This window comes from Pseudoduganella sp. R-34, from assembly GCF_049904655.1.
Classification (GTDB): domain Bacteria; phylum Pseudomonadota; class Gammaproteobacteria; order Burkholderiales; family Burkholderiaceae_D; genus Rugamonas.
Genome location: NZ_CP184572.1, coordinates 504,030 through 619,372 on the forward strand (window position 1 = coordinate 504,030; position 115,343 = coordinate 619,372).

94 protein-coding genes and 1 tRNA gene (2 of these 95 cut by a window edge) are annotated in these 115,343 nt (G+C 65.4%); 63 read left to right on the top strand and 32 right to left on the bottom strand.

All coding sequences use genetic code 11. The annotated features are described in order from the left end of the window. Window positions 1-441 carry the 3' end of a M13 family metallopeptidase gene (locus ACN9MW_RS02430; protein ID WP_426167223.1) on the top strand. The gene continues 1,569 nt to the left of window position 1, outside the view, so 441 of the gene's 2,010 nt are visible here — the last part of the coding sequence; its start codon lies off the left edge, out of view; it ends in the stop codon at window positions 439-441. A 185-nt stretch (window positions 442-626) separates the two neighbouring features. Here ACN9MW_RS02430 and ACN9MW_RS02435 read toward each other — a convergent pair whose 3' ends face one another. Beyond that, complete coding sequence (locus ACN9MW_RS02435) at window positions 627-1,169, bottom strand: c-type cytochrome (protein WP_426167225.1); 543 nt, start codon at window positions 1,167-1,169, stop codon at window positions 627-629. Window positions 1,170-1,321: 152 nt separating this feature from the next. Here ACN9MW_RS02435 and ACN9MW_RS02440 point away from each other — a divergent pair. After that, window positions 1,322-1,397, top strand: a tRNA-Arg gene (locus ACN9MW_RS02440). A gap of 15 nt (window positions 1,398-1,412) precedes the next feature. Here ACN9MW_RS02440 and ACN9MW_RS02445 read toward each other — a convergent pair. Beyond that, a complete protein-coding gene (locus tag ACN9MW_RS02445; RefSeq protein WP_426167227.1) occupies window positions 1,413-2,078 on the bottom strand; it encodes a tetratricopeptide repeat protein in 666 nt (221 codons plus the stop codon). 50 nt (window positions 2,079-2,128) lie between these two features. Next, a complete protein-coding gene (locus ACN9MW_RS02450) occupies window positions 2,129-2,893 on the bottom strand; it encodes a helix-turn-helix transcriptional regulator (protein ID WP_426167229.1) in 765 nt (254 codons plus the stop codon). Window positions 2,894-2,977: 84 nt separating this feature from the next. On the opposite strand from ACN9MW_RS02450, the gene ACN9MW_RS02455 reads away from it, so the two are divergent. From ACN9MW_RS02455 to ACN9MW_RS02480, 6 genes are all read left to right on the top strand, one after another. Beyond that, window positions 2,978-3,403, top strand: a complete 426-nt coding sequence (locus ACN9MW_RS02455) for a VOC family protein (protein WP_426167231.1) — start codon at window positions 2,978-2,980, stop codon at window positions 3,401-3,403. 208 nt (window positions 3,404-3,611) lie between these two features. Then, window positions 3,612-4,571, top strand: a complete 960-nt coding sequence (locus ACN9MW_RS02460) for a polysaccharide deacetylase family protein (RefSeq protein WP_426167233.1) — start codon at window positions 3,612-3,614, stop codon at window positions 4,569-4,571. Further along, the gene (locus tag ACN9MW_RS02465) at window positions 4,568-5,518 is read left to right on the top strand and encodes a GNAT family N-acetyltransferase (RefSeq protein ID WP_426167235.1); all 951 of its coding nucleotides are present in this window, start codon (window positions 4,568-4,570) and stop codon (window positions 5,516-5,518) included. The genes ACN9MW_RS02460 and ACN9MW_RS02465 overlap by 4 nt, the downstream gene beginning before the upstream one ends. Continuing rightward, window positions 5,515-6,069, top strand: a complete 555-nt coding sequence (locus ACN9MW_RS02470) for a GNAT family N-acetyltransferase (protein ID WP_426167237.1) — start codon at window positions 5,515-5,517, stop codon at window positions 6,067-6,069. Before ACN9MW_RS02465 ends, ACN9MW_RS02470 begins: the two co-directional genes overlap by 4 nt. A gap of 60 nt (window positions 6,070-6,129) precedes the next feature. Beyond that, entirely contained in the window at window positions 6,130-7,119 is a 990-nt protein-coding gene (locus ACN9MW_RS02475; RefSeq protein ID WP_426167239.1) for an acyltransferase family protein, read from the top strand. 66 nt (window positions 7,120-7,185) lie between these two features. Next, a complete protein-coding gene (locus ACN9MW_RS02480) occupies window positions 7,186-8,172 on the top strand; it encodes an acyltransferase family protein (RefSeq protein WP_426167241.1) in 987 nt (328 codons plus the stop codon). Here ACN9MW_RS02480 and ACN9MW_RS02485 read toward each other — a convergent pair. Continuing rightward, window positions 8,169-9,092 carry an AAC(3) family N-acetyltransferase gene (locus tag ACN9MW_RS02485; RefSeq protein WP_426167243.1) on the bottom strand — a complete coding sequence of 308 codons (924 nt, stop codon included), beginning with the start codon at window positions 9,090-9,092 and terminating at the stop codon, window positions 8,169-8,171. The genes ACN9MW_RS02480 and ACN9MW_RS02485 overlap by 4 nt on opposite strands. Continuing rightward, window positions 9,085-10,278: a hypothetical protein gene (locus ACN9MW_RS02490; protein ID WP_426167245.1), complete on the bottom strand. Its 1,194-nt coding sequence runs from the start codon at window positions 10,276-10,278 to the stop codon at window positions 9,085-9,087. The genes ACN9MW_RS02485 and ACN9MW_RS02490 overlap by 8 nt, the downstream gene beginning before the upstream one ends. Before the next feature lie 215 nt (window positions 10,279-10,493). On the opposite strand from ACN9MW_RS02490, the gene ACN9MW_RS02495 reads away from it, so the two are divergent. From ACN9MW_RS02495 to prsR, 8 genes are all read left to right on the top strand, one after another. Then, window positions 10,494-11,936, top strand: coding sequence for a lipopolysaccharide biosynthesis protein (locus ACN9MW_RS02495; protein WP_426167247.1), 1,443 nt, complete (start codon window positions 10,494-10,496; stop codon window positions 11,934-11,936). A gap of 195 nt (window positions 11,937-12,131) precedes the next feature. After that, complete coding sequence (locus ACN9MW_RS02500; protein WP_426167249.1) at window positions 12,132-13,739, top strand: methyl-accepting chemotaxis protein; 1,608 nt, start codon at window positions 12,132-12,134, stop codon at window positions 13,737-13,739. A gap of 123 nt (window positions 13,740-13,862) precedes the next feature. After that, a complete protein-coding gene (gene asnB / locus ACN9MW_RS02505; protein WP_426167251.1) occupies window positions 13,863-15,767 on the top strand; it encodes an asparagine synthase (glutamine-hydrolyzing) in 1,905 nt (634 codons plus the stop codon). Window positions 15,768-16,086: 319 nt separating this feature from the next. Next, entirely contained in the window at window positions 16,087-17,376 is a 1,290-nt protein-coding gene (locus tag ACN9MW_RS02510; protein ID WP_426167253.1) for a nucleotide sugar dehydrogenase, read from the top strand. Between the two features lie 32 nt (window positions 17,377-17,408). Next, window positions 17,409-18,464 (top strand): SDR family oxidoreductase, encoded by a 1,056-nt coding sequence (locus tag ACN9MW_RS02515; protein ID WP_426167255.1) that lies wholly within the window; start codon window positions 17,409-17,411, stop codon window positions 18,462-18,464. Between the two features lie 69 nt (window positions 18,465-18,533). After that, a complete protein-coding gene (locus ACN9MW_RS02520) occupies window positions 18,534-19,937 on the top strand; it encodes a TIGR03013 family XrtA/PEP-CTERM system glycosyltransferase (RefSeq protein ID WP_426167257.1) in 1,404 nt (467 codons plus the stop codon). Window positions 19,938-19,952: 15 nt separating this feature from the next. Beyond that, window positions 19,953-21,989 carry an XrtA/PEP-CTERM system histidine kinase PrsK gene (gene prsK, locus ACN9MW_RS02525; protein WP_426167259.1) on the top strand — a complete coding sequence of 679 codons (2,037 nt, stop codon included), beginning with the start codon at window positions 19,953-19,955 and terminating at the stop codon, window positions 21,987-21,989. A 17-nt stretch (window positions 21,990-22,006) separates the two neighbouring features. Then, the gene (prsR, locus tag ACN9MW_RS02530; protein ID WP_426167261.1) at window positions 22,007-23,368 is read left to right on the top strand and encodes a PEP-CTERM-box response regulator transcription factor; all 1,362 of its coding nucleotides are present in this window, start codon (window positions 22,007-22,009) and stop codon (window positions 23,366-23,368) included. An 18-nt stretch (window positions 23,369-23,386) separates the two neighbouring features. Here prsR and ACN9MW_RS02535 read toward each other — a convergent pair whose 3' ends face one another. The 7 genes from ACN9MW_RS02535 to ACN9MW_RS02565 form a co-directional block, all read right to left on the bottom strand. Continuing rightward, the gene (locus tag ACN9MW_RS02535) at window positions 23,387-25,816 is read right to left on the bottom strand and encodes a hypothetical protein (protein WP_426167263.1); all 2,430 of its coding nucleotides are present in this window, start codon (window positions 25,814-25,816) and stop codon (window positions 23,387-23,389) included. Continuing rightward, window positions 25,813-26,586 (bottom strand): tetratricopeptide repeat protein, encoded by a 774-nt coding sequence (locus ACN9MW_RS02540; protein WP_426167265.1) that lies wholly within the window; start codon window positions 26,584-26,586, stop codon window positions 25,813-25,815. The genes ACN9MW_RS02535 and ACN9MW_RS02540 overlap by 4 nt, the downstream gene beginning before the upstream one ends. Next, window positions 26,583-27,887 (bottom strand): glycosyltransferase, encoded by a 1,305-nt coding sequence (locus ACN9MW_RS02545; RefSeq protein WP_426167267.1) that lies wholly within the window; start codon window positions 27,885-27,887, stop codon window positions 26,583-26,585. Before ACN9MW_RS02545 ends, ACN9MW_RS02540 begins: the two co-directional genes overlap by 4 nt. Continuing rightward, window positions 27,869-28,753 (bottom strand): hydrolase 1, exosortase A system-associated, encoded by an 885-nt coding sequence (locus ACN9MW_RS02550; RefSeq protein WP_426167269.1) that lies wholly within the window; start codon window positions 28,751-28,753, stop codon window positions 27,869-27,871. The genes ACN9MW_RS02545 and ACN9MW_RS02550 overlap by 19 nt, the downstream gene beginning before the upstream one ends. After that, window positions 28,746-29,585, bottom strand: coding sequence for a hydrolase 2, exosortase A system-associated (locus tag ACN9MW_RS02555; RefSeq protein ID WP_426167271.1), 840 nt, complete (start codon window positions 29,583-29,585; stop codon window positions 28,746-28,748). The genes ACN9MW_RS02550 and ACN9MW_RS02555 overlap by 8 nt, the downstream gene beginning before the upstream one ends. After that, window positions 29,585-29,833, bottom strand: coding sequence for an acyl carrier protein (locus ACN9MW_RS02560; protein WP_426167273.1), 249 nt, complete (start codon window positions 29,831-29,833; stop codon window positions 29,585-29,587). The genes ACN9MW_RS02555 and ACN9MW_RS02560 overlap by 1 nt, the downstream gene beginning before the upstream one ends. Before the next feature lie 138 nt (window positions 29,834-29,971). After that, window positions 29,972-32,269 (bottom strand): GNAT family N-acetyltransferase, encoded by a 2,298-nt coding sequence (locus tag ACN9MW_RS02565; protein WP_426167275.1) that lies wholly within the window; start codon window positions 32,267-32,269, stop codon window positions 29,972-29,974. A gap of 166 nt (window positions 32,270-32,435) precedes the next feature. Here ACN9MW_RS02565 and ACN9MW_RS02570 point away from each other — a divergent pair, with 166 nt between their 5' ends. The 10 genes from ACN9MW_RS02570 to pepA all read left to right on the top strand — a co-directional run bounded on the left by ACN9MW_RS02570 (window position 32,436) and on the right by pepA (window position 48,067). After that, a complete protein-coding gene (locus tag ACN9MW_RS02570) occupies window positions 32,436-34,019 on the top strand; it encodes an acyl-CoA ligase (AMP-forming), exosortase A system-associated (RefSeq protein WP_426167277.1) in 1,584 nt (527 codons plus the stop codon). Further along, window positions 34,016-35,263 carry a pyridoxal-dependent decarboxylase, exosortase A system-associated gene (locus tag ACN9MW_RS02575; RefSeq protein WP_426167279.1) on the top strand — a complete coding sequence of 416 codons (1,248 nt, stop codon included), beginning with the start codon at window positions 34,016-34,018 and terminating at the stop codon, window positions 35,261-35,263. The genes ACN9MW_RS02570 and ACN9MW_RS02575 overlap by 4 nt, the downstream gene beginning before the upstream one ends. 15 nt (window positions 35,264-35,278) lie before the next feature. Continuing rightward, window positions 35,279-37,117 (top strand): asparagine synthetase B family protein, encoded by a 1,839-nt coding sequence (locus ACN9MW_RS02580; RefSeq protein WP_426167281.1) that lies wholly within the window; start codon window positions 35,279-35,281, stop codon window positions 37,115-37,117. A gap of 25 nt (window positions 37,118-37,142) precedes the next feature. Then, complete coding sequence (prsT, locus tag ACN9MW_RS02585; protein ID WP_426167283.1) at window positions 37,143-39,899, top strand: XrtA/PEP-CTERM system TPR-repeat protein PrsT; 2,757 nt, start codon at window positions 37,143-37,145, stop codon at window positions 39,897-39,899. A gap of 338 nt (window positions 39,900-40,237) precedes the next feature. After that, window positions 40,238-40,999 (top strand): N-acyl amino acid synthase FeeM domain-containing protein, encoded by a 762-nt coding sequence (locus ACN9MW_RS02590; RefSeq protein WP_426167285.1) that lies wholly within the window; start codon window positions 40,238-40,240, stop codon window positions 40,997-40,999. A gap of 73 nt (window positions 41,000-41,072) precedes the next feature. Continuing rightward, complete coding sequence (gene prsT / locus ACN9MW_RS02595) at window positions 41,073-43,862, top strand: XrtA/PEP-CTERM system TPR-repeat protein PrsT (RefSeq protein ID WP_426167287.1); 2,790 nt, start codon at window positions 41,073-41,075, stop codon at window positions 43,860-43,862. Between the two features lie 5 nt (window positions 43,863-43,867). Continuing rightward, window positions 43,868-44,740: a ThiF family adenylyltransferase gene (locus ACN9MW_RS02600; protein WP_426167289.1), complete on the top strand. Its 873-nt coding sequence runs from the start codon at window positions 43,868-43,870 to the stop codon at window positions 44,738-44,740. Continuing rightward, window positions 44,737-45,792: a molybdopterin biosynthesis protein MoeY gene (locus tag ACN9MW_RS02605; RefSeq protein WP_426167291.1), complete on the top strand. Its 1,056-nt coding sequence runs from the start codon at window positions 44,737-44,739 to the stop codon at window positions 45,790-45,792. The genes ACN9MW_RS02600 and ACN9MW_RS02605 overlap by 4 nt, the downstream gene beginning before the upstream one ends. Before the next feature lie 14 nt (window positions 45,793-45,806). Next, a complete protein-coding gene (locus tag ACN9MW_RS02610) occupies window positions 45,807-47,015 on the top strand; it encodes a glycosyltransferase (RefSeq protein WP_426167293.1) in 1,209 nt (402 codons plus the stop codon). A gap of 158 nt (window positions 47,016-47,173) precedes the next feature. Then, complete coding sequence (pepA, locus tag ACN9MW_RS02615; protein WP_426167295.1) at window positions 47,174-48,067, top strand: flocculation-associated PEP-CTERM protein PepA; 894 nt, start codon at window positions 47,174-47,176, stop codon at window positions 48,065-48,067. 57 nt (window positions 48,068-48,124) lie between these two features. Here pepA and ACN9MW_RS02620 read toward each other — a convergent pair whose 3' ends face one another. From ACN9MW_RS02620 to ACN9MW_RS02660, 9 genes are all read right to left on the bottom strand, one after another. Further along, the gene (locus ACN9MW_RS02620; RefSeq protein ID WP_426167297.1) at window positions 48,125-48,919 is read right to left on the bottom strand and encodes an SDR family NAD(P)-dependent oxidoreductase; all 795 of its coding nucleotides are present in this window, start codon (window positions 48,917-48,919) and stop codon (window positions 48,125-48,127) included. Beyond that, window positions 48,906-50,531, bottom strand: coding sequence for a GMC oxidoreductase (locus ACN9MW_RS02625; RefSeq protein WP_426167299.1), 1,626 nt, complete (start codon window positions 50,529-50,531; stop codon window positions 48,906-48,908). The genes ACN9MW_RS02620 and ACN9MW_RS02625 overlap by 14 nt, the downstream gene beginning before the upstream one ends. A gap of 12 nt (window positions 50,532-50,543) precedes the next feature. Beyond that, complete coding sequence (locus tag ACN9MW_RS02630; RefSeq protein ID WP_426167301.1) at window positions 50,544-51,392, bottom strand: lytic transglycosylase domain-containing protein; 849 nt, start codon at window positions 51,390-51,392, stop codon at window positions 50,544-50,546. 63 nt (window positions 51,393-51,455) lie between these two features. Next, the gene (locus ACN9MW_RS02635; protein ID WP_426167303.1) at window positions 51,456-52,562 is read right to left on the bottom strand and encodes a nucleotidyltransferase domain-containing protein; all 1,107 of its coding nucleotides are present in this window, start codon (window positions 52,560-52,562) and stop codon (window positions 51,456-51,458) included. Beyond that, window positions 52,552-53,466 carry an HprK-related kinase A gene (locus ACN9MW_RS02640; RefSeq protein WP_426167305.1) on the bottom strand — a complete coding sequence of 305 codons (915 nt, stop codon included), beginning with the start codon at window positions 53,464-53,466 and terminating at the stop codon, window positions 52,552-52,554. The genes ACN9MW_RS02635 and ACN9MW_RS02640 overlap by 11 nt, the downstream gene beginning before the upstream one ends. Continuing rightward, window positions 53,460-53,693: an HPr-rel-A system PqqD family peptide chaperone gene (locus ACN9MW_RS02645; RefSeq protein ID WP_426167307.1), complete on the bottom strand. Its 234-nt coding sequence runs from the start codon at window positions 53,691-53,693 to the stop codon at window positions 53,460-53,462. Before ACN9MW_RS02645 ends, ACN9MW_RS02640 begins: the two co-directional genes overlap by 7 nt. Then, the gene (locus ACN9MW_RS02650) at window positions 53,693-54,349 is read right to left on the bottom strand and encodes a hypothetical protein (protein WP_426167309.1); all 657 of its coding nucleotides are present in this window, start codon (window positions 54,347-54,349) and stop codon (window positions 53,693-53,695) included. Before ACN9MW_RS02650 ends, ACN9MW_RS02645 begins: the two co-directional genes overlap by 1 nt. 219 nt (window positions 54,350-54,568) lie before the next feature. Next, complete coding sequence (locus ACN9MW_RS02655; protein ID WP_426172102.1) at window positions 54,569-55,192, bottom strand: XrtA/PEP-CTERM system exopolysaccharide export protein; 624 nt, start codon at window positions 55,190-55,192, stop codon at window positions 54,569-54,571. 69 nt (window positions 55,193-55,261) lie between these two features. Next, window positions 55,262-56,035, bottom strand: a complete 774-nt coding sequence (locus ACN9MW_RS02660; RefSeq protein ID WP_426167311.1) for a S1 family peptidase — start codon at window positions 56,033-56,035, stop codon at window positions 55,262-55,264. A gap of 189 nt (window positions 56,036-56,224) precedes the next feature. Between ACN9MW_RS02660 and ACN9MW_RS02665 the strand changes: the two genes are divergently transcribed. From ACN9MW_RS02665 to ACN9MW_RS02740, 16 genes are read left to right on the top strand one after another with little or no spacing between them, the layout of a single operon-like run. Continuing rightward, entirely contained in the window at window positions 56,225-57,751 is a 1,527-nt protein-coding gene (locus ACN9MW_RS02665) for an XrtA system polysaccharide chain length determinant (RefSeq protein WP_426167313.1), read from the top strand. A gap of 27 nt (window positions 57,752-57,778) precedes the next feature. Then, window positions 57,779-58,735 (top strand): XrtA-associated tyrosine autokinase, encoded by a 957-nt coding sequence (locus ACN9MW_RS02670; RefSeq protein WP_426167315.1) that lies wholly within the window; start codon window positions 57,779-57,781, stop codon window positions 58,733-58,735. Beyond that, a complete protein-coding gene (locus ACN9MW_RS02675; RefSeq protein ID WP_426167317.1) occupies window positions 58,716-60,287 on the top strand; it encodes a TIGR03016 family PEP-CTERM system-associated outer membrane protein in 1,572 nt (523 codons plus the stop codon). The genes ACN9MW_RS02670 and ACN9MW_RS02675 overlap by 20 nt, the downstream gene beginning before the upstream one ends. Window positions 60,288-60,303: 16 nt before the next feature. Further along, on the top strand, window positions 60,304-61,332 hold the full coding sequence (locus tag ACN9MW_RS02680; protein ID WP_426167319.1) for an XrtA/PEP-CTERM system-associated ATPase: 1,029 nt from the start codon (window positions 60,304-60,306) through the stop codon (window positions 61,330-61,332). After that, window positions 61,329-62,459, top strand: a complete 1,131-nt coding sequence (gene wecB / locus ACN9MW_RS02685; protein ID WP_426167321.1) for a non-hydrolyzing UDP-N-acetylglucosamine 2-epimerase — start codon at window positions 61,329-61,331, stop codon at window positions 62,457-62,459. Before ACN9MW_RS02680 ends, wecB begins: the two co-directional genes overlap by 4 nt. A 2-nt stretch (window positions 62,460-62,461) precedes the next feature. After that, the gene (locus ACN9MW_RS02690) at window positions 62,462-63,307 is read left to right on the top strand and encodes an XrtA system polysaccharide deacetylase (protein WP_426167323.1); all 846 of its coding nucleotides are present in this window, start codon (window positions 62,462-62,464) and stop codon (window positions 63,305-63,307) included. Beyond that, window positions 63,304-64,530, top strand: a complete 1,227-nt coding sequence (locus tag ACN9MW_RS02695; protein WP_426167325.1) for a FemAB family XrtA/PEP-CTERM system-associated protein — start codon at window positions 63,304-63,306, stop codon at window positions 64,528-64,530. Before ACN9MW_RS02690 ends, ACN9MW_RS02695 begins: the two co-directional genes overlap by 4 nt. 3 nt (window positions 64,531-64,533) lie before the next feature. Further along, window positions 64,534-65,778, top strand: a complete 1,245-nt coding sequence (locus ACN9MW_RS02700; protein WP_426167327.1) for a TIGR03087 family PEP-CTERM/XrtA system glycosyltransferase — start codon at window positions 64,534-64,536, stop codon at window positions 65,776-65,778. Continuing rightward, window positions 65,775-67,322 (top strand): exosortase A, encoded by a 1,548-nt coding sequence (gene xrtA, locus ACN9MW_RS02705; RefSeq protein WP_426167329.1) that lies wholly within the window; start codon window positions 65,775-65,777, stop codon window positions 67,320-67,322. Before ACN9MW_RS02700 ends, xrtA begins: the two co-directional genes overlap by 4 nt. 9 nt (window positions 67,323-67,331) lie before the next feature. After that, window positions 67,332-68,501 carry a TIGR03088 family PEP-CTERM/XrtA system glycosyltransferase gene (locus ACN9MW_RS02710; protein WP_426167331.1) on the top strand — a complete coding sequence of 390 codons (1,170 nt, stop codon included), beginning with the start codon at window positions 67,332-67,334 and terminating at the stop codon, window positions 68,499-68,501. Further along, window positions 68,489-70,384: an XrtA/PEP-CTERM system amidotransferase gene (locus tag ACN9MW_RS02715; RefSeq protein ID WP_426167333.1), complete on the top strand. Its 1,896-nt coding sequence runs from the start codon at window positions 68,489-68,491 to the stop codon at window positions 70,382-70,384. The genes ACN9MW_RS02710 and ACN9MW_RS02715 overlap by 13 nt, the downstream gene beginning before the upstream one ends. A 2-nt stretch (window positions 70,385-70,386) precedes the next feature. Further along, entirely contained in the window at window positions 70,387-71,601 is a 1,215-nt protein-coding gene (locus ACN9MW_RS02720) for a TIGR04063 family PEP-CTERM/XrtA system glycosyltransferase (RefSeq protein WP_426172103.1), read from the top strand. After that, a complete protein-coding gene (locus ACN9MW_RS02725; protein ID WP_426167335.1) occupies window positions 71,598-72,743 on the top strand; it encodes a glycosyltransferase family 4 protein in 1,146 nt (381 codons plus the stop codon). The genes ACN9MW_RS02720 and ACN9MW_RS02725 overlap by 4 nt, the downstream gene beginning before the upstream one ends. After that, window positions 72,740-74,110 carry a phenylacetate--CoA ligase family protein gene (locus ACN9MW_RS02730; RefSeq protein WP_426167337.1) on the top strand — a complete coding sequence of 457 codons (1,371 nt, stop codon included), beginning with the start codon at window positions 72,740-72,742 and terminating at the stop codon, window positions 74,108-74,110. The genes ACN9MW_RS02725 and ACN9MW_RS02730 overlap by 4 nt, the downstream gene beginning before the upstream one ends. Window positions 74,111-74,123: 13 nt before the next feature. Continuing rightward, on the top strand, window positions 74,124-75,416 hold the full coding sequence (locus ACN9MW_RS02735) for a putative O-glycosylation ligase, exosortase A system-associated (protein WP_426167339.1): 1,293 nt from the start codon (window positions 74,124-74,126) through the stop codon (window positions 75,414-75,416). After that, entirely contained in the window at window positions 75,406-76,377 is a 972-nt protein-coding gene (locus ACN9MW_RS02740; RefSeq protein WP_426167341.1) for a polysaccharide deacetylase family protein, read from the top strand. The genes ACN9MW_RS02735 and ACN9MW_RS02740 overlap by 11 nt, the downstream gene beginning before the upstream one ends. Here ACN9MW_RS02740 and ACN9MW_RS02745 read toward each other — a convergent pair. Then, window positions 76,374-76,691 (bottom strand): hypothetical protein, encoded by a 318-nt coding sequence (locus ACN9MW_RS02745; protein ID WP_426167343.1) that lies wholly within the window; start codon window positions 76,689-76,691, stop codon window positions 76,374-76,376. The genes ACN9MW_RS02740 and ACN9MW_RS02745 overlap by 4 nt on opposite strands. A 62-nt stretch (window positions 76,692-76,753) precedes the next feature. Here ACN9MW_RS02745 and ACN9MW_RS02750 point away from each other — a divergent pair, with 62 nt between their 5' ends. Continuing rightward, window positions 76,754-77,011 carry a MoaD/ThiS family protein gene (locus tag ACN9MW_RS02750; protein WP_426167345.1) on the top strand — a complete coding sequence of 86 codons (258 nt, stop codon included), beginning with the start codon at window positions 76,754-76,756 and terminating at the stop codon, window positions 77,009-77,011. Between the two features lies 1 nt (window position 77,012). Beyond that, window positions 77,013-78,101 (top strand): WD40/YVTN/BNR-like repeat-containing protein, encoded by a 1,089-nt coding sequence (locus tag ACN9MW_RS02755; protein ID WP_426167347.1) that lies wholly within the window; start codon window positions 77,013-77,015, stop codon window positions 78,099-78,101. On the opposite strand, the gene ACN9MW_RS02760 is transcribed toward ACN9MW_RS02755, so the two are convergent. Beyond that, entirely contained in the window at window positions 78,094-78,705 is a 612-nt protein-coding gene (locus ACN9MW_RS02760) for a TetR/AcrR family transcriptional regulator (protein ID WP_426167349.1), read from the bottom strand. The two genes, ACN9MW_RS02755 and ACN9MW_RS02760, sit on opposite strands and share 8 nt — an antisense overlap. A 115-nt stretch (window positions 78,706-78,820) precedes the next feature. Here ACN9MW_RS02760 and ACN9MW_RS02765 point away from each other — a divergent pair, with 115 nt between their 5' ends. Together ACN9MW_RS02765 and ACN9MW_RS02770 are read left to right on the top strand one after the other, a co-directional pair. Next, window positions 78,821-79,816, top strand: coding sequence for an MBL fold metallo-hydrolase (locus ACN9MW_RS02765; protein ID WP_426172104.1), 996 nt, complete (start codon window positions 78,821-78,823; stop codon window positions 79,814-79,816). A 96-nt stretch (window positions 79,817-79,912) separates the two neighbouring features. Then, window positions 79,913-80,932, top strand: coding sequence for a TonB family protein (locus tag ACN9MW_RS02770; RefSeq protein ID WP_426167351.1), 1,020 nt, complete (start codon window positions 79,913-79,915; stop codon window positions 80,930-80,932). A 42-nt stretch (window positions 80,933-80,974) separates the two neighbouring features. Here ACN9MW_RS02770 and ACN9MW_RS02775 read toward each other — a convergent pair whose 3' ends face one another. Together ACN9MW_RS02775 and ACN9MW_RS02780 are read right to left on the bottom strand one after the other, a co-directional pair. Continuing rightward, on the bottom strand, window positions 80,975-81,292 hold the full coding sequence (locus tag ACN9MW_RS02775; RefSeq protein ID WP_426167353.1) for a hypothetical protein: 318 nt from the start codon (window positions 81,290-81,292) through the stop codon (window positions 80,975-80,977). A gap of 166 nt (window positions 81,293-81,458) precedes the next feature. Then, window positions 81,459-83,915 (bottom strand): TonB-dependent receptor, encoded by a 2,457-nt coding sequence (locus ACN9MW_RS02780; protein WP_426167355.1) that lies wholly within the window; start codon window positions 83,913-83,915, stop codon window positions 81,459-81,461. 139 nt (window positions 83,916-84,054) lie between these two features. Between ACN9MW_RS02780 and ACN9MW_RS02785 the strand changes: the two genes are divergently transcribed. The 5 genes from ACN9MW_RS02785 to ACN9MW_RS02805 are packed head-to-tail and all read left to right on the top strand — an operon-like array spanning window position 84,055 to window position 90,300. Beyond that, on the top strand, window positions 84,055-85,032 hold the full coding sequence (locus ACN9MW_RS02785; RefSeq protein WP_426167357.1) for a LacI family DNA-binding transcriptional regulator: 978 nt from the start codon (window positions 84,055-84,057) through the stop codon (window positions 85,030-85,032). Between the two features lie 51 nt (window positions 85,033-85,083). Then, the gene (locus tag ACN9MW_RS02790) at window positions 85,084-87,396 is read left to right on the top strand and encodes a glycoside hydrolase family 65 protein (RefSeq protein WP_426167359.1); all 2,313 of its coding nucleotides are present in this window, start codon (window positions 85,084-85,086) and stop codon (window positions 87,394-87,396) included. Further along, window positions 87,393-88,064 (top strand): beta-phosphoglucomutase, encoded by a 672-nt coding sequence (gene pgmB / locus ACN9MW_RS02795; RefSeq protein ID WP_426167361.1) that lies wholly within the window; start codon window positions 87,393-87,395, stop codon window positions 88,062-88,064. Before ACN9MW_RS02790 ends, pgmB begins: the two co-directional genes overlap by 4 nt. Then, window positions 88,028-89,290 carry an MFS transporter gene (locus tag ACN9MW_RS02800; protein ID WP_426167363.1) on the top strand — a complete coding sequence of 421 codons (1,263 nt, stop codon included), beginning with the start codon at window positions 88,028-88,030 and terminating at the stop codon, window positions 89,288-89,290. Before pgmB ends, ACN9MW_RS02800 begins: the two co-directional genes overlap by 37 nt. Beyond that, window positions 89,287-90,300, top strand: a complete 1,014-nt coding sequence (locus ACN9MW_RS02805) for a substrate-binding domain-containing protein (RefSeq protein WP_426167365.1) — start codon at window positions 89,287-89,289, stop codon at window positions 90,298-90,300. The genes ACN9MW_RS02800 and ACN9MW_RS02805 overlap by 4 nt, the downstream gene beginning before the upstream one ends. On the opposite strand, the gene ACN9MW_RS02810 is transcribed toward ACN9MW_RS02805, so the two are convergent. The 5 genes from ACN9MW_RS02810 to ACN9MW_RS02830 form a co-directional block, all read right to left on the bottom strand. Then, window positions 90,212-91,300 (bottom strand): glycosyltransferase family 2 protein, encoded by a 1,089-nt coding sequence (locus tag ACN9MW_RS02810; RefSeq protein WP_426167367.1) that lies wholly within the window; start codon window positions 91,298-91,300, stop codon window positions 90,212-90,214. The genes ACN9MW_RS02805 and ACN9MW_RS02810 overlap by 89 nt on opposite strands. Then, window positions 91,273-93,105, bottom strand: coding sequence for a GtrA family protein (locus ACN9MW_RS02815; RefSeq protein ID WP_426167369.1), 1,833 nt, complete (start codon window positions 93,103-93,105; stop codon window positions 91,273-91,275). Before ACN9MW_RS02815 ends, ACN9MW_RS02810 begins: the two co-directional genes overlap by 28 nt. A 169-nt stretch (window positions 93,106-93,274) precedes the next feature. Then, window positions 93,275-94,801, bottom strand: coding sequence for an alkaline phosphatase D family protein (locus ACN9MW_RS02820; protein ID WP_426167371.1), 1,527 nt, complete (start codon window positions 94,799-94,801; stop codon window positions 93,275-93,277). A 272-nt stretch (window positions 94,802-95,073) separates the two neighbouring features. Next, complete coding sequence (gene icmF / locus ACN9MW_RS02825; RefSeq protein WP_426167373.1) at window positions 95,074-98,367, bottom strand: fused isobutyryl-CoA mutase/GTPase IcmF; 3,294 nt, start codon at window positions 98,365-98,367, stop codon at window positions 95,074-95,076. A 172-nt stretch (window positions 98,368-98,539) separates the two neighbouring features. Further along, complete coding sequence (locus tag ACN9MW_RS02830; protein WP_426167375.1) at window positions 98,540-102,091, bottom strand: indolepyruvate ferredoxin oxidoreductase family protein; 3,552 nt, start codon at window positions 102,089-102,091, stop codon at window positions 98,540-98,542. A gap of 195 nt (window positions 102,092-102,286) precedes the next feature. On the opposite strand from ACN9MW_RS02830, the gene ACN9MW_RS02835 reads away from it, so the two are divergent. Continuing rightward, on the top strand, window positions 102,287-102,973 hold the full coding sequence (locus ACN9MW_RS02835) for a substrate-binding periplasmic protein (RefSeq protein ID WP_426167377.1): 687 nt from the start codon (window positions 102,287-102,289) through the stop codon (window positions 102,971-102,973). A gap of 4 nt (window positions 102,974-102,977) precedes the next feature. Here ACN9MW_RS02835 and ACN9MW_RS02840 read toward each other — a convergent pair whose 3' ends face one another. Further along, window positions 102,978-103,907, bottom strand: coding sequence for a LysR substrate-binding domain-containing protein (locus tag ACN9MW_RS02840; RefSeq protein ID WP_426167379.1), 930 nt, complete (start codon window positions 103,905-103,907; stop codon window positions 102,978-102,980). Between the two features lie 69 nt (window positions 103,908-103,976). On the opposite strand from ACN9MW_RS02840, the gene ACN9MW_RS02845 reads away from it, so the two are divergent. Continuing rightward, a complete protein-coding gene (locus ACN9MW_RS02845; RefSeq protein ID WP_426167381.1) occupies window positions 103,977-105,197 on the top strand; it encodes an HD-GYP domain-containing protein in 1,221 nt (406 codons plus the stop codon). Window positions 105,198-105,206: 9 nt separating this feature from the next. On the opposite strand, the gene ACN9MW_RS02850 is transcribed toward ACN9MW_RS02845, so the two are convergent. Next, window positions 105,207-106,253: a GGDEF domain-containing protein gene (locus tag ACN9MW_RS02850; protein WP_426167383.1), complete on the bottom strand. Its 1,047-nt coding sequence runs from the start codon at window positions 106,251-106,253 to the stop codon at window positions 105,207-105,209. A 298-nt stretch (window positions 106,254-106,551) separates the two neighbouring features. Between ACN9MW_RS02850 and ACN9MW_RS02855 the strand changes: the two genes are divergently transcribed. The 10 genes from ACN9MW_RS02855 to ACN9MW_RS02900 all read left to right on the top strand — a co-directional run. After that, complete coding sequence (locus tag ACN9MW_RS02855) at window positions 106,552-106,725, top strand: Flp family type IVb pilin (protein WP_426167385.1); 174 nt, start codon at window positions 106,552-106,554, stop codon at window positions 106,723-106,725. Between the two features lie 46 nt (window positions 106,726-106,771). Further along, window positions 106,772-107,209 (top strand): A24 family peptidase, encoded by a 438-nt coding sequence (locus ACN9MW_RS02860; protein WP_426167387.1) that lies wholly within the window; start codon window positions 106,772-106,774, stop codon window positions 107,207-107,209. A gap of 66 nt (window positions 107,210-107,275) precedes the next feature. Further along, window positions 107,276-108,565 (top strand): ATP-binding protein, encoded by a 1,290-nt coding sequence (locus ACN9MW_RS02865; RefSeq protein WP_426167389.1) that lies wholly within the window; start codon window positions 107,276-107,278, stop codon window positions 108,563-108,565. Next, on the top strand, window positions 108,562-109,419 hold the full coding sequence (gene cpaB / locus ACN9MW_RS02870) for a Flp pilus assembly protein CpaB (RefSeq protein WP_426167391.1): 858 nt from the start codon (window positions 108,562-108,564) through the stop codon (window positions 109,417-109,419). The genes ACN9MW_RS02865 and cpaB overlap by 4 nt, the downstream gene beginning before the upstream one ends. A 9-nt stretch (window positions 109,420-109,428) precedes the next feature. Continuing rightward, window positions 109,429-110,802 carry a type II and III secretion system protein family protein gene (locus ACN9MW_RS02875; protein ID WP_426167393.1) on the top strand — a complete coding sequence of 458 codons (1,374 nt, stop codon included), beginning with the start codon at window positions 109,429-109,431 and terminating at the stop codon, window positions 110,800-110,802. Beyond that, the gene (locus tag ACN9MW_RS02880) at window positions 110,799-112,202 is read left to right on the top strand and encodes a pilus assembly protein TadG-related protein (RefSeq protein WP_426167395.1); all 1,404 of its coding nucleotides are present in this window, start codon (window positions 110,799-110,801) and stop codon (window positions 112,200-112,202) included. The genes ACN9MW_RS02875 and ACN9MW_RS02880 overlap by 4 nt, the downstream gene beginning before the upstream one ends. Then, complete coding sequence (locus ACN9MW_RS02885) at window positions 112,199-112,636, top strand: hypothetical protein (protein ID WP_426167397.1); 438 nt, start codon at window positions 112,199-112,201, stop codon at window positions 112,634-112,636. Before ACN9MW_RS02880 ends, ACN9MW_RS02885 begins: the two co-directional genes overlap by 4 nt. Then, window positions 112,626-113,186 carry a TadE/TadG family type IV pilus assembly protein gene (locus tag ACN9MW_RS02890; protein ID WP_426167399.1) on the top strand — a complete coding sequence of 187 codons (561 nt, stop codon included), beginning with the start codon at window positions 112,626-112,628 and terminating at the stop codon, window positions 113,184-113,186. The genes ACN9MW_RS02885 and ACN9MW_RS02890 overlap by 11 nt, the downstream gene beginning before the upstream one ends. Window positions 113,187-113,208: 22 nt before the next feature. After that, window positions 113,209-114,384: an AAA family ATPase gene (locus ACN9MW_RS02895; RefSeq protein ID WP_426167401.1), complete on the top strand. Its 1,176-nt coding sequence runs from the start codon at window positions 113,209-113,211 to the stop codon at window positions 114,382-114,384. 13 nt (window positions 114,385-114,397) lie between these two features. After that, window positions 114,398-115,343, top strand: the 5' portion of a protein-coding gene (locus ACN9MW_RS02900) for a CpaF family protein (RefSeq protein WP_426167403.1). It continues 398 nt past the right edge of the window; only the first 946 of its 1,344 coding nucleotides appear in the window; the start codon lies at window positions 114,398-114,400; its stop codon lies off the right edge, out of view.

Sequence of the window (115,343 nt, forward strand, 5' to 3'; positions counted from 1 at the left end):
AACCTGCGCGACTGGTGGACCAAGCGCGATCACGCCAACTTCAAGGCCAAGACGCAGATGCTGGTCAAGCAGTATGGCGCCTTCAGCCCGGTCAAAGGCTACAAAGTGAACGGCGAGCTGACGCTGGGCGAGAACATCGCCGACAACTCCAGCCTGGCGATTGCGTACAAGGCCTACAAGCTGTCGCTGGGCGGCAAGCCAGCGCCGCTGATCGACGGCTTTACTGGCGAACAGCGCTTCTACCAAGGCTGGGCGCAGGCATGGCGCGCCAAGTCGCGTGACGCGGCGCTGATCCGCCAGGTCACCACCGACCCGCACTCGCCCGAAGAATTCCGCGCCAACGGCAGCCTGCGCAACCAGCCGGGCTTCTACGACGCGTTCGGAGTGAAGAAAGGCGACAAGATGTACCTCGCACCGAAAGAGCGCGTAATTATCTGGTAAACCGATAGAGCGGGTCAGGTTATGCGCTTTTGACTTTCGCAACAAGTCAAAAGCCTTAAACCAACACCATCAGCCACAGCACAGACGGGGTCTGACCCTGTGGGTCAGACCCAGGTTTACCGGTTCAAAAAGGCAAAAAAAAACCGCTCCAATCGAGCGGTTTTTTTAAACGCGGGAGAAAGAGCTCAGCCCTTGCCAGGCTCCGCAGCCGGCGCCTCAGCAGCCGGAGCAGCCTGCTTCACCTCAGGCTCCTTGAACTTGCCACCAGACTTATTCGCCATGAACACAACAGCGCGCGCCACTTCCACATCATCCAGGTCCGGGTTGCCGCCCTTGGCAGGCATCGCACGCAGGCCTTCCAGAGCGTGCTTCACAACAGTGTCATAACCCTGAGCAATACGAGCACCCCAAGCGCCGTTATCGCCGACCTTAGGTGCACCAGCAGCGCCCGAAGCGTGGCAAGCTGCGCAAGTCGCAGTGTAAACAGCCTCGCCGGTCTGCAGCACTTTAGGCGCGTTGACATCCTTCAGGGTAAAGCCGTTATCCGCAACAGGCTTCAGGCGAGCAGCAACAGCTTCCGCGCTCTGGCTTTCCGAACCCGCGCCAGTCAGTTTTTCCTGGGTCACAAACTGCACCAGCAAAACGATGCCAATGATGGTAACAGCGAAGAAACCTACAACGGCAGCGACCAGCTGCTTTGGCGTTCTGATAGCGGATTCGTGGCTCATGATTTCCTTAGGACAGTTTTCGAAAGCTGCTGGAGGGTTATCTTTTTGGCATTTTTAACGCCGCGCCCTCGTCAAACCTGCGATTATAGACGGAAACCCCTAGCTATGGAATGGATTTCCGGCTATCCTTCGTGTCTCTTCAGCATCAGCAAGCGGCTGTAGCTCAGTGGATAGAGTATCGGCCTCCGAAGCCGAGGGTCGTGGGTTCGATCCCCGCCAGCCGCGCCAATTTCCCCGCATTTTTCATGCCCATTTGTGATGGGAACCATAACTTCGCCGTTTGGCAAAGTTATGCGTCCAATCGCCGGCTGCCCGCAAGTACCAGCGCGCCGCTTCCTCCTCGTTTTTCGCGACACTGTCTCCCCGTTCAAACCAATTCGCGATCATCAATGGCGCCATCGCATCATTCAGCTGATATGCAAGGGTTGCATACTCAATAGCACTTGCCATATCGATTGATCCGAACTGGCCAGTTTGATACATCACGGCGAGTTGAGTTGCAGCGAAACCAAAGCCGAGTTTGGCTGAACTCAGGTAGTGCGCCCGCGCTTGATCAAGGTGCACAGGTAGGCCTATCCCTCGCTGGTAAAAGGCCCCCATTTCAAAGTGTCCAAGGGCACTTTCGCAAGCCACCGCCATGGCTGCCCACTCAAGCGCCTTTTCAGCCGACCTTGATTGGCCGAGACCTGCCAAACTAAAGCGGGAACATATGCACATTGCAAACGGAGAACCCGCTTCGGCTCCCTTGCGGAATATTTCATAGTTGTTCTGCGCTGTAGCGCGATCCCATTTCGTTTTGTCTTGCAAACAAATATCGATCCACAAGGGGTCGAGCAACTCGCTTTGCACGGCGAAGCCAAGTGTAGGGTCGACGTTTCGCAGTACTGATTGCAGGGTCGCGTAATCCATAAATTTCGTGAATATCGGCCGGCGGTGGAGCCAAGGCCAACGTGGCAACGCTATGCGCTCAACCTGGTTGTCTCGGCAACCAGTGTATGCAGTGGACCCAAAGAGGGGGGCCGAGCTACTGATTCCTCGTCCAACCTGGTCAGATAACTGCGTAACAGCGCGGCGCGGTGTGGACGGAAGCTGATACCTGCAGTAGCCACCGTCGTAATCCTGTCCACGCGAAAAATGCGAAAGTCATCCCGCAGGCAGCAGCGCGCCAGCACCACAAGCATCCGATCCAAATACACGATCGCCAATGGCCAGATGGTGCGATGGGTCGCAATGCCATTGCCTGCGACGTAAGCGATCTCCAACGCCTCCTCGCGCCAGCATGCTTTGCGTATCAGGTCCATGTCAATGTTATCCGGATCAACCAGCTTTGCCTGGTCATCGAAGCGGTGCGCGCGCGATACCGCATGCAGCACATGCTGTTGCCCTGCCGATGGCAGCGTTGCCGCTACCTTGCTCAGCACCGCATCAGCTGCCGCGGCAAGTGCCGGGTCGCCCATCTGCCGGACTTGCGCCAGCCCCAACGTCAGGGCCTCGATCTCGATGCGGGAGAAGGTGCGCGGCCGCAGGCTGCCATCGTCGACCAGGGTATAGCCGAACCCCGGCTCGCCTTCGATGTCGGCTCCGCCTGCGCGCAAGGTCTCGATATCGCGGTAGACCGAACGCACCGATACCCCGGTTTCGCGTGCCAATTGTTCGCCCGTGACGGGCGTGGACAGCGTGCGCAATGCTTGTAATAGAAGGAAAAGTCGTTCGGATCGGGACATTTGCCACTGACAGAAATTGGCAGGAGGGGTGCTTATAGTATCACCGTAGCAAACCAACCCTTAAACCGATTGAAAGAGTCCCGTATGTCCATCCGTACCGTAATTCACTTGAATTTCCAGGGCAAAGCTCGCGCCGCGCTGCAGTTCTACGCCGATGTATTCAAAGGTGAGCAGACGTTTGTCACCTATTCCCAAGCCGGCCGGGCCCAGGATGCCGCCGATCCAGAGCACATCGTGTGGGGCCAGGTCACAGGTGAAGACGGCATCGCGCTGATGGCTTACGACGTGCAGGCTGGTCTCGACTGGCATCCCGGCGACAAGGCCTTTTTTGTTTCGCTGCGCGGCGACAAGCCCGACGCCATCCGCAGCCTGTGGGAAGGCTTGGCCGCGGACGCCGAAGTCATGCACGCGCTGGCTCCAAGCCAATGGTCGCCGCTGTACGGCATGCTGCGCGACCGATTTGGTGTGACCTGGGTTGTGGACGTGTCTGTCCCATGGCCTTCGGCGTAACTGAGGCCGTAGCGCCGGCGCCTGCAAGCCTGGCGGACCGGGACATGCTGAAACTGTGCGTAAGTATTCTGGTGACATTACGGTTGCGTCCTGCCGATAACGCCTCCATTGCAAGAAATAATTGATGTTCGCTACAAGCCTGGGTTGCGCCGCCCTTGGTCAATCGTTAATATTGTGTAAATTTTGTTAACCAGAAGCTGGCGCGCGCATGCTGGATGTATTGATTACTGTCGATGTGGAGATCTGGTGCGATGGCTGGCAAGACATCGATGCCCGCTTTCCGGACGCCTTCCGTCGCTACATCCATGGCCCCACGGCAGGTGGTGACTACGGCTTGCCTTACCAGCTTAGAGTGCTGTCCGACCATGGCCTGAAGGGCGTGTTCTTTGTCGAACCGCTGTTCGCCGCCCGCTTCGGCCTCCAGCCGCTGGCGGAAATCGCCGGCATGATCGAGGCGGCCGGCCACGAGGTGCAGTTGCACCTGCATACCGAATGGGTGGACGAGGCGCGTGAGCCGCTGCTGCCATCGGTGGCCGGCAAACGCCAGCACCTGCGCTACTTCTCCCTCGACGAACAGACCATTCTGATCCGCAAGGGCAGGGACATGCTGGAGCATGCCGGGGCTACGAACGTGAACGCTTTCCGCGCCGGCAGCTTCGGCTTCAACCGCGACAGCCTGCGTGCGCTGGCCGCCAATGGCCTGCCGTTTGACAGCAGTTACAACGCCACCTTGATGGGGCCGGACAGCGGCGTCATGCCTGGCACCCTGATGACCGATCCGGCCAGCTGCGACGGCGTAACGGAATATCCGATGACGGTGTACCGTGATGGCCGCGGCTTGCGCCACGCGCAACTGACCTCCTGCTCGTCGGCGGAGCTGGAAGGCTTGCTGTGGCAAGCGCTGGAGCAGGGCCGCCAAGCGTTCGTCCTCCTTTCGCACGGCTTCGAGCTGCTGAATACGGCCAAGACCCGCAGCGACCCCGTGGTGGTGCAGCGCTTCCGCCGCCTCTGCCAATTCCTGGAGCAGCACAGTGACAGTTTCCGCACCGCCGGCTTTGCCGGCCGCCAGCAAGCCGTGCCAGGCATCCAGCATGGCCCGCTGACTTCCCCATTTCACCGCACTGGCATGCGCATGGTGGAACAGGCTTACCGCCGGAGGTATGGATGAGCCGCTGGGAATTGCGCCAGGTCCCGTTCAGGTTCCAGCTCAGCGACCTGACCCTGGCCAGCTATGCGCTTCCGCTGCAGGTGCGTCCGGAAAAGCTGGGCGCCCCGCTGCGGCAATCGCAATCGCTGCACGCCCCCGTGCAGGAGTTGCTGCCCGGTAGCCAGGGCTTCGTTGAACGCGGCGTTCCGCTTGACGAGCAGGCGCCGCCGTTCCGCAAGGCCGGCGACTACCTGTGCTACGTGCCGCAGCATTACCGCCATTGCTTCATCGACCTTGGGATGGGCTTTGCAGCCTATCAGGCCAAGTTCTCCTCCAAGACCCGCGCCACCATTGTGCGCAAGGTGCGCAAGTTCGCCGAACAGACGGGCGGTGAACTGCGCTGGAAGAGCTACCGAACGCCGGAAGAAATCGACGCTTTCCTGCAACTGGCCTTGCCGCTGTCGCGCCGTACCTACCAGGATCGCCTGCTCGATGCCGGCCTGCCGGCCAGCGAATCGTTCCGCCAGCAGGCGCGCGCCTGGGCTGCCGATGACCAGGCGCGCGCCTACCTGCTGTTCGATGGAGAACGTGCCGTGTCCTACTTGTTCTGCCCGGCCAGCGATGGTGTGCTGAGCTACTCCTACCAGGGTTACGACCCCGAGTACATGAAGATGTCCGTCGGCACCGTGCTGCAATGGCTGGCGCTGGAAGATTTGTTTAACGAAGGCAAGTTCCGCTACTTCGACTTCACCGAGGGCGAAACCGAGCACAAGCGCCTGTTTGCGACTGAGCAGCGCTTGTGCGCGAATATCTTCCTGGTGCGCCGCAGCCTGGCCAACAGCCTGCTGCTGCGCGCGCATTTCGCGATGAACCTGCTGTCGGGGTGGCTGGGCCGCATGGTTGAGCGCTTCGGGCTGAAGGCGCGCTTGAAGCGCATGCTGCGTTTTGGCCGGGTTGCGGCCGTATGAAAGCGCTGCTCAAGCAACTGGCCCGGGCGGTGCTGGGTGATTATTCCATCTACCGCGTGCTGCAACGTCGTGCCAGCGCAGGGCCGGCGCCGATGCCGCCGCAGGCGGCGGATTTTGTGATCGGCCCGGTGCAGCGTGCCGAAATCGAGGCGTCGCCCGATCCGGTCATGCGCGAACAAGCCTTTTACGCAGGCGAGGGCGCACGTGCCTACGCCTGCCGCGATGGCGGCCAGATCGTCGGCCTGTGCTTCTACTGGTATGGTGAGCGCTACCTTCCGCGCGGCTTCTGGCCCTTGCAGGACAAGCAGGCCAAGCTGGTACAGATCATTACCGCGCCCGCCATGCGCGGGCACAAGGTGGCGCCGGCATTGATCGCCGCCTCGGGCGCCGATATGGCGGCGCAAGGTTTTGACTGCCTGTTTGCGCGGGTGTGGCATAACAACCACCCATCCTTGCGCGCCTTTGCCGCGGCCGGCTGGACCCGCTGCGCCCTGGTAGTGGAACTCAATCCCTTGCGCCGGGCCCGGCCTTGGCGCCTGCGCTTCCCTTAAGATGGCCCAGCGTGTGAATTTCATGCAAGAATACGAACTCGACCATCGGGGTGCAGCGACATGATGAACAAACCGAACCTTGACCTGCTGCGTGCGGTCGCCGTGCTGTTCGTGCTGTTCTCGCATGTCTTCCGCACCGCATACGGCCAGGCTACGCCAGCTTCGTACGCGATGGGGCAGCTGGGCGTGATGATTTTCTTCGTGCATACCAGCCTGGTGCTGATGCAGTCGCTGGAGCGCCAGGATGCAAGCGGCACGGCCTTGTTCAAGCGCTTCTATATCCAGCGCATCTGCCGTATTTATCCCTTGTCGATGACCCTGGTGCTCGGCGTCTATTTCCTGATGGACCAGCACTGGACGTATTACGAATTGTTCACCAACCTGGCGCTGGTGCAGAACCTGACGTACACGCGGCTGATGAGCGACCCGCTGTGGTCGCTGCCGCTGGAAGTCCAGATGTATTTCATGCTGCCTTTCCTGTTCGTCTTCTTCCGCAACAGGCCGATCAAATGGCTGTTTGCATTCTGGCTGCTTTCGTTGCCGGTGGGGCTGCTGCCGCCCATCGTATCGCCGCGCTTTAATGTGTTGTCCTACGTCCCTTGCTTCCTGGGTGGGGTGATCGCCTGGCGCCTGGGCGACAGGGAGCGGCTGCCGGCCTGGCTATGGCCGCTGGCTTTGGGCCTTGCCAGCCTGGCCTACATCCTGTTTGCCGAGACGCGCACGCATTACTATTCGCGTTGGGCAGTCTGCCTGGCGCTGGGTCTCACGATCCCCTGGGTGCGCCAGCTGGGCACGCCTGTCCTGAATGGCGTCAGCAAAACCATCGCCAAGTACAGCTATGGCATCTACCTGTTCCATTATCCGATGCTGGCCCTGTGTTTCGATACGCTGGCCGGTTGGCATCCGGTGCTGCAGTGGAGCCTGTTCTGGGCCATGATGGTGGTCTTGCCTTACCTTGGCTACCATTTGATCGAACACCCGATGATCAAGCTGGGCGCGGCCTGGCGCGAACGCAAGGAACTCGGCGCGCGCCAGCTTACCGGCGCATGACCTAGCGCAAACCCCGGGCTCCGATCGTGGTGCAGACTGAAGTTCCTGCACCACGCGTCCGGAGCCATGATGTTCAAGCCGAACCTTGATTTCCTGCGTGCGCTTGCCGTGCTGCTGGTCTTGACGGCGCATATCGCCGGCTACACCATCCGTACCAATCCTGTTTCGTTCGCCCTGGGCCAGCTGGGCGTCATGCTGTTCTTTGTGCACACCAGCCTGGTGCTCATGCAGTCGCTGGAGCGCCAGCAACTGGACGGGGCGGCCCTGTTGCGGGCCTTCTACCTGCAGCGCGCCTGTCGCATCTATCCACTGGCAGCCGTCCTGCTGCTGGGCATCTACTTCTTCATGGATGCGCAATGGACGCCGTTTGAGCTGGCGGCCAACCTGCTGCTGGTCCAGAACCTGGTGTATGCGCGCTATATGTCGGTCGTGTTATGGACGCTGTGCCTGGAAGTACAGATGTACCTGCTGCTGCCGCTCCTGTTCCTGCTGTTCCGGCGGCGGCCGCTGCGCTGGCTGGTGGCGCTGTGGCTGGTGTCGATTCCGCTGGCCCTGCTGCAGCCGCTGGTGACCGCGCGCCTCAGCCTGTTCGAGTTTGCGCCCTGTTTCCTGACCGGGGTACTGGCCTGGCGCATGCAGGGCAGGGAGCGCTTGCCGGGCTGGCTGTGGCCGCCGTTGCTGGCGCTGGCATGCGCGGCGTTTGTCGCCTATGCGGAGCCGCGCGCCAACAACTACGGGCGCTGGCTGGTGTGCCTGGCGGTGGGGCTGGCGATCCCCTGGCTGCGCGAGATGTCGGCGCCGCGCCTGAACCGTGCCAGCAAGTTCATCGCCAAGTACAGTTATGGCATCTACCTGTTCCACCCGCCGCTGATGGGACTGGCGTTTCGCACGCTCGATGCGCTCCATCCCTTCTGGCAATGGAGCCTTTTCCTGTCCTTGCTGGTGCTGTTCACCGGCTTGGGCTATCACCTGGTCGAACTGCCGATGATCAGGCTCGGCGCGCGCTGGAGTGCACGCCGGGCTGGCGCCGCGATGGCGGCCCCGGCAGCCTAGGCCAGCGGCCGCGCTGCCAGTTGTTCCGGCGTGGAGTAGATGGTCAGGTTCTCGCCGGCGAGCCGCTGCAGGTGGTCGAAGAAGCCGCGCGCAGGAATCCACCACGATGGCGCTTCGCCGACCTGGCCGGCATGCAGCAGGCCGGCGCGCTTGAATTCGGCCATGAAATACTGGCGCAAGTCCTCGCGCGAGCGATGGTCGATGCGGCGTTGCGCCAGCTCGGGGTCGAAGGGGCGCAGGGGCACGTCGCTACGCTGGCCGGCCTGGTCGATGCATGGCAGGCGGAAAGTCTCCGCGCCCCATACCGGCACCGGGAAGGCGTCGCCCATGGCATCTTCCAGCACGTGGTAGAAGGTGACCGGGCCCATCGAAATGCCGAGGCCCAGCACCTTGGCATTATCGAGGCCGACAAAGCGCTGCCACGGCGAGCCTTCGCCGAACACCGATGGCGCGCGGTGGTGGGCTTCGGTCAGGTAGGCCGCATGGCGGCCCCAGGCGGAAACCGAATGCGTCGGGTGCACGCTGCGCGCGATGCCCGCGCTGGCCAGGAAGGCTTCCGGCAGGCGGCCCATATTGGTGCCGTGCTTGCGCACGTCGAACACATAATCCTTCATTTCGCAGGTGCCGCGGATCGAGCCGCCCGGCATGTAATAGGTCGGCAGCACCAGCGTGCCGTCCGGGCCGACCGCTTCCTGCAGTGCTTGCACCACGGTGGCGGCGCCGCCTTCCACATAGCCCAGGCTTTTCAGCGAGGAGTGGATGAAGACGGCGTCGCCCTTGGCAATGCCGAGCCTTGCCAGCCCTGCCACCAGCTCGTCGCGGCTGACGTGGCGCTGGCTCTGCTTGACTTCGCGGGCGCTGCTGCGCCGGCGCAGCTTTTCCAGCACGGCCTTGGCCAGGCGCTTGGCCTGCTTAAGCATTGCGGGCTTTCAGCAAGTCCTGTTCCAGCAGGTTGGCGTCGATGCAGAACTTGGCGGCCCAGTTCAGGAATTCGTATTCGCCGTAGGCGCCGTCCACCGGGAACGCGCCCTTGACCGCGCCGCGCGTCTCCTTCGGGCCGTCGACCTTGATGGTGCGGCGCACATATTGGGTCAGCCGGCGGCCGGCGTCGAAATAGCGCTCCTCGCCAGTGAGCTGGTATAGCAGGAACAGGCAGTGGGCATTCTGCACCGAGCCGGTCAGGCAGGCCCAGGTGGCGGCAGGGCGCCATTGGCTGTCCAGGCGGCCCGGCAGGAAGCCGTCGGGCCCGACGACTTCGAGCAAGGCGCTGCCGGTGCGCTCGGCAGCTTGCAGCAGTTCGGGGCGTTTCGACAGCAGGTAGCCTTCCAGCACCCCGCGCAGCACATAGCCGATGGTGTGGCTCAGCGGATGGACCGGGTCGTTCAGGCAATTCGAGGCAAACCAGCCGTTGGGCTGCTGCTTGCCCAGCGCCCATGCCACCTGGCGCAGGCCGGCCTCGCCGTAGCCGTGGCCCGGCGCCACGCGCTCGGCTTCGAACAGGCCCCAGGCGACATGGGTCTCATAAGCTTTTTCGCCCGGCTTGGCGAACGGCGTTGCATGCTTGCGCCAGCAGCCGTCTTCATCCAGCGAATCGCGCAGCCAGGCGGCGGCGCGATGCATGGCGTCCAGGTAGCTGGCATCGCCATATTCCCTGGCGCCGGCCGCCAGCCCGAGCAGGATCTGGCCGGTATTGAAGGTGACCGGCACGCGCGGGTTGGAATCGATGCGCCCGCCCTGGAAGCCGCCTTCGGCAAACTGGATCGCGACGAACCAGTCCAGCATGCGGCGCGCGCGCTGGTGCAATTCGGCGCTGCCCTGGCGGCGCGCCAGTTCGATCACGGTCGGCACGATGTAGCCGGTGGTTTCGGGGTAGGAAGTGGCCCAGCCCTTGACCAGGCTGAAGTCGCGCGCCACGCCGCCGTCGGCGGAGGCGGAATGGTCCTGGGCCGCGCCCAGCCAGTCGGTGCAGGCGGCGATGACTGCCTCGATGCCTGGATCGTGGGCCGGCAAGCCGCGCCGGTCGGCCTCGCGCTCGGCCACGGCGCCCAGCGGCAGCGGCGCCTCGGGAGTGAATTTGTTCTTGATCGAGCGCAGGAGCTGGAGCATTTGATTTCCGTTAAATGTTGTCAATTGACCATCATGATCATGCCAGCCAAGGGGGCGACTGTCAATTTCGCGATTGCCGCGATCATATCATTAAGATAATATGCTGGACGTTTTGGCAATCCCGCACCGGACAGCCGCGCTTGCGGCACCGGGTTCGCTCCCTTATCCTGATTGCAATTCCTTTCCCTGCCTCGCCATGATTGCCTCGACTACCGATGAAATTCCAAACTGAGCTGGCGCGTGGCGTGAAGTGGGTGGCAGGGGCCAAGCTGGGCTCGCAACTGATTACCTGGGGCGTGACGATCTTCGTCATGCGCCTGCTGGCGCCTTCCGATTACGGCTTGCTGGCCATGTGCACCGTCGTGCTTGGCCTGCTTGGCATGTTTGCCGAGGTCGGCCTGGGCCCGGCCCTCATCCAGCGCAAGGAGATCAGCGAACAGGACCTGCGGCAAGCCATGGGCGTGGTCTGGCTGGTCAACCTCGTGCTTTTCTTGCTGACCAATGCATTGGCGCCGCTGGTGGCCGCCTTCTACGGTGAAGTGCGGCTGCAGCCGCTATTGCATGTGCTGTCCGTGCAATTCCTGCTGCTGCCGCTGGCGATTATTCCCGACGTGCGCTTGCAGCGCCGCCTGGAGTACAAGCAGCGTTCGCTGGTCGAACTGAGTGCCGCCCTGGTCGGCTCGCAAGCGACGCTGTTCATGGCACTGTTTGGCGCCGGCGTGTGGTCGCTGGTGGCCGGCATGCTGGCCACCCAGGCCTGGCGCATGGGGGCGCTGAACTGGTGCGCGCCCGGCCAGCCGCGGCCGGACTGGTCATTGGCGGGGATGGGCAAATTGCTCGGCTTTGGCGGCAGCCTGACCGCCACCCGCCTGTTGTGGTACAGCTTCATGCAGGCCGACGTGGCGATCGTCGGCCGCGTGCTGGGCGACCAGGCGCTGGGCTGGTATTCGGTCTCGATGCACCTGGCTTCGCTGCCGGTGCAGCGCATGGCAGGCATCCTGAACCAGGTGCTGTTCCCCATCCTGTCGCGCACCCAGCACGACTTGCCGGCCATCCGCGCCGGCGTGCTGCAGCTGCTGGGCTATATCAGCCTGCTGTCCTTCCCCATCCTGTGGGGCATGGCCAGCGTGGCGCCGGAACTGGTGAGCGTGGTGCTCGGCAAGGGCTGGGAAGGCGCCGTGCTGCCGCTGCAGGTGCTGTGCCTGGTCATGCCCTTCCGCACCCTGGCCCAGATGCTGCCGACCGTCACCGACGCGCTCGGCCAGCCGGGCATCAATTTCCGCAATGTGCTGCTGTCCTGCATCGTGATGCCGCCCGCCTTCTACCTCGGCACGCGTTGGGGCATCCAGGGCGTGGCCTATGCCTGGCTGCTGGCCTACCCGGTGGTGCTCTTCATCAATATGCGCAGCATGCTGGCCGCCATCGGCGTCGGGGCGGAGGCGGTGGCGCGCCGCACCGGGCCGGCCCTGTTGTGCGCTGCCCTGATGTTCGGCGCCGTCACCCTGTTGCGTACACCGCTGGCGGCACAGCCGCGCGCCTGGGCCCTGGTGGCCGAAGTACTGGGCGGCATGCTGGCCTATGGCCTGGCCAGCCTGCTCTTCAACCGCAGCATGGTGGCCGAGGTACGCGGCGTGCTGCGCCGTCGCAGCCCGGCGTGATGGCAAATACGCCACAGCAGCTCATTGAATTTTCCTATTACAATTTTTGGTGAGTTTCCGCAGCGCATCATCTTCCTATACTTGACTGCATGATATGGCCAGGGACGCCCGCTTGCGTCCCGCCAGGCCATGCGGACCCCCGCTCCCGGTTCGTGCCAATTCTCCCCTGTAGATTGCCGAACAAGGAGCACTGCCATGCGCCTCAACACCCCTGTCACCAGCCAGGAGTTCATCCTGGACGACGGCAAGACCATCGTCTCGACCACGGACCTGAAGGGCAAGATCACCTACGCCAATCCCTACTTCATCGAAGTCAGCGGCTTTACTGAAGAGGAGCTGATCGGCGCGCCGCAGAATATCCTGCGCCATCCGGACATGCCGGCCGAGGCGTTTGCCGACCTGTGGGCCACCATCAGGGCCGGCATGCCGTGGAGCGGCATGGTCAAGAACCGCTGCAAGAACGGCGACTTCTACTGGGTGTACGCCAACGTGACGCCGGTGATCGAGGCCGGCCGCCCGGTCGGCTATATGTCGGTGCGCAGCAAGCCCAGCCGCGAACAGGTGGCGCAGGCCGACCATCTTTACCGCGAACTGCGCGAAGGCAATCCGCGCCGCCTGCGCCTGGAACGCGGCCGCCTGCGCCGGCCGGGCTGGCGCCACTGGGCCGGCCGCTTGCGCGAGCTCTCGCTGGCCAGGCTGATCGGCATCGGCATGGGTGCGCTGAGCGGCTTCCTGGCCCTGCTCGCCGTGTCCGGCGCGGTGCAGGGCGCTCCGCTGTGGATGACGCTCGCCAATGCCGCCTTCAGCGTCTTCACGCTGGCCTTCTGGTACGCGCTGCAGCGCGCCATCGTGCAGCCGCTGCGCCAGGCGACGGGCTTTGCGCGCAAGATGGCCGGCGGCGACCTGACCGGTGTCCTCGAGATCGGGGCCGACAATGAAATGGGGCAGTTGCTGGCCGCACTGCGCCAGACCAATGTCAACCTGCACAGCATCATCGGCGATGTGCGCAGCAACTTCGACGAGATCCAGACCGCCACCAGCGAAATCGCCAGCGGCAACCTCGACCTGTCGGGCCGGACCGAATCGCAGGCCTCGAGCTTGCAGCAGACGGCGGCCAGCATGGAGCAGCTGACCAGCAATGTGCAGCAGAGCGCGGCCAGCGTGCACAGCGCCAATGAACTGGCCGGCCAGGCTTCCAGCGTGGCGGCAGCCGGCGGCTCCATCGTCTCGCAAGTGGTGCAGACGATGGACGACATCAGCCAGTCGTCGCGCAGGATCCTCGACATTATCGGCATGATCGACGGCATTGCCTTCCAGACCAATATCCTGGCCCTGAATGCCGCCGTGGAAGCGGCCCGCGCCGGCGAGCATGGCAAGGGCTTTGCCGTGGTCGCCACCGAAGTGCGCAGCCTGGCCCAGCGTTCGGCCACGGCCGCCAAGGAGGTCAAGCAGCTGATCGACAGTTCGATCGCGAAAGTCGACGCCGGCGCCAGGCTGACCAGCAACGCGGGCGCCACCATGAGCGAAGTGATCGAGTCGGTCGGCCGCGTTACCCGCGTCATGGACGAAATCCACCATGCCACCCAGGAGCAGAGCCGCGGCATCGGCCAGGTCAACCAGGCCGTGGTGCATATCGACGGCATCACGCAGCAGAATGCCGCCCTGGTCGAGCAAGCGGCAGCGGCTGCCAGCAGCCTGGCGCGCCAGGCCGAATGGGTGGCACAAGCCATTGCCGTGTTCAAGCTGAAACAGATCGCGGCGCGCAGCGCGTCCACGCCGCACGCGACCCTCATCCTGCAATAGTAAAAAGAAAACTATGTTTCCTCTTTGATATTGACGTTTATTGTGGGTAATATATGATAACTGCCAGTAATCACAACATTTGCCTGCTCCGAAGCTGGGCGTGTCCTTGCGAAAGAGTTGACTATGTGTGGACTGGTAGCAGTGCTCAACACCAACGGCCGTCCTGCCGAGCTGGCCCTGCTGAAGCGGATGAGCGACCTGATCTGGCATCGCGGGCCGGATGACGAAGGCCATTACCTGGCCGGGCCGCTTGGCTTTGGTTTCCGGCGCCTGGCCATCCTGGACCTGTCCCTGGCCGGCCACCAGCCGATGAGCTTGCCCGATGCCAGCCTGACCATCGTCTTCAACGGCGAAATCTACAACTACCTCGAATTGCGGCGCGAGCTGGAGGGCCTGGGCCACCAGTTCCGCTCCCGCAGCGATACCGAAGTCCTGCTGCACGCCTACCAGCAGTGGGGCCAGCAATGCCTGTCGCGCCTGAACGGCATGTGGGCCTTCCTGATCCATGACCGGCGCCGCAACCATGTGTTCGGCGCCCGCGACCGCTTCGGCATCAAGCCCCTGTACCGCTACCAGGACAGCTCGCAGGTGATGTTCGCCTCGGAAATCAAGGCCATTCGCGACTCGGGCCGCGTCAGCGTGGAGACCAACTGGCAGGTGGCGGCCGATTTCCTGGTGCATGGGGCGCAGGCGCTGGACTCCGGCCAGGCGTCGTTCTACCAGCAGATTCTCCCGGTCGGGGCCGGCTGTGCCTTCGAACTGGGCCTGGACGGCAGCTACCGCGAGTGGAGCTACTGGAGCGTGGCGCAGATCGCGCCGCGCCATGTGGCCGACCCGGCCGGCGAGTACGCAGCCCTGTTCGAAGATGCCATGCGCCTGCATATGCGCAGCGACGTGCCGGTTGCCGTGCACCTGTCGGGCGGCCTCGATTCCAGCGCCATCCTGTGCGAGGCGGCGCGCATCCGTGCCGCCGACGGCGCCAGCGACCCGCTGCGCACCTTCAGCTTCATGGACGAGGACTTCGACGAGCGCCGCTACATCGACGCCACGCTGGCCGAGACCGGCGCCCTCATGGAACCGCTGCATGCGAACGCGCGCCAGATCTGGGACGATTTGCCGCAACTGCTCTGGCACCAGGACGAACCGGTGCATTCGATGGCGGCGGCGGTCAGCTTCCAGCTCATGAAGCAGACCGCCGCGCGCGGCGTCAAGGTCGTGCTGAACGGGCAGGGCGCCGACGAGACGGCAGCCGGTTACCCGGCATTTTTCCGCCATTACTGGCACAGCCTGATGCGCGCCGGCCGGCCACTCCAGGCCTGGAACGAGATGGCTGCCTTTGTGCGCCACCACGGCGGCGCCACCGGTCGGCATTTCCGCGCCCAGCTCGAATTGGGCCTGCGCAACGCGCTCTCTGCGCTGCCGCCCTACCGCGCACTGGCGCTGCGGCGTGCCGGTGCTGCCGCCGGCGCCAGTCCGTGGCTGCAGCCGGAGCTGTGCCGCCATGCCCTGCCGCAGCCGGCGGCGCGCGACCAGCGCCTGCCGGCCACGCTCAGCAACGCGGTCACGGTGGCGCCCCTGCCGCTGTTCCTGCGGGTGGAAGACCGCAACGCCAGCGCCCATTCGATCGAAGGACGGGTGCCCTTCCTCGACTACCGCCTGGTGGAATTGCTGTTCCAGTTGCCGGACGAGTGGCATATGCGCGGCCACTGGAACAAGTACGTGCAGCGCGAGGCCCTGCGCGGCCGGATTCCCGAGCTGGTGCGCACGCGCGTCGACAAGATGGGCTTCCCGGTGCCATCGCGCCGCTGGCTGTGCGGCGCCATGTATGAAATGGCGCGCGACCTGCTCGCCAGCCGGGCCGCGCGCGAACGCGGCATCTACAACGTGCCGGCCTTGCTGCAAAAACTCGACCGCATGAAGGCCGACGAGGCCGAGCCTGCCATCCCGCTGTTCGATATCGTCGAGTTCGAACTGTGGTGCCGCATGGAAGCGCCCCAGTCCAGGCTGCAGTCCCGGATCGCGGCCTGAGCGCAGCCTGGGCTGTCGCGGAAAAGCCTTTGCCGAGGGGTAACTCGCATAAAGGCTGTGACAGGCGGGCCATCGTGGTGTAAAATTGACAATGAATGCCACAATTGCAATAAAGTTGACGGCCAAGTCAATGCTGACCGTGGCGCCGATCCAACTGTTCCACAAAGAAATGTTAAATGCGCGCAGAGCGAAAGCGACTGCATGCGGCCGGTTTTCCCCTGGAAATCGGGCGTTCATTGTGAACCCAGCATTGTAGTTGGCAGGCAGCTGTTATATGGTTAGCATAAGTGTAATAAGTAATTCTGATCAGGAACTAAACATGGATGACACAAAGGTAGTTGCTGTAGTTGGCCTCGGCTATGTCGGCCTGCCGCTGGCTGTTGAGTTCGGCAAGAAACGCAAGACTATCGGTTTTGACCTGTCGCAGTCCAAGATCGAGAATTACCGCCAGTTCTGCGATCCGACCGGCGAAGTGTCGGAAGCGGAATTGCGCGAAGCGACCCGGTTGCACGTGACCTACGATCCGGCCGCCCTGGCCGAAGCCGATTACATCGTGGTGGCCGTGCCGACCCCGGTCGACAATGCCCATTCGCCCGATTTCAGCCCGCTGGTCGGCGCCTCGACCACGGTCGGCAAGTACATGAAGAAGGGCGCCATCGTCGTGTACGAATCGACGGTCTACCCGGGCGCCACCGAAGAAGTCTGCATCCCCGTGCTGGAAAAGCATTCCGGCCTGAAATGGCCGCAAGATTTCAATGTCGGCTACTCCCCTGAACGTATCAATCCAGGCGACAAGCAGCACCGCCTGACCACCATCCTGAAGGTGGTTTCGGGAGATAATCCTGCAACGCTCGAAGAGGTTGCTAAACTATATGAATCGATAGTGACGGCTGGGGTATACCGGGCTTCCAGCGTGAAAGTTGCGGAAGCGGCCAAGGTGATCGAAAATACACAGCGCGACCTGAATATCGCGCTGATGAACGAGCTGGCAATCATCTTCGACAAGATCGGCATCGATACGCTGGAAGTGCTGCAGGCGGCTGGCACCAAGTGGAATTTCCTGCCTTTCCGTCCCGGCCTGGTTGGCGGCCACTGCATCGGCGTCGATCCTTACTACCTGACCCACAAGGCCGACATGATCGGCTACCACCCGCAGGTGATCCTGGCGGGGCGCCGCATCAACGACGGCATGGCCAAGTTCGTGGCCGAGAAGACCGTCAAGCAGATGATCGCGGCGGGCTGCCACATCAAGGGCGCGAAAGTGAACGTGCTGGGCCTGACCTTCAAGGAAAACTGCCCGGACTTGCGCAATTCGAAGGTGGCGGACGTGGTGTTTGAACTGAAGTCGTATGGCCTGGACGTGCATGTGCACGACCCGGTAGCCGATTCGGAAGAATCGGTGCACGAATATGGTATTCGCCTGGAAAGCTGGGACAGCCTGCCGCAAGCCGATGCGGTGGTGGCGGCAGTGTCGCACAAGGAATTGCTGGCGCTGTCGCTGGCCGACCTGTCGGCCAAGCTGAACCCGGGCGGCGTCTTCATCGACGTGAAATCGGCATTCAATATGGCAGGCCTGGAAGAAGCCGGATACAGCGTCTGGCGCCTGTAAGAAAAATATCAGGGAAGCCTGGGAGGGCTGTAGTGGGCAAGTTTGACGACGTGCGGCTGCACTTGCGTGGCCAGCGATATCATTGGCTGGTGACGGGTGCCGCCGGGTTCATCGGCTCCAACCTGGTGGAGGCGCTGCTCAAGCTCGGCCAGCAGGTCACGGGCCTGGACAACTTCGCCACCGGCCACCAGCACAACCTGGACCAGGTGCGCGAAGCGGTCGGTTCCGCGGCCTGGGCTTCGTTTACCTTTATCGAAGGCGATATCCGCGACCTGGCGACCTGCCAGCAAGCCTGCGCCGGCAAAGCGGGTTTGCCGATTAATTTCGTCCTGCACCAGGCCGCACTGGGGTCGGTCAGCCGCTCGATCGACGATCCGCTGCTGACCCACGGCACCAATGTGACCGGGTTCCTGAACATGCTGGTGGCGGCGCGCGACGCGAAAGTGAAGCGCTTCGTCTACGCCGCGTCCAGTTCCACTTACGGCGACCATCCCGCGCTGCCGAAAGTGGAAGACACCATCGGCCGGCCGCTGTCGCCCTATGCCGTCACCAAGTATGCCAATGAACTGTACGCCGATGTCTTCGCGCGCACCTATGGCATGGAAACCATCGGCCTGCGCTACTTCAATGTGTTCGGGCCGCGCCAGGATCCGGAAGGCGCCTATGCGGCAGTGATACCGCAGTGGGTGTCGGCCCTGATCCGCAACCGTCCCCTGTTCATCAACGGCGACGGCGAAACCAGCCGCGATTTCTGCTTCATCGACAACGTGGTGCAAGCGAACCTGCTGGCAGCCATGGCCGACAAGCCGGGCGCTGCCAACCAGGTGTACAACGTCGCGCTCAATGAGCGCACCAGCCTCAACCAACTGTACCTGATGATGCGCGAGCTGCTGCAGGAGCGTTTCCCGCACCTGCTCCAGCACCAGGCGCAATACCAGGAATTCCGGGCCGGCGACGTGCGCCATTCGCAGGCCGATATCACCAAGGCGCGCGAGCTTTTGGGGTTCGATCCATCGCACCGTATCGGCGAGGGGTTGAAGGAGGCCATGGATTGGTATGTCCGCCACCTGGCCCCGCAAGACAGTTAACGAGACATGGCCGGAAGGCTCCGCGCGCTTTCACGGCCGGCATGCGCAGCAAAGCGGGAGGGAATAAAAATGCTAAGAATTTCCAATCACTACATTTCCAAGGTTGTCTTCAGCCTGCTTTTCCTGGAGGTGTTGATCCTGATTGGCTCGTTCTACGCTGGTGCTGGCCTGCGTTTTTTCGACGGTGACCAGTTCGCCATACCGAAGCTCGACCACTTCTTCATGTCGGCCTGCATTTTTGCGGCCGCCATCGTGTTCAGCATGTCTGCGCTGGGCATGTACCAGATCAATTTCCAGGAAGGCTTGCGCAATCCCTTCTTCCTGCAATTGATGCCTTCCTTCGCCATGGGCTTTTGCATCCTGACCCTGGTGTTCTACCTGGCGCCCGACCTGTATTTCGGGCGCGGCATCCTGGTGCTGGTGTTCATCATTTCCGGCGCCGGCATCCTGCTGGCGCGCGCCATGTTCATGAAGACATCGCGCACGCATTTCCTTGCCACCCGCATCATCTTCCTCGGCGGCGGCGCCCTGGCCAAGGAATGCGGCGAGCTGGCCACGCGCGAGACCAACTACCGCCGCTACGACGTGGCCGGCTATGTCGCGGTGCCCTCGGAAGAAATCTGCGTGGCGCAGAACCAGCTGCTGCGCCTGCCTGAGGGCGGTTCGCTGGTAGCGCTGGCAAACGCCCAGCGCGTATCGGAAATCGTGGTCTCGGTGCAGAACCGCCGCGGCGGCGCCTTCCCGATCAAGGAACTGCTCGAATGCAAGCTGTATGGCATCCAGGTCACCGATGCCGCCACCTTCTTCGAGCGCGAAACCTACCAGATCCGCGTGGAATCGGTGCAGCCTTCCTGGCTGGTGTTCGGCGGCGGCTTCGACCAGAGCTTCATGCGCACCTTCATGAAGCGCGCGGTGGATGTGCTGGCTAGCGTATCGCTGCTGGTGGTGTCCCTGCCGGTCATGATCCTGACCGCGATTGCCATCGTGATCGAGGATGGCGCGCCGATCTTCTATTCGCAGGAAAGGGTGGGCATGGATGGCCGCGTGTTCCGCGTCCTGAAATTCCGCAGCATGTTCAAGAACGCGGAAAAGAACGGCACGCCGCAGTGGGCCGCCAAGAACGACCCGCGCATCACGCGCGTGGGCAATATCATCCGCAAGCTGCGTATTGACGAACTGCCGCAGATCCTCAATGTGCTGAAGGGCGAGATGTCCTTCGTCGGCCCGCGCCCCGAGCGTCCTTACTTCGTCGAGCAACTGACGGAGCGCGTGCCTTATTACAATGTGCGCCACAGCATCAAGCCAGGCATCACCGGCTGGGCCCAGGTGCGCTATGGCTATGGCGATACGGTCGAAGACGCGCTGCAGAAACTGCAGTACGACCTGTACTACGTCAAGAACAACAGCCTGCTGCTCGACGTGCTGGTCCTGATCGATACCATCAAGGTGGTCATGTTCAGGGGAGGCCGTTAAGGACATGGAGGCCTGATGCCGACCAGTATCACCGCCTTCAGTTACGCCAGCGCTGCGCTGGCGTTTCTGTTATTTAGCGTGCTGGTCCTGACCGGCTGGCGCCAGCGCCCGGACCAGCGACCGCACCAGCGCGTGCTGGCCACGGCCTCGCTGCTGACCGTGCTGTGGGGTGCGGTGATGGCCAGCGCCACCGTGGTGCCGTGGGCGCCGTGGGTGCTGCACGGCGCCGAATGGCTGCGCAATGCGGCCTGGACGGCCGTGCTGCTGGCCATGCTGGGCCTGTGGCAGCGCGGTGCGCGCACCTTCCAGGCCAGCCTCGCCGTGTATGGCGCCATGCTGCTGGCCAGCCTGCTGGCGCAGCAACTGCCGGCCGGCCTGGGCTTCCACGTGCTGGCCATCGGCCGCCTTGGCATGGCGGTGCTGGGCATGCTGCTGGTGGAGCAGCTCTACCGCGACCGCAGCGTGCAGGTGCGGTGGGCCATGAAATTCATCTGCCTCGGCCTGGGTGCGCTGTTTGCCTACGATTTCTACCTGTACAGCGATATGCTGCTGCTGCGCGAACTCGATCCCGAGCTGTGGGCGGCGCGCGGCCTGGTCAATGCGCTGATCGTACCGCTGCTGGCGATTTCCCTGTTGCGGCGCGCCTCCTGGCCGGCCCAGCTGGCCGTCTCGCGCCGCGTGGCCTTCCATTCGGCGGCGCTGCTGGGCTCGGCAGTCTACCTGCTGGCGATGAGCATGGCCGCCTACTACCTGCGTTTCGTGGGCGGCTCCTGGGGCGGCCTGATGCAGCTGGCCTTCCTGTTTGGCGCCACCTTCCTGCTGGCGGGCGTGCTGTTTTCGGGGTCCTTCCGCGCCTGGCTGAAAGTGTTCATCAGCAAGCATTTCTACCGCTACAACTACGATTACCGCGAAGAGTGGCTGGCGTTTACCCGCACCCTGTCGGCTACCGGACCCAACCTGGGCGAGCGCACCATTTCCGCCCTGGCCGAGCTGGTGGAGAGCCAGGGCGGCGCCCTGTGGATACGCCGCGAACAGCGCTTCGAACCGCTGGCCTCCTGGCATGTGCAGGCCCAGCAGGCGAGCGAGCCGGCCGATTCGGCGTTCTGCCGATTAATGGAAAGCAAGCAATGGCTGGTGGAAGTCGCCGCCCACGACTTGCACGATCCGGAAGTGCCGTTGCCGGCCTGGCTGCTGGCCTTCCCCAAGGCCTGGCTGGTGGTGCCGCTCCTGCTGCAGGGCCGGCTGGCCGGCTTCGTGGTGTTGATGGCCTCGCGCAGCGAAGTCAAGCTCAACTGGGAAGTGCTGGATCTGCTGAAGATTGCCGGCACCCAGGCCGCCTCCTACCTGGCCCAGCAGGAGGCCGACAATGCCCTGATGCTGGCGCGCCAGTTCGACTCGTTCAACCGCCTGTCCACCTTCGTGGTGCACGACCTGAAGAACCTGGTGGCGCAGCTGTCGCTGCTGACCGCCAATGCGGAAAAACATGCCGACAATCCCGAGTTCCAACGCGATATGATGGAGACCGTGACCCTGTCGGTGCAAAAAATGAAACTGATGCTGCAAAAGCTCAGCCGTACCGCCTCCCCCGAGCGCGCCGTGCCGCAAGACCTCGGCACCTTGCTGGCGCAGGCCGTGGCGCTGAAGGCCGCCTTCGAGCCCAAGCCGTCGCTGCAGCTGGCCGATGCCGGCCTGAAAGTGCTGGCCGAAGGCGAACGCCTGGAAAGGGTGCTGGGCCACCTGATCCAGAACGCCATCGAAGCCACGCCGCGCGACGGCAAGGTGTGCGTGCGCCTGGCGCGCGAGGGCGACAGCGTGCTGGTGGAAGTGGCCGACACCGGCAGCGGCATGAGCGAAGAGTTCATCCGCGAGCGCCTGTTCAAGCCCTTCGATTCGACCAAGTCGGCCGGCATGGGCATCGGCGCCTTCGAAAGCCGGGAATACATCCACCAGCTGGGGGGAACGCTGCAGGTGCGCAGCACGCCGGAACAAGGCACCACATTCACGGTCAGCCTGCCGCTGTACCGCCAGCAAACCATTGAACAAGCCGCCTGAAGGCGCAAGGACCTGTTGTGAGCCAGAGCAAACCCAAGCTGTTGATTATCGAAGACGATCCCGGCCTGCAAAAGCAGCTCAAGTGGAGTTTCGACGACTACGACGTGGTCGTGGCGGGCGACCGCGAAGCGGCGCTGGCCCAGTTGCGCCGCCACGAGCCGGCCGTGTGCACCATGGACCTCGGCCTGCCGCCCGACCCGGACGGCGCCACCGAGGGCCTGGCCACGCTGCAGCAGATCCTGGCGCTGGCGCCGGACACCAAGGTCATCGTCCTGACCGGCAACCAGGACCGCGCGCACGCGGTGCAGGCGATTGCCATGGGTGCCTACGACTTCCACCAGAAGCCCTGCGAACCGGAACTGCTGGCGCTGGTGATTCGGCGCGCCTTCTTCCTGCACGGCCTGCAGCAGGAAAACCGCCGCATGCAGCAAGGCGGCGCCGACACCCCGCTGGCCGGCATCATCTCGCGCGACCCCGGCATGCTGAAGGTGTGCCGCCAGGTGGAAAAAGTGGCGCCCAGCTCGGCCACCACCATGGTGCTGGGCGAATCGGGCACCGGCAAGGAAGTCATCGCGCGCGCCCTGCACCAGGGCAGCCCGCGCGCCAAGGAACGCTTCATGGCCATCAACTGCGCGGCGATTCCGGAGACCCTGCTGGAATCCGAGCTGTTCGGCTACGAGAAGGGCGCCTTCACCGGCGCCGTGAAGCAGACCAAGGGCAAGGTGGAAGCGGCCAACGGCGGCACCTTCTTCCTGGACGAAGTGGGCGACCTGCCGATGCCGCTGCAAGCCAAGCTGCTGCGCTTCCTGCAGGAGCGCGTGATCGAGCGCGTCGGCGGCCACGAGGAAATCCCGGTCGACGTGCGCATTGTCTGCGCCACCCACCAGAACCTGAAAGAGCTAGTCAAGGCCGGCCGCTTCCGCGAAGACCTGTACTACCGCCTGTCGGAAATCGTGCTGACCATCCCGCCGCTGCGCGAGCGCGACGGCGACTCGGTGCTGCTGGCGCAGCACTTCAAGAACCGCTTCTGCGCCCAGGAAGGGCGCGGCAACCTGCACTTTTCCCCCGACGCCCTGGCCCAGATTGCCCACCATGACTGGCCGGGCAATGTGCGCGAAATGGAAAACTGCATCAAGCGCGCCATCATCATGGCCGACGGCCCGGCCATCACGGCCGACGACCTCGGCCTGTCGGGCGCGCCGGTGGAGGAAGAGCCGTTCAACCTGCGCCAGGTGCGCGACGAAGCCGAATACCGCGCCATCGTGCGCGCGCTGGCCCGCGTCGAAGGCAATATCGTCAAGGCTTCCGAACTGCTGGGCGTGTCGCGCCCGACCCTGTACGACTTGCTGGAGCGCCACGCCATCAAGGCCTCCTCCTGAGCGGGCGCGCCCCGCTACTCAGCCAGGGACGGCGTCGGCGCCCTCGTCTTCGGCTTCGGCGCGCTGGCGGCGCACCTTGATGCGCTTGCGCGCCGGCTTCAGGCTGCCCGCCAGGGCCACCAGCAGGAACACGATGGTCAGGCGCGGCACGTCGGTGATGGAATCGAACAGCCCCACCATCATGCAGCCGGTCAGCGCGGCCAGGCTGACCGCGGCATAGCTGTCGCCGGCCAGGCCGCGCGCCATCATCCGTCCGCCCAGTGCCAGCAAGAGGAAGGCGGTGGCCAGCGCGCCCACCCAGCCCAGCTCGAACAGCTGGTTGACCGCGAAATTCTTCACGTGCCAGGGCATGTGGTTGCGGTCGCTGCTGAAGAACCAGAAATCGTTGCCGCCGCTGAAGCTGCCATTACGGATCAGTTCGCGGTCGGTGCCAGCTTCCACCAGGCTCACATTGTCGACTTCCAGCGGCGCCTTGTGCGAATGGTTGTACAGCTCGAGCACCAGCGGCGCGCCCCAGCTGCTGCGTGCGCCGCGCACCGGCAGTTCGCCTTCCACGCTTTGCCAGCCATCGACCAGGGGCATGGCCTGGAATTTCACCACGCTGCAATCCTGCGGATAGATCAGCCAGCGCTGGCACACCATCGCCACCGGCAGCGCGTCGGCACTCTTGCGCCGGATGTCCAGCCGCAGGCGGTAATGCTGGCCCGGCTGGACATCGACGTGCTGCAGCATGCGCAGCACCTCGCCCCAGCCGCGCGCATATTGGGCTGCGCCCAGCAGCAGGAAGCGGTTGCCCGCTTCTTCGGCATAGCTGAACGTGCCCGGCACTTCGCCTTGCGTGTTGTGCCACATGTAGGCGGTCGGGAAGCGGCCCAGGCCCTGGCCGAACGCGGTCGTCATGGCCGTGTCGTCCATCATGCCCAGCGCATCGCTCCAGTGCGCCACGCGCACGCCCAGGTCGTTGCCCACGGTGGCAAAGCGGCTGCCGGTGTAATAGCTGCTGGAAATCGGTATCAGGGCCGCAAACACGATGGCGCTGAAGAAGCCCACGGTCAGGGTGCCGCGGTTGAGCGTCCACGGCCGTTGCGGCAGCAGGCGGCCGGCGCCCATGGCCAGGGCCAGCACGATGGCCGGGGCGATGCCGGGCAGGGCTTCGTTGCCGCCGTAATGGCGCGCCACCAGGGCGGCCGCCAGCGCCTGCGCCGGCAGGGCGGCAGCCAGCAGCAGCACGCCCCAGGGGCGTTGCGGCGCCGGCCCGGCGGCCAGCAGGGCCGCCCCGCCGCCGGCGCACAGCAGGGCGATGGCGTACGCCAGGTAGGGCCCCTTGGCCAGCGGACTGGCCGAGCCAAGCATGCCGATCAACCCCACCAGCAAGAGCAGCACCAGGCCCAGGCCGGCTGCCGCCGGCGGCTGGGGCAGGCGCGGCGCGGCGCCGCCCAGCAGCAGGGCGGTGGCCAGCAAGCCCAGCGCAGCGCCCAGGCCGCGGTAGCCGCCGTGGGCAAACACCTGGCCCAGTACCCAATAGCTGAGCACCAGCAGCATCAAGGCGGCTGCCATGTTGCGCAGGGACAGGGTGCCGCCGCGCAAATGATGGGCCGCACCCAGCCCCACGATGACGGCGCCGGCCGCGGCATACGCCAAGTAAATATCGCGCGAGAAGGTGGTCAGCCCGGCAAACAGCCCCAGGCCCAGCGCCGCCAGCCCCAGCGCCAGGCGGCGCGGCGGCGGGTGGTTGACCAGCCAGAGCGTGACGAAGGGGAAGGCCATCGCCAGGTAGGCATCGAGCGCCGCGCCGCCGGTATGCATGGCGGAAAACGGCGCCGTGGGGCGGTAGTCGCTGGAAAAATTGAACAGGCCGGGGAAGGCCATGCGCTCCCAGACCACGGCCAGGCTGCAGGCCACCAGGCCCAGGATCATGCCGGGCACCAGCAGGCGCTGCAGGTTGCTGCCCTGCTCGCCGGCGGTTGCGCGCAGCAGCGGCAGCAAGAGCAGCGGCCACAGCACGCCTTTCAGCACCCGCAAGCCATTATAGGGACTGGTGTAGTTGGCGAAGGCATTGGCATCGAGCGGCGCCAGCGGCATCACGCCGCGCCAGGCCGCCACCAGGTAGCACAGCGCGAACAGGCCCAGCGCGAAGCGCGCCAGGGCGGGCAGCTTGGTGGGCGCGGGCGCGCGCCCCACGGCCCAATAGCCGGCGGCGCAGGTGGCCAGCAGCAGCAAGTCCAGTTCTTCCAGGAAGAACCAGCCGGTCCAGGGGGCAAAGTCCAGCACTGGCAGCAGGGCCGGCACGGCCAGCAGCCAGGCTTGCGGACGCCACAGCAGCAGCGCCATGTAGCCGCTGAGCAGCATGGCCAGCGGCAGGCGCGGCGCCGGATACACGCTGGCAGCTGCCATCAGCAGCAGCAGGGCGGCGAACGCCGCGCCGCGCCGCGCCAGCAGCCGCATCATGGCTTGACGGGCGCTGGCGCAGTGGCTGCCGAGGCCGGGGCGGCGGCGGCGCCGGCGGGTTCGCCGGCGCTGTTGCCGGCCTTGTCCTCGCCCTTGGCTTCCGGCTTGCTTTCCCCTTCAGGCGCTACCTCGGCCTTTTCTTCGGGCGGCGCTGGCGGCGGTTCCACCCATTTGCCGGCCTTGACCAGGGTCTGCTTCAGTGCCGGCAGCGGGAACTGCAGGGCGTAAGCCTTCTGGGCATAAGGCAGGGCCTGCTCGAACTTCTTCTGCTTGGCATAGATCAGGCCGATGTTGTAGTTGATGGCCGGGTCTTCCGGCGACAGCTCGAGTGCCTTTTGCAGCATTTCCATCGCCTGGCCCTGGCGCTCCTTGGCATAGGCAAAGCGCGCATACATCAGCCAGGCGTTGCTGTCGTCGGGGAAGAAGCGTACCGCACGCTCGAAATAGCATTCGATCGGCAGCTTGGCGCCCTCGATGATGCCGCTGCGGTTGCGCGGCGCCAGGCGCAAGGCGGTGTTCAGCGCCCGCGGATGGTTGGGGATGTGCAGCAGCGTGTATTCGAGGTCGGCGCCGAGCACGCTCGATTCGCCGCGGATGCCCTGCTCGATATCGTCGGTAAAGTGGCGCGCATGCACCAGCTTGATAAAGTAATCCGGCACGGTGCGGAAGTCGTGCTGGCCATTGGTGGCTTCGCCGCAGACCATGCGGGCGCTGCCGGGTACGGCAATGGCGTACAGGATGGCGGCCAGCGCCAGGAAACGGGTTTTCATACTTCCTCCGTGGAGCCGGCCGGGGCCGGCAGGGCCTGCGATTGGGGCAGCACGCTGTCGAGCATGCGTGCCAGTTCAACGGTGCGCGCCTGGCGCGATGCCGCGGCCACGGCGGCCGGCGCCGGCAGGGGCGCCTGGCCGGCGCGTGCCAGCTGCAGGAAGTGTAGCAGGCCGCGCTTGATGCCTTCGCTGTCGTCCAGCGGGGCGATGGTATCGACCCCGGCCGCGCGCAAGGTGGCGGCGGTATCGCCGACGGCATCGGTCAGGGCCAGGATCGGACGGCCGGCGCGCAGGTATTCATACAGCTTGGCCGGGATCTGGTGGTTGCAATTGCTGGCCTGCAGCACCAGCAAGCCGTCGGCCGCCAGCATTTCCGCCAGCGCCGCCTGGTAGGGCACGTGCGGCGCCAGGCTGACCAGGTCGCTGATCCCGTGCTCGGCCAGCAGGGCGCTGACGTAGTCGTCGTGGGCGGTGGCGCGCAGCACGATGTGCAGCTGGCTGGCATCGATGGCGCCGGCCGCCTTCAGTTCGGACAGGGCGCGCACCAGCGGCACCGGGTCGCGTTCCGAGGGGTAGATGATGCCGCTGTGCACCAGGGTGAAGGGCTGGCCGGCCGGGCGCGCGTGGCCGGCAGCCTGGGCGCCGGCGCTGCGGAAGTTTTCCTCGTCGTAGCCGTTCTCCAGCATGGTGAAGCGGCTGCGCGGCAGTTCCGGATAGCGCGTGGTATAGGTCACCACCGCGCTCGGTGTATTGCAGACCACCAGCGCCGCGTTGTGCACCGCCTTGCGTTCGATCCAGCGCCAGATGGCGCGCACGCGTGCGTCGCGCGGGTAGTTGGTGTCGGTCATCGGGTCGCGGAAATCGACCACCCACGGCAGGCGGGTCAGCTTGTGGAGCACCAGGCCGATCAGGATGGCGCTGGCGATCGGGTGGGTACTCCACAGCACTTGCGGACGGTATTGCCGCACCAGCGACAGCCCGGCCGGAATGGCGCCCAGGCACCAGCCGACAAAGCGGTCGGGCCAGGCCGTAAAGCCCAGGTAGCGGCCGCGCCAGGCCAGGTGGCGCCCGGAATCGAGGGCGAAGGCGCGTTTGACCACCACTTGCGGCGGGATTTCCGCCAGCTGGTCCGGGCCCTGGTTGACGTAGGTGCGCGGGTGCGCCGACAGCACCAGCGGCTGCCAGCCCAGGGCCGGCAGGTATTGGGCGAACTTGAGCGTGCGCTGGATGCCGCTGCTGCCGCGCAGCGGCGGGAAGTGGAACGCCACCATCAGCACGCGCTTTACCACGCCTGCACCCATTGCGCAGTCCAGTCGGCCACCTGGTCGCGCCAGGCGCGGGTGGAGAAGGTGTGGTCGGCGCCGGCCAGCGTATGCTGCTGCACGGCGGGGCCCGCCAGCAATTGCTGCCAGCGGCGCGAAGCCTTGGTCATGTCGAGGAACTCCTGCGCCGTCAGGTCGGCGCCACTGAAAATGAACAGGACGCGGCCGCGGAAGCGCTGCATGGCCTCCAGCAGGCGCGCCGGCAAGTCGGCACTGAGCGGCGGCGCGCTGCCGTCGCGCGGGATGGCCGGCGCCGCCTGCGCGGGGGCGGCGGCCGGCGCCGGCTGGCGTGCCGCGCCCAGCATCCCGAGCAGGGAGCGCAAGGCGGCTCCGGCGGCAAAGCGGCCGCTGGCCACCTTGCGCCACAAGGCCGGATCGCGCAGGCGCTGCCAGTAATAATGCTTGAGGGTGCTGCGCGCCAGGCCGGCGGCCGTGCGGGCCCAGGGATTGAGCAGCACCAGGCCGCGCACGCGCGCGTCGCGATGGCCGTAGAACAGGGCGGCAGCGGCGCCGTCGCACAAGCCCCACAGCACCACTTCGCGCAGGCCGGGCACGGCAGCCTGGAAGGCGTCGATGGCGGCCGCGACATCGGCATCGACCTGCTCGAAGCCGCGCGCGGCGCCGTCGCTGTCGCCCATGCCGCGGTAATCGAAGCGCAAGACCGGGATGCCGCGCGCGGCCAGCTGGCGCGCCAGCAGGGTGAACTGGCGGTGGCTGCCGGCGCGGTACTGCGGCCCGCCGACAATCACCAGCACGCCGCGCGTGGCCGGGCCCGGCGCCGGGCTGAGGATGCCGACCAGGGTGTCGCCGCCGCAGGCAAAGCTGAGGGCCTGGTCGTCACGCATGGCAAGCCTCGTCCAGCAGCGCGCAGGTGGCAGCCAGCAGGTCCGGCGCTTCGGCGATCTCCTGGGTAGCCCAGAACTGGGGGCCGGGTGCCAGGCGGGTGGCGGCAACGACGCCGGCCTCCTGCCAGGCCTTCAGCACGCGTGCCGCCGCCGGCGGCAGCGGGCGGCCCGCGTCCGCGACCACTTCGCACCAGTGCACCGGGCAGGGCGGCGGCAGGCGGCTGGCATCCAGGCCGTCGAAGCCCAGGGCCAGCGCCGGCGCCAGCGTATAGCCGGCAATTTCCAGCGCTTCGCCGCGCGCCAGGGCGGCGCGCAAGGCGGCCGTGCCGCCTTCGCCAGCCTGCTCGCCCAGCATCCGGGCGGCGACTTTCAGGCGCAGGAACTGCGTCAGGTGGGCGCTGCCCTGCAGCACCGGTTGCCACAGCAGCAGCGCCGAAGGCGGGACGGCGGCGCGGCTGGCATGGTCGAGCGCCAGCAGGGCGCCCAGGCGCAGGCCCCACAGGCCGGGCGGCTGCGCCAGCACCGGCCCCAGGGTGGCCGCCAGCCATTGCAAGCCGGCAGCGACATCGGCCAGCCAGCTGTCCCAGCTGGCGTCGCCGAAATCGCCGGCGCTGTCGCCGCAACCGTGCAGGTCGAGCTGCAGCACGGCATACCCCTGGCGCGCCAGGGCAGCCGCCTGCAGCGCCGCCATGCGGCGCGCCTTGTTCATTTCTTCGCCCAGCGGCGGCAGGTACAGCCAGGCGCCGCGGCAGGGGGCTTGCGGAGCATGGTACAGCCCGAAGCGGGCCGCGCCGCCCTGGCCGAGGAACAGGGGCTGTACCGGCGCCGCCATTACGCCGTCAGCTTGTGCTGCACGAAGGCGGCCAGGCTGCCCAGGGTGGCAAAGGTGGCCGCGTCGATTTCATCATCGTCGATGCTGAAGCCGAACTGTTCTTCCAGGGCGCCGATCAGTTGTACCACGGCCATCGAATCGAGCTCGGGCAGGCTGCCCAGCAGGGCCGAGTGTTCGGTCAGGCTGCGTCCGGCGGGACCGAGGGCCAGCACATCGGTCAGGATGGTCTTTACTTCTTCCAAATACATGCGTTACTCCGTAGCAGCAATAAAAGTGACATGGTACATGGTCCGGGCAGCCGGCGGCCATCTGTCGCCACTTGCATATTGTGCATCATTGTTATCGATTATGGAACAGCGCCGCCCTGCCCTTGGCAGGTGGCCCGCTCAGCCCGGCGCCACGGCCAGTCCGCTGCCGTGGCCGGCGCGGCGCTGGCGCAACAGGCCGCGCACGGCAAGGTACAGGCGCAGCGCGGGCGCCAGCACATGGCGCCGGTTCAGCACTTCCAGCGTAAAGCAGGGATTTTCCTGCTCCATCCAGAGGCCCTTGTAGGGATCGGCGCCCAGCATGAAATCGATGCGCTCGACCTGGTCGTGCCGGTAGACGTATTCGATCAGGTGCCCGGTCAGCAGGCTGCCGGGCGAGAAGCGGTCGGCGTTGCAATCCTGGGCCAGCTTGAAGATATGGGCCACGCCCTCGTTGACCAGCCACAGCTGGCTGGCCACCACCTGCTGGTCCAGGTACAGCAGGCCCAGGCGCAGGTAGCCGCGCGCGGCGCTCCAGTGCATCAGCCAGTCAATGAAGGAGCGCGACGGCTCGCGCCCCTTCCAGCTATGGCTGTAGGTCGACCAGTAATGTTCCACCTGTTGCGCGGTGGGCGCGGTCACCACTTCGAAGCGGTGCGCTTCGCGGGCCAGCGCCTTGCCCTTGCGCTTGAGGGTGTTCAGCAGTTGCGAGGGGCGCTTGGCCCAGTAGCTGTCCAGGTCGGGCGCATAGGCCGAATAATTGGCCGACAGCGGCACGCGCTGCACGGCATGGCCCTGGGCGGCCAGGCCTTCGCTGGCCTGGTCGGCCTGCTGCAGGCTGGCCGGCGCCGCGCTCAGCTTGAGCCAGCCCTTGTCGAGCTGGTCCAGCGCCTGCAGCAGCAATTGCCAGCTCTGCTGCGGCGACAGCAGCGCGCGGTCGATGAACAGGCCGACGCAGGGCGAGTAGAAATTGCTCAGCAGGCGAACTTCCATGCTGCGCAGCAGGCCCGGCAGCCGTTCCACCGGCACCGCCAGGCAGGGCTGCTCGCCGCGCCAGGCAAACACCCAGCTGAAGCGGCGGCCGCTGTCCGGGTGGACTTCGCGCTCGAATTTCACCAGCGCTTCATACCAGTCCAGGGTGCAGAACAGCGGGTCTGGCTGGTGCGCGCGCAGCCATCCGGCCAGCTCGGGCGGCAAGGGCTGGTCCATCGGCAGCTCACGCACGCGCAGGGCGTTGCCGCGCTGTTCGCGCGCCTTGCCTTGCAGGCGCTGCAGGCGTGCCCGCAGGCGCCATGCCAGGCCGACCCGGCAGGCCTGCAGGAAGGGCCGCGGGTCGCTGGCGCGCCAGTAGGTGAAGGCCGGCCGCTTGCCGCCGTAGGGCCGCAGCGTGCGCTGGGCGCGCACGGCGCGCCAGTAGGACAGGGTGTCGTTCTCGGCGTCAAACCAGGTGACCGGGCCGCGCAGCGTGCCCGGCCGGGCACGCTGGCCGAGGGCAAGCTGGAATTCCTGGTAGACCTGGTTGAAGCCGGCCGCCACGCACAGCTCGAGCCAGAAGTCGGTGCGCCCGACCGTCGGCTCGATGACCCAGAAGCTGCCGTCCGGAGCGCGCTTGAGTTCAAGCGAGACCGGGCCCGACATGTCGAGGCCGGCGAAGAACTGGCGCGTCAGGGCCAGCACTTGCGGCTCGTCGACGCTTTCCGCCACCGTGGTCTGGCCGCGCGCCGGCGGGAAGGAGGCGATCTTGCGGCCGACCATTTCCTGCACCACTGCGCCGCGGTCGAGCACGAGGGCGCCGAAATACAGGCTCTGGTCGTCGCCGGCAATGTACTCCTGGGCCAGGATCGGCAAGTCGCCCTGGTATTGCTGCAGCAGGGCAAGCAGTTCGGGCAGGGCCTGCGCCAGCGCCGTCTTGAACGAGGACAGCGGGCGCGCCGGTTTCAGGATCACAGGGTAGCGGAAGCCGGCCACCGCGGCCTCGGCCTCCTCGACGCTGAGCAGGGTGGCCGAGCGCGGATAGTTCAAGCCCTGGCTGCGGGCCGCCTGCTCCAGTTCGTTCTTGCGCTGCAGCCGCAGCACATGCTGCGCGCAAGCGGCCCAGCTCAGCAGATAGTGCGGACGCAACTGTTCCAGGCCCTCGCCCATCTGGCGCACATGGGTATCGTTGCTGGGAAAGAGCACCACCTGGCGGTCTTGCGGCAGGCGCGCGCGCAGGCTGGCCAGGGTTGGCACCAGGTCGCTCATCTCGGCTTCGCTGCACAGGAATGTGTGCTCGATGGCATTGCTGCGTACGCCCGGCCGCCACGCATCCTTCTCCAGCGCGTACACTTCCACTCCCGCCTCGTGCAGGCCGCGCACCACGGACAAGCCGTGGCTGCACAGGCCGACCACCAGGGCGATTGCCGGCTTTTGCGGCGACGACGAGCTAACAGGATTTTTCACAACGCAGTTTGATTTTGCACAGAAAACCATATATTAAATGCAATACTCTTGCTTGTGCGAGGATTGTTGCAACAATCCTGCACCTGCCGCCGTTTGCAGGGTGATGTACGGCAAGGATCCTATATTTTTGCAATATAATTAATGCAATCCCTATTGACGAAGTAATATGAGCGACCTGATCCATCAATTTATTTTTGCTTCGGCGCAACGCACACCCCAGGCCGAAGCCCTGGTCTACGGTGAGCGCCGCCTCGACTATGCCGCCCTGGCAGCCGCCGTGCAGGGCGCTGCCGATGGCCTGCTGGCGCGCGGCCTGCAGCGCAGCGAACGGGTCGCCGTCTACCTGGAAAAGACTATCGAGAACGTGGCCGCCATGTTTGGCGCGGCCCGCGCCGGCGGCGTCTTCGTGCCGGTCAATCCCCTGCTCAAGCCGGAGCAGGTCGGCTACATCCTGGGCGACTGCAATGTGCGGGTGCTGGTCACCTCGGCCGACCGCCTGCGCCTGCTGGCCGACATCCTGCCCTCCTGCCCCGACCTGCATACGGTGATCGTGACCGGCAAGGCGCAAGAGCTGCCCAGCTTCCCGCAACTGCACGTGCTGCCCTGGGCCGCTGCCATGCAGGACGCGCCGCCGGCCGCCGCCCACCGCTGCATCGACACCGACATGGCCGCCATCCTGTACACCTCGGGCAGCACCGGCCGCCCGAAAGGCGTGGTGCTGTCGCACCGTAATATGGTGGCCGGCGCCGTCAGCGTCTCCACCTACCTGGAGAACACGCCGGCCGACCGCCTGCTGGCCGTGCTGCCGCTGTCCTTCGACTACGGCCTGTCGCAGCTGACCACGGCCTTCCGCGTCGGCGCCACGGCGGTGCTGATCAACCACCTGTTCGCCAAGGATGTGCTGAACGCCGTGGTGGCGGAGAAAATCACCGGCCTGGCCGCCGTGCCGCCGCTGTGGATCCAGCTGGCGCCGCTGGCCTGGCCGGCCGACTGCACGCTGCGCTACCTGACCAATTCCGGCGGCGCCATGCAGCGCGCCACCCTCGACGCCCTGCGCGCCGCCCTGCCCAATGCCCAGCCTTTCCTGATGTATGGCCTGACCGAGGCCTTCCGCTCGACCTACCTGCCGCCGTCCGAACTGGCGCGCCGCCCCGACTCGATGGGCAAGGCCATCCCGAACGCGGAAGTGATGGTGCTGCGCCCGGACGGCAGCGAATGCGCGCCCAATGAGCCGGGCGAACTGGTGCACCGCGGCGCCCTGGTGTCGCTGGGCTACTGGAACGACCCGGCCAAGACGGCCGAGCGCTTCAAGCCCTACGCCTCGTCGCAATACGGCTTGCCGCTGGTGGAGATGGCGGTGTGGTCGGGCGACATCGTGCGCCGCGACGAAGAAGGCTTCCTGTATTTCATCAGCCGCAACGATGAAATGATCAAGACTTCCGGTTACCGCGTCAGCCCGACCGAGGTGGAAGAGGTGGTGTATGCGCGCGACAAGGTCGGCGAGGCGGCGGCGCTGGGCGTCAAGCACCCGGGCCTGGGCCAGGCCATCGTGCTGCTGGCCTACCCGCGCGCCGGCGAGAGCTTCACCGAGGCCGAGCTGCTGGCCGCCATCAAGCCGCACCTGCCGGCCTATATGCATCCGCAGAAGGTGGTGGTGTCGGCTACGCCGCTACCGCGCAATCCGAACGGCAAGATCGACCGCAAGCTGCTGTCGACCCAGTACGAGCATATCTTCGCGGAGGGCGCATGAGCATGGACACCCCGCGGGTGCGCCCGCAGCACGCCCCGCTGCTGCAGTTCGCCGTCGACAATGATTGCCTGCTGATCGGCGGCATCCCGCTGCCGCGCCTGGCGGCCCGCGTCGGCCAGACCCCGTTCTACGCCTATTCGCGCGCCGCCATGACGCAGCGCGTGGCCGAACTGCGCGCGGCCCTGCCGCACGACGTGCAGCTGCATTACGCCATGAAGGCCAACCCGATGCCGGCCGTGGTGCAGCACATGGCCACCCTGGTCGACGGCATCGACGTCGCTTCCGGCGGCGAGCTGCGGGTGGCGCTCGACACCGTGATGGCGCCGGCCAAGATCAGCTTTGCCGGCCCGGGCAAGGGCGAGGCCGAGCTGTCCTGCGCCATTGCCGCCGGCATCGTGCTGAACCTGGAATCGGAGGGCGAGATGGAGCGCGCCGCCGTGCTCGGCCAGCGCCTGGGCATCGTGCCGAAAGTGAACGTGCGGGTGAACCCGGACTTCGAGCTGAAATCGTCCGGTATGAAGATGGGCGGCGGCCCCAAGCAGTTCGGGGTCGACGCCGAGCGCGTGCCGGCCATGCTGGCGCGGATCGGCGCGCTGGGCCTGGATTTCCATGGCTTCCACATCTTCAGCGGCTCGCAGAACCTGAAGGCGGCCGCGCTGCAGGAGGCGCATGAAAAGACCTTTGCGCTGGCGCTGCGCCTGGCCGAGGCGGCGCCGCGCGCGCCGCGCATCCTGAACATCGGCGGCGGCTTCGGCATTCCCTATTTCCCGGGCGAAGAGCGGCTCGACCTGCCAGCGGTGGGCCGGAACCTGGCGCGCATCATGGATCAAGTGCGGCCGCGCCTGCAGGGCGCCGAAGTGGTGATCGAGCTGGGCCGTTACCTGGTGGGCGAAGCCGGCGCCTATGTCTGCCGCGTGGTCGACCGCAAGGAATCGCGCGGCCAGGTCTTCCTGGTGACCGATGGCGGCCTGCACCACCACCTGTCGGCCTCCGGCAATTTCGGCCAGGTGATCCGCAAGAATTATCCGGTGCTGATCGGCAACAGGGTGGCCGGCGGGCCGCGCGAGCTGGCCTCGGTGGTCGGCCCGCTGTGCACCCCGCTTGACTTGCTGGCCGACCAGATGGAACTGGGCCAGGCGCAGGCAGGCGACCTGGTGGTGGTATTGCAATCGGGCGCCTATGGCGCCACGGCCAGCCCGGCGGCTTTCCTGAGCCACCCGGCGGCGGTCGAAGTCTTCGTGTAAGCGGAAGGGAAGCGTATGAGCGGGATCTGTGGATGGATAGGGCTGGCCGCTGCGCCGGAATTGCTGCAGCAGATGGCGGCGCCGCTGCTGCGCTTCGACCAGGGCACGCTGCATGCCCGGTCCGGCCTGCGCAGCGGCGTGGCCGTGGCCGCGCTGGACGGCAGCGCCGACGTGTTCCAGCGCGACGGCCTGCTGGTGGCCCTGTGGGGCCAGCCGCGCCTGGTCGACCCGGGGCTGGCGGCCCAGGCTGCCGGCCAGGGCGTGGCTGCCACTGTCGCCACGCTGTGGGCGCAGGGCGCGCAGCGCACCTGCGCCCAGCTGCATGGCTGCTTCACCCTGGCCATCCTCGATGAACGCAGCGGCGAAGCCTTGCTGGCCACCGACCGCATGGGCATCCAGCCGCTGAGCTGGCAACTGGCCGGCGAAACCCTGGTCTTCGCCAGCTCGGCCGATGCGCTGGTGCGCCACCCGCTGACGCCCGGCGTGCTCGACCACCAGGGCTTGTACAACTACGTGTATTTCCACATGGTGCCTTCGCCCGGCACCGTCTACCAGGGCCAGCAGCGTTTGCTGCCCGGCCGCTACCTGCATTACCGGCAGGGCCGCGTCGAAGAGCACACCTACTGGCGCATGCAATTCGAGGAAGAGGGCAAGCGCACGTTCGGTGAGCTGCAGGAGGAATTCCTGGCAGTGCTGCGCCACAGCGTCAAGGACGCGGTGGGCGACCGCAAGGTCGGCGCCTTCCTGTCGGGCGGCACCGACAGCTCGACCATCGCCGGCTTGCTGACCCAGGTGGGTGGCGTGGCGGCCGATACCTACTCAATCGGTTTCGAAGCCCAGGGCTACGACGAGATGGAATACGCGCGCATCGCCTCGCGTCATTTCGGCACCCGGCACCATGAATACTATGTGACGCCGGACGACGTGGCGAACGCCATCCCGCAGGTGGCGGCCGTGTTCGACCAGCCCTTCGGCAACGCCTCGGCGGTGCCGGCTTTCTACTGCGCGCGCATGGCCAAGGCCGACGGCGTGCAGCGCATGTTCGGCGGCGATGGCGGCGACGAACTGTTCGGCGGCAACGAGCGCTATGCCAAGCAGCATGTGTTCGAGCTGTACGAGCGGGTGCCGCGCCTGGTGCGCAAGGCCCTGCTGGAACCGGCCGTGTTCAACTTCCCCGGCGGCGAGCGGGTGCGCCTGCTGCGCAAGGCGCGCAGCTATATCGAGCAAGCCTCGGTCGGCATGCCGGCGCGCCTGGAAACGTATAACCTGCTGGGCCGCTATGGCCCGCAGCAAGTGTTCACCGACGACTTCCTAGCCGCCGCCGACATCGGCAACCCGATTGCCACCCTGGAACGCAACTATGGCCGCAGCGAAGCGCGCTCCCTGATCAACCGCATGCTGGCGCTGGACTTGCAGATCACCCTGGCCGACAACGACTTGCCGAAAGTGATGAAGGCTTGCGAGCTGGCCGGCGTGGAAGCGGCCTTCCCCTTCCTGCACGACGCGGTTGTGGCTTTTTCGGCCGGCCTGACCCCGCAGCAGAAGCTGAACGGCACCCAGTTGCGCTGGTTCTTCAAGGAAGCATTGCGCGGTTTCTTGCCTGATGCCATCATCACCAAGCAGAAGCACGGTTTCGGCCTGCCGTTCGGCGTCTGGCTGCAGCAGCACCAGGCCTTGCAGCAGCTGGCCGCGGACAGCCTGAGCGACCTCAAGGCGCGCAAGGTGGTGCGCGGCGACTTCATCGAACAGCTGGTCGGCACCCACCTGAAAGAGCATGCCGGCTACCATGGCACCATGGTCTGGGTGCTGATGATGCTGGAGCAATGGTTCCGTGCCCACCGCAACGCATCATAACGAGATTACCAAACTGAGGGAGAACATGGCACATCGCGTAACCCGGCTGGCCGTCGCCGCCACCCTGGCCGCCAGCGCATTGCTGGCCGGCTGCAAATCGGACACCCCGGAAAGTCTGCTGGCCGACGCCAGGCAGCTGCAGCAGAAAGGCGACCGCAAGGGCGCCCAGATCCAGCTCAAGAATGCGCTGGCCAAGGACCCCAATAACGGCGAGGCGCGCTACCAGCTCGGCAAGCTGTCGCTGCAGATGGGCGACCCGGCCTCGGCGGAAAAGGAAGCGCGCCGCGCCCTCGAACTGAAATACCAGCCGGCCGAGAGCGAACTGCTGCTGGCCGAGGCGCTGCTGCGCCTGGGCGACTTGCAGAAGATGCTCGATGAAACGGAAAAGTTCCAGCAAAGCCCGGCCCTGCTGGCCTTGCGCGGCGAAGCCCTGATCGGCCTGCGCAAGCTCGACGAGGCGAAAAAGCAATTCCAGTCGGCCCTGGAAGCCGAGCCCAATAGTGCCGACGCGCTGACCGGCATGGCGCGCCTGGCGGCCATCGGCAACGACCTGGAGGGCGCGCGTGCGCTGACCGAGCAGGCCATTGCCAAGGATGGCGCCAACATCAATGCGCTGACCTTCAAGGGCGAGTTGCTGCGGGCCCAGTCCAAGCCGGAAGAAGCGCGCGCCGCGTTTGCCGAAGTGATCAAGCTGGACCCGACCAATAGCGGCGCCAACCTGGAACAGGCTTATCTCGACATCGTGGCCGGCAAGTTCGATTCCGCCCAGGCTGCCATCAACGCGGCCAAGAAGACGGCGCCGCGCAGCCTGAGCACCTTGTACACCCAGGCCCTGCTCGACTATTCGCGCGGCAATTACAAGGCGGCGCGCGACAACCTGCAGGCGCTGGCCAAGAGCGCGCCGAACCATCCGCCCAGCCTGCTGCTCTCGGGCGCGGTGGATTTCCAGCTGGGCAACCTGAAGCAGGGCGAAGCCAAGCTGCGCACCTATACGGAAATGGACCCGGGCAATGCCTTCGCCCGCAAGCTGCTGGCGGCGACCCTGCTGCGCGGCAGCAACCCGGCCGAAGCCCAGAAAGTGCTGGAGCCGGCCCTGAAGGGCCCGGTCAGCGATGTCAGCCTGCTGGAACTGGCGGCCCAGGCCCACCTGCTGCAGCGCGAACCGGCCAAGGCGGTCTCCCTGCTGGAACAGGCCGTCGAGCTGAACCCGAAACGCGCCGCCAGCTACATCGCGCTGGGCGGCGCCCGCGTGGCGCTGGGCGAGCGCGACAAGGGCATCGCCATGCTGAACAAGGCGCTCGAGCTGGAGCCCGGCTCCCTGCCGGCCGCCACGGCGCTGGCGCGCACCCAGCTTGCCATGGGCAACTACGACCAGGCCCTGGCCGTGCTGGCCAAGCAGGAAGCCGCGCACGGCAAGGAGCCGGAGTTGTACGTGCTGCGCGGCCACGTGCTGCTGGCCAAGCAGGACAAGGCAGGCGCCCGCGCTGCCTTCAGCAAGGCGGTGGAACTGGCGCCGGCCAGCTATGCCGCGGTGGTCACCCTGGCCCAGCTCGAGCTCATGGAGCAAAAGCCGGAGGCGGCGCGCCAGCACATGCTGAAGCTGCTGGACAAGGATAAGGACAATGTCGCTGCCATGACCGCCCTGGCCCAGATGGCCGAGCGCGCCAGGAAGCGCGACGAAGCGGCGCAGTGGCTGGAAAAAGCCGCCACGGTCGATCCCGATGCGCTGGTGCCGGCCGTGCGCCTGGGCGCCCATTATCTGCTGAACAGCCAGGGGGCCAAGGCCGCCGAGCATATGCGCAAGGTGCTGCTGGTGCACCCGGCCGCGCCGCTGGCGCTGGAAGTCATGGGCCGTGCCCAGCAGATGTCCGGCGACCTGGACGGCGCCTATGAAACCTATAGCAAGCTGGCTGGCGCAGCGCCCAGGGCGGCGCAGGCCCAGCTGTACCTGGCCAGCGTCCAGGTGCAGAAAAAGGATTTGCCGGGCGCCCAGGCCAGCGTGAAGAAGGCGCTCGGGCTGGACCCGGATTCGGTGCCGGGCCATATGATGCAGGCCGACCTGGCCGTGCTGCAGGGCAAGCCGGACGAGGCCCTGGCCATCGCGCGCAAGCTGCAAAAATCCCAGCCCAAGCTGCCCAGCGGCTTCCTGCTGGAGGGCGACCTGCAGCTGAGGGCCGGCAAGCCGGCGCTTGCCGTGGCGCCTTACCAGCAAGCGTACGCCTTGGCGGCGCGGCCGGAATTGCTGCTCAAGCTCACCTCGGCCCTGCGCGCCGCCAACCGCGCCGCCGACGCCGATGCCCAGGTGGCCGCCTGGCGCAAGACGCATCCGGACGAACCGTTCGGCCTCATGTATGCAGCCGAGCAAAACATCGCGGCCAAGCAATACAAGGCTGCCATCGGCCAACTGGAAACCGTGCTGGCCAAGCAGCCCGAGAACGTGCTGGCGCTGAACAACCTGGCCTGGTCCTACCAGCAGGACAAGGACAAGCGCGCCCTGGCCACGGCCGAGAAGGCGCAGCAGCTGGCCGGCGACAACCCGACCATCATGGATACCCTGGGCTGGATCCTGGCCGAGCAGAACCAGCTCGACCGCGCCCTGGCGATCCTGAAGAAGGCCAGTGAGCTGGCGCCGAAAGCTGCCGATATCCGCGGCCACTATGCGGCCACGCTGTGGAAAAAGGGCGACAAGGCTGGCGCGCGCAAGGAATTGCAGGCCGCCATGGCCGACGCCCGCTTCGCCCAGACCGACGAAGCACGTGACTTGCAAAAGCAATTTGAATAAGTAACAACTTCTGCACCCTGCAACCCGCATGCGCTTGGCCGCATGCGGGCACTCTTCCTCTCAGTCTATTGTGCAGTTGAAAACAATAGAGTCTTTTTCACAACATTTACTTCATGGGTATTGTGTGGCGGGCGCTAGCATGCCACCATGTGTGGAGTTGGTAATTTTTACATAACTCGCTTGCAATCCGCTACATTTTCGTCCCGGCATCAATCGTGCGCGCCTCCGCAAGTGTAATCAACTATATTTTGCCGTTGAGCACGGCGTCCGCGCCGCTCGCCGTGCTCATTGGCCGTGGCCAGCCGTAAGGCTTGCGAGTGCCAAAGGAGGATACAGCCATGAATGGAACTGCTGTCCCAGTGCTGGAAGCCGAGCCTGTCCGCAAGACTCCAGCCGATTCCCATGCGCGCGCCACGCTCGAGGACTTGCTTCCGGAAAATATGGAAGACCTGGTCACCGACGAAAAATCATTTGGTATTCGCATGATCGATACGGTTGAAGGCCGCAGCAAGGCCAGCCTGCTAATCAATAAAATGTACTCCTGGCGGGGCTATGCCGGGACCCACAAGCTGACTGACGATCCGAACCGGATCACGCTCACCGCCAGCAACAAGGGCGAAGTGGTGGGCACCCTGACCTTGGGGCTGGACTCGCCAATCGGCATCATGGCCGATGAAATTTTCAAGGAAGAGGTCGATTCGGTGCGCATGATTCCGGGTGCCCGTGTCTGTGAAATCACCAAGCTGGCGTTCGACAATGGCGGCAGCAAATCGCAGATGGCTTCGCTGTTCCATCTGTCGGTGATTTATGCGCGCGACCTGCACCACTGCACCCACATCTTCATTGAAATCAACCCGCGCCACCGCCGCTTCTACGAAGCCATGCTCGGCTTCAAGCGCCTGGGGGAACTGAAGACCAACCCGCGGGTCGACGCCCCGGCCTACCTGCTGGTGGTGGAACTGGACTACGTCAGCCAGCAGATCGAGAAATACGGCGGCCAGGGCGCCGACATGGCCATGTCGGCGCGCTCGTTCTACCCGCTGTTCTATTCGCCGCGCGAAGAACGCGGCATTATCCAGCGCCTGAAGAACATCCAATAGTCTATTGAGATTTGATAGTCGATTGACAATTATTGTGGTATTGTCAATATCCTGATCACCTGCAGGGGTTTCCATGCCACGTCGCGAGAACCGGGGGGCGCAGCGCGCCCTCGCCATCTTCGGCAGCCTGATGCTGGCTGCCGGCCTGTCCGGCTGCCTCAAGTCCGAAACCAGCGCCACCCTGGTGGCGCAAGCCCAGCAGTTCTTGCAAAAGGGCGACAGCAGGGCAGCGCTGATCCAGCTCAAGAACGCCGCCGACAAGAGCCCGCAAGATGGCGAAATCCGGCTCCTGCTGGCGCGCGTCTACAACGACAACAGCGAAGCGGCCCTGGCCGAAAAGGAAGTGCGCAAGGCGCTCAGCCTCAAGGTCGAGCGGGCCCGGGCCTTGCCGCAACTGCTGCGTGCCCTGCTGGCGCAGGACAAGGCCAAGGAAGCGCTGGCCGAAAGCGAGGCCGATGCCGCCAGCGCCGGCCCGGCCCTGCTGGCCGTGCGCGGCGATGCCTGGCTGGCCCTGGGCGACGGCGCCAAGGCGCGCGAAGCCTATGCGCAAGCCCTGGCTGGCGAACCCGGCCAGGCCGATGCCCTGCTGGGCCAGGCGCGCCTGGCGCAACAGGCCGGCGATCGCGCCGCCGCCCTGGCGCTGGCCGAACAGGCGCTGCGCGCCCACCCGAAAGACTTGTCGGTGCTGCGCTACCAGGCGGCACTGCTGCGCCAGCTGGGCAGGAACGACGCGGCGCTGGCGGCGCTGGGCCAGGCGCTCAGCGTGCAGCCCGACCATCTGAATGCCCGCGTCGAGCGCACCGACCTCGAAATCGCCCTCAAGCAGTTCGACGCGGCCAAGGCCGATATCGCCGAACTGAACAAGCTGCGGCCCGATACCCTGCATGCGCTGTACCTGCAGGCTTTGCTCGACCATAACCAGGGCAGGTATACGGAAGCGCAGGGCAATCTGCTCAAGCTGCTGAAAGCGGCGCCCGGCCACCTGCGCACCATGCTGCTGGCCGGCGCCAATGAACTCAAGCTGGGCAATGCCACCGCGGCCCAGGGCTACCTGAACGCCTACCTGGAAAAGTACCCGGAAGACCTGTTCGCCCGCAAGCTGCTAGCCCAGTCCCTGCTCGGCACCCACCAGCCGGCCGAGGCGGCCGCAGCGCTGGCGCCGCTGTTGCGCAGCGGCGCCAGGGACCCGCAGTTGCTGGTGCTGGCCGGCGAATCGCACTTGCGCAACAAGGACTATGCCGCGGCCCAGCAGTATTTCGAACAGGCGGCGCAGGCATTGCCCAACGAAGCCACGCTGCACCTGTCGATCGGCCTGGCCCAGCTCGGCCAGCAGCAATATGCCAAGGCCGTCGAGCAGCTCGAGCGGGCCACCGAGCTCGACCCCAAATCGGAGCAGGCCGCGCTCTACCTGATCCACACTGAAATCAGCCTGCGCCGCTACGACAAGGCGCTGGCGGCGATCAAGGCTTACCAGGCCAGCCAGAAGGACAGCGCCATCGTGCGCAACCTGGAAGGCGGCATTTACCTGGCGCAAAAGAATGCGCCGGCCGCGCGCGCCGCCTTTGAACAAGCGGTGGCGCTGCAGCCCAAGCACCTGGCCGCCAACATGAACCTGGCCCAGCTCGACTTGCAGGACAAGCGGCCCGAAGCCGCCCGCCAGCGTTTCCAGACCGTGCTGCAGCACGACCCGCACAATGTCGGCGCCATGACGGCGCTGGCCGACATTTCCACCCAGCAGGGCAAGCAGGAAGAAGCGCTCGCCTGGCTGGAAAAAGCGGTGGCGGAAAAGCCCAAGGCCACCGAGCTGGGGACCCGCTTGGCCCACGCCTACCTGCAGGCCGGCCAGAACGCCAAGGCCACCACGCTGGCGCGCAAGCTGCAGGTGGAAGATCCGGCCAGCGCCTACCTGGCCGAATTGCTGGGCCAGGTGCAACTGGCCAACCAGGACGCCAGCGGCGCCCTGGAAAGCTTCGGCAAGATGGTGCAGCTGGAGCCGAAATCGGCGCGTGCCTGGTTCGGCATGGCCACCGCCCACCTGATGCTGAAAAATGCCACGGCCGCCAGCGGCGACTTGAAGAAAGTGCTGGCCATCGATCCGCAACACCGCCCGGCGCGCCTGGCGCTGGCTGAAATCGCGCAGCAGCAGAACCGCCCGGCCGAAGTGCTGGCCATCGCGCGCCAGATGCAGAAGGAGGCAGGGCAGCAGCCGGCCGGCTATGTGCTGGAGGGCGACCTGCTGGCGCGCCAGCAAAAATACAAGGAAGCCGTGGCCCTGTACGACAAGGCCTATGGGATTGAAAAGGATGGCCGTGTCATGCTGGCGCTGCACCGCACCCTGCTGGCGGCCGGCCTGCCGCGCGACGCCGACGCGCGCCTGGCGCAGCATCGCAAGGAGCAGCCGGGCGACCTGGCGGCCGCCATGTACGCCGCCGAACTGGCCCTGTCGCGCCAGCAGTATGCCGCCGCGGCTGCCGACCTGGAGCTGGTGCTCAAGGCCGCGCCGGACAGCCCGGTGGCCCTGAACAACCTGGCCTGGGCCTATAGCCAGCTGAAGGACCCGCGCGCCCTGGCCACGGCCGAGAAGGCGCTGAAGGCGGCGCCGGACAGCCCGGCCGTGCTCGACACTACCGGCTGGCTGATGGTCGGCAAGGGCGACACCGGCCGCGCGCTGCCGCTGCTGAAGCGGGCCAGCACGCTGCAACCGTCCAATGCCATGCTGCGCTACCACCTGGCGGTCGCGCTCAACCAGTCGGGCGACAAGAAGGCCGCCAGGGCCGAACTGGAAAAACTGGTGGCGGCCGGCACCCCGTTCCCCCACCTCGACGATGCGATCGCCCTGCTCAAGGGCTTGAACGGCAGCTAAGCGCGATGAGCGACGACTTCATCTACGGCAAGGCTTTCTCGCGCAACATCGGCTGGGTCACCGAAGCCGAGCAGGCCTGCCTGCGCGGCAAGCGCGTGGCCATTGCTGGCGCCGGCGGGGTGGGCGGGGTGCACCTGATGACCCTGGTGCGCCTGGGCGTGGGCGCCTTCCACATTGCCGACTTCGACAAGTTCGACCTGCCCAATTTCAACCGCCAGGTCGGCGCCATGCAGTCGACCCGCGGCTTGCCGAAGATCGAGGTGATGGCGCGCATGGCACGCGACGTCAACCCCGAACTCGAGATCAGGATGTTCCCGGACGGGATCAATGCCGGCAACCTGGACGCCTTCTTCGAGGGCGTCGACATCTACATCGACAGCCTCGACTTCTTCGCCTTCGACATCCGCCAGCAGACCTTTGCCCTGTGCGCCCGGCGCGGCATCCCCGCCACCACGGTCGCGCCGCTGGGCATGGGCGCGGCGCTGCTGAACTTCCTGCCGGGCCGCATGACGTTCGAGGAGTATTTCGGCTGGGGCGACTTGCCGGAAGGCGACAAGGCGATCCGCTTCGTGGTCGGGCTGGCGCCGGCCGGCCTGCACCGGCCCTACCTGGTGGTGCCCTCGGCCGTCAATTTCGCCGAGCGGCGCGGGCCTTCGACCATCATGGCCTGCCAGCTGTGCGCCGGCATTGCCGCCACCGAGGCGCTGAAGATCCTGCTCGGGCGCGGCGACGTGCTGGCGGCGCCGCACGGCATGCAGTTCGATGCCTACCGCAACAAGCTGGTGCGCACCTGGCGCCCCGGCGGCAACAAGCATCCGATCCAGCGCCTGGCGATCATGATCGGCAAGCGCGCCTTTGCGAAAATGGCCCAATCATGACTACCATCGAACAGATCCTCGACCTGGCGCGCTGGGCGCCCAGCGGCGACAACACGCAGGTGTGGCGCTTCGAAATCGTGGCGCCGGACCATGTGGCGGTGCATTGCCACGACACGCGCGACCATGTGGTGTACGACCTGGACGGCCACCCCAGCCAGGTCGCGGTCGGCGCCATGCTGGAAACCATGGCGATTGCCGCCAGCGCCCACGGCCTGCGCGCCGATGCCGTGCGCCGCGCCGGCAGCCCGGACACCCATCCCGTATTCGACGTGCGCTTCACGCCCGATCCCGCCATCGCGCCCAGTGCCTTGCTGCCGGTGATCACCACGCGCAGCGTGCAGCGCCGCCCGCTCAGCACGCGGCCGCTGACGGCGCAGGAAAAGCAGGCGCTGGAAGCGGCGGTCGGCCCGGCGCACCAGGTGCAGTGGATCGAAGGCTTCGGCGGGCGCTGGGCGGCGGCGCGGCTGATGTTCAACAACGCCAAGCTGCGCCTGACCATGCCCGAGGCGTACGAGGTGCACCGCAGCATCATCGACTGGGGCAAGACGCACAGCCCGGACAAGGTGCCGGACCAGGCCCTCGGTGTCGACAACGGCACCCTGGCCCTGATGAAATGGGCCATGGTGAGCTGGGAACGGGTCAACACCATGAATACCCTGATGGGCACCTGGGCGCCGCGCCTGCAAATGGACTTGCTGCCCGGCATCGCCTGCGCCGCCCACTTCGTAATTCGCGCCAAGGCCGCGCCGGCCGGCATCGACGACTACGTGGCCGCCGGCCGCGCTACCCAGCGCTTCTGGCTGACGCTCGCTGCGCTGGGCCTGCACATGCAGCCGGAAATGACGCCGCTGATCTTCGGCCGCTATGTGCGCAACGCCCTGCGCTTCACGCGCCTGGACAAGCTGCAGGACTCGGCGCGCCGGCTGTATGGCCAGCTCACCGGCGTGATCGGCGCGGCGCCGGAAACGGCCGTGTTCATGGGCCGGCTTGGCGCCGGCAAGGCGCCGAAGGCGCGCTCGCTGCGCAAGCCCCTGGCTGAATTGATGAAGTAAGCCGGCATCGCGCGATGACACGCAAGAAAATCCTGTTCCTGGCCGAAGCGGTGACCCTGGCACACGTGGGCCGCCCGCTGGCCCTGTCCGCCAGCCTCGACCGCGAGCAGTACGAGGTGCACTTTGCCTGCGCCGAGCGCTACGCCTTTTGCTTCGAGGGCGCGGACCTGGTGCGCTGGACTATCCACAGCATCTCGAACCAGCAATTCCTGCAAGCCCTGGCGGACGGCAAGCCGGTCTATGATGCCGCCACCTTGGACGGCTACGTGGAAGAAGACCTGCAACTGCTGCGTCAGGTCCAGCCCGATATCGTGGTGGGCGATTTCCGCCTGTCGCTGTCGGTCAGCGCGCGCCTGGCCGGCGTGCCCTACGTTTCGCTGATCAATGCCTACTGGAGCCCGTATGTGCACCAGCGCTACATCGTGCCCAGCCTGCCGCTCACGCGCTTCTTGCCGATCGCGCTGGCCAATGCCCTGTTCAAGCTGGCGCGCCCGCTGGCCTTTGCCCTGCACACCATTCCCCTCAACCGGGTGCGGCGCCGGCATGGCCTGCCCTCGCTGGGCTGGGACCTGAACCGCGTCTACACCGATGCCGACCACACCCTGTATGCCGACGTGCCGCAGCTGTTCCCGCCGCACGACCTGCCGGCCAGCCACGCCTTCATCGGCCCCGTGCTGTGGTCGCCGCCGCTGCCGGTGCCGGACTGGTGGGACCAGTTGCCCACCGATCGCCCGCTGGTCTACGTGACCGTGGGCAGCTCGGGCCACGGCGCCTTGCTGCCCGCCGTGCTGCAGGCCCTGGCCGGCTTGCCGGTGACGGTGCTGGCCGCCACCGTCGGCATGGTCAAGCTCGATGCCGTGCCGGCCAATGCCCGGGTGGCCGACTTCCTGCCCGGCGAGGAGGCCGCGCGCCGCGCCGCCCTGGTGATCTGCAATGGCGGCAGCCCGACCAGCCACCAGGCGCTGGCGGCCGGGGTGCCCGTGGTCGGCATCGCCGGCAACCTCGACCAGTTCCTCAACATGGAGGGCATCGTTGCCGCCGGCGCCGGCGCCTTGCTGCGCGCCGACCGCTTCGATGGCGCCGCCTTGCAGCAGGCGGTGCAAGGCTTGCTGGCCACGCCGGCGGCTGGCCTTGCGGCGCGTCAACTAATGGACATATTCAGAAACTATCGCTCTTCGGAAGCGTTTAGCAAGTTACTGTCGAAAATCCTTACAAAGGCATAAGTTAGTATCAACGTGGTACTAACGGTAACAAGCCAAGGTATTGATTTCTAAGGAAACCGGGAAGTTGGCACAACTATTGCTCATAGGAGCTTGTGCCCGCTGCAAGGCCAGATAGCAGCAAAAGGTCAGACAGCCCCTTTTAACTCAGGAGTCAATCAATGAAGATTTTCCGCAAACTGCTCCCGCTCGCTACTGTAGCCGGCCTGTTGTTCGCTGCCGGTGCTGCACAGGCAGACGTGATCACCCCCTTCACCATCAAGGACGGCACCAACGTGCTGGCCACCAATGTCAATTCGCTGGACTGGGCCGAAACCGGCAGCGGCCTGGCCAAAGGCATCGGCCCCTTCGGTGCGCCGCTGGCGGTTGGCACCAAGTTCGACTTCCTGTACCAGGCAACCCTGGTGGGCAAGGCCGGCGGCACCGGCAGCCCATCCCTGGGCGGCAGGCTGGACGGTGAAGCGAACGGTTCGGCCGACGGCCTGTTCGAGATCACCATCGCTGCCCGCATGACCGAGGTGGTGTCGAGCGTGGTGCCAGGCCCCGGCGGCACCGCCACCGCCAACTTCAACCTGGCCCCGGGCCAGAACCAGGTCGCGATCTATTTCGACACCAACCAGAACGCCAACACCGCCACCGGCGTGGGCTTCGACGACGGCATCATGATCGCCCTGCTGACCATCGATACTAACTCGTCCGTGTTCCAGTTGCTGGCGCCTAACAATGGCCAGGGTTCCGCCCGCCTGCACGCCGGCATGCTGTCGCCCGGCGACTTCATCGACGCCAACTACCTGGAAGGCGTCACCAGCCTGCTGTTCGGCATCGATTTCCAGTCGAGCCTGAACTACCCGGCTGACACCTCGACCACCACCGGTTTCCACCGCAATGGCTCGAGCAATAACGGCGACCCGTTCGCGACCGACCTGGTGGCCGGCAACGACATCCTGTTCAAGGTGGACGGCTCGAACCGCTTCACCCGCGTGCCGGAACCAGGCACCATGCTGCTGATGGGCATTGGCCTGCTGGGCCTGGCTCGCCTGCGCCGCCGCGCCTGAGCTGCCGCAGGAAATCAATGGGGACGTACCCTTTCAAGGGGTACGTCCCCTTTTTATTTATTGCGGCGGCTTGAACATCTTGGCGACTTCGCGGATCACCATGCTGTGCGGGAACAGGCCGGCAAAGAAGCGTTGCTTGTAGGTGCCCTTGATCGAGGCCACCACCGGGTCACCCTTGGCCAGGCCGGCCAGCGAAGCCTGCACCACCTCGGCCGTGCTGCCGCGCGCAACCAGGGCGCTGGCGTAGGCGCCGGCCTTGGCGTCGAATTCGGTGTCGGTCGGGCCCGGCACGAGGGTTTGCACGAGGATGCCGCGCTCCTTCCATTCGCCATGCAGGGCCTGGCTGAAGCTTTGCACGAAGGCTTTCGAGGCGGCATACACGGCCATGTAGGGCACCGGCTGGTAGCTCGCCTGCGAGGACACATTGATCACAGCGCTGCTCGGGTAGGATGCCAGGTCGGGCAGGAAGCGGTAGCACATCTCGACCATGGCGCGGTTGTTGACCTCGATCATGTCGCGGTAATCATCGAGTTCCCAATGCTCGAGGCGGTTCCAGCGTCCGATGCCGGCGATATTGCATAGCAGGCGAATGCGGATGCCGAACGCATCCAGCCGTTCCTTCACATGGGCCACTGCGCCTGGCTTGGCGAGGTCGACGCGTATCACTTCAGCCTTTACGCCCAGTTCCTGCACCGCGCGCCTGGCCAGTTCCTGCAAGCGCTCTTCGCGCCGCCCGACCAGCACCACGTTGACGCCGTTGCGCGCCAGCTCGCGCGCGAATTCGGCGCCGATGCCGCCCGAGGCGCCTGTCACCAGCGCCCAGTGGCCGCGCAAATCTTCAAGCTTGATCATCGTAAATTCCTTTTCCTGTCAGCTGGCGTGCCACGCGCAGGGCATTGGCGGCAATGGTCAGGCTGGGATTGGTCCCGCCGCTGGACGGGAAGAACGAGCCGTCGACCACGTACAGGTTGGTTAGGCCGTGTGCGCGATTGCTGGCGTCGAGGACGCTGCTGCGCGGGTCGCTGCCGAAGCGGCAGGTGCCGCAGGCGTGGGCGATGCGCTGGTTGTTGTCGGCCTGCTTCACCAGGTCGAAGGCATAGGGCTTGAGCGCATCCTTCATCAGCCGGCGCATCGTTTCGATGCGCGCCGCATCATGCGGGCGCACGCGATATTCGAACGCCAGGCGCGCATCGCCGCTGGCCGGCGTGACGCGGTTGTCGGCATACGGCAAGTCTTCCAGCGTGCTGGCCAGCACCAGGCGCTCGTGCACGAATTGCCTGAGGATGGGCTTGATCACCGGTTGCGCCAGCTTGAACAGGGGCGCCAGCCAGGGCAGGGCGCCTTGCCGCAGGTCGTCTTCCATCGACGCCGCCAGCACCGGCACCGGCGGCAGGCGGCCGAACGATTGCACCGAGCCGAGCTTTTGGCCGCCGCGCTGGTAGAAGTCGTTGAAGCCGAATTCCTTTTGCCGGTTGTCGAACCCGGCCGGCGTGCGCGGCTTGATCACGTACAGGTCGATATGGTGGCGCATCAGGTGGCGTCCCACCAGGCCGGAATCGTTGGCCAGGCCTTGCGGCCAGTGCGGGGAGCTCGACTGCAACAGCAGGCGCGGCGTCTCCAGTGCGCCGGCCGCCAGGAAGACCTGCTTGCCGCGCAAGGTCAGGCGCTGGCCGCGCTGCTGGCACACCACGCCGGTGACGGCGCTGCGCGTGGCCTCCAGCTGCAGCACTTCGCATTCATCCATCAGCGTGGCACCATGCTGCGCCAGGGCCGGTTCCAGGCAGACGCGGCTGGCGTCGTTCTTGCACTGGCGGTCGCACAGGTAACCCTGGCAGGCAGCGCAGCCGTCGACGAATTCACAGGCCAGCGGCAGGCGGTAGGGATGCAGCGCGCGCTGGCGGAAGAACTCGAACAGCTCGCCGGAAGCCGGCGTCAGCGGTGGCGGTTGCCGGAAGTGGGCGGCCCAGTCGCCGCTGCCGCCGGTGCGCAGCGGGTCGGGCGTGCCGCGCACGCGGAACAGGCGCTCAGCCTCGGCGTAATGCGGCAGCAGTTCTTCGTAGCCGATCGGCCAGGCCTCGGGCAATGCCGCCTCGGCTGCGTCCGGGTGCTGTGCCCGCGGCGCGAAATCGGCGGGGAAGAAGCGTTCCAGCACCATGCCGTACAGCGCGCTGGAGCCGCCGGTGCCGCTGCCGATGAAGGGGACGAAATGCTGGGTGCGCGGGCCGGCGTTGCTGCGGATGGTGTCGCTGTAGCGGCCGGCGCGCTGCAAGGTGGCGCGGTGCTGCGGGCCCGGCGCGGCTGGGGTGGGGAAATGCGTTTCGGCGTAGCTGTTGGTCAGGGCGCCCGGCTGCAGATGGGACTTGCCTTTTTCAAGGAATAACACGCGTTGCCCGGCCTTCGCCAGCGCATAGCCAAGTGGCGCGCCGCCCATGCCGGTGCCGATGATGATCGCGTCCCATTCCATCGGGCAAGGATATCATCGGCGTGATCGAATTGCTATCTGGTGTGTACAGCGCTGCGGCGCCGCTGCCGCGTAAGGATGGCTGGATTTGCCGTACAGCTGGCCGATCCGCCGCACATAGGCGCGCGTCTCGTCGTACGGCGGCACGCCGCCGTACTGGTCGACCGCCTGCTCGCCGGCATTGTAGGCGGCCGTGGCCAGCGCGACGTCGCCGCTGTAGCGCGCCAGCAGCCAGCGCAGGTAGGCCAGGCCGCCGCGCAGGTTCTGCTCGGGGTTGAAGGCGTCGAGCACGCAAAAGCGCGAAGCGGTGGCGGGGATCAGTTGCATCAGCCCGCGCGCGTCGCGCGGTGAAACGGCGCTGCGGTTGAAGCCGGATTCGACGGCGATGACGGCCAGTGCCAGGGCCGGCTCGATCTCGTATTCGGGCGCCAGCCTGTCGACCAGGGCCAGCAGTTGCGGCGACGCCGCCGCATAGTCGGGAATCGGCAAGGCAAGGTCGAGCTCGAGCGCGGGATCGGGCGCCATGCAGGCCGGCAGCGCGGCCCCCGGCGCCGCCGGCAGCAGGGCCTGCATGCGTGCGCTGGCCGCATGGCCCTGTTCGGCAGCCAGCCCGAACAGGCGCCAGGCGGCGCCGTCGTCGTGCGCCACGCCGCGCCCGTTGGCATACATCCAGCCCAGGGCATACTGGGAATCGGGGGCGCCAAGCCGGGCGGCGCGGCAGTACAGCGCTGCGGCCTGGTGCAGGTCGCGCGCCACGCCCTCGCCGTGTTCCAGGCGCTGCGCTTGTTCGTACAGGGTGGCGGCATTCTGCGCGCAGGCAGCGTGGGCCAGCAGGCTGGCCGCCACGAGGGCTGGGAGTCGCATGCAGGCTCCGTGCAAGGCGATGTCCCAGCCATTGTAGCGGGACGGCGCTGGCAGTTGCTGCCGTTATGCGGCCGCACCCTGCGAGTTTTTGGGCGTCAAAAGTGCCTTATGGAACAGGTGGCGCGCCAGGCGCAGCGGCGGCATGCGCAGCCAGTTGCCGCGCACATACAAGAGGAAGTCGGCGACCGCGCCGCCGGCGCCGCGGCAGCTCGGATGGTGGGGCAGCAGCGCACGCATGAACAGCGCATCCATCACGGCCAGCAGTGCGCGCTGCGGGCCGGCGGGCGCCATGGCGGCCAGGGTGGCCGGCGGCACCTCGGTGCCAAGCAGCGCGGCACTGTAGCGCAGGCCGTAGAACATGAAGCGCTGCAGCTGGTGCTGGCGCGCGCGCGCCGGCAACCCTGCCCAGAAGCCGGGCTCATTGGCGCCGAAATGGGTGAGCAGGCAGTGCAGGTCCCACAGGTCGCGCAAGCCCTTGTCGAACTCGCCGTCGGCAAACAGGTGGGTGGCGCTGTGCAGCACCATGTCCAGCGGCGCCAGGATGGCCGAGCCCGGCGGAGCGGCAGCGCCCGCCAGCGGCCGCGCGGCGGCACGCAGCAGGCGCGCATCTGGGCGCTGGGCGGCCGTGCGCGGCAGGATGGTGTGGTGCACGTCGATGGCGGTCTGGCGCAGCACATGCATCATCGGCGGCAGCTCGTGCATCCACTCGCGGTAGTAGCGCTGGTCGTAGCTGTCATGGTGGGTGCCGACCCAGCCGTGGCGCATCAAGGCCGCTTCCACCTGCGGCAGGCTGTCTTCCGGCACCAGGATGTCGATGTCGGAAAACAGGCGGCCGGCGGCAGGCGGCAGACCGGCTGCGGCATAGGCGCCGCCCTTGAGCAGCAGCAGCGGCACGCCGAGCCCGGCCAGGGCCTTGCCGATCAGGCGGATTTCCCAATAGGTGGCCTGGCGGTGGCGCCGCGCCATGACTGCCGCCCACGCCAGCTGCTCGCGCGCCTGCGGCAAGGCTTGCGCCAGCACGCCGTGCCGCTCCAGCCAGTCATGCAGGGTGGCGCTGAGGTTGGCATTGGCGGCCTGGCGCAGCAGCAGGTCCCAGCCGGCCGGCGGCAGGCCGGCCAGCTGCTGCGGCGCGCGCAGGGCGCGCAGCAGGAGCGGCAACTCAGCTTTCATGGAGGCGGGCAAAGGTGTCCAGGGCTTCATCCAGCGCACTATAGCGGAAGCGGAAGCCGGCTGCCTGCTCGATCAGGCGGCCGAGCGCAGCGAAGCCGGCGGCGCCCAGCACGCTGTAGTTGAAGCTGTTGCCTGCCAGTTCCATGAAGGTGGCAGCGCGCGCCAGCGGTTCCAGCGTGGTGGCGGCGCCGGCGCTGTAATGGGGGAACACGATCCAGGCCGGCTGGGCGCAATCGCCGGCCCGCTGCACGGCATCGCCCGGCGCGCGCATATGGGCCACGGTGCCCTTGGTGGTGTCGTGCACGGGTGTGCTCAGCACCGCGTCCGGCACATAGGCGCGGATGATGTCGACCGAAGCATTCTTCAGGCTGATGGGGCGCGGATTGGGCACCAGCAGGCCGCTCTCGGGATCGAGCAGGGTCAGTTCGTCCGACAGCAGGCGCCAGCCGCCCCTGCCGCACAGGGCGGCGGTCAGCGTGCTCTTGCCCGAGCCGGGCGGCGCCGGCAGGATCACGGCGCGGCCCTGGCGCTCGAGCACGGCCGCATGCACGATCAGGTAGCGGTGGGCGCGGCTCGAGACGCACCAGTTCAGGCCCCATTCGAACATGGGGAAGGCATGTTGCAAGGGCATCGGCTGGAACATTTCGTAGCCGTCGCAGTGCAGCCGTACTTGCGGGCGCAGCCAGCGGCGCGCCGAACGCGGGCGCACCAGGTGCAGGTGGAAGTCGGCGAAATCGCTGTCCTGCAGCAGCGGGTAGTCGCCATACAGATGGCCGATGCCGGCTGCCACGCTGGGCATGTCGGCTTGCAGGCGCACGCTGAAGCGGCCGGTGCGCAGGCGCAAGCCGTCGCCGGCCAGGCGCGCCCGCAGGTCAGCGGGCGCCAGCGAGGCCACGTTCAGCATGGTTCCACCAGGTAGAGTTTGCGCAGTTCGGCCAGGGCCAGCTGCAGTTCCGGGTCGGCCCAGTCTTCAGGCGCCAGTTCGCCGTCGCGCAATGCCTGCAGCAAGTCGAGGGTTGCCTGGTCCAGCAGGTGGGTGGCGCCGGACACTTCGTTGTAGAGCACCACCTGGCCGTCCCAGCTGCGGTGCAGCAGGGACTGGCCCGGCACCAGTTGCCATTGCACCGGCATCAACCCATCGTACCGGCCAGGTAGTCGACCACTTGCTTGGCGTCCCATTGCACGCCGGCAGTCGGTGTGAAATAACCGGTATCGCGCAGCTCGTTCCAGATGTTTTGCAGCATCGGCACGGTCTGGAAGCCGGACAGGCCGGCCAGCACGTTCAGGTAGGCTGCCACAAGGTGGGCGCCCAGCTTGTAGGTGTCGAAGTTGGGGCCGTTGCCCAGGATATAGTCCAGGGTGCTATTGTCCGAACCGTAGGTGCTGCTCATTTCGAGGTTGCAGGTGAATACAGTCCGGAACAGGTCGGTCGGCAAGGCGCCGGCCGGCCAGACCTTGTCCGGCAGCGGCGATGGCGTCGGATTCCTGCCGTGGCCGTTGCCGTTTCCTCCGCCGTTGCCATTCCCATTGCTGCTGGCGCCCGGTGCCGGGTCGGTGTTTTTCCACGCGCCTGGCGACTTGCCGGCGCAGGCGCCGGGGTCGTTGGGGCGGGCGCTGACCAGGCCGGACTGGAAGCCCGATGGCCCGGCGCACACGACCGCCGCCATGCCCGGCTGGCTGTGCAGGGTCAGCAGAACGCCGGATGCTGCGGCACCGGCGCGGGTGAAGCGGCGGCGCGCAGCGCCTTTCGCGCTCAGTTGCTTGCCTGGCTGTTGTTCGTTGGCCACGTCGTCGTCCTTGCGAATTATGTGGGGCAGCTCAGCCGCCCATGATACTTAGTGAACAAGCAAGTACCGTTCCAGATACGAGTTTCACCTATGGAACAGCTGGAAAATCAGGTGCTTAGCCACGGAAAAGGGGGCTCGGATGCCCCCCGGCGGGCAATCATATCTTGAACTGTAAGAATTATCGACACCTAAAGGAAACTATCCAGCTGCTACTTCCTGTCAGAAGAAGCTCTCGGGAATGACCAGGATATCGCCGGGGCGCATCGGCACGTTGGCGGAAATGTCGCCATCCTTGATCAGGTCGTTCAAGCGCACGGTGAACTGTTGCTGCTTGCCGTCGACCATGCGGATGATGCTGGCCTTGTTGCCTGCCGCGAATTCCGTGACCCCGCCGACGGCAATCATCACGTCCAGGATCGACATGTCGCGGCGGTAAGGCAGCGATTGCGGCTTGGCGGCCTGGCCGATCACGCGGATCTGCTCGCCGTACGTGCCGACGAAGCCGGTGACGATGACGGTGACCACCGGTTGCTGGATGAACTTGGCCAGCGCTTTTTCGATGTCGCGCGCCAGTTCGGTCGAGGTCTTGCCGCTGGCCGGCAAGTCTTCCACCAGCGGGGTGGTGATCTTGCCGTCAGGGCGCACCGGCACCACTTGCGACACTTCCGGATTGCGCCAGACGATGATGCTCAGGTTGTCGCCCGGGCCAATCAGGTAATCGGTTTGCGGCACGACGCCGGCGTCGGCCGGTGCGCCGCCATGGGGCGTGGAGCAGCCGCCCAGGCCCAGGGCGCCGAGGACCACAGCGCTCGCGGCGAGAACGCGGGCCAGCTTGGTTTGCATATTCACATTATTCTCCTTGTTTGCTTTTTAGCATTGCCTGTTATACCACGAGTCTTGCTATTTTACCTTCTATTTCTGTGCGCCACCTTGTTGCAGCAGTTCGTGCACGTGGCGCACCGGGATCGCGTAGCTGATGCCGCTGGGGGCGGTGATCGCGCTTTCCTTCATGCCCTTGACCAGGGTCATATTGATGACCGCCACCACGGTGCCGGTTTCGGGATCATACACGGGGCTGCCACTATTGCTGGGGTAAGCCGTGCCGTCGAGCTGGTAAATCGTGAACGGGGCGCCACGCTGCAGCTGCAGCACGGCGCGCGGATTGAGGCCACGCGAAGTCGGGGTCGGCAGGATGGCCGGCGTCTGCGCCGCCAGCAGGGCGCGGTGGGTGACCGGGTTCAGGCCCAGCATGATGCCCAGCGGATAGCCGGTAAACACCAGGTCGCTGCCTTCGTCCAGCATGTCGCTGCTGCCCAGGGTCAGCGCCGGCAGCGGCGTGCCTTTCATGCGCAGGTGCACCAGGTCGTGCGCGCGGTCGATAGTGACCACGCTCGCTTCGCGGAACTGCAGCTGGTCGCCCTTCCCGGTGACAATGCCCAGGGTTTCCAGTTTTTCCGCATCGAGCGCCGTGACCGCATGGGCGTTGGTGATGACCGACAGTCCGTCACCTACCACAAAGCCGGTGGCATGGAATACGATGGCAGGGCTGCGCGTGCGGTTGAAGGTGCCGATGCCGACTACGCTGGGCTTGACCGCGGCGATGGTGCGCGTCAGCGGAGCGGCCCCGGCCAGCGGGCTGGCGCAGCCCAGGCAGGCTGCCAGGAAAAGTGAAATCAGCTTGGCCATGCAGCCTCCAAATTGGTGAATTGCCGTAGGGAAATGTTAAATTCTTTTCGTCAGCAGGGTGCAACAGGCATAAATTAATAGTAACAGGCAGCGCGTTCTGCTGTATGATAGAGATTAGATGTTATTTAGGCAATATTAGATGTGGGCATTGCGACAGTTTGCCTGCCTAACCAGGGATGAGTGATCGAAATGGCAGAGATTTTGGCATTGCTGTTGACCTTTCTTAAGGCAATCGGGAAATACCGCTGGTATGCAGTGGCGATTGCCTGGCTGGTCGCCGTCATCGGCTGGGCGGTGGTGTACCGCCTGCCGAGCGACTACCAGGCGTCGGCCAGGGTGTACGTCGACACCCAGAGCATCCTGAAACCGCTGATGGCGGGCATGACCACCACGCCCAATGTGGAGCAGCAGGTGATGTTCATGCGCCGTACCCTGATCAGCCGGCCCAATGTGGAGCGCGTGCTGCGCATGGTGGACCTGGACATCAAGGCCAAGGACAGCAAGGAGCACGAGCGCCAGGTCGACGAGCTGATGACCGCGATCAAGGTCACCGGCACCGAGCGCGACGACATCTACACCATCTCGTACAACAATGAGAACCCCAAGCTGGGCAAGGACGTGGTGCAGTCGCTGCTGACCATCTTCGTCGAAGGTTCCTTCGGCGGCAAGAAGCAGGATTCGGAAAAGGCCGTGCAGTTCATCGACGACCAGATCAAGATGTACGAGGAGCGCCTGGCAGCCGGCGAAAACGCGCTGAAGGAATTCAAGATCCGCCACATGGGCCTGCTGCCGCGCCAGGGCACCGACTATTCGACCAACCTGGGCGACCTGTCCGAAAAGCTGAACCAGGCGCGCCTGGAACTGCTGGAAGCGGAACAGGCACGCAATGCCATCAAGCGCCAGATTGCCGGCGAAGACATGGCGCCGGCCGCCGATGCCACCAATATTTCCAACCCTGAACTCGACGGCCGCATCTCGACGCTGGAAAAACAGCTCGACAGCCTGCGCATGCAATATACCGAAGAGCATCCGGACATCGTCTCGGCCAAGCGCCTGATCGCCAACCTGCAGCAGCGCAAGAAAGACGAGGCGAAGAAGGCGGCCAAGAGCGGCGACCCGGGCATGGGCTACAGCCCGATGCTGCAGCAAATGAACGTGGCGCTGTCGGTGGAGGAAGCGCGCGTGGCCTCACTCAAGGCGCGCGTTGGCGAATATACCGCGCGCATGGAGCGCATGCGCTCGCAAAGCACGGCAGCGCCGGAAGTCGAAGCGCAGCTGGCCCAGCTCAACCGCGACTATTCGATCAACAAGGAAAACTACGAAAAGCTGGTGCAGCGCCGCGAAGCGGCCAAGCTGTCCGGCGACCTCAGCTCGGCAACCGACATGATGAGTTTCCGCGTGATCGACCCGCCGATCGTGCCGCAAACCCCGATCGGCCCCAACCGCCCGCGCTTCTACTCGATCGTGTTCGTGGCGGCCCTGCTGGCCGGCCTGGGCGGTGCGTTCCTGATGAGCCAGGTCCGTCCTACCTTCCTCAGCCAGCACAGCCTGCGCGAAGTGACCGGCGTGCCGATCCTCGGCACCATCGGCATGAACTGGACCGAGCAGCAGCGCGCCTCGCGCCGGCGCCGGCTGTATGCCTTCGGCCTGGCCGTGGCCTCGCTGCTGACCGCCTTTGGCGGTGTCATGACCGTTACCTTGCTGCGCGCCGCTTGAGTCGCGCAACACCCAGGGAGTCCACAAGTGAGCATTATTGAAAAAGCCGCCAATCGCCTCGGGCAAGCGCGTCCTGCCGACGCCGCTGCCGAGACCACCGTTTCCCCAGCACCGGCCGCGGCTCCGGTAGCTGAAGCAGTGCACGCGGCCCCGGCCGCTGCTGCTCCGGCTGCTGCCCCGGCCGCGCCGGCCCCGGCGGCAGCGCCGCTGATGCCGACCCTGGCTACCCTGCAGCCGCACGGCGACGCCAGCCGCCGCACCACCCATACTGTGGAGCTGGACCTGATGCGCATGCACGAATCCGGCCTGGTGACTGCTGCCGGCGGCCGCACCGCGCTGGTGGAAGACTTCCGCATCATCAAGCGCCCGCTGATCAAGCGTGCCTTCGGCGCGCGCAAGCCGGGCGACAACCCGGGCAACCTGATCATGATCACCAGCTCGCTGCCCGGCGAAGGCAAGACTTTCTGCGCCATCAACCTGGCCATGAGCATTGCCATGGAACTGGACCACACCGTGCTGCTGGTCGACGCCGACGTGGCGCGTCCTTCGGTGCTGCGCACGCTCGGCCTGCCGGCCCAGCGCGGCCTGATGGATATCCTGCTGGACGACAATGTCGACATGGCCGATGTCATGCTGCGCACCAATGTCAACACCCTGTCGATCCTGCCGGCCGGCACCAGCTCGCCGCGCGCGACCGAGCTGCTGGCTTCGCACATGATGAAAAACCTGGTGAACGAGATCGCGAACCGCTACCCGGACCGTATCGTGATCTTCGATTCGCCGCCGCTGCTGCTGACTTCCGAATCACATGTGCTGGCGTCGAACATGGGCCAGATCGTGATGGTGGTGGAGTCGGAACGCACCACCCAGCACGCGGTCAAGGAGTCGCTGCGCCAGCTCGAGGGCTTGAGCAACGTCAACCTGATCTACAACAAGTCGCGTGAATTCCCGGGTACCGAAACCTATGACTATCACTATGGCTAAGCGCGGCCGCCTGGCCCTGCTGCCGCTGGCAGCGGGCTTGTGCGCAGCGTTTCCGGCGCAGGCCGCATGGGATTTCACGCCCACCGCTGCCGCGCGCGCCACGTATTCCGATAATGTCGGGCTGCAAGCCGATGACCGCGCCGACAGCGGCATGGTGCTGCAGCTCACGCCCGGCTTCCAGTTGCTGAACCACTCGCAGCGCTTCGATTTCAGCCTCGACTATGCGCTGAGCCTGTATGAATACGCCGGTGCGCGCCGCAACGGCGCCCAGCGCCACAACCAGGACCTGAACAGCCAGCTCAAGTCGCGCCTGGTCGAGGACTTCCTGTACCTCGATGCCCAGGCCGGCATCCACCAGCAAGCCACGTCGGCCTTCGGCCCGCTGCAAGCCGGCAACGACTACGTGCGCACCAACCGCACCGAGGTGCGCACCTACCGCATCAGCCCTTACCTGGTGCACCGCTTCGGCGCCTTTGCCAATGGCCAGCTGCGCTACACGCACGACTCGGTCAGCACCGACAACGCCGGCATGCGCCGCAGCGACGGCAATACCATCAGCGCCCAGCTGGCCAGCGGCGCGACCTTCCGCCGCTTCCTGTGGGATGCCATGGCGTCGCGCTCGGTGATCGACGAGCAGCTGCCCAGCATCGGCGGCGGCGCCGAGCGGCAGCAGACCACCAGTTCCAAAGCCGCCAATGTGAACTTGCGCTATGCCGCCACCCCGCAGCTCAACCTCGGCGTGTACGGCGGCTATGACAGCTACGATTTCAGCAGCGTGGGCGGGGCCCAGTCCGGCGCTGCCTATGGCGGCTCGCTGCAGTGGACGCCGTCCGCGCGCACTTCGGTGCAGGCGACGGCCGGCCACCGCTTCTACGGACCCAGCTACAGCCTGGCGCTGCAGCACCGCAGCCGCGGCACCGTGTGGAATATCGGCTACAGCGATTCGGTCAGTTCGACGCGCAGCCAGTTCGTGCTGCCGCAGGCGATCGACACGGCAGCCATGCTGGACAACCTGTTCCGCGCCCAGATTCCCGACGCGCTGCTGCGCGCGGCCGCCGTGCAGGCGTATATCCAGGCGGCAGGCCTGCCGCCGGCGCTGGCCACCAGCGTCAACTTCCTGAGCAACCGCTATTCGCTCAACAAGCAGCTGAACGCCGGCGTGGCATGGCAGCTGGCGCGCACCACCACCACCTTCAGCATGTTCAAGACCAAGCGCCAGATGCTGTCGAGCCAGCAGGTCGACAGCGTCCTGCTGGGCAACACGCTGTCCACCCTGAACGACAACACCGAACAGGTGGGCGGCATGGCCAGCATCAGCTATCGCCCTGGAGCGCAGACGGTGGCGACCCTGCTGGCCAATGCCTCGAACGTCAAATCGTTGAGCGATGCGCGCAGCAGCACCCATCGCGACCTGCGCTTCAACCTGTCGCGCACTTACAGCACGCGCACCACCGGCATCGTGGAATTGCGCCACGTGCGCGGTTCCACCGGGCTGGGCGGCCAGAAGTACACGGAAAATGCCCTGTCCGCGACACTGACAACGAGATTCTAAGCATCAAGGTCTTCCCATGTATGAGAGCTATTACGGGCTGAGCGACAAGCCCTTCCGCCTGCGGCCCGACCCGCATTTCTTCTTCGGCAGCAAGGGCCACAAGCGGGCCATGGCTTACCTGGAGTACGGCCTGTCGCAGGGCGAGGGCTTCATCGTCATCACCGGCGAAGTCGGGGCCGGCAAGACCACCCTGGTGCGCAACCTGTTCAACCAGATCGCGTCGGACAAGATCGTGACTTGCCACCTGGTCAACACCCACCTCAGTTCCGACGACGTGCTGCGCGGCGTGGTGGGCGGCTTCGGCCTGCCGTGCGAGGATGCGGCCAGCAAGACCACCCTGCTGGCGCGCCTGGAAGTTTTCCTGCGCCAGTGTGAGCAGGATGGCAAGCGCGCGCTGCTGGTGGTTGACGAAGCGCAGAACCTGACGCCGAAAGTGGTGGAAGAATTGCGTATGCTGTCCAATTTCCAGACCGACGAGAAATCGCTGCTGCAGACTTTCCTGCTGGGCCAGCCGGAATTCCGCGCCACCCTGCACAGTCCCGGCATGTCGCAGCTGCGCCAGCGCGTGATTGCGACCTACCACCTGGGGCCGATGGACAGCAGCGAAAGCAATGCCTATATCGAGCATCGCATGCGCACCGTCGGCTGGCGCGGCAACCCGCATCTGACGCCGGCTGCCTATGCGGCCGTGTTCGAATATACCGGCGGCATCCCGCGCAAGACCAACCACCTGATGGACCGCCTGCTGCTGATGGGCTTCCTGGAAGAGATGCAGGAATTCACCGATGCCGACGTCGACACGGTGATCCGCGATATCGCGCAGGAATTCCAGCCGCCGCCGCCCGAAGCGGCTGCCGACGGCGCCGATGGCGCGGCCATGCATGCCGCCGGCGCTGGCGGCCTCAGCTTCGGCAACCAGTACCCGGCCGTGCTGGACGAGCGCATGATGCGCGTCGAAAAATCACTGACGTCGGTGCTGTCGATCCTGAAGAAGATCGTGCGTTCGCCGTCCTCTTACAACATCCAACAGGACAGCAACGAATGAGTGCCTTCCGAATCCTATGCGTCGTCGGCGCGCGGCCGAACTTCATGAAGATGGCGCCCATCATGGCCGCTTTCGCGCAGCTCAAGCCGCAGGTCGAGGCGCTGCTGGTGCACACCGGCCAGCACTACGACGTGGCCATGAACCAGCAGTATTTCGATGCGCTGGGCATCCCGAGCCCGGACATCAACCTGGAAGTCGGCTCCGGCAGCCACGCCCAGCAGACCGCCGAAGTGATGAAGCGCTTCGAGCCGGCCATGGATGAGGTGCAGCCGGCTGCCGTGCTGGTGGTGGGCGACGTCAATTCCACCATCGCCTGCGCGCTGGTGGCGGCCAAGAAGGGCGTGCCGGTGATCCACGTGGAAGCGGGCCTGCGCAGCTTCGACCGCGCCATGCCGGAAGAAATCAACCGCGTGCTGACCGACCAGCTGTCGGACCTGCTGTTCACCACCGAGGAGAGCGGCGCCGGCAACCTGGCCAGGGAAGGCATCGCAGGCGGGCGCGTGCACTTCGTCGGCAACGTGATGATCGATACCCTGCGCGCCAACCTGGCGCGCGCCATCCCGGCGCCGCAGATCGCGGCCGGCGCCGGGCGCCCGGACTTCCGGGCCGGCAAGGGCGAATACGCCGTGCTGACCCTGCACCGGCCGTCGAACGTGGACGACAAGGCCGTGCTGCAAGGCTTGCTGGAAACCGCCGCCAGGATTTCGGAACGCACGCCGGTGATCTTCCCGGTGCACCCGCGCACCCGCGCCACCATCGAGAAATTCGGCCTGAGCCACCTGCTGGACCGCCCGGAAGTGCTGCTGCTGCCGCCCATGGGCTACCTCGAGATGCTGGGCCTGATGCGCGATGCGCGCGTGGTGCTGACCGATTCCGGCGGCATCCAGGAGGAGACCACAGCGCTCGGCACGCCATGCATCACGCTGCGCCACAACACCGAGCGCCCGATCACTGTCGACGAAGGCACCAACACCATTGCCGGCAACGACCCGGCGCATGTCTGGGCTGCCTATGAGGCGCAGCTGGCCGGCGCCGGCAAGGCCGGCCGCATCCCGCACTTCTGGGACGGCCGCGCCGCCGAGCGCATTGCCGCCATCGTGCTGGACTGGCTGAAGGCGCGGGGCTGAACATGGGCGCGGCCGTTCGCAATGCCATGACCATCGACGTGGAAGACTACTTCCAGGTGTCGGCGTTCGCGCCGCACATCAGCCGCGAAAGCTGGCCGCAGCGCGAGTGCCGGGTCGAGGCGAACATCGACCGCGTGCTGGCCGTCCTGGACGACGGCCGGGCCAAGGGCACCTTCTTCACCCTGGGCTGGATCGCCGAACGCTATCCGGACATGGTGCGCCGCATCGTCGCCGGCGGCCATGAACTGGCCAGCCACGGCTACGGCCACCTGCGCGCTTCCGACCAGTCGCGCGGGCAGTTCATGGACGATGTCTCGCGCAGCAAGAAGATCCTGGAAGACATCGGCGGCCAGCAGGTGATCGGCTACCGCGCGCCCAGCTTTTCGATCGGGCCGGGCAACCTGTGGGCGCTGGACGTGCTGCAGGAAGCGGGCTACCGCTACAGCTCCTCGATCTACCCGATTGCGCACGACCATTACGGCATGCCCGATGCGCCGCGCTTTGCCTTCCACCCGAACGGCGCGCAAGGCTTGCTGGAAGTGCCGATCACCACCGTGCGCATCGGCCAGCGCAACCTGCCGGCCGGCGGCGGCGGCTATTTCCGGCTGCTGCCCTATGCGCTGTCGCGCGGCATGATGCGGCGCGTGAACAGGCAAGACGGCCAGCCGGCCATCTTCTACTGCCACCCGTGGGAGCTCGATCCGGGCCAGCCGCGCCCTGAAGGGCTGGGGCTGAAGACGCGCTTCCGCCATTACGTCAACCTGCACCGCATGGAGTCGCGCATCAGGGCCCTGACGCGCGACTTCGCGTGGGATCGCATGGACCGCATTTTCCTGGGGCAGCAATGACGTCGATTATCGAAGCGGCGGCGGAGCGCCGCGCGGCACGCGCCAAGGCGGAAGCGGAAGCGGCGACGGCGCTGGCAGTGGCCGCCGGCAAACCGGTAAACCAGTGTCAGGCACAAGAGCCTGACACTTGCCAGGCAGCTGCTGCGGATCAGGGTCAGACCCTCGGGTCTGACCCAGGTTTACCGGTGTTGGTGCAGTTGCTGGGCAGCAGCCCCGACGAACGCGCCCGCTGGGACGCCTTCGTCCAGGCTTGCCCGGAAGCGACCTTCTTCCACCGCAGCGGCTGGCAAACCATCATCGAGCAATGCTACGGCCACCCGACCTGGTTCTTCTACGTGGAAGAGGGCGGCGTGATCACCGGCGTGCTGCCGCTGGCGCGCATGAAAAGCCGCATGTTCGGGCACTACCTCGCCTCGCTTCCCTTCTGCGTCTACGGCGGCGTGGCAGCCAGCACCGACACCGCGCGCAAGCTGCTGGACCAGGCTGCCGAAGAACTGGCCGCCTCGCTCGGCGTGGGCCACCTGGAATACCGCAACTACGCGGCGGCCCACCCAGGCGACCCGAAATGGCAGGGCAAGGACCTGTACTACACCTTCCGCAAGGCGATCAGCGGCAACGACGAAGAAAACATGAACGCCATCCCGCGCAAGCAGCGCGCGATGGTGCGCAAGGGCATCAAGCTCAATCTGCAGGGCGAGGTGGACGACAACGTCGACCGCATGTTCACCGCCTACGCCCACAGCGTGCACCGCCTGGGCACGCCGGTCTTTCCGAAGAAGTATTTCGCCCTGCTCAAGGAAACCTTCAAGGACGATTGCGAGGTGCGCGTCATCACGCAGGACGGCAAGCTGGTGGCCGGCGTGCTGAGCTTCTTCTTCCGCGACGAAGTGCTGCCCTACTACGGCGGCGGCATGGACCTTGCGCGCGAGGTGGCCGGCAATGACTTCATGTACTGGAACCTGATGCAGGCTGCGGCCGCCAAAGGCTACCGCATGTTCGACTTCGGCCGCAGCAAGAAGGGCACCGGCGCCTTCGACTTCAAGAAGAACTGGGGCTTCACGGCCCAGCCGCTGCCTTATGAATACCAGCTGTTCGCGGCCGACGCGCTGCCGGACGTGAACCCGCTGAACCCGAAATACCAGCTTTTCATCAAGCTGTGGAAGGCAATGCCGCTGCCGCTGGCCAATGCGCTCGGCCCTTTCATCGTCAAGAACCTGGGGTAAATCGTGGAAGACCTGCTGCTGCTGGTGCATCGCATGCCCTATCCGCCCAACAAGGGCGACAAGATCCGCTCCTGGCATTTGCTCAAGCACTTGGCGCAACGCTACCGCGTGCACCTGGCCACCTTTGTCGACGATCCGGACGACTGGCAGCACGTGCCCGTGCTGCAGGAGACCTGCGCCTCGTCGCATTTCCTGCCGCTGGCGCCGCGCGCGGCGCGCTTGCGCAGCCTAGGTGCCGTGCTGCGCAACCGCGCCCTGTCCTACGACTATTACCGCCATGCCGGCATGCAGCGCTGGGTCGACGACACCATGCGCCGGCATGGCATCGGCCGCATCGTGGTGTTTTCCTCGCCGATGGCGCAGTACGCCGAGGCCTGGCCGCAAGCGCGCCGGGTGATCGACTTCGTCGACGTCGATTCCGACAAATGGCGCCAGTACGCCGAGCGCAAGCCGTGGCCGGCCAGTGCGGTCTTCAGCTACGAGGCCAGCCGCCTGCTGCGCTATGAGCGCCAGGTTGCGGCCAGCTTCGACGCCGCGCTCTTCGTTTCCGCGCCGGAGGCCGAACTGTTCCGCCGCCTGGCGCCGGAAAGCGCTGCGCGCATCGGCTCCTTCAGCAACGGCGTCGACACGGCATTCTTCGCGCCGGGCAGCTACGCCAATCCCTACGCGCCCGGCGAAAAGGCGCTGGTGTTCTGCGGCGCCATGGATTACTGGCCGAATATCGATGCCGTGCAATGGTTCGCGGACGAGGTGCTGCCGGCCCTGCGCGAGCGCGATCCTGCGGCGCGCTTCGTGATCGTCGGCGCCCGCCCGTCGGCCGAGGTGCAGGCGCTGGCGGCGCGGCCCGGCGTTACCGTGACGGGGACCGTCCCTGACGTGCGGGCCTATGTGGCGCATGCCGCGCTGTCGGTAGCGCCGCTGCGCATCGCGCGCGGCATCCAGAACAAGGTGCTGGAAGCGATGGCGATGGCGAAAGCGGTGCTGGTGACGCCGCAGGCGCTGGAAGGCATCGATGCGGAAGTGGGGCGCGAACTGCTGCTGGCCGACGATGCCGCGCGCTGGATTGCCGCCGCAGCGGCTGCCCTGGCCGGCCCGGCAAGCGGGCTTGACGCACTTGGCGCTGCGGCGCGCGCGCGCGTCGTGGCGGACTACAGCTGGGATGCCCGGCTGGCGCCCCTGGACCGCATGATCGAAACCCCGGCTGCGCGGCAAGCTGGCGCAGCCCCAGCCCTTTGGACACCGGCATGAATACCCTACCTTCCACCGGACCTGCCACGGCGCCCGGCGCGGCGACCGGACCCGTAGCGCACGCCCGCAATGCGCTGCTGGTCGCGCTGGTCATGCTGCTGCCGCTGCTGGTGTTCCATGAAACCGCCTTCAGCATCGCCCAGATCTGGGAGCGCTCCGAGACCTTTGCGCACGGTTACCTGATCCTGCCCATCAGCCTGTGGCTGGTGTGGCGCGAGCGCGCGGCGCTGCAGCAGTTGCCGCTGCAGCCGTGCTGGCCGGCCTTGCTCCTGCTGGCCGGCTGCGGCGCGGCCTGGCTGTTGGCCGACCTGGCTGAAGTGGGCATCGTGCGCCAGTACGCGCTGGCCGCCATGCTGCCGCTGACCGTGCTGGCCGTGCTGGGCAAGCGCATTGCCGGCGCCTTGCTGTTCCCGTTGGCCTTCATCCTGTTCGCGGTGCCGGTCGGCGAAAGCCTGGTGCCGCCGCTGATCGACCTGACCGCCAACTTCACCGTCCAGGCGCTGCGCCTGACCGGCATACCAGTCCTGCGCGAAGGGAACAACTTCGCCATCCCCAGCGGCAACTGGTCGGTGGTCGATGCCTGCAGCGGCCTGCGCTACCTGATCTCGTCGATCACCCTGGGCTGCCTGTTTGCCTATCTGAGCTACCGCACCGCCTGGCGCCGCGCCGCCTTCATCGTGGCATCGATCCTGGTACCGATCGCGGCCAACGGGGTGCGCGCCTACATGATCGTGATGATGGGCCACCTGAGCGGCATGACGCTGGCGGTCGGCGTCGACCACCTGATCTACGGCTGGCTGTTCTTTGGCATCGTCATGCTGCTGCTGTTCTGGGTCGGCAGCTTCTGGCGCGAAGACGCCCAGGCGGCGCGCGGCGGCCCGGCCGCGGCCCGGCCGCCGCTGGCCTTGCCCTTGCGCCCGCTGGCCGGCGGCGTGGCGGCCGTGCTGGCCGTGCTGGTGGTGTGGCCGGCGCTGGCTGCGCGCGCCGACCAGGCCACCGTGGCCGCAGCGCCAGCCAGTCTCGCGCTAGCCTCGCCGGCGCCGGCCGGACCGGCCTTCACCACCTGGCAGCCCGACTATGCCCCGGCCAGCAGCACGCTGCGCCAGTTCTATGCCGGCAAGCCGCCGGTCGGCCTGACCGTGCTGTTCTACCGCGATGCCCCGGGCAGCGCCAAGCTGGTCAGCTCGACCAACCGCATCGGCCAGCAGAAGGGAGCGTTCCACGAAAACAGTTCGGGCCTGCGCGACGAGAATTTCGGCGGCCGCCATATGGCCGTGCGCGAAGCCATGCTGGGCTTTGAGGGACGCCGCCTGCTCGTGTGGCAGTGGTACTGGGTCAACGGCAGCATGACCAGCAGCCATTACGTCGGCAAGCTGCTGCAGATCAAGGGCAAGCTCCTGGCCGGCAACGGCGATGGCGCAGCCGTGATGGTGTTTGCGCCCTATGATGAAGACCCGGCAGCGGCGCGTGCCGCCATGCGCGCCTTCCTGGATAGCAACCTCGAGCCACTGGACCGGGCCCTGGCCGGCACCCGGCGTCCCTGATTCCCTGCCATGAACGACATCCCACTCATCGTCCACCTGACGTATGCCCTGGATTTTGGCGGCATGGAAAACCTCATGGTCGAGCGCATCAACCGCATGCCTGCCGAGCGTTACCGCCACGCCATCGTGTGCCTGACGCGGGTCAACCCGGACTTCGTCAAGCGCATCAGCAAGCCCGGCGTCGCCGTGCACACCCTGGGCAAGCAGCCCGGCCTGTCGCCGGCCACGCACGGCGTGCTGTGGCGCCTGTTGCGCGCGCTGCAACCGGCCGTGCTGCACACCTATAACTTCTCGGCCATCGAATATGCGCCGGCGGCGCTGCTGGCCGGGGTGCCGGTGCGCGTCAACGGCGCCCATGGCCGCGACCACACCGACCCGGACGGCAGCAACCGCAAGCACAATTTCCTGCGCCGCCTGATGCTGCCGTTCTACGACGTGTGCTATGCCAATTCGGCCGCCATGGAACAGTGGAACCGCGACGTGATCGGCGTGCCTCCTGCCAAGAGCCGCCTGCTGGCCAACGGCATCGACACCGAGCGCTTCCGCGTGCGCGGCGACAGCGAGGCGCGTCCCTTCTTCAACGATGGCGAAATCGTCATCGGCGCGGTCGGCCGCGTGCAGGACGTGAAGGACCACGCCACCCTGATGGATGCCTTCCTGCTGCTGCGCCAATTGCTGCCGCAGCAGAGCGAACGCCTGCGGCTGGCGATTGTCGGCGACGGCCCGCTGCTGCAGAAACTGCGCGACAAGGCGGCGGCAGCCGGCATTGCCGGCGCGGTGTGGCTGCCGGGTGCGCGCAACGACGTGCCCGACATCCTGCGCAGCTTCGACGTCTTCGCCATGTCTTCGATCGCCGAGGGCACGCCCGGCTCGGCCCTGGAAGCCATGGCCAGCGGCCTGCCGGTGGTGGGCACGCGCGTGGGCGGCATTCCGGAAGTGATCGAAAACGGCATCACCGGCCAGCTGGTGCCGCCGTCGAACGCGGCCGCCATGGCGGCCGCGCTGAAGCACTATGTGGAAGCGCCGGCGCTGGCGCGCCGCCACGGCCAGGCCGGCCGCGAGCGGGTGCTGCGCAAGTACAGCATGCCGGCCATGGTGGCCGGCTACCAGGACATGTACGACAGTTTGTGCGAACGCAAGCTCAAGATAAGAAAGCCAGTACCATCATGTGCGGAATAACAGGGATCATGGATGCGCGCGGCGGGCGCGCGGTGGACGAGGCGCTGCTGCGCCGCATGAACGACACCCAGCATCATCGCGGGCCCGACGAGGGCGACGTGTATATCGAGCCGGGCGTGGGCTTTGGCCACCGTCGCCTGTCGGTGATCGACATCGCGCTCGGCCAGCAGCCGCTTGGCAACGAAGACGGCAGCGTGATGGTCTGCTACAACGGCGAGATCTACAACTACCGCGAACTGACCGCGCAGCTGAAAGCACTCGGCCACACCTTCAAGACCAGGAGCGACACTGAAGTGATCGTGCACGCCTGGGAAGAGTGGGGCGAGGATTGCGTGCACCACTTCCGCGGCATGTTCGCCATCGGCCTGTGGGACCGCAACAAGCAGGTGATGTTCCTGGCGCGCGACCGACTGGGCGTCAAGCCGCTGTACTACGCCATGACGCCGGACGGCTGGTTCGCCTTCAGCTCGGAGCTGAAGGCGCTGAGCATGCACCCATCGCTGCCGCGCGAGATCGACCCGCAGGCGGTGGAAGACTATTTCGCCTACGGCTATGTGCCGGAGCCGAAGACCATCTACAAGGGCGCGCTCAAGCTGTCGCCGGGCTTCCGCCTGACCCAGAAGGTCGGCGCGCCGCTGGCGGTGCCGCAGCAGTTCTGGGACGTGCCGTTCAAGCTGCACGAGAAGATGACCGAGAGCGATGCCCAGGGCGAGCTGGTGGAGCGCCTGCGCGAGGCGGTGAAGATCCGCCTGGTGGCCGAAGTGCCGCTGGGCGCCTTCCTGTCCGGCGGCGTCGATTCCTCCGCCGTGGTGGCCATGATGGCCGGTTTGGATGAAGGCGCCGTGCACACCTGCTCGATCGCCTTCAAGGACAAGGCTTTCGACGAATCGGAATACGCGCGGCAGGTGGCCGGGCTGTACAAGACCGACCACTTCGTGGAAACCGTCGACACCGACGACTACGGCCTGCTCGACACCCTGGCCCACCTGTACGACGAACCGTATGCCGACAGTTCGGCGATCCCGACCTACCGCGTCTGCCAGCTGGCGCGCAAGCGCGTCACCGTGGCGCTGTCGGGCGACGGCGGCGACGAGAACCTGGCCGGCTACCGCCGCTACCGCTATGCGATGGCGGAGCAGAGTGTGCGCGGGCGCATTCCCGAAGCGCTGCGCAAGCCGGTGTTCGGCACCCTGGGCCGGGTCTACCCGAAGGCCGACTGGGCGCCGCGCGTGCTGCGCGCCAAGACCACCTTCGAAGCGCTGTCGCGCGACCTGGTGGAGGGTTATTTCCACGGCGTGTCGATCATGTCCGACGCCATGCGCGCGCGCCTGTTCTCGGCGAAATTCCGCGCCGGCCTGCAGGGCTATGGCGCGATCGACGTGATGCGCGGCCACGCGGCAAAGTCGCCGACCGACGATCCGCTGTCGATGATCCAGTACCTGGACATGAAGACCTACCTGCCGGGCGACATCCTGACCAAGGTCGACCGCGCCTCGATGGCGCATGCGCTGGAAGTGCGGGTGCCGCTGCTGGACCATAAGCTGGTCGAATGGATTTCCGGCCTGCCGCCGGAGATGAAGCTGAAGGGCAGCGAAGGCAAGTACATCTTCAAGAAGGCCATGGAAAAATACCTGCCGCACGATATCCTGTACCGCCGCAAGCAGGGCTTCGCGGTGCCGCTGGCGGCCTGGTTCCGCGGCCCGCTGCGCGAGCGCGTGCAGCAGGCGTTGCTGGGGCGGGCCCTGGCCGATACCGGCATGTTCAACCAGGACTTCCTGCGCGAACTGGTGGAGCAGCACCTGTCCGGCCGGCGCGACTACAGCGCCCCGATCTGGTCCCTGCTGATGTTTGAAGCCTTCCTGAAAAAAGAGATGCAGGCATGAGTATCCGTATCCTGCACGTGCTGGACCATTCGATCCCGCTGCACAGCGGCTATACCTTCCGCACGCGTTCCATTTTGCAGGCCCAGCGCGCGCGCGGCTGGCAGACCTTCCATATCACCAGCCCGAAACAGGGCGCAAGCGGCGCGCCGCGCGAGACGGTCGACGGCCTGGAGTTCTACCGCACGCCGCCGGCCAGCGGGCCGCTGGCGCAACTGCCGGTGCTGAACCAGGTGGCGGTGATCAACGCCCTGGCGGCACGCCTGCTGGAAGTGGCGCAGGAAGTGAAGCCCGACGTGCTGCACGCGCATTCGCCGGCGCTGAATGCGGTGGCCGCGCTGCGCGTGGGCCGCAAGCTCGGCATTCCTGTCGTGTACGAGATCCGCGCCTTCTGGGAAGACGCCGCGGTCGACCACGGCACCAGCAAGGAGTGGGGCTTGCGCTACCGCCTGACGCGCGCTATGGAAACCTGGGCCCTGCAACGCGTCGACGCCGCCACCACGATTTGCGAAGGCTTGCGCAGCGAGATCATCGGGCGCGGCATCCCGGCCAAGAAAATCGAAGTGATCCCGAACGCCGTCGATATCGGCGACTTCTCGGTCGGCGGCGCGCGCGACGAAGCGCTGGCGCGGCAACTGGGCCTGGAAGGCAAGACCGTGCTGGGCTTCATCGGGTCCTTCTATGCCTACGAGGGACTGGACATCCTGCTCAACGCCCTGCCGGCCATGCTGGCGCAGCGCCAGGAGATCCGCGTGCTGCTGGTCGGCGGCGGGCCGCAGGACGCCGCGCTGCGCGCACAGGCCCAGGCGCTCGGCATCGGCGACAAGGTGGTCTTCACCGGCCGCGTGCCGCACAGCGAAGTGCAGCGCTACTACAACCTGGTGGACGTGCTGTGCTACCCGCGCCACAAGATGCGCCTGACCGACCTGGTGACGCCGCTCAAGCCGCTGGAAGCCATGGCGCAGGGCCGCCTGATGGTGGCCTCGGACGTGGGCGGCCACAAGGAACTGATCGACGACGGCCGCACCGGCGTGCTGTTTACCGCCGGCGACGCCGCATCGTTGTCGCAGCAGGTGCTGGCGTTGCTGGAAGCGCCGCAGACATGGCAGGAGTTCCGCCAGTCGGGGCGCCGCTTTGTGGAGGAAGAACGCAACTGGACCGCCAGCGTGGCGCGCTACCGCAACGTGTACGGCAGCATCACGGAGAAAGCACTGGCATGAACGCGCCGCAGCAAGCATTCGCCGCCGTGCCGCGCGCCGAGGAGGCGCCGGAAGTGCAACGCATTGCCCTGGTCGGGCCGCTGCCGCCGCCTTCCGGCGGCATGGCCAACCAAGCCTTGCAGCTGGCCGGCTTGCTGCGCGAGGCCGGCATCGCGGTCGACTTCGTCCAGACCAACGCGCCGTACCGCCCGGCCTGGGCCGGCAAGGTGCGCGGCGTGCGCGCCCTGTTCCGCATGCTGCCGTATGTGGCAAACCTGTGGCGCGCCGCCGGGCGCGTGCAGGTGTTCCATGTGATGGCCAATTCCGGCTGGTCCTGGCACCTGTTTGCCGCGCCGGCGATCTGGATCGCGCACCTGCGCGGCACGCCGGTGGTGGTCAATTACCGCGGCGGCGAGGCTGCCAACTTCCTCAAGCAGGCTGCGGCCTGGATGCGCCCCAGCCTGCGCCGCTGCGCCGCCCTGGCCGTGCCGTCGGGCTTCCTGGCGCACGTCTTCGGCCAGCACGGCATCGATTCCGTGGTGGTGCCCAATATCGTCAACCTGGAGCGCTTTGCCGCCGACGCGGCGCCGCGCGCGCGCGGCGCCTTGCGCCTGCTGGTGGCGCGCAACCTGGAAGACATCTACGACAACGCCAGCGCGCTGCGCGCTTTCGCCGTCATCCGGCAAACACATCCCGAGGCCACGCTCACGGTGGCCGGTTCCGGCCCGCTGCGCGGCGAACTTGAACAACTGGCCCAGGGACTGGGCGTGGCGCACGCTGTCCGCTTTACCGGCCGCGTCGATACCGCCGACATGCCGGGCCTGTACCGCAATGCCGACATCATGCTGAATCCCAGCCTGGTCGACAACATGCCCAATTCCGTGCTGGAAGCCCTGGCCAGCGGCGCCCTGGTGGTCAGCACCAACGTCGGCGGCGTGCCCTACGTGGTGGAAGACGGCAAGACCGCGCTGCTGGTGCCGCCGGCCAATCCTGCCGCCATGGCGCAAGCCGTGCTGCGCCTGGCCGAACAACCGGCGCTGGCCGAGGCGTTGCGCAGCGCCGGGCGCGCCAGCGTGGCGCAATATGACTGGTCCAGCGTCAAGCCGCGCCTGCTGGATGTTTACCGCCAGGCCCTGGCAAGCAAAGGAGGGCGCCGCCCATGATGTACACCGCCCTGGTTTCCGGCGTGCTGTTCCCGCTGCATGAAAAGCTCAAGAAGCACAGCAGCGTGGCCGTGCGCCGCCATATGGAGCAGACCCAGTACTGGCCGCCGGCCCGGCTGCAGGAACTGCAGATTGAACGCTTGCGCGCCCTGCTGCTGCGCGCCCAGCAGCAGGTGCCGTATTACCGCGCAGCCTTTGCCCGCATCGGCTTCGATGCCGCGCGCGACTTCAAAGGCGTGGCGGACCTGGTGCGCCTGCCGCTGCTGGACAAGGCAACGATCCGCGAAAACATCGAAACGCTGAAAGCCGACGATGCCCGGAACCTGGTGCGCTACAACACCGGCGGCTCCACCGGTGCGCCGCTGACCTTCTTCGTCGGGCGCCACCGCGTCAGCCACGACGTGGCCGCCAAGTGGCGCGCCACGCGCTGGTGGAATGTCGATATCGGCGACCGCGAGATCGTGATCTGGGGCTCGCCCATCGAATTGAGCGCGCAGGACCGCGTGCGCATGGTGCGCGACACCCTGATGCGCACCGAATTGATGTCGGCTTTCGCCACCACCGAAGCGGGACTGGACGGCCACGTGGAACGCATCCGCCAGCGCAGGCCGAAGATGCTGTTCGGCTATCCGACCGTGCTGGCGCGCATTGCCTCGCATGCCGAAGACAAGGGCATCCGGCTCGACAAGCTGGGCATCCGCGTTGCCTTCGTCACTTCCGAATGCCTGTACCCCTCGCAGCGCGAGCAGATCGAGCGCGTGTTCGGCTGCCCGGTGGCCAATGGCTACGGCGGCCGCGACTCCGGCTTCATCGCCCACCAGTGCCCGGGCGGCAAGCTGCACATCACCAGCGAAGACATCGTGATCGAGGTGCTGGACCCGGAAGGCCGGCAACTGCCCCCCGGCGAATCGGGCGAGATCGTGGTGACGCATTTGCAGTCGGGCGATTTCCCCTTCATCCGCTACCGCACCGGCGACGTCGGCGCGCTGGACACCGAGCCATGCAGCTGCGGCCGCACCTTGCCGGTGCTCAAGGAAATCCACGGCCGCACCACCGACTTCCTGATCAACCAGGACGGCACCCTGATCCACAGCGCCGCGCTGGCCTACATCATGCGCGACCTGCCGGCGGTGCGCGCCTTCAAGGTGATCCAGGAAACGCTGGACTGGACCCGCGTGCAGATCGTGTACGACGGCCTGTTCGACGACAAGGCGCGGCAGGCGGTCGAAGCCGGCTTCCATGCGCGCATGGGCAAGCAGGTGAAGATCGACGTGGAACTGGTGCCGGAAATCCTGCCGGAAAAAAGCGGCAAATACCGCTATTGCGTGACCAAGCTGGAGACCCCATGGAACGCCTTGACCAAGTAAGCCGGGAGGCGCCATGCGCGACATAGTCATTACCCTGATCGTATTCGGCTCGCTGCCGTTCGTTTTCAAGCGCCCCTTTTATGGCGCCGTGCTGTGGATCTGGATCAGCGTGATGAACCCGCACACACAGAGCTGGGGCTGGGCGCAAAGTATGCCGTTCGCCGCCATCATCGCGGGGACCACGGTGCTGGCAATGTTGGCCAGGCCGAAGGACGTCAAATTCCCGAATACCGCCCTGACCTGGATCCTGGTGGCGTTCACGGGCTGGATGTGCCTGACGACCCTGTTTGCCATCGGCCCGGAAAACCCGCTGCCGCTGCTGAACAAGGTCGTCAAGATCATGCTCATGACCCTGGTCGTAGCCATGCTGGTGCGCACCCGCAGGGACATTGAAATGGTGGTGTGGGCCATCGTGGTCTCGCTGGGCTTCTATGGCGTGAAGGGCGGCCTGTTTACCATCCGCAGCGCCGGCGCCTACCGCGTGTGGGGACCGACCGGCACCTTCATCGAAGGCAATAACGAGATCGCGCTGGCCCTGATCATGGTGGTGCCGCTGATGCTGTTCCTGGGCGGCCTGATCACCGGCAAATGGGGCAAACGCGCCATGTGGGCTGCAGCCGGATTGTGCGTGCTGGCCGCCCTGGGCTCCTATTCCCGCGGCGCGGCAGTAGCGCTGGCAGCCATGCTCGGCTTCCTCTGGCTGAAGAGCCAGGAAAAGTTGAAGCTGGGCGCATTGATGGTGGTGCTGGCGCCGCTGGCGCTGGTGTTCATGCCGGAACAATGGCACAGCCGGATCGATACCATCAACACTTACGAGCAGGACAGCTCGGCGATGGGCCGCATCAATGCCTGGAAGATGGCCATCAACCTGGCCAACGACCATCCGCTGTTTGGCGGCGGCTACCAGATCTACAACAAGTTCATCTTCCAGCTCTACGCACCGAATCCGGACGATATCCACGCCGCCCACAGCATCTATTTCCAGGTGCTGGGTGAACACGGCTATGTCGGCCTGGCGCTCTTCCTGCTGTTGTATCTCGTGGTCTGGCGCAACGGGACCTGGGTGATCAGGCACGCCGGCGAGCTGCCTGAACTGGAATGGACCATCCGGCTGGTGCGCATGCTGCAGGTGAGCCTGATCGGCTTCATGGTCGGCGGCGCCTTCCTCAGCCTGGCCTATTTCGACGTGCCTTACTACATCATGGTGATCATGGTGGCGACCCGCCTGCTGGTGCAGAAAACCTTGAAAGAACAGGTGGCGCAAGCGCCCGCCGCGCTTGAAAAGGAGGCGGAAAGTGTGGCTTAAGCGGCAACTGGAACGGGGCGCCTTGTCGCTGCTGTCCGGCGGCGGCAGGCGTGCGCCGGCCATCCTGATTTACCACCGCGTGCTGCCGGCGCAGGACCCGCTGTTCCCGGGCGAGGTGCATCGCGAGCAGTTCGAGCGCCAGCTTTGCTGGCTCAAGTCGCGCTTCAATGTGCTGCCGCTGCTGGATGCGGTGCGGCTGGCCGCCGAGGGCAGGCTGCCCGCGCGCAGCGCCTGCATCACCTTTGATGACGGGTATGCCGACAACGCCGACGTGGCGCTGCCGCTGCTGCAGAAGCATGGCTTGCATGCGAGCTTCTTTATTGCCACCGGCTTCCTCGATGGCGGCCGCATGTGGAACGATACCGTGATCGAAGCCGTGCGGCGCGCGCCGGGCGAGGTGTTCGATGCCAGCGCGCTCGGCCTGGGACGCCACGCCATCGATAGCTGGGAGGCGCGCCGCAGTACCATCGGCGCCCTGATCGGCCAGCTCAAATACCTGCCGCTGGAACAGCGCCTGCAGCAGGTCGGCAAGGTGGCCGCCCTGTCCGGCGCAGAGCTGCCGCGCGACCTGATGATGAGCGGCGCGCAGTTGCGCAAGATGCATGCGGCCGGCATGGCCATCGGCGGCCACACGGTCAACCACCCGATCCTGGCGCGCCTGCCGGCCGCGGAGGCGCGGCGGGAAATCGCGCAGGGCAGGGCGGCGCTGGAAGCGGCGCTCGATGCGCCGGTGCGCGCGTTCGCCTACCCGAACGGCAAGCCGGGCCAGGACTACCTGCCCGAGCATGTCGCCATGGTGCGCGAGATGGGCTTTGAGGTTGCCGTGTCGACCTCGTGGGGCACCAGCCGCGGCGAAACGGACTGGTACCAGCTGCCGCGCTTCACGCCGTGGGACCAGGGCATCGGCAAGTTCGGCCTGCGCCTGGCGCGCAATATGCTGCAGCCGGCAGAACGCGTCTAACCGGCGTCGCCGTCGCCCTTGCGCAGGCGCGACAGCAGGGCCGCCGCCTGGTCATTGAGCGGCAGACCGTGGCGCCTGAGCAGCTGCACGTGCAGCACCAGGTTCTCCAGCACCAGCTTGGCCGCCACCGCCAGCAAGGTCAGGCGGCGGTCTTCTTCGCTGAAGCTTTCCATGGTGTCGGCCATTTCGCACAAATGGTTGGCGACCAGTTCGCGCAATTCCTGCTCATCGAACGGCAGGTCGGCAAAATCGATCGGGTCTTCCTGCTCCACTTCGTGCATCAACTGCTCGAGTTCCCGCGGGGTGATGCCCATGTGTGGCTCCGGTTATGCACACGCGTTTATTGTAGGCCAAAGCACGCTAGAATAGCTTTCCCATGGCCCAGATCATCTTTACCCAGCAGTTGGCGCGCTTCCTGCCGGTTCCGACGTTGGAAACCCAGGCGGGCACGTTGCGCGCAGCGCTGGACGGGGCCTTTGCCGCAAATCCGCGCCTGGGGGCCTACGTCTTGGACGAACAGGGCCGCCTGCGTGCCAACGTCGTGGTGTTCATCGACGGCAAGCGCAGTGAGCTCGACGAGCCGCTGCGCAGTGATTCCAGGATCTACGTGCTGCAAGCCCTATCGGGAGGATGACATGGCAGACCGCGCTTTTATTGCAAGCCGCAAGGGCTTGTTCGAGCTGGCTTACCGCAATGGCGCATGGGCGCTGGAGGAAGACAAGTCCTTCTTCGGCGACCCGGTATCGATGGTGCTGTACGACGCGCGCGATGGCGCCACGTATGCTTGCCTGAACCTGGGGCACTTCGGCGCCAAGCTTCACCGGCGCGATGCCGGCAGCGCGCAGTGGCAGGAAATCGCAGTGCCGGCCTATCCGCCCAAGCCGCAGGACAGTAGCGACAAGGTCGACTGGACCCTGAAGCAGATCTGGTCGCTCGAAGCAGGCGGCCCGGACCAGCCCGGGGTGCTGTGGGCCGGCACCTTGCCCGGCGGCCTGTTCCGTTCCGGCGACCGCGGCGAAAGCTGGCAACTGGTGGAAGCGCTGTGGCAAGTGCCGGAGCGCGCGCAATGGTTTGGCGGCGGCTACGACGTGCCGGGCATCCACAGCATTTGCGTCGACCCGCGCGACAGCAATGCAGTGCTGGTCGGCGTATCGTGCGGCGGCGCCTGGCTGACGCGCGACGGCGGCGCGAGCTGGCAGCTGCGCACCCAGGGCATGGCTGCGCGCTACATGCCGCCCGAGATGCAGGATGCCGGCGCGGTGCAGGACCCGCATCGCATCGTGCGCTGTACAGCCGAGCCGGACGTGCTGTGGTGCCAGCACCATAACGGCATCTGGCAGTCGCGCAATAACGCGGAGAGCTGGGAAGAAGTTACGGCGCCGCTGTCGAGCTTCGGCTTTGCGGTGGCGGTGCATCCGCGCGACGGCAGGACCGCCTGGTTCGTGCCGGCCGTGGCCGACCAGCAGCGGGTGCCGGTGGAAGCGGCGCTGGCGGTCAACCGCACTGCCGACGGCGGCGCCAGTTTCAGCACCCTGCGCAGCGGGCTGCCGCAGGAACATTGCTATGACCTGGTGTACCGCCACGGGCTGGCGGTGGCGGACGATGGCAAGACCTTGCTGATGGCCTCGACCACCGGCGGGGCCTGGCTGTCGACCAACGGCGGCGAGCACTGGCAAACCATTTCCACCACGCTGCCGCCGGTGTACGCGGTACGCTTCAATTAAGGCCGTAATAGGACAGGAACATTTCGACGGTGGCGGTGATGACCGCCTCCTGTTCCTGCGGCGTCAGCGGCGCCTTGCCCATCGCCACTTGCGGCCAGAGGGCGAACGACTTCAACTGGCCTTGCAGCATGTGCGACATGAAGGCCGGATCGCCCGCCTTCAGCACCTTGTCTTCCTGCGCCGCGCGCAGGAAGCTGGCCACGCCTTCTTCCTTCTTGCCCAGTTTGGTCATCATGTCGCCGGCGCGCTGCGGCGCGTGGATGGCTTCCGCAATGGCCACGCGCACCAGGTCGAGGAAGTAGTCGTCGCGCAGCATGGCCATTTTCTGGCGCATCAGTTCGAGCAATTGCGGCTTGAGCGGCTTGCCTTGCTGGTAGCCGATGGCATTCAGGGCGGCACTGCAATCCCACAGTTCCTGCAGGATCTGCTCGAACAGCTCGTCCTTGCTGGCGAAGTGGTTGTAGACCGTGCGTTTGGAAACGCCGGCCTCGGCCGCGACGCGGTCCATGCTGGTGGCTTCGAAACCGCGCGCACGGAATTCGGCGATGGCGGCCGTGATGATGGCGGCGCGCTTGCGGTCGGTGAGTTTGTCGGGTTGGTTCATAAAGAATATTTTACACCGGGTAGTTTACTTTTCCCAAAACAGAAACTACACTGTGTAGTGTAACTCTTCTGAACTGAACATGAAACGAACCCTGCTGATTGGAGCGATCTTCATCATGACTTGCCTTGCATATAACGCCGCTGATTCTCGCCCTGCATACCGCAATGACGCGCCGCGCCAGCAGCCGGGTTTCCTGAAAATGCTCAAGGTGCTGTGGGACTTCACCTTCAACAAACCGGCCGATACCGTGCCGGCGCAAGCCTTGCCAGTGCGAGCGCTCACTAGCCAGCAGCTGCTGGCAGCGCCTGACAACAGCCTGTTCCGCCTGGGGCATTCGAGCATCCTGTTGAAGCTCAACGGCGAGTTCTGGCTGACCGATCCGGTGTTTTCCAAGCGCGCCTCGCCAGTGCAGTGGGCTGGTCCGGCCCGCTTCCACGCGCCGCCGATCAGCATTGCCGAACTGCCGCCGATCAAGGGCGTAATCCTGTCGCACAACCATTACGACCACCTCGATTACGCCGCCATCCGCGAACTCGAAGCGAAGACCGAATACTTCCTGGCGCCGTTGGGCGTGGGCGACACCCTGGTGTCCTGGGGTGTTCCTGCGGCCAAGGTGCAGCAACTGGGCTGGTGGCAGTCGGCCACGGCCGGCAGCCTGAAGCTCACCGCCACCCCGGCCCAGCATTTTTCCGGACGCACGCTGTGGGACAGCAACAAGACCCTGTGGGCCTCGTGGGTGATCGAGAGCGGCAGCCTGAAAGTGTTTTTCAGTGGCGATACCGGCTACTTCAAGGGCTTCCGCGAGATTGGCGAGCGCTTTGGCCCCTTCGACCTGACGCTGATGGAAACCGGCGCCTACGACCCGAACTGGCCGGACATCCACATGCAGCCGAAGGAAACCATGCAGGCCCACATCGACCTGCGCGGCAAGGTCATGCTGCCGATCCACAACGGCACCTTCGACCTGGCCATGCATAGCTGGGACGACCCGTTCGAACAGATCACGGCCCTGGCCGCCGCCCGCGGCCAAACCCTGGCGACGCCGATGATCGGCGAAGCCCTCGCTATCGCCCAACCGCAGGCCACCGGCGCCTGGTGGAGGATGCCATGAAACCCTACCAGCAGTTTTTGAGAATGTGGCCCATTCCGCAGCAAGCGGAGTCGTGTTACAGTGAGGAAAATGTTAACCTCATGACAAGTGACTACCATGACCTTACTGAAAGTCTTGCCAGCCCTGCTGGCCAGTCTGGCTATTCTTCCTGCCCAGGCGGAAGGGGTCGGACGTATCGACCGGAGCGTCACGAAGCAGATCTCCGCTGACCTGAAGACTTGCGCCAAACCCGAATGGCCGAAGGAAGCACTGCGCAAGGAGCAAGGCGGGACGGTCATCCTGGCCTTCCTGATTGGCCTGGACGGCAAGGTGCTGGAATCGCGCGTTGAAAAGTCGAGTGGCCATGTCCAGCTGGACCTGGCGGCGCAGGATGGGCTGGCCAAGTGCGCATTCACGCCGCCTGAGAGCGTAGGCCGCACTGAACCGACCTGGACCAAGATGCAGTATGTCTGGACCATCGAGCCCAAAAAGACGCCCGCACAACTGCAAGCCATCTTCGAAAAGGACAAAGCCTTGGCGCTGCAAGGCGACGCTGAAGCCATGTACCGCCTGAGTGTGGCCTATGCAACTGGCCAGGCTACCGAACGCAATAAAGACGAAGCCATGCGCTGGCTGCGCCAGTCCGCCGAACACGGTTTTTCCCTCGCCCAAGAGGGCTTGGGCAATGTGCTGATGATGGGGAAGCAAACAGAACGGCTTCCCGACGAAGGCTGGGCCTGGATCGAGAAAGCTGCTGCCCAGGGCCGCGCCAGCGCGCAAATGACCTTGGGCATGTCGCTGCTGATCGGGCGGGGCAGGGAGCAAGACCTGGCGCGCGGGCGCGAACTGCTGGAAAAATCCGGCGCCCAGGGCAACGCCATGGCCATGGCCGTGCTGGGGACATGGCTGCTGCGTGAAGGCGGTGAGCCGCAGCAGGGCCTGAAGCTGATTGAGGAAGCAGCCGATAAACAGGACCGCATGGCGCAGTTTACCTTGGGCGAGGCGCTGGAAAAGGGCGAGCTACTGCCCCAGGACAACGCTCGCGCCCTGGAGTTGTACCGGCGCTCAGCGGCGGGGGGCTACCGGCCGGCAGTCACTGCACTGGCTCGCCTGCAGCCGCAGGCCCAAAAAAATTGATCAGCTTGTTGCACGCCAGGGCGAGGCTGCGCCCGGGCATGCTCACGCTTGAACATTGATCAGCTTGCCGATCGCCTGGCCGAGGGTATTGACGGTCGGGGGCGTGGGCAGCACGCCGGCTGGGATGCGTTGCCCGATGGCGTAATCAAGGCGAGGCGCTCGCAGCGTTGGCGCTGCCTCGGCTTGGGCGCGTGAGCTGTCCTGTTGTGCCCTGGAGAGGGATTGGGTGTCGAGTTGCAGCTGGGAGCGGCTGGCGTCCAGGCGGTCCTGGTCCCGGGCCACCTGGTCGCGATCGAACTGGACCTTGCGTTCGGCAAAGGCCAAGGCTGTCTGCAGAGCGTTGATGGAGTTCAGGGACACCACAAGTCTACCTTGATAGAGACCTTTCATTCAGGCATCTTGGTCAGCTTAGGCGAAAAGGTGGGCGAATACTAGAGCTCGCTTTGCAAGGGAAAAAAAGGGCGCCGCAGCCTTGGAAAATCCTGCGACGCCCGGAGGGGAACTGGGACTAAGGGGGGGTACGGCATCAGAAACGGTAGGCCAACGACAGCTCCCAGCTGCGGCCGAACAGTGGGCGGGCATTGATCGGGCCGCTGCCGCCCGTGGTCAGGCGCGAGTTGCCTTCGGTCAGGCCAAGTTCGTTGGTGATGTTATTGCCGCTCAGGCGGATTTCGATCTTGTCGCCGATGGTGAACAGTGCGCCCAGGTCTACCGTCTTGTACGAAGGCAGGTATTGCAGGTTGGACTGGTCGGCCCAACGGTCGCCGACATAGGTGTACGTGCCGTACAGCTTGAGCGAATTGTTCTCTCCCATCGCGATGCGGTAGGTAGGCGTGAAGCGGTATTGCAGCTTCGGCTGGCGCTGCACCAGCTTGCCTTCGGTCAGCGGGTTGTCCTTGTACTTCGAATCCTGCCAGTTGCCGGACAGGCTCAGCGACAGGTCGCGGATCGGGCGTACCGCCAGCTCCACTTCCACGCCGTCGCCCTTGGAACCGGACACCGAATTCAGGATGGTGCCATTGGACAGGATCTGCTGGAAGGCGATGCCTTCGAAATCGGTGTGGAAGTAATTGATGTAGGCGCTGTACAGCTGGCCCGCAGTCTTGAAGCCTACCTCGTATTGCTTGATCTTCGGCGTCGGCAGGAAGCTGCGGTCGTCGACCTTGGCCTGGGTGCCGGCATTGCGCAAGTCGTCGAAGGCGATGAAGGTGTGGCCCATATTGGCGCGGGCGAACACGCTCATGTCCTTGGCCAGCTTGTAGTTGCCGCCGACGGTGAAGCTGTTGGCGGAGTCGGTGCGGTTCAGCGCCGTGTTGGAGCCGGTCGGCATCGAGGTATTGTTGTTGTAGACGGTCAGCGGATTGTTGTCGGTGTCGCCCGTGGCCAGGTTGGAGATCGTTGCGTCAAGCTTCTGGCGCTCGCGGCGCACGCCGCCGTCGATCTTGATCTTGTCGTTGACCTTCCACTCGTTGGCGATGAACAGCGCGGTATTGCTGCCGTCATAGGAAGCGACCGGGGCGTAGAACACGCTGCCATCCTTGCCGTTGTTGGACACGATGACGCCGTTGTCCAGCTTGACGTTGATCAGGCGCGCATTCGGTACGGCCGTCATCAGGTGGCTGCTGCCCAGGTACCACACGTCGTCCGACGAGTAGTTGGCAAAGTAGCCGCCCACGGTCAGGGTGTTGTCCTTGATCCATTCCTTGCTGACGCGGATTTCGTCAGTGAAGGATTTCAACTTCTTTTCGACTGCCCACAGGCCGGCCTGCACCACTTGCTGGTTGGCCGCGACAGGCGTGCCATCGAGGTAGGTAGCCGTGGCGGTGGCGCCGCCAGTCGCGGCCAGGGCCGCCGTGTTGTAAGCCGACATCGACAAGGGGTTGTTACCGGTGAACATGGCAATGGTGTTCAGGTCGCCGTCGAAGTGGTTGAACTTGTTGGAGACGTTCCAGCCATTGAAGTCCTGCTCGAACTCCATGCCCAGCACGGTGGATTTCAGGCCGCGGCCGTCGCCCAGGTCGTAATTCAAGGTCTTGCCCGGCGCGGCTTCCACGGTGAAACGGCGCATTTCGTTGCTCATCAAGGTGCCTTTGAGCGGATCGAAACCGGGGAATTCGGTGATGGTGCGGCCTTCATCGCTGGAAATCAGCGGCACGCCGGTATAGAAGGCATTCTTGTCGTCGGTGCGGCGCACGTAGAAGGTCGCTTCGCCCTGGTCCAGCTTGCGGGTCAGGGTGGCGGTAACCTGGCCGCCGTCATCGGACGGGAAGCCGGAATCGCGCACGCCGTGGGTGTTGCGGTAGAAGCCGCCGATGGTGCCGTACCAGCCATCGGAGATCTTGCCGCCGTAGAAGACGTCAATGCGGCGCAGCTCGCCGGTGCCGGTGGTGAAGCGCACCGAGCCTTCCGGTGCGTCGCCGCCCTTTTTCAGGATGAAGTTCATGGTGGCGCCCGGCTGGCCGCTGGAGAAGATGGTGCTCGGGCCGCCGCGCAGCACTTCCACGCGTTCGATGGTATCGTCCAGGCGGAAGGCCGAGGAGCCCTCGAAGAAGGACAGGGTGGACACCGGATACAGCGGATTGCCCTGCATTTGCACCGAGACGAAAGGCGAATCGGAGCCGGAGGGGAAGCCGCGCACCTGGATGTTGGCGCCGGACTGGCCGCCGGTCGATTCGGCAAACGCGCCCGGCACCAGCTTCATGACGTCGGCGGTGCTGATCGGAGCCGCTTGCTTGAGCTGTTCTTCCGAGGCGGTGGTGATGGAGAAGGCCGAGTCCAGCTTGCGCACGCCGCGGGCCGACGCCACGCCGGTCACGACCACTTGCTGGATTTCTTTCTGGACGGCGGCGTCTGCCGCAGCCGGGGCTGGCGCGGCTTCCGCCGTGGCTGGCTGGCCTTCCTGTTCCGCGGCCTGGGCCTGGCCGATCAAGGTCAGTACAGCGATGGAAATGGACGATAACAGGAACTTCCGATGGTTTTTCATACGTGTCTCTTCTTTCGTTTTATGTGATTCGGCTTCCAAGGCCTGACCATTGAATCAAGAAATGATATCGATGTCAATCGAAATGTTATCGATGTCATTTTGTTGTTGCAGGGTTTGGAAATCTGTCATAATGCCCCGCATGGCTGTCAATAAAACTATGGAAGACCTCGCCAAGCTGGCAGGGGTTTCAAAAATTACCGTGTCGCGCGCCCTGCGTGGCAGTCCCCTTGTGACGGAAGAAACGCGGGAGAAAGTGCGCCAGATCGCGGAAGCCCAGGGCTACCGCCTGAACGTGAGCGCACGCAACCTGCGCATGGGGCGTTCATACTCGGTGGCAGTGGTGGTGGAAATGACGCCCGAGAAGGGCCGGCCCATGTCCGACCCTTACCCGCTGGAATTGCTGGGCGGGATCACGCAGGAGCTGACGACAGCCGGCTACAGCGTGGTGCTGACCTCGCGCCAGCTGCTGGATACCGCCCCGGTGCAAGGCGCCGACGGCTTGATCCTGCTGGGCCAGGGTTCGCATGGCGAAGCGGTGACCGCGCTCAAAAAGCGCAGCCAGCCGCTGGTGGTGTGGGGCGCGCCAGGGGCGGGCTCCGATACCGTGGTGGTCGGCAGCGACAACCGCAAGGGCGGCATCAGTGTCGCCCAGCGCTTCATCGAACTGGGGCGCAAGAAGGTGTTGTTCCTTGGCGACGTGGACCACGCCGAGGTGCAGGAACGCTGCGCGGGCTTTATTGACGCGCTGGGAGGGCAGGGTAGCGTGCACATCATGCGGCCGAAGGCGTTTACCTTCGAAGCCGGCTTTGATTGCCTGGACTCCCTGCTGAAGAAGAAGGGCTTGTCGTTCGACGGCGTGTTTGCCGCCAGCGACTTGCTGGCGATGGGCGCGATCCGTGCACTGGCCGAGCGCGAAGTGCGCGTGCCGGAGCAGGTATCGGTCATCGGCTATGACGATACGCCGGGCGCAGTGAGCTTCGTGCCGCCGCTGTCCAGCGTGCACCAGTACCTGCGCGATGGCGGCGTGCTGTTGGCGAAGAAGATGCTGGACCTGCTGGAGGGGCGTCCCGTGGCTTCCGAAACCCTGCCGACCGCGCTGATCGTCCGCGCCACGTAAAAATTTTTTATACCGTTTCCAAACCGGTTTGAACGAAACAGAAGGATGAAGATGCAGCACACTTTCCCCCTCGATGCCTGGGGCATCCGCGAAACGTCCTTCGATGCGGCGTCGAATTTCCTGGATGAGACCCTGTTCGCGCTAGGCAACGGCTACATCGGCCTGCGCGGCACGCCGGAAGAAGGCTATGCGGGCCCGGCCGGCACTTCGCTGGACGGCAGCTACCTGAACGGTTTCTATGAATCGGAACCGATCCACTACCCCGAAAATGCCTATGGCCTGGCGCGCAACAACCAGTTCATGCTGAACGTGCCAAACGCCAAGGGCATTGCGCTGTGGCTCGGCGAGGAGCGTTTCGACCTGCTGCAGGGCAGTGTCGAAAGCTATGAGCGCCGCCTCGACTTCCGCACCGGCTTGCTGGAGCGCGATGTGCTCTGGCAGGCGCCTTCCGGCCGCCGCGTGCAGCTGCGCAGCCGCCGCCTGGTCAGCTTCGCCAGCAAGCACCTGTTCGCCATCGAATTCACGGTGACGCCGCTTGGTTTCGACGGCGCCGTGCGGCTCGAATGCACGATCGACGGTCTGGTGCGCAACCTGGAGGCGGGTGACGATCCGCGGGTAGGCTCCGCCACGACCGGTCCGGCGCTGGCGCTGGCCGGCACCGAGCTGGCGCCGCACTTCGCGGCCCTGCAGCAGCGCACCCACAACAGCGGTTTCACGCTGGTGTCGGCCGCCGCGCAGGTGCTCGATGCGCCGCATTCGTTCGCGCAGCGCGCCGAGGGTTCGCGCCTTGTGCAGTCGTACACCGTCGATGCGCGCGACGGCCAGGCCGTGCGGCTGGTGAAGTACGGCTGCTATGTCAGCTCGCGCGATTACGCGGCAGACGAATTGCTGGCACGTGCGCGCGCCGAACTGGAAGCGGCGCGTGGCCTGGGCTTCGATAAGCTCGCCGCGCAGCAGGAAGCCTACCTGGCCGAGTTCTGGGCGCAGGCGGACGTGGAAGTGGCGGGCGACGACGCGCTCCAGCAAGGCATCCGTTTCAACCAGTTCCACTTGCTGCAATCGGTGGGCCGCGACGGCAAGACCAATATCTCCGCCAAGGGCGTGACCGGCGAGGGCTACGAAGGCCACTATTTCTGGGACACGGAGATCTACATCTTCCCCTTCTTCCTGTACAACAAGCCGGAGATCGCGCGCAAGCTGCTGGAGTACCGCTACGCCGGCTTGCCCGCCGCACGCGAACGCGCGCGCCAGATGTCGCACGCCAAGGGTGCGTTGTACCCGTGGCGCACCATCGCTGGCGAGGAATGCTCCGCTTACTTCCCGGCCGGCACAGCGCAGTACCACATCAACGCCGACGTTGCCTACTCCATCAAGCAGTACATGGATGCCACCGGCGACGATGCCTACCTGCTGCAATACGGCGCCGAGATCCTGCTTGAAACCGCGCGCATCTGGCTCGGCATCGGCAGCTATAACCGTGGCGGCGCCTTCGTGATCAACGAAGTGACCGGGCCCGACGAATACACGGCGCTGGTGAACAATAACTACTACACCAACGCGATGGCGAAGCTGCACCTGCAATTTGCCGCCTCGGCGGCCGAGCGCATCGCACGCGAATACCCGCAGGACTGGGCGCGCATTGCCGCCGCCGTTGCGCTGGATGACGGCGAGCTTGAAGCATTCCGCAGCGCTGCCGCTGCGATGCTGCTGCCCTATGACGCGGCCCTTGGCATCCACCCGCAGGATGACAGTTTCCTCGACAAGAAGGTGTGGGACTTCGCCGGTACGCCAGCCGAAAAATATCCCCTGCTGCTCCATTACCACCCGATGGTGATCTACCGCCACCAGGTCTGCAAGCAGGCCGACGTGGTGCTGGCGCTGCTGCTGCTCAGCGAACAATTCACGCTGGAAGACAAGAAGCGCGACTTCGATTACTACGAAGCGGTGACGACGCACGATTCCTCGCTGTCGTCCTGCATTTTCAGCATCATCGCCTCCGAAGTGGGCTACGAAGGCAAGGCCTACGACTACTTCATGGAAACCGCCCGGCTCGACCTGGATAACACCCATGGCAATACGCACTACGGCGTGCACACGGCCGCCATGGCCGGAACCTGGCTGGGCGTGGCTTACGGCTTCGGCGGCATGCGCGTGGTGGACGGCAAGGTGCGCTTTGCGCCGACATTGCCCAAACAGTGGCAGCATTACCAGTTCCGCATCCACCTGCACGGCAGCTTGCTGCAAGTGCGCGTCAGCCCGAGCGGCACGCAATACACGCTGTTGCGCGGCGAGTCGCTGGTTTTCCAGCACCGCGGCGCGCCCGTTACCGTTACACCGGCTGCGCCGGTACAGGAGCTTGCATGAAAGCCGTTATCTTCGACCTCGATGGCGTGATCACCGATACCGCCCACTATCACTTCCTCGCCTGGCAAAGACTTGCGCAGTCGCAGGACGTGCATTTCGACGAAGCCTTCAACGAGAACCTGAAGGGCATCGACCGCATGGGTTCGCTCGAGCTGATACTGGCTGGCGCGCCCCGCAGCTACAGCGACGCGGAGAAACTGGCGCTGGCCGACACCAAGAACGAGCATTACAGGACGCTGATCGCGGAAATGTCGCCCGCCGACCTGTTGCCCGGCGCGGTGGATGCGCTGGACTGGTGCCGCGCGCAAGGCTTGAAGGTGGGCCTTGCGTCGGTCAGCAAGAACGCCTTCACGGTGCTGGAAAGCCTCGGCATCACCGAGAAATTCGACTATGTCGTAGACGCGGCGACGATCGCGCGCGGCAAACCCGATCCCGAAATCTTCCTGCGCGCCGCGTCGGAACTGGGCGTAGACCCGGCCGATTGCGTTGGCGTGGAGGACGCCGTTGCCGGCGTGACCGCGATCAAGGCGGCCGGCATGTTCGCCATTGGCGTTGGTCAGGCGGCCACGCTGTGGCAGGCGGACACCGTGATCCCGGGACTGGAACAATTCAAGAATATCATGGAGACACTATGCAAAACCGGCGCATCACCTGGGTCCTGTTCCTGATCTATTTCACGTTCGCCATACTGTTGAACAGTGTTGGCACGGTGATCCTGCAGGTCATCGGCAACTACGGCGTCAGCAAGTCCGCCGCCAGCGTGCTGGAAGGCTTCAAGGACTTGCCAATCGCCGTGGTGTCCTTCCTGGTGGCGAGCTTCCTGCCGCGCATCGGGTACAAGAAGGCCATGCTGGCCGGGCTTGCCATCGTCACGGGAGCTTGCCTGTCCATGCCGCTGTTGCCTTCCTTCCTCACTACCAAAATGCTGTTCCTGTGCGTCGGCATATCCTTCGCGCTGGTGAAAGTGTCGGTCTACTCCACCCTCGGCCTGGTAGCCGCCGACCGCCGCCAGCATGCGGGCATCATGAATACGCTGGAAGGCTTCTTCATGGTCGGGGTGCTGTGCGCTTACTGGGTGTTCAGCTTTTTCATCGACTCGGACGACCCGAGCTCGCAAAGCTGGCTGCATGTGTATTGGGTGCTAGCCGCCCTGTGCGTGCTCACCTTCGTGCTGCTGCTGGCGACACCTTTCGACGAGAGGCTGGCCGCGCCACCGGAAGCGCGCAGCCTGCCGCAGGAATTTGCGGCGATGCTCAAGCTGTTCTTCAAGCCGTTGGTGTGCGTTTTCGTGCTGACGGCCTTCCTGTACGTGCTGATCGAGCAGAGCGTGGGCACCTGGCTGCCGACCTTCAACAACGAGATCCTGCATCTCCCGGCTGCGATGAGTGTGCAGGTCACAAGCATCTTCGCCGCCTGCCTGGCCGCAGGGCGCCTGTCGGCTGGCGTCCTGATGCGCCGCATGAACTGGTACCCGGTGATGAACGCCTGCCTGCTCGGCATGGGCGCGGTGGTCTTGATTGCGCTGCCGATGACGCACGACGTGGTCGTTGCGCAGGGCGCAGGATGGGGCGACGCGCCGCTCGCGGCCTTCCTGTTCCCCCTGATCGGGCTTTTCATGGCGCCGGTCTACCCGGGCATCAATTCCGTGATGCTCAGCTCCCTGCCCAAGCACCAGCATTCTGCGATGACCGGCCTGCTGGTGATATTCTCTGCGCTGGGCGGCACCACCGGCTCGCTGATCACCGGCTATGTGTTCGGCGCCTTCAGCGGCCATTTCGCGTTCTACCTGACGCTGGTGCCGATTGCGATCGTGCTGGTCACGCTGTACTTCTTCAAGCGTGCGGTCGATGGCAGCGACGGTGGACTGGAGGCACCGGCTATAATTTCGCGATGAACCTGAAGAGCCTCGCCGACAAACTCGGCATGTCGAAGACTACCGTCAGCCGCGCGCTGAACGGCTATCCCGAAGTCAGCGAGTTGACGCGCGAGCGCGTGCTGCGCGCGGCGCGGGAGTCGGGCTACGAAGCCAATCCGATGGCGCGCAGCCTGGCCGTTGGCCGCAGCAACGTGCTTGGCACAATCTATCCGCTGCTGCCGGCCGACCTGGGCGACGCCATGTTCCTCGAGGTGGTGGGCGGGATGTCGGAAGCTCTTGAGCAAAAGCGCATGAACTTCATCATCGCGCCCGTGTCGCCAGCGAACGAAATGCCGTCCTACGAGCAAATGGTGCGCGGCCGCCGCCTCGACGGCTTGGTGGTCAGCCGCACGCTGGTGCACGACGAGCGCATCGCCTTTCTCGCCAAGGCCGGCTTCCCCTTCATCGCCCACGGCCGAACGCAACTTGACGCGCCGTACGCATGGTTCGACTACGATAACGAGGCCGGCATCCGCATGGCGCTCGAGCGCTTGCTGTCGCTGGGTCACCAGCGCATCGCCATGGTCAGCGCACCGCTGGCGATGAATTTCTCAGCGCAACGCCGCGCCAGCTTCCTCGCCACCTTGTCCGGCGCCGGCTTGGCCGCCGATCCGCGCCACCTGGTCGATGATTGCATCGACCGCCGCGCCGGTTATGCGGCCGTACAGGCACTGCTGGCAACGACGCCGCGCCCAAGCGCCATCGTGGTCGACAACCACCTTGCCGGTGTAGGCGCCGTGCGCGCCCTGCTCGACGCCGGCATCGCGATCGGCCAGGAGATCTCGCTGATCGTCTGGGGCAGCATGGCCGACACGCTGGCAGATATCGACGTCACCACCATCGACCAGCCCAATGCCCGCGCCGCCGGCGCGAAAATGGCCGAAATGCTGTTGGCGCGGGTCAATGGCGAGCCAGCCGGCGCGCTGCAGGTGTTGTGGCAGCCGGCGTTGACGGCCGGCGCCACGGCCGGCCCGCTGTGCCGATCTTGACCGTGTTTTTGCTGGCGTCGCCGACCAGGCCCGAGGCGTGCCAGCGATTGACCAGGTAGAGCGGGCGTGCCTTGACCTCGTCAAAGATGCGGCCAAGGTATTCGCCGATGACTCCGATGGCCACCAGCTGGATGCCGCCCAGGAACAGCATTACCGCCATCAGCGAAGGGTAGCCTTTGACTTCATCGCCGAACGCCAGCGCTTTCCACACGACGAATACCGCATATGCCAGCGCCATGATTGCGACACCCAGTCCAACATAGGTGGCCACCTTGAGCGGCGCTACTGTGAACGAAGTAATTCCTTCCAGCGCGAAATTCCAGAGGTTCCAGTAGTTCCATTTGGTCGTGCCGGCAGCGCGCGGCGCCCTGCGGTAGTACAGCGGATGCGAGGAGAAGCCGACCCAGGCAAACAGGCCTTTCATGAAACGGTGTACCTCGCGCAGGCGCTTCATTTCCTGGACCACGCGGCGCGACATGAGGCGGAAGTCTCCGGTGTCGGTCGGAATCGCGACGCGGCTGAGACGGCGGATCAACTTGTAAAAGGCCTTGGCGGTAGCTCGTTTCAGCCAGCTTTCGCCATCGCGCCTGGTGCGTACGCCGTAGACTACATCGTAGCCCCTGCGCCAGATGTCGAGCATGTCCGGGATCAGGGCGGGCGGGTCCTGCAAGTCTGCATCGAGCACCACGACCACATCGCCATTGGTATGGTCCAAGCCGGCGCTCAAAGCGATCTCCTTGCCGAAGTTGCGCGACAGGTCGACGATGGCGACGTGCGGATCCGCCTCGCGCAATTGCTGCATCAGCAGCAACGTCTTGTCGCGGCTGCCGTCGTTCACCAGCACTATTTCGTAATCAGCGCCAAGCTGCACCATGACTTCCGTTACGCGTCGATGGAATTCCCCAAGCACTTCCTCTTCGTTATAGGCAGGCGCAACGATGGAAATGCTGGGCATGCCGGCAGGGCGTGGGGTCAGGTCCTGGTGGGTTGGAATATCCATGATTTGCTCGCTTGGTAGTTAATCAGGAGGATGAGTGCCGTGGCGAATACCTGCGCCAGCAGGTAATGCCAGCCTGCCGCATGGAGCAGCCCGACGATCAAGCCATTCAGGAAAATGCCGACGGCTGCCATCATCAGGAAGCGCGGCAGGGCTTCGCGATGCGGCCGTGTGCTACGGAAGTTGAAACGCCGGTTCAGTTGATAGTTGCAAAGCGCACCGGCGGTGGCGCCGGCCATGGCTGCCAACCCGCTATTCGTCCCGAAGCCCTGTACCAGGCCCACAAGCAGCAGGTAATGCAATCCTGTGCCCACGGCGCCAATGACGGCGTAACGGGCCAGCATCAACATCTCGCGCAACATACTGCGCGTGCTGTCGGACTGGTGGATGCCGGCCTGGCTTGCACGTACCAGTTGGGCGGCGCCGAAGATCGCCAGCAAGGCCAGCGGCGGGACATGGTATTTGCTGCTGCTTTCAAACACGCTATGCAGAACGAAGAAATAGGCATAGCCCAGCACCAGGGTCGAATGCAAAGCGGCGTCACCGGGACCGGCGCCGCGCAACGATAGCGCCAGCAAGCAGGCCCACAACCCATACCAGAAAGCATTGGCGGCCAGTTTCGCCACCAGGTAGGTACGGTTGCTGCCCCCGCCACTGCGCACCGTGACGTACTGCCCGAATGAATCGTCGCCGAGAAACAGTTTTTGTTTGACAGGTATCAGGCCGACAAACGCAGCGGGATGGCTGCTGATCCATTCCTTTGCCAATTGCAGGCCGGTGCGGTTGCGTTCGAGTTCGCCGAGATTGTCGAGCTCCACTTCGCCGCGCCTGGTATAGCCGCCCGTCGCGAGTGGATTGTTGGCGCGGTACAGGTTGTCGCCACCGTTCGACGTGATCAGCAGGAATTCACCGAACACTCGCGTATTGCGCGCACTCCACGGGGCGATCACAAGCGCCATGCCAAGGACCAGCGTAGCCAGCGCTGCGAGGACGGCGCGCCATGGGCGGCGCTGCAGCAATTCATAGCACAGCAGGACAGCCGGGAAGAACATGGTGGATGGCTGGGCCAGGGCGGAAAAGCCGAGTGCCAGGCCTGCCGCGATGCGCGGCAACGGACCCGCCGACCGGTGCGTGTACAGAAAGAGCACCAGCGGCAGCAGGAAGACCAGCAGGTTTTCTTTCTCGGCCGTCACCGCGCAGGCCAGGTAGTTGGGCCAGACGGCCAGCAGGAAGGCAGCCAGGCGCGCCGCCTGCTGGCCGGCCGCGCAGCTTGCCAATCTCCACACGAGCAGGCTGGCAAGCAGGTATAGCGTCAGGTTGCTCAGCAGGACGATGGTGGCGGCCGGCAGCGGCAAGTGCAGCCAAGCGGCCAGGAAGAGCGGATAGCCAGGCGGCCAGAATGCATGCGAGTTGGCGATGAAATACGGCTCACCGGCAGCGAGCTGCTGCCCCAGTTTCAGGTAAACCGCTCCATCAGACACCGTGGTTGCGGGGAAGACCATGGCCCAGGCAAGGCGCAAGACAATGCCGCATGCCACGATGGCGAGCAAGCTGCTGCGCGGGCTGAACTTGTCGGTGGCTGCAAGTAGCGTGTGCAAGCCATGTGCGAGGTGTGCGCGGAAAAAAAATGCGGTTGCCCCGGCTGCGCTGCCAATCGCGAGGCAACCCAGCAGCGCAACGCTGCCCAGCGGCCCGGCGACTTGCTCCCAGGCGATTGCGGGAGTCGCGAGCAGTACGCCGCATGCCATCACGTAGAACAGGAGACGGGACAAGACAGCAAGTCCGGCAGCAATGGGCGGGGCAGGCATCGCGACCTCCGGTGCGTAGATCGATGCTACATTCGTTTGGATGCGTCCTGTAAAATATTATCAAATATATATTTACAAGTGGTAAATAAAGTGTCGTCCTTTGTGTAATTTTGGGGTCCGTTGCGGCGTCTCCAATGTGGACGTGCCGTTGTGAACTTGCTACAACGCCCTATTTCAGCGGCAGGATGGCCTGGCGGTAGGGCTGCGCCTCGTTCTCCACGTACCAGTTGGCCCACAGGCGGTTGCATGAACGCCCGTCCACCGCGCGATCCGGTTCCAGGCTCAGGTAGTTGCGCGCGCCGATGTAGCGGTGCGAAGTGCCGGGGAACTTGTACATCGAGGTCGTGATGCCGCCTTCCAGTTGTTCCACCTTGTCGCCGACATGTTCGAGGTAGAACAGCGCCATCGCGGGCGGTGGCGGATGCACCACGCCGGAGGAGGTCAGCTGGTGGATGGTAACCGGCTTGCCCCGGTAATGCTTCTGGCTTGATTCGATCGCGCCGATGGCGCCCACGTGCACGTCGCCGGAGAGGATGGTCACGCGGCCGCCGGTGCGCTGCGACCATTCCTGCAGGCGATGGATCAGGCGCAGGCGCTCCCATTGGTGGGTGCGGCTTAACCAGTGGTCTTTCAGGTCGTCCTCCAGCTCCTGCTGGCCGGGCAGGGCGCACAGCAGCATTTCCAGCGTGCTGAAGTCTGGGTGCACGACCGGGATGCTGGACATGAGCAGCAGATGCTTGCAGTCTTCTTGCGCCTCCAGCCAGGCGTAGGCGGCATCCCACGATTGCTGGCCCATGACCACGTCCGGGGTGCGCTCGCTGCGCAAGTCGAGCACCAGCAAGCCATAATCGCCGAAGCGGACGGCCTTGGTAAATCCGGGTTGCTGCGGCAGGCGCATCGGAAGCTCATTCTCCGCCGCGCAGTGCTGCTGGAACAGCAGGAAGTAGTCGCGCGCCACGTTGTAGATTGCCTTGAATACGGGCGATTGCTGGAACTTCTCAGGGTAAGAGCCCCAGCCATCGATGATGTCGTGGTCGTCCCACATCATCACCGTCGGAACGGTGGCGAACATGCGCGCCACGTGCGGATATGCCCAGACCTTCAGGTAGTTCCCGAAGAAGAAATCGTCGATCTCGGTTTGCAGCGTCTTGGTGACCGGCTTGTTGGCGAGCTTCTTGTCGTTCGGGGCAGCGGCCCAGTCGTTCAGGGCCGTCGTGCTCCACATGGCATCACTGTAGATCTGGTCGCCGCCCATCAGCAGCAGGTGGTAGGGGCGCTGCACATGGTTGTCGTGCATCTTGTTCCATACCGGGTCCTGCGGGATGTCCTTCATCTTCTTGTAGTCGGAGAAGCCGTTGCAGGAGGTGTAGGCGCAGGTGGGGGCGCTGTCGCGTGCCGGCACGACGAAGGTGAAAGCCTGGCCATCGACGATGTACTGGACCTGCTGCTCGCGCGTGGCGTGCTGCTCGATGGCGAACTGCCAGCTCTCGACGGCATGCACGGCGCGCTTGTGCAAGCGGGTGCGCAAGCGGCGGGATTCGACGGCCAGCGTGCGGACTTCTGCTGCGGCACCTGGCAACACGGCTGCCGTGACTGCGGGCGGTACTTCGCCGTTCCACACGACCAGCGCGCTGACTGTCCACATGCCGTCGGCGCAGCCGCAGAACTTCAAGATAGGTCCCAACACTACTGCCATTGCAATCCCCGTGACGTTAACAAATCGTTAAATGATAACGTATCGCGGTCGGGCTTCGTGTGTTCCAGCTAACTGACGGCCTGCGGTGCGAGTCGTAGCCTGTGACCATGGTTTAACGTCACAGGGAGGCTGTCATGGGGAAGTATTTCTTGGCTTGGCTGCTGGGGGTGCCGGGGATTGTGCTGTTGCTGGTGTGGCTGTTCTTCCACTAGAACCGGTAAGCCGGGGTCAGACCCAAGGGTCTGACCCCAATACGCTGCGGCCGCAGGCCGTTACATGTTGCGGCGGTATTGGCCGCCGACTTCGAACAGCGCGGTCGTGATCTGGCCCAGCGAGCAGACGCGGGCTGCGTCCATCAGCTTGGCGAACACGTTTTCGTTGTCGATGGCGGCTTTCTGCAGCGCTGCCAGGGCGGCTGGCGCGGCATCCGCATTGCGGGCGTGGAAGTCAGCCAGGCGGGTCAGCTGCGATTGCTTTTCGTCGTCGGTGGAACGGGCCAGTTCGATGGTGGCCGGGGCTTCCGAACCCTTTGGATTGCGGAAGGTGTTCACGCCGATGATCGGCAGCGAACCGTCGTGCTTCTTGTGCTCGTACAGCAGCGACTCTTCCTGGATCTTGCCGCGCTGGTAGCCGGTTTCCATGGCGCCAAGAACGCCGCCGCGTTCGGCGATGCGTTCGAATTCCTGCAGCACGGCTTCCTCCACCAGGTCGGTCAGCTCTTCGATGATGAAGGCGCCCTGGTTCGGGTTTTCATTCTTCGCCAGGCCCCATTCGCGGTTGATGATCAGCTGGATCGCCAGTGCGCGGCGGACGGATTCGTCGGTCGGCGTGGTGATCGCTTCATCGTAGGCGTTGGTGTGCAGCGAGTTGCAGTTGTCGTAGATCGCGATCAGCGCCTGTAGCGTGGTGCGGATGTCGTTGAAGTCGATTTCCTGGGCGTGCAGCGAGCGGCCGGACGTCTGGATGTGGTACTTCAGCTTCTGCGAGCGGTCGTTGGCGCCGTATTTCTCTTTCATGGTGACGGCCCAGATGCGGCGCGCCACGCGGCCCAGCACGGTGTATTCGGGATCCATGCCGTTGGAGAAGAAGAACGACAGGTTCGGCGCGAAATCGTCGATGTGCATGCCACGCGCCAGGTAGGCTTCCACGAAGGTGAAGCCGTTGGACAGCGTGAAGGCCAGCTGCGAAATCGGGTTCGCGCCCGCTTCCGCGATGTGGTAGCCGGAGATCGACACCGAGTAGAAGTTGCGCACCTGGTGGTGCACGAAGTACTCCTGGATGTCGCCCATCACCTTCAGCGAGAACTCGGTCGAGAAGATGCAGGTGTTCTGGCCCTGGTCTTCCTTCAGGATGTCGGCCTGCACCGTGCCGCGCACGTTCATCAACACCCAGTCCTTGATCTTCTGGAATTCGTCTTCGGACGGCTGGCGCTTGTTCTCGGTGACGAACTTCTCGACCTGCTGGTCGATGGCGGTGTTCATGAACATCGCCAGGATCGCAGGGGCGGGACCGTTGATGGTCATCGATACCGAGGTGCTTGGGTTGCACAGGTCGAAGCCGTCGTACAGCACCTTCATGTCGTCCAGGGTCGCGATGGACACGCCGGAGTTGCCGATCTTGCCGTAGATGTCCGGACGGATCGCGGGATCGGCGCCGTACAGGGTGACGGAGTCGAAGGCGGTCGATAGGCGCTTCGCATCCATGCCGGTGGAGACCAGCTTGAAGCGGCGGTTGGTACGGAAAGCGTCGCCCTCGCCCGCGAACATGCGGGTTGGGTCTTCGCCTTCACGCTTGAAGGCGAACACGCCGGCGGTGAACGGGTAGGAGCCAGGGACGTTTTCCAGCATCAGCCAGCGCAGCAGCTCGCCGTGGTCTTCGTACTTCGGCAGCGAGACCTTGCGGATCTTGGTGCCGGACAGGGTGTGCTGTACCAGGCCGGTGCGGATTTCCTTGTCGCGGATCTTCACGACGTATTCGTCGCCGGCGTAGGCCGCCTGCATGTCCGGCCACTGGGCCAGCAGCTTCTTGGCTGCGCCATCCATGGCGTGATCGCGTTCGATGATCAGGTCGTCGAAGTCGGCCACCGGCTTGCCGGCGACAGCCATCATGCGCTTCGATTCCTGCAGCTGCTGGCGTTCGCGCGCCAGCTTGGCCTGTGCTTGCGTTTTCTTGTGGTAGCCGCGCACGGTGTCGGAGATCTCGGCCAGGTAGCGCGCGCGTGCCGGCGGCACGATCACGTTCTTGCCGGAGCTGAAGCGCACGTCCATCGGGGCCAGCACGCCCTTGGTGGTCTTCAGGCCCTTGCCTGCCAGTACCGGCAGCAGGCCCTGGTACAGCGCGGTCACGCCGTCGTCGTTGAAGCGGGAAGCCTGGGTACCGAACACCGGCATTTCTTCCGGACGCTTGCTCCACATCTCGCGGTTGCGCTGGTACTGCTTGGCCACGTCGCGCAGCGCATCCTGCGCACCCTTGCGGTCGAACTTGTTGATCGCGATGAAGTCGGCGAAGTCCAGCATGTCGATCTTTTCCAGCTGGGACGCGGCGCCGAATTCCGGCGTCATCACGTACATGGAGACGTCGACGTGCGGCACGATCGCCGCGTCGCCCTGGCCGATGCCGGAGGTTTCCACGATCACCAGGTCGAAGCCCGCCACTTTGCAGGCTGCGATCACGTCAGGCAGGGCCTGGGAAATCTCGGAGCCGGCTTCGCGGGTCGCCAGGGAACGCATGAAGACGCGGGTCTTGCCGTTCCAGGGGTTGATCGCGTTCATGCGGATACGGTCGCCCAGCAGCGCGCCGCCGGACTTGCGGCGGGACGGGTCGATCGAGATCACGGCGATGTTCAGCGCGTCGCCCTGGTCCAGGCGGATGCGGCGGATCAGTTCATCGGTCAGCGAGGATTTGCCTGCGCCGCCGGTGCCGGTGATGCCCAGGGTCGGGGCGGTGATGGCCTTGGCGGCCTTGGTCAGTTCGGCGCGCAGCTTGTCGGAGGCCTTGCCGTTTTCCAGCGCGGTGATCAGCTGGGCCAGCGGGCGATGGCGTTGCTCGATCTCGCCGTCGCGGATGGCGTCCAGCTGGGTCGGCGAGTAGGTGGACAGGTCGACGTCGCACTGCTGCACCATCCACTGGATCATACCGACCAGGCCCATGCGCTGGCCGTCTTCAGGGGAGAAGATGCGGGTCACGCCGTAGTCGTGCAGGTCCTTGATTTCGCTCGGGACGATCACGCCGCCGCCGCCGCCGAACACCTTGATGTGCGAACCGCCGCGCTGGCGCAGCAGGTCGATCATGTACTTGAAGTATTCGACGTGGCCGCCCTGGTAGGAGGAGATGGCGATGCCTTGCACGTCTTCGGTCAGGGCCGCGGTGACCACTTCGTCCACCGAGCGGTTGTGGCCCAGGTGGATCACTTCGGCGCCCTGCGATTGCAGGATGCGGCGCATGATGTTGATCGAGGCGTCGTGGCCGTCGAACAGGGACGCGGCGGTGACAAAGCGGACTTTGTTCGCGGTCTTGGCCTGCTCAGGCTCAGCGGACAGTTTCTTGGCGTTGGCGAGGTCGTTCATGTTGTGTGTTCCTTGGAACGGGGGAATTTTGATTATATGACGTTTACGTTAACGTCAAGTCAAGCAAAACCGGTAAACCAGTGTCTGACCCGCAGGGTCAGACACCTCGTCTACGCGGCGGTCGCAGGCCGGGGTGCCTGACCCTGCGGGTCAGGCACCGGTTTACCGGTTTTTAGGCAGCGGCCCGATCGCCGCCCTTAAACGCAGCCATCATCTTCGCCTTAGCCATCTTGTACTCAGCCACAGCCTTCTCTTTCACATGGCCAAAACCACGAATACGCTCCGGCAGCGCAGCCACTGCCACGGCCTGCTCATGGTTGCCAGCCGACAATCCCGCCAGCAGCTCCGCCACAACAGCGCGATATTCCGTGATCAGCGCGCGTTCCATCTTACGCTCCTCGGTATAGCCGAAGATATCAAACGCGCCACCGCGCAGGCCCTTGAACTTGGCCAGCAGCTGGAACGCCTTCCACATCCACGAACCATATTCCGCCTTGACCAGGTGGCCCTTGGCATCCTTCTTCGCGAACAGCGGTGGCGCCAGGTTGAACTTCAGCGAGAAATCGCCTTCGAACTGGGTCTTCAACTGCTCCACGAAGCGGCCATCGGTATACAGGCGCGCCACCTCATATTCATCTTTATAGGACATCAGCTTGAACAGCGACTTGGCAACCGCTGTCGACAGCTTGTTGCCCAGGCCCAGCAGGGTCTCTTTCGAGCGCACTTGCTGTACCAGGTCTTCGTAGGCAGCGGCATAGGCAGCGTCCTGGTAGCCGGTCAGGAATTCAACGCGCTTCTTGATCACGTTTTCCAGCGACTGTGGCATCTGCACCACGACAGCCTGGGTCGGGGTCGCGATCTTTTCCACACGCTTGAAGTCCACGGCGGCGCGGCGGCCCCACAGGAAGGAGCGCTTGTTCGATTCAACAGCCACGCCATTCAGTTCGATCGCGCGCAGCAGGGCTGCTTCGCTCAGCGGGATGCGGCCTTTCTGGAAGGCGTAGCCCATCATGAACAGGTTGGAGGCGATCGAATCGCCCATCAGCGCCGTCGCCAGCTTGGTGGCGTTGATGAAGTCCACGGACTGCGCGCCGCCGACCGATTCGGTAATCAGCGCTTCCACGCTTTCGGCCGGGTACTGCCAGTCGGCGTTCTGCGCGAAGGTGCCTGGCGGCTGCTCGTGCTGGTTGACGATGGCGAAGGTGCGGCCTGGGCGCATCTTCGACACGGCGTCGTAGGCGCCGGAGGTCAGCATGTCGCAGCCCAGGATCAGGTCTGCTTCGCCGGTGGCGATACGCTGCGCGCGCAGGTGGGCAGGGGTCTTCGCCACTTTGACGTGGGAAGTCACGGAGCCGTTCTTCTGCGACATGCCGGTCATGTCCAGCACGGAAGCGCCTTTGCCTTCCAGGTGGGCGGCCATGCCCATCAGGGCGCCGACGGTAATCACGCCGGTGCCGCCGATACCGTTGATCAGGATGTTGTATGGCTGCTCGATGCTTGGCAGGACTGGCGCAGGAACATCGCCCCAGTCGTCGGTCTTGGCGGTGCCGGTCTTGGTCTTCTTCAGCGTGCCGCCTTCGACGGTGACGAAGGATGGGCAGAAGCCCTTGGTGCAGGAATAGTCCTTGTTGCAGGAAGATTGGTCGATGGTGCGCTTGCGGCCGAATTCGGTTTCCTTCGGCAGGATCGAGACGCAGTTGGACTGGATGCCGCAATCGCCGCAGCCTTCGCACACCGCTTCGTTGATGACCATGCGCTTTGCAGGGTCGGGGAACTCGCCCTTCTTGCGGCGGCGACGCTTCTCGGCGGCGCAAGTCTGGTCGTAAATGATGACGGTGCAGCCTGGCAGTTCACGCATTTCGCGCTGCACGGCATCCATTTCCTTGCGGTCGTGCAGGGAAACGATGGAAGGCAGGGCGGAACGGTCGGTGTAGCGCGACAGGTCTTCGGTCACCAGGGCGATGCGCTTGATGCCTTCGGCCGCCATCTGCTGCGCGATCATCGGCACGGAGACGGTGCCGTCGACCGGCTGGCCGCCGGTCATTGCCACGGCGTCGTTGTACAGGATCTTGTAGGTGATGTTGACCTTCGCCGCCACGGCGGCGCGGATCGCCAGGTAGCCGGAGTGGAAGTAGGTGCCGTCGCCCAGGTTCTGGAACACGTGCGGCACTTTGCTGAACGCAGCCTGGCCGATCCACGGCGTGCCTTCACCGCCCATATGGGTGGTCAGCTTGTTCATCTCGGGGTAGATCGAGGTCGCCATCACGTGGCAGCCGATGCCGGCCAGCGCGAAGGAACCTTCAGGCACCTTGGTCGAGGTATTGTGCGGGCAGCCGGAGCAGTAGAAGGCCGGACGGAACGGGGTCTCGATCGCCTTCTTCAGTACTGCGTCTTTCGCTTCCAGGAAGGACAGGCGGGCCTTGATCTGGTCCTGGATCGAGGCGTCGGCGATGTAGCGGGCCACGCGGCTGGCGATCACGCGCGCCACTTGCGATACCGAGAAGTCAGCCTTCGGCGGCAGCAGCCATTCGCCGCGCGGGGCCACCCACTCGCCCTTGTCGTCGAACTTGCCGATGATGTGCGGGCGCACGTCGTCGCGCCAGTTGTACAGCTGTTCCTTCAGCTGGTATTCGACGAACTGGCGCTTCTCTTCCACCACCAGGATTTCGTCCAGGCCCTGCGCGAATTCGCGCACCGAGTCCGGTTCCAGCGGCCACGGCATGGAAACCTTGAACAGGCGCAGGCCAACCTTGGCGGCCATGGCTTCGTCGATGCCCAGTTCTTCCAGCGCTTCCAGCACGTCCAGGTAAGATTTGCCGGAGGCGATGATGCCCAGCTTGGCGTCCTTGGAATCGATGGTGGTGTGATTCAGCTTGTTCTCGCGGGCGTAAGCCAGAGCCGCGTAGATCTTGTAGTCCTGCATCAGCGCTTCCTGGTTGCGCGCTTGCTGGCCCAGCGGGATAGAGGACAGGCGGGCATTCAGGCCGCCTTCCGGCATCACGAAGTCCTGCGGGAGCTTCACTTCGACGCGGAACGGATCGGCGTCGATCGAAGCGCTCGACTCGACGGTGTCGGCCAGCGCCTTGAAGGCGACGGCGCAGCCGGAGAAGCGCGACATGGCCCAGCCGTGGATGCCGAGGTCGATGTACTCCTGCACATTGCATGGATACAGCACCGGGATCATGCAGGCGGAGAAAATGTGGTCCGACTGGTGCGGCAGGGTGGAGGAGTAAGCGCCGTGGTCGTCGCCGGCCACCAGCAGGATGCCGCCGTTCCTGGACGTGCCGGCATGGTTCATGTGCTTGAAGACGTCGCCGCAACGGTCCACCCCCGGGCCTTTGCCGTACCACATGGCGAACACGCCGTCGTACTTGGCCGGGCCGATCAGGTCAACCTGCTGCGAACCCCAGACAGCGGTTGCCGCCAGGTCCTCGTTCACGCCCGGAACGAATTGCACATTATGCTTTTCCAGGTGCTTCTGCGCCTTCCACAGGGTCTCGTCCAGGCCGCCCAGCGGGGAGCCGCGGTAGCCGGAAATGAAGCCGCCGGTGTTCAAACCGTCGCGCGCATCGCGCAATTGTTGCATCATAGGCAAGCGCACCAGCGCCTGGATGCCGGACAGAAAGACTTTACCGGTAGTGGAAGTGAATTTGTCGTCGAGGGTGACGTCGTGAAGTACGGACGAGTTGCTGCCGTCTGGCATGGTGGCTGTCTCCAAAATCATGATTCGGTGCGTGCCTGGCATCGGTCGGCGCCGGGTAAGCGCGTCCTTGCCTAGTCACAACGCCTGCGGGTGTGCAGGCCTTTTCAGCGGTCAAGTTTACGGTTTACTTTACGTATACGGAAATATGGTTTGGGGATGGGGGTATAAGAAAAAATGATGGCTCGACGAACAATTCTGATGGCGGCAGCAGTGTTTTTGACCAGCCCAATCGGGGCGTTTGCCGGCGTGGCGCGCAAGATGCAATTGGTGACCAGCCATTTGCCCTCGCTCGTGCATGAAAGCGGCCAGCCCGGCGGTTTGCAGGAACTGGTAGCCGAGCTGTGCAAGCGGGCCGGCGTGGCGCCGGCAACCCAGTTCGTGCCTTGGCGCCGTGCGCAATTCCTGGCCACCACCATGCCGGCAACGGCCATCTATCCTCTGACCCGCTTGCCCGAGCGTGAGGCGCAATACCGCTGGCTGGTGCCGCTGTTTGAGGAGAACTACGTGCTGCTGGCTGTGCGCGGCAAGCTGCTGCCAATCGAGCAGATGAAGGACAAGCGCATTGCCTTGCTGCGCGGCGCCGCCCAGGCAGCGATCCTGAAAGAGTTGGGCTTCAAGCACTTGGTCGAAGCCAGTTCAATCGATGAAGTGCACCGTTTCCTGCTGGGCGGAATGGCCGACGCCGCCTTCGGCGAGCGCCGCATCATTTCCGCCTCGCTGAAAGGCCACGGCTCCGGTGAACGCGATTTCGAAACCAGCGTTCCCATACGCACCACCACGGCCTGGCTGGCAGGCTCGCCTGACTTCGACGACACCGACATTGCCAAGTTCCAGCGCGCGCTGGAATCAATGCGGGCAGACGGCACCTTGCGCCGCATCCTTGCAAGACATAAGCTGATCTAATAGCTCAACCGAGCAGGCGGGCGCCGGGCCAGGTATTGCGCTGGCAGAGGTCGGTGGCGACTTGTTGCGTCAGCGCGGCAATCGCGTTGGCGGCATTGGTGAGGGGAATGTTGCGCGATGCGCACAACACCACGGTGCGGCTGATGGCAGGGCTGTTGATGCGCACGCTGCGCATCTGGCCGTGTTCGATTTCGGGCAAGACCGGCGCTACCGGCAGGATCGTGGCGCCCATGCCTGCCATGATGGCGGACTTCAGGATGGCGATCGAGTTGATTTCGATGACATTGCCGATCACCAGCCCGGCGGCGCGTGCCATGGCCTCGATGCGCGGCCGCACGCCATGTTGCAGGCCCGGCAAGATGAGGGTGGTGTTCAGGGCTTGCTGCAGCGTGACGGTTTTGTTGTCGGTGAACCACACCGCGTCGTGACGGCAGATGAAACGCAGTTCTTCTTCCGCCAGGGGGGTGGTGGAAAACGGCGTCAACTGGCCGTCGTCGAACAGCACAGCCAGGTTGACACGTCCGCTTTTGAGCTGTTCCGCCAGGTTTCCGGTCAGTTCTTCGGTCAACTGCAGCGTAATGTCGGGATATTGCTCGCGCGCGGCAGTGAGCAGGGGCAGCGCCAGGGCGCCGGAAATGCTGTGCGGCAGGCCCATGGTGACGCTGCCGGAAGGGCGGGCCGACTGGGTGACGGCGGAGCGGGCGTCGGCCACCTGTTTCAGGATCGCCTGCGCATGGTCATAGAACACCTTGCCGGCATCGGTACTGACCACGCCCTGGGCACTGCGGTGCAGGAGCTGGGCGCCCAGCTCTTCTTCGAGCTGGCGTAGCTGCTGGGTCAGGGCAGGTTGTGCAACATGCAATACCAGTGCGGCACGCGACAACGATCCGTGGTCGACGATTGCTACAAAGTAACGCAGCTGGCGGAGTTCCATATTCCCGTAGGATAACATTGTGTATACTTATTCTAACGTTCTTCACGCAATTACTTCGCGAGCCTCACCATGTTAAAGAAAGTCGATTCGGCGCAGTTAAAGGTCGGCATGTATATCCACGACCTCAGTTGCGACTGGATGACCCATCCGTTTGTGCGCAACCGCTTCGAGATTTCCAGCCAGGAGCAGATCCAGAAAATCATCCAGGCCGGCATCCATGACGTGGTGATCGATGCGTCCAAAGGCTTGGACGTGGAGGATGCGCCCTCGCTGGCCGAGGCCCAGGCGGCCACCGAACGCGAAGTGGAAGAGATCGCCAAGGAACCCTCGCGCATCATCCGCACTTCCCTGGGTGAGGAACTGCAGCGCGCGGCCCAGATTCGCAGCCAGGCAGCCGGCGTGGTGCGCAATGTGATGGCCGATGCCCGCCTCGGCAAGGCTATCGAGATCGGCTCGGTGCAGCCGGTGGTGCAGAACATCACGGAATCGATCTTGCGCAACCCGGGCGCCCTGCTGGGACTGCTGCGCATCAAGTCGAAGGACGATTACACCTTCCTGCATTCGGTCAGCGTGTGCGCCTTGCTGGTGGCCTTCGCCAATGCGCGCAATATGGACCAGGACATCATTCGCGAAGCCGGCCTCGGCGGCCTGCTGCACGATACCGGCAAGGCCCTGGTGCCGGATGCGATCCTGAACAAGCCGGGCCCGCTGACCGACGAAGAATTCGCCATCATCAAGAAGCATCCGATGGATGGCTTCAATATCCTGAAACAGTCCCCTGACGTGCCGGCGCTGGCGCTGGACATCACGCTGCACCACCACGAGCGGCGCGACGGCACCGGCTACCCGGACAAGCTGGCCGGCGACGATATCAGTGAAATCGCGCAGATGGCGGCAATTGTCGACGTGTACGATGCCATTACGGCCGACCGCGTGTACCACAAGGGCCTGCCGGCAGCAGCGGCGCTGCGCAAGATCTACGAGTGGAGCAAGCACCATTTCAACGCCAAGCTGGTGCAGGAATTCATGCGCTGCGTGGGCATCTACCCGGTCGGCACGCTGGTGATGCTGGAGTCAGGCCGCCTCGGCGTGGTGGTCGAGCCGCATGAAAGCAACCTGCTGGCGCCGAAGGTGAACGTGTTCTTCAACACGAAGAAGAATGTCTACATCAAGCCGGAAACGGTCGACCTGTCGCGCGGCCTGGGCTTCGGCGGCGGCGACAAGATCGTGGGCCATGAATCGCCATCGAAATGGCAGGTGGACCCGATGCGCTTCCTGACCCTGGCCTGAGCCCGAACCTCAGAAGAATTCGGCGGTATCGTTGGATTCGACGGTCTGCAGCTGGCCGCCGCTGACCAGCTCGTCGTAATGGCAGGCCATGTTGCGGCCATGGCTCTTGGCGTAATACAGGGCCTGGTCGGCGCGGCCGAGGATGATCACCGGCGCTTCATAGGCGCTGATGCTGACGAAGCCGACACTCACCGTGACCTGGCCAACTTGCGGGAACTCGTGCTGTTCCACGTTCATCCGGAAGCGTTCGATGATCTTCTTGGCGTTATCCAGGGTGGAAGAGCGCAGCAGCACCACGAACTCTTCGCCGCCGAAGCGGAACACGCGGTCCTGGGCGCGGAACGATGATTGCAGCAGGTTGGCGATCAGGATCAACACCTCATCACCGTACAAATGCCCGAATTTGTCGTTAACTGCCTTGAAATGATCGACATCGACCACGGCCAGCCATTGTTTTTCCTGTTCTTGCGGATTGCGGCGCTCGAGGCCGTCCGGCGGCACTGCCAGCACGTCGTGCTCGGCTGAGGCCTGCAGCATCTTGGCCAGTTGGTCGTCGAAGGTCTTGCGGTTCAGCAGGCCGGTCAGCGAGTCGCGCTCGCTGTAGTCGAGCAGGTTCTGGAAATTGCGGTAGACGCTGACGATGCCGCCGATGATGTGGATGGTATCGCTGGTATACGGCGTCGGATTGACGATTTCCAGGCAGGTATCAGCCTTGTCACCCATCCAGATCGGCAGCCAGAGTGTGTGCTCACCCTCGGGCGACATGTGGTCGGCACTCGATTCGTGGTGCGCCAGGCAGCGCGCGAGGGCGGGGAACATGCTGACCGGGTCGCCCGGGATGGCCGGGTCCAGGTACTCCTCCATGCGCGCAGGGCGGCCTTGCTCGATCACGGCGCGCGAACGGACGTAGAGCTGGCCTCGCACATTGACGATGCTCAGCACACGTGCCTGCGTGGCAGACGCCAGTTCCGCTACCGCCGAGATCACCGAGATGTCGAGCATCGTGTGATCGCGGTGGCCGGTCATGTCCACCATATGTTTCAGAAGGGAATCCATGTGAGTGTCCGGTAACTAGGCGCTCAGCGGCAAAGCAAGGGGCTTTCTAAAGAATAGCTGATCAGGATAAATCTTTTTTGTATTCTCGGCAATTAACTTTGCGCACTTCCATGTAAAAACGCGACCTCATTGCAACACAGCTTCCATGCCTCCAGTTTGACATAGAACACCGCACAGCGAGAAAAAGTTCTGTGCGGAAAGCTTGCGCAATATCAACTTGTTCGTAGGAATGGCTCCTATAGTAAAGCCAATGATGCGCAGCCCAGGCGTCAGAGTTTTCCTAGCGAAGGAGATCATCATGAAAGCACTTTCGGCAGTGAGGCGGTTCATCAGGGATGAGCGGGGCGTGACGGCAATCGAGTATGGCCTGATCGCTTCGCTGATTGCACTGGCAGTAGGCACGGCAATGACCAGCGTCTCGAACGAGCTGAAGGCCGTGTTCAACGACGTGGTCGATGCACTGACGCCTTGATGGGGTGGCTGGCGCCCGGCGGCGGCCGGGCAGCCAGCCTTTTACCATGAGCGGACTCGAAATCATCCTGCTGTGCCTGGTGCTCCAGGCGGCAGCGTCGGACCTGGCCTGGCGCCGGATCCCCAACGTGCTGGTGGCGGCAGGCTTGATGCTGGCGCTGGCACTCCACTGCTACCTGGGCGGCAACAGTGCGCTGCTGGCGCAGGGGCTGGCCGGCGCGACAGTGGGCCTGCTGTTGTTCCTGCCCTTCTATGCACTGGGCGGCATGGCCGCCGGCGACGTCAAGCTGGCGGCCATGGCAGGCAGCTTCGTCGGGCCCTGGCAAGCGCTGCAGCTTGCCCTGCTGAGCGCGCTGGCAGGCGGGGTGCTGGCGCTGTTCTGCCTGCAACTGGCGCGCTGGCGCGGCGCCAAGGCGGAAGGCATGCCGTATGCCGTGGCGATTGCGGCCGGCACCTTGGCCAGCGTTGCATTGGCGCATCGCTGACCTTTGCTCCGCCTCAATATCCAACCGGAAACCCATGGCTATCATCGGTTCCAACAGGAGGACACCATGATCGATTTTGCAGACGATGAACAGCCGCTGTTGCCAAACCCGCCGCGCACGGTGCGCGACACCGGCCTGGAACCGGCCATGCTGGCCGAGCTGGCGGGCAAGGCCTTGCTGGGCGCCGGCAAATGCCACCTGTCGGTGCTGACCAGCCGCCTGCGCCTGTCGATCAATGTGCTGCGCGAAGTGCTCGACGGCCTGCAAGGCGAGCAAGTGGTGGATGTGGCGTGGCGCGGCGATTCCGATATCGACGTGCAGTACCAGCTCACCGGCATCGGCCGCCAGCGCGCAGCGGAATGGCTGGACCGCTCGCCCTATGTCGGCCCGGCGCCGGTCCCGCTCGAAGCCTGGCGCGCCCAGCTGCAGCGCCAGGCCTTGCAACTGCCGCCGGTGCTGGCGGCCGACGTGGCCAGCGTGTTTGCCGACGACTGCCTGCCGCCGCGCATCCATGAACTGGTGGGCGCCGCCATGCATGCCGGACGTTCGGTCTGCCTGTACGGGCCTTCCGGCAGCGGCAAGACCACCCTGGCGCGCAAGCTGGGCCGCCTGCTGCAAGGCGTGGTGGCGGTGCCGTATGCGGTGGCGGTAGGCAGCGCCATCATCCAGCTTTACGACGCGGCGGTGCACCTGGCGCCCCTGCCCTTGCCGGGGCGGCCTGCCGGCGCACGCAGCGGCGACATGCGCTGGCTGCTGTGCCAGCGCCCCGTGGTGCAGCTGGGCGCGGAGCTGGATGGTGCCATGCTGGACTTGCGCCACGATCCTGCCGGCGGCTGCTACCTGGCGCCGCCCCAGCTCAAGGCTTGCCACGGCCTGCTGATCATCGATGACCTGGGCCGCCAGCGCGTGCCGGCTGCCGCGCTGCTGAACCGCCTGGCACAGTTGCTCGATAGCGGCACCGACCAGCTTGCGCTGCCAGGCGGCCATGCCTTCAGCGTGCCATGCCAGGCGGCGCTGGCCTTTGCCACCAACCTGGCACCGCACACCCTGCTCGATGGCGCGGCGCTGCGCCGCATCGGCTACAAGGTGGCGCTGGGACCGCTGCCGGAAGCCAGCTACCGCAGCCTGCTGCGCCAGCAATGCCGGGCGCGCGGCATCGAGGCCGATGAAGCGGCGCTGGCCTACCTGGTCGGCGAACTGCACCGGGGCAGCGGCCAGCCCTTGCTGGCCAGCCTGCCGCGCGAAATCGTGGCGCGCGTGGCTGAATTCGCCGGCTTTGCCGGCACCGTGCCGAGCCTGAATCCCGCCACGCTGGACCAGGCCTGGTCCAGCATGTTTGCCGATGGTGCCGTATGAAGGGGCGGCGCGGCTTGCTGATGCTGTCCCTGGCAGCGGTGCTGGGCCTGGCCGCCGTGCTGCTGGCCTCGCGCTGGTTGCGCCAGCCCGCGACGTCCACCGTGCGCATCGCGGTGGCGGCTGCCGATGTCGGCCTGGGCCAGCGCCTGGCGCCGGACATGCTGGCGCTGGCCGAGTGGCCGGCCGGCAGCATGCCGGCCGGCGCCCAGCGCGAGCCGGCGGCGCTGGCGGGCCGCGTGTTGAAAGCCAGCGTGCAGCGTGGCGAGCCGGTGACGGAGGCCAAGCTGGCGCCGGCCGGCACGCTGGGCGGCCTGTCGGCCCTGATCGCAGAAGGCAAGCGCGCCATCACGGTGCGCGTCAACGACGTGGTGGGCGTGGCCGGCTTTGCCCTGCCGGGGAATTTCGTCGACATTCTGGTGTATGCGCCGGCGCAGCACAACGGCAGCAACGGCGTCAATGAAACGGCAGTGTCGAAGATCGTGCTGGAACGGATCCTGGTCCTGGCCGTGGCACAGGAAGTGGCGCGCGACGACACCAAGCCGCGCGTGGTCAATGCCGTTACGCTGGAAGTCACGCCCGCCCAGGCCGAGCAGCTTGACCTGGCGCGCAGCGTCGGCACGCTGTCGCTGGCGCTGCGCAACCAGGTCGACCCGCAGCCGGGCGCCACGCCCGGCGCCACGCGCCATAGCGTGCTTGGCACCGGGATGGCGCCGGCCCCGGCAGCCACCGCCGCTGCCGCGCCATCAGCTGCGGCGCCGCGCCTGGTGCGGGCTGCCTTGCCTCCCTCCGCCGAGCCGGCGCGCTATTGCATCGGCGTCATCGACGGCAACCGCAGCAGCAAGGAATGCCTGTGAGGAGGCGCCATGCGATCCGCACCTACCTGCCTGCCAGCCGCGCTGGCCCTGACCCTGTCCCTGCTCCCGGCCGCATCCGCGCTGGGCGATAACCTGCACTGTGCCGGTTCGCCCGCCGTTCCCGGCAAGCTGGCGCTGGAACTCGGCAAGTCAACCCTGATGCGCCTGCCCGACACAGTGAGCGGGCGCAGCATCGGCAACCCGCACGTGCTGCAGGCAACGCTGGTGGCGCCCGATACGCTGTACCTGGTCGGCGCGGACATCGGTAGCACCAACCTGATCGTGCAGGGCCGGTCCGGCGCTTGCAGCGTGGTGGAAGTGGCGGTGGGCCTGGATGTCTCGCCGCTGCGCGCCAGCCTGGCGGAGCTGCTGCCGCAGGAGCGCGGCATCAAGGTCAGCGCCGCGGCCGACGCCATTGCCCTGAGCGGCAGCGTGAGCGACGGCGCCACCCTGGCGCAAGTGCTGGACCTGGCGCAAGCCTTTGTGCGCCAGGCGCCGCAGCCGCTGGCGCGCAAGGAAGGCGCGCCGGCGCAAGCGTCGGCGCCTGGGCCGCGCCTGGTGAACCTGCTGGCTGTCAGCGCACCGCAGCAGGTCAAGCTGGAAGTCAAGGTGGCGGAAGTGTCGAAGACCCTGCTCGACAAGCTGGAAGCGGGCCTGGCGCTGCGCCATGCCAGCGGCAGCTGGACGGCGATGGTGCTGGCCGACTTCCTGAGCGGCACGCTGGGCAGCGGCCTGTCGCTGTCGAAATCGAACGGCAGCAGCGTGCGGCTCGAAGCGGAACGGCAGGATGGCCAGGTGCGCATCCTGGCCGAGCCGACGGTCATGGCCATGAGCGGGCAGGAAGGCAATTTTCTCGCCGGCGGCAAGGTGATGGTTCCGGTGGCGCAGGAAAACAACCGCATCACGCTGGAGGAAAAGGAATTCGGCGTCGGCCTGAAATTTACCCCCACCGTGCTGGCCGGCGGCCGCATCAACCTGAAGGTGGCGCCGGAAGTGTCGGAACTGTCGCGCGACGGCATCGGCGTCAGCAACGGCAGCTTCAGCGGGCGCGCCATCTTCCCGCTGATTACCACGCGCCGCGCCAGCACCACGGTGCAGCTGCAGGATGGCCAGAGCTTTGCCATCGGTGGCCTGATCCGGCATACCCAGGTCAACAACATCAAGGGCGTGCCCTTTCTCAGCGAGATACCAGTGCTGGGCGCGCTGTTCCGCAGCACCGACTTCCAGAACGACCGCAGCGAACTGCTGTTCGTCATCACGGCCCACCTGGTCAAGCCGGAGGGCGAGGGCGCGGGGCTCGATGGCGCGGCGGCGGCGGCGGCCCAGGCGCGCTACCGCAAGTCCTACAGCGAGCCGGCGCCGGACACGGGGGAACGCAAATGAAGCGCAAACATGAGCGCGGCGCGCTGCTGGTCATGACGGCCCTGGTGCTGCCGCTGGCGATCGGCGTCTGCGGCCTGGCGCTGGAGCTGTCGATGGCCTTCCAGCGCCAGAGCCAGTTGCAGCAAGTTGCCGATACGGTCGCGCTGAGCGCGGCGCAGCAGCTGGATGGCAGCGCGAGCGGCATTGTCATGGCAGGTTCCGCCGCCAGCGTGGTGGTGGCGAACCGCCAGGTGCGCGGTGTGGGACGGGTCTGGCTCAATACCGCCGTGCTGTCGTTTGCTGCGGGCCCGGACGGCCCCTGGCTGGAATACAGTGCGGCCCAGGGCGCGCCCGGTGAGTTGCGCTATGCGCGCGCCGACATGGCCGCGCAGGGGGAAGCCTTCACCATGCTGCCGGTTGCTTTCGGCCGCCTGCTGGGCGGCAGCGACGCCACGACGGTGGGAGCGCGCGCCGTGGCCGGGCCGAATGGCCTGCGCGTGCTGCCGCTGGCGATCTGCGCGCCGAGCAGCAGCGCGGTCGCCACCCGCTACAACGGCCCCGGCCTGGACGAACGCATCGAGTACGGCCTGCGTTTCGGCGTCGCCTACAACCTGCTGGCCCTGAACCCGGCGCCGGGCGCCAGCAGCGGCGAGTACTTCCTGGTCGACCCGGCCAGCCCGCCCGGCAGCCCGGCGCTGCCGTCCAGCACCGACAGCAGCCAGGTGGCGCCGTTCATGTGTGCCGGCAAGCTGGCCTACAACTCGCTGGCCGGCGCGCTGCATGTGCGCCGCAACGCCGGCTTCGACCTGTGGCAGCAGCTCAACTCCCGCTTCGGCAGTTACGGCGGCAGCGACGGCTGCGACCCTTACACGGCGCCGCCGGACAGCAATGTGCGCGAGTACCGCGGCGCCCTGGCGAGCTGGATCAGCAGCTACCCGCCGCAGGCTGCGGCCGCCGCCAGCACGCCCGCGGCCGGCAAGCCCCTGGTGAGCGTGGCCGACGGCGCCTATCCCTTGCCGGCCATCCCCCCGGCGCAGTACGGCACGCTGTGGGCCTACGGTCCCGCCAGGCGCAGCAACAACAGCAACTTCCAGTTCTCCCATTGGAACAGCCTGTATCCCGGGTCGCCGGCATTCAGCGCTACCGGCACCAGCTGGCCAGCCGGCGGCGTGTACAACAACACCGGCTTCATGACCGCGCCCACCGGGAACCCGGGCCGCAAGGACCGGCGCCTGCTCTACGTGCCCCTGCTGGCCTGCCCGCTTCCGGCTGGCGCGAATGTGGACGGCACGGTGCTGGCGGTAGCGCGCTTCTTCATGACGGCCCAGGCCTCGGCCACCGAAGTGCCGGGCGAGTTTGCCGGCATCCTCAGCGCGAAGGAGGTGGCAGCGCTGGCAACCGATGTGGAGCTGCTGCGATGAAGCGCCTGCGCTGCCGCGGCGTGGCCGCCATCGAAGCCGCCCTGGTCATGGCGGGGCTGGCGCCCTTGCTGGCGCTCGCCCTGAACATGGGACACCTGGCGATCGATGGCGCGGCGGCGGACCGGGCCGCCAGCAACGCCGCGCGCTTCCTGTCCCAGGTGCCGCTCGAGAGCCTGCGCGACAGCAGCCGGCGCACCGTGGTGCTGGACAGCGCCCAGCAGATGATCGGGCAAACCCTGTCCGCCGCCAACATCGGTCCCCAGGCATGGCATGTCGAGTTCATGTGCGATATCGGGCATTGCGACCAGCTGTTGCCGGGCATGGTCCCGAGCAAGATCGGCGTGATGCTGACCGTCGAAAGCCAGGCCGTGGTCGAACTGGGACATCCCGCGGTGAACCTGGTCGTGTACGCGGAGGCCGGCCGTGACAACTAGGACAGCCCGCCGGCGCGGCAGCGCCACCGTTGAATTCGGCCTGGTATGCGCGGTGTTCATGCCCATGCTGTTCGCCATCTTCGAATACGGCCGCCTGCTGTTCGTGTGGAACACGCTGCCCGAAGTGACCCAGCGCGCGGCGCGTGCCGCCGCGATCACGGACTTCAGCAATCCGGCGGCCATGCAGGCGCTGCGCCAGGCGGCGCTGTTTCGCAGCGATGACGGCGCGCTGCCGCTGGCGCCCAACGTCAGCAGCGCCAATATCCGCATCGAATACCTGTGGCGGGACGCCGCCGGCGTGCTGGCGCCGCTGCCGCTGTTGCCGGCCTGCCCGCTGGCCAACCGCATCAACTGCGCGCGCGATCCGCATGGCCCGGCTTGCATCAGCATGGTGCGGGTGCGCCTGTGCGGCAGCGGCGCCGCCTGCACTGCGCTGGCTTACGAGCCCTTGCTGCCGATGGTGCCGGTACCGGACCTGATGCCTTCTGCCACCACCCTGGTGCCTGCCGAGTCGCTGGGCTACACGCCGGGCCAGGCGCCTTGTCCCTGAACCTGCACGCAAAGGAGGTCCCATGAAAGCGCTGTTGATCAGCAATGACGAACGGTTGCAGGCCGAACTGGCGGCGCAGGGCTCGGCGCGCCTGCCGGCGCTGCAGCTGGCAGCCACGCGGCGCGACCTGCGCGATGCGGTGGAACGGCTGCTGCCGCAGCCGCCCGAACTGGTGCTGTTCGATGCCAGCGAGGTGGAGCCGGCCCAGGCCGAGCTGCTGGAACCGCTGGCGCGGCATTATCCCGACACCTCCTTTATCCTGCTGACGCGCGCGCCGCAGCACGAGTTGCTGATCCGCGCCATGCGCGTCGGCATGCGCGAAGTGCTGCAACTGCCGCTGGTGCATCGGGCCCTGCACGAAGCGCTGGACCGCATCGAGATCGAGCGCGGCGTGACCGCCGTACGCGAGGGCAAGGCGCTGGCCTTCATTTCCTGCAAGGGCGGCAGCGGGGCCACCTTCCTGGCCACCAACTTCGGCTATGCGCTGGCGGCGCTGGCCGGGCGCAAGGTGTTGCTGCTCGACCTGCACGGCCAGTTCGGCGACGCCACGCTGTACGTGTCGGACCAGAAGCCGGCCATGACCCTGTCCGATATCTGCGGCCAGATCGGCCGCCTCGACGCGGCCTTCCTGGAGTCCTGCCTGGTGCACGTGGCGCCCGGCTACGGCGTGCTGGCCGCAGCTGACGACCCGGCGCTGGCGACCCAGATGAAGCCGGACCATATCGATGCCATCCTGCGCGTGGCGCGCCAGCATTACGACTATGTGCTGCTGGACGTGGGGCGCCAGATCGATGCCCTGTCGCTGCGCGCACTGGACCAGGCCGACGCCATCTACCCGGTACTGCAACTGGCGCTGCCCGACATCCGCGATGGGCGCCGCCTGCTCGACATCTTCCGCTCGCTCGGCTATCCGCAGGAGCGCACGCGCCTGATCGTCAACCGCTACGAGAAGGGCGGCAAGCTGCGCCTTGCCGACCTGGAGCAGGCGCTGGGCGCCGACGTGCTGCATACGGTGCCGAACGACTACCTGTCCGCCACCGACTCGGTCAACCAGGGCATTCCGCTGCTGCAGCTGGCGCGCAGCAGCCCGGTGGCGCGCAGCCTGGCGGAACTGGTGGAGGCGGTGACCGAGCGCCGCCTGCCCGAGAGCAAGGGCTTGTTCGACCGGCTGTTTGGCCGCGCCGAAACCGAACATTGATGGGGAGCCGACCATGAGCTTGCGAGAACGCCTGGCGCTGGGCGATGAAAAACCGCAGGCGCCGAGCGCCCCGGCGATGGCCGACGGCGCCTACCAGGAGCTGAAGAAGTCCATGCACCAGATGATCCTGGAGCGCATCGACCTGGAGCGGTTGAAGCGCCTGACGCCGGAACAGTTCAAGCACGAACTGGCGCTGCTGGTGGCGCGCATCGTGGAGGACGAGCGCATCGTGCTGAACCAGGGTGAACGCCACAAGCTGGTGCTCGACATCCAGAACGAGATGCTGGGCTTCGGCCCGCTGGAGCCCCTGCTGGCCGATCCCGGCGTGTCCGACATCCTGGTCAATACCCACGCCCAGGTCTACGTCGAGCGCACCGGCCGGCTGGAACTGACCGGCATCAGCTTCCACGACAACACGCACCTGATGAAGATCATCGAAAAGATCGTGTCGCGCGTGGGCCGGCGCGTGGATGAATCAAGCCCGATGGTCGACGCGCGCCTGCCGGACGGTTCGCGCGTCAACGCCATCATCCCGCCGCTGGCGGTGGACGGGCCGATTCTGTCGATCCGGCGCTTCTCGGCGCAGCCGCTGTCGATGGAAAAACTGCTGGAGTTCAAGAGCCTGACGCCGCCCATGTCGGAAGTGCTGAAGGCGCTGGGCCAGGCGCGCCTGAACGTGCTGATCTCCGGCGGCACCGGCAGCGGCAAGACCACGCTGCTCAACGTGCTGTCCGGCTTCATCCCGGCCAGCGAACGCATCGTGACCATCGAGGACGCGGCGGAACTGCAACTGCGCCAACCGCATATCGTGCGCCTGGAAACGCGCCTGCCGAACGTGGAAGGCAAGGGCGAGGTGACGCAGCGCGCGCTGGTGCGCAATGCGCTGCGCATGCGTCCCGACCGCATCATCCTGGGCGAAGTGCGCGGCGCCGAGGCGATCGACATGCTGCAGGCCATGA

Coding starts and splice junctions, on each gene's coding strand:
- prsT (WP_426167287.1), top strand. CDS start 41,073: ATGCCACGTCGCGAGAACCGGGGGGCGCAGCGCGCCCTCGCCATCTTC.
- xrtA (WP_426167329.1), top strand. CDS start 65,775: ATGAATACCCTACCTTCCACCGGACCTGCCACGGCGCCCGGCGCGGCG.
- ACN9MW_RS02755 (WP_426167347.1), top strand. CDS start 77,013: ATGGCAGACCGCGCTTTTATTGCAAGCCGCAAGGGCTTGTTCGAGCTG.
- ACN9MW_RS02860 (WP_426167387.1), top strand. CDS start 106,772: ATGAGCGGACTCGAAATCATCCTGCTGTGCCTGGTGCTCCAGGCGGCA.
- ACN9MW_RS02520 (WP_426167257.1), top strand. CDS start 18,534: ATGCTAAGAATTTCCAATCACTACATTTCCAAGGTTGTCTTCAGCCTG.
- ACN9MW_RS02665 (WP_426167313.1), top strand. CDS start 56,225: ATGGCAGAGATTTTGGCATTGCTGTTGACCTTTCTTAAGGCAATCGGG.
- ACN9MW_RS02540 (WP_426167265.1), bottom strand. CDS start 26,586: ATGAAAACCCGTTTCCTGGCGCTGGCCGCCATCCTGTACGCCATTGCC.
- ACN9MW_RS02850 (WP_426167383.1), bottom strand. CDS start 106,253: ATGGATTCCCTTCTGAAACATATGGTGGACATGACCGGCCACCGCGAT.
- ACN9MW_RS02660 (WP_426167311.1), bottom strand. CDS start 56,035: ATGGCCAAGCTGATTTCACTTTTCCTGGCAGCCTGCCTGGGCTGCGCC.
- ACN9MW_RS02510 (WP_426167253.1), top strand. CDS start 16,087: ATGGATGACACAAAGGTAGTTGCTGTAGTTGGCCTCGGCTATGTCGGC.
- asnB (WP_426167251.1), top strand. CDS start 13,863: ATGTGTGGACTGGTAGCAGTGCTCAACACCAACGGCCGTCCTGCCGAG.
- ACN9MW_RS02500 (WP_426167249.1), top strand. CDS start 12,132: ATGCGCCTCAACACCCCTGTCACCAGCCAGGAGTTCATCCTGGACGAC.
- ACN9MW_RS02475 (WP_426167239.1), top strand. CDS start 6,130: ATGATGAACAAACCGAACCTTGACCTGCTGCGTGCGGTCGCCGTGCTG.
- ACN9MW_RS02550 (WP_426167269.1), bottom strand. CDS start 28,753: ATGCGTGACGACCAGGCCCTCAGCTTTGCCTGCGGCGGCGACACCCTG.
- ACN9MW_RS02875 (WP_426167393.1), top strand. CDS start 109,429: ATGCGATCCGCACCTACCTGCCTGCCAGCCGCGCTGGCCCTGACCCTG.
- ACN9MW_RS02805 (WP_426167365.1), top strand. CDS start 89,287: ATGAACCTGAAGAGCCTCGCCGACAAACTCGGCATGTCGAAGACTACC.
- ACN9MW_RS02680 (WP_426167319.1), top strand. CDS start 60,304: ATGTATGAGAGCTATTACGGGCTGAGCGACAAGCCCTTCCGCCTGCGG.
- ACN9MW_RS02815 (WP_426167369.1), bottom strand. CDS start 93,105: ATGCCTGCCCCGCCCATTGCTGCCGGACTTGCTGTCTTGTCCCGTCTC.
- ACN9MW_RS02770 (WP_426167351.1), top strand. CDS start 79,913: ATGACCTTACTGAAAGTCTTGCCAGCCCTGCTGGCCAGTCTGGCTATT.
- ACN9MW_RS02480 (WP_426167241.1), top strand. CDS start 7,186: ATGATGTTCAAGCCGAACCTTGATTTCCTGCGTGCGCTTGCCGTGCTG.
- ACN9MW_RS02790 (WP_426167359.1), top strand. CDS start 85,084: ATGCAGCACACTTTCCCCCTCGATGCCTGGGGCATCCGCGAAACGTCC.
- prsT (WP_426167283.1), top strand. CDS start 37,143: ATGGCACATCGCGTAACCCGGCTGGCCGTCGCCGCCACCCTGGCCGCC.
- ACN9MW_RS02635 (WP_426167303.1), bottom strand. CDS start 52,562: ATGAAAGCTGAGTTGCCGCTCCTGCTGCGCGCCCTGCGCGCGCCGCAG.
- ACN9MW_RS02625 (WP_426167299.1), bottom strand. CDS start 50,531: ATGGAATGGGACGCGATCATCATCGGCACCGGCATGGGCGGCGCGCCA.
- ACN9MW_RS02535 (WP_426167263.1), bottom strand. CDS start 25,816: ATGATGCGGCTGCTGGCGCGGCGCGGCGCGGCGTTCGCCGCCCTGCTG.
- ACN9MW_RS02560 (WP_426167273.1), bottom strand. CDS start 29,833: ATGTATTTGGAAGAAGTAAAGACCATCCTGACCGATGTGCTGGCCCTC.
- ACN9MW_RS02690 (WP_426167323.1), top strand. CDS start 62,462: ATGGGCGCGGCCGTTCGCAATGCCATGACCATCGACGTGGAAGACTAC.
- wecB (WP_426167321.1), top strand. CDS start 61,329: ATGAGTGCCTTCCGAATCCTATGCGTCGTCGGCGCGCGGCCGAACTTC.
- ACN9MW_RS02780 (WP_426167355.1), bottom strand. CDS start 83,915: ATGAAAAACCATCGGAAGTTCCTGTTATCGTCCATTTCCATCGCTGTA.
- ACN9MW_RS02450 (WP_426167229.1), bottom strand. CDS start 2,893: ATGTCCCGATCCGAACGACTTTTCCTTCTATTACAAGCATTGCGCACG.
- ACN9MW_RS02725 (WP_426167335.1), top strand. CDS start 71,598: ATGAACGCGCCGCAGCAAGCATTCGCCGCCGTGCCGCGCGCCGAGGAG.
- ACN9MW_RS02580 (WP_426167281.1), top strand. CDS start 35,279: ATGAGCGGGATCTGTGGATGGATAGGGCTGGCCGCTGCGCCGGAATTG.
- ACN9MW_RS02800 (WP_426167363.1), top strand. CDS start 88,028: ATGCAAAACCGGCGCATCACCTGGGTCCTGTTCCTGATCTATTTCACG.
- ACN9MW_RS02760 (WP_426167349.1), bottom strand. CDS start 78,705: ATGAACCAACCCGACAAACTCACCGACCGCAAGCGCGCCGCCATCATC.
- ACN9MW_RS02820 (WP_426167371.1), bottom strand. CDS start 94,801: ATGGCAGTAGTGTTGGGACCTATCTTGAAGTTCTGCGGCTGCGCCGAC.
- ACN9MW_RS02435 (WP_426167225.1), bottom strand. CDS start 1,169: ATGAGCCACGAATCCGCTATCAGAACGCCAAAGCAGCTGGTCGCTGCC.
- ACN9MW_RS02575 (WP_426167279.1), top strand. CDS start 34,016: ATGAGCATGGACACCCCGCGGGTGCGCCCGCAGCACGCCCCGCTGCTG.
- ACN9MW_RS02490 (WP_426167245.1), bottom strand. CDS start 10,278: ATGCTCCAGCTCCTGCGCTCGATCAAGAACAAATTCACTCCCGAGGCG.
- ACN9MW_RS02605 (WP_426167291.1), top strand. CDS start 44,737: ATGACTACCATCGAACAGATCCTCGACCTGGCGCGCTGGGCGCCCAGC.
- ACN9MW_RS02470 (WP_426167237.1), top strand. CDS start 5,515: ATGAAAGCGCTGCTCAAGCAACTGGCCCGGGCGGTGCTGGGTGATTAT.
- cpaB (WP_426167391.1), top strand. CDS start 108,562: ATGAAGGGGCGGCGCGGCTTGCTGATGCTGTCCCTGGCAGCGGTGCTG.
- ACN9MW_RS02485 (WP_426167243.1), bottom strand. CDS start 9,092: ATGCTTAAGCAGGCCAAGCGCCTGGCCAAGGCCGTGCTGGAAAAGCTG.
- ACN9MW_RS02735 (WP_426167339.1), top strand. CDS start 74,124: ATGCGCGACATAGTCATTACCCTGATCGTATTCGGCTCGCTGCCGTTC.
- ACN9MW_RS02555 (WP_426167271.1), bottom strand. CDS start 29,585: ATGGCGGCGCCGGTACAGCCCCTGTTCCTCGGCCAGGGCGGCGCGGCC.
- ACN9MW_RS02675 (WP_426167317.1), top strand. CDS start 58,716: ATGACTATCACTATGGCTAAGCGCGGCCGCCTGGCCCTGCTGCCGCTG.
- ACN9MW_RS02645 (WP_426167307.1), bottom strand. CDS start 53,693: ATGCCGGTGCAATGGCAACTGGTGCCGGGCCAGTCCCTGCTGCACCGC.
- ACN9MW_RS02840 (WP_426167379.1), bottom strand. CDS start 103,907: ATGGAACTCCGCCAGCTGCGTTACTTTGTAGCAATCGTCGACCACGGA.
- ACN9MW_RS02895 (WP_426167401.1), top strand. CDS start 113,209: ATGAAAGCGCTGTTGATCAGCAATGACGAACGGTTGCAGGCCGAACTG.
- ACN9MW_RS02590 (WP_426167285.1), top strand. CDS start 40,238: ATGAATGGAACTGCTGTCCCAGTGCTGGAAGCCGAGCCTGTCCGCAAG.
- ACN9MW_RS02810 (WP_426167367.1), bottom strand. CDS start 91,300: ATGGATATTCCAACCCACCAGGACCTGACCCCACGCCCTGCCGGCATG.
- ACN9MW_RS02445 (WP_426167227.1), bottom strand. CDS start 2,078: ATGGATTACGCGACCCTGCAATCAGTACTGCGAAACGTCGACCCTACA.
- ACN9MW_RS02630 (WP_426167301.1), bottom strand. CDS start 51,392: ATGCGACTCCCAGCCCTCGTGGCGGCCAGCCTGCTGGCCCACGCTGCC.
- ACN9MW_RS02460 (WP_426167233.1), top strand. CDS start 3,612: ATGCTGGATGTATTGATTACTGTCGATGTGGAGATCTGGTGCGATGGC.
- ACN9MW_RS02855 (WP_426167385.1), top strand. CDS start 106,552: ATGAAAGCACTTTCGGCAGTGAGGCGGTTCATCAGGGATGAGCGGGGC.
- ACN9MW_RS02750 (WP_426167345.1), top strand. CDS start 76,754: ATGGCCCAGATCATCTTTACCCAGCAGTTGGCGCGCTTCCTGCCGGTT.
- ACN9MW_RS02845 (WP_426167381.1), top strand. CDS start 103,977: ATGTTAAAGAAAGTCGATTCGGCGCAGTTAAAGGTCGGCATGTATATC.
- ACN9MW_RS02640 (WP_426167305.1), bottom strand. CDS start 53,466: ATGCTGAACGTGGCCTCGCTGGCGCCCGCTGACCTGCGGGCGCGCCTG.
- ACN9MW_RS02695 (WP_426167325.1), top strand. CDS start 63,304: ATGACGTCGATTATCGAAGCGGCGGCGGAGCGCCGCGCGGCACGCGCC.
- ACN9MW_RS02495 (WP_426167247.1), top strand. CDS start 10,494: ATGAAATTCCAAACTGAGCTGGCGCGTGGCGTGAAGTGGGTGGCAGGG.
- ACN9MW_RS02545 (WP_426167267.1), bottom strand. CDS start 27,887: ATGGGTGCAGGCGTGGTAAAGCGCGTGCTGATGGTGGCGTTCCACTTC.
- ACN9MW_RS02880 (WP_426167395.1), top strand. CDS start 110,799: ATGAAGCGCAAACATGAGCGCGGCGCGCTGCTGGTCATGACGGCCCTG.
- icmF (WP_426167373.1), bottom strand. CDS start 98,367: ATGAACGACCTCGCCAACGCCAAGAAACTGTCCGCTGAGCCTGAGCAG.
- ACN9MW_RS02620 (WP_426167297.1), bottom strand. CDS start 48,919: ATGATCAAGCTTGAAGATTTGCGCGGCCACTGGGCGCTGGTGACAGGC.
- ACN9MW_RS02730 (WP_426167337.1), top strand. CDS start 72,740: ATGATGTACACCGCCCTGGTTTCCGGCGTGCTGTTCCCGCTGCATGAA.
- ACN9MW_RS02785 (WP_426167357.1), top strand. CDS start 84,055: ATGGCTGTCAATAAAACTATGGAAGACCTCGCCAAGCTGGCAGGGGTT.
- ACN9MW_RS02570 (WP_426167277.1), top strand. CDS start 32,436: ATGAGCGACCTGATCCATCAATTTATTTTTGCTTCGGCGCAACGCACA.
- ACN9MW_RS02655 (WP_426172102.1), bottom strand. CDS start 55,192: ATGCAAACCAAGCTGGCCCGCGTTCTCGCCGCGAGCGCTGTGGTCCTC.
- ACN9MW_RS02465 (WP_426167235.1), top strand. CDS start 4,568: ATGAGCCGCTGGGAATTGCGCCAGGTCCCGTTCAGGTTCCAGCTCAGC.
- ACN9MW_RS02715 (WP_426167333.1), top strand. CDS start 68,489: ATGTGCGGAATAACAGGGATCATGGATGCGCGCGGCGGGCGCGCGGTG.
- ACN9MW_RS02830 (WP_426167375.1), bottom strand. CDS start 102,091: ATGATTTTGGAGACAGCCACCATGCCAGACGGCAGCAACTCGTCCGTA.
- ACN9MW_RS02455 (WP_426167231.1), top strand. CDS start 2,978: ATGTCCATCCGTACCGTAATTCACTTGAATTTCCAGGGCAAAGCTCGC.
- ACN9MW_RS02710 (WP_426167331.1), top strand. CDS start 67,332: ATGAACGACATCCCACTCATCGTCCACCTGACGTATGCCCTGGATTTT.
- pepA (WP_426167295.1), top strand. CDS start 47,174: ATGAAGATTTTCCGCAAACTGCTCCCGCTCGCTACTGTAGCCGGCCTG.
- ACN9MW_RS02600 (WP_426167289.1), top strand. CDS start 43,868: ATGAGCGACGACTTCATCTACGGCAAGGCTTTCTCGCGCAACATCGGC.
- prsK (WP_426167259.1), top strand. CDS start 19,953: ATGCCGACCAGTATCACCGCCTTCAGTTACGCCAGCGCTGCGCTGGCG.
- ACN9MW_RS02865 (WP_426167389.1), top strand. CDS start 107,276: ATGATCGATTTTGCAGACGATGAACAGCCGCTGTTGCCAAACCCGCCG.
- ACN9MW_RS02765 (WP_426172104.1), top strand. CDS start 78,821: ATGACTTGCCTTGCATATAACGCCGCTGATTCTCGCCCTGCATACCGC.
- ACN9MW_RS02610 (WP_426167293.1), top strand. CDS start 45,807: ATGACACGCAAGAAAATCCTGTTCCTGGCCGAAGCGGTGACCCTGGCA.
- ACN9MW_RS02745 (WP_426167343.1), bottom strand. CDS start 76,691: ATGGGCATCACCCCGCGGGAACTCGAGCAGTTGATGCACGAAGTGGAG.
- pgmB (WP_426167361.1), top strand. CDS start 87,393: ATGAAAGCCGTTATCTTCGACCTCGATGGCGTGATCACCGATACCGCC.
- ACN9MW_RS02885 (WP_426167397.1), top strand. CDS start 112,199: ATGAAGCGCCTGCGCTGCCGCGGCGTGGCCGCCATCGAAGCCGCCCTG.